This is a genomic window from Streptomyces catenulae, from assembly GCF_000718015.1.
Taxonomy (GTDB): Bacteria; Actinomycetota; Actinomycetes; order Streptomycetales; family Streptomycetaceae; genus Streptomyces; species Streptomyces catenulae.
Genome location: NZ_JODY01000034.1, coordinates 1 through 86,142 on the forward strand (window position 1 = coordinate 1; position 86,142 = coordinate 86,142).

Genomic DNA, 86,142 nt, shown 5'->3' on the forward strand with positions numbered 1-86,142 from the left:
CTCCCCCGCGCCCCGCACGCCCCTCCCGTGAACCCCGTGTTGCCCCGTGTTGCCCCGTGTTGCGACCTCGTGGCAGGCCGCCCCACCCCCTTCCGGGGCCCACCCACAGCTGCCTACAGTCGCTGCATCACCTCATCCCGGCCGTGTGCCCGAGTGGTTGAGGGACTCGCCTGCAAAGCGAGTTACGCGGGTTCGATTCCCGCCACGGCCTCCGGTCCCGTGCAGGGACTCACAGAGGGCGGTCCCGCTGCGGGTGGACCGCCCTCTGTGGCGTTCGTTCCCCGGGCGGCGCGCCGTCGCGTCGTCATGCTCCGCGCGCCGTCCGGAGCGGATGCCCGGAAAGCCCTGAAGGCGGCCCCGACCTCGGCGGGGACCGCCTTCAGGCGCGTTCCGGGGGCTTACGCCTGCGCCCCCTGCGGGACGCCCTGGGCGCTCTGGGCCACCGCCGCCTGCGGGCGGATCGGGAGGCGGCCGATGGGGCGGCCGGTGGCCGCGCGGACCGCGGAGGCGACCGCGGCGGGGGCGGTCACCACCGGCACCGCGCTGGCCGCCTTCGCGCCGAACGGGGCGACCACGTCACGCTCCTCGACGAGGTTGACGATGCGGATGTCCGGGGCGTCCAGCGCGGTCGGCAGGGCGTAGCCGGTCAGATCCGGGTGGCGGACCTGGCCGCGCGTGGTGCGCAGGTTCTCCATCAGCGCGGCGCCCAGCCCCTGGGTCACCCCCGCCTCGATCCGGGCGCGCAGCTGCCGGGGGTTGAGCACCCGCCCGACGTCCTGCGCCACGGTCATCTCCACCACGCGGACGGTGCCCAGCTCGATGTCGACGTCGGCCACGCAGCGGATCGCGCAGAACGCCATCCCCACGAACGCGTCGCCCTGCCCGGACTCGTCCAGCGGCTCCGTCGGATGCGGACGGCACTGCGCGGTGGCCCACAGCTCCTTGCCGTCCAGCGCCTCGGCGACGGTGGTGGAGAGCACCCCGTCGTACGAGGTGATCTTGCCGTCGGTGATCTGGAGCAGCTCGGTGGACATCCCGAACTTGTGGGCCAGCGGCTGGAGCAGTTGCGTACGGACCATCTTGGCGGCCCGTTCGACGGCGCCGCCGGAGACCCAGGTGTGGCGGCCGTGGCAGGCGCGTCCGGCGGGCGGCTGATCGGTGTCGGCGCCCGCGACGTGCACCTCCTCGATGCCCAGCGTCTCCTGCACGATCTGCCGCGCCAGCGTGGAGAAACCGCTGCCGGTCTCCACCGCGGCACAGATGACGGTGGCGACCGAACCGCTGACCTTGACCGTCGCGGTGGACACCTCGTCGGCGCCCTCCGCGCCCAGCATGTGCACCATGCCCAGCGCGTAGCCGACGCCGCGGCGCACCGCGCCCGGCTCGCCCGCGCCCTCCGGACCGCCCGGCAGCAGCCACTCCGCGGCGGGGGTGTCCTTGGGCAGGTCCGGCAGCGGCGCCTCGGTGACCGAGCGCAGCAGTTCGGCGACGGGTGCGGGGCAGGTCACCGTCTGGCCGGTGGGCAGCAGATCGCCGGTGGCCATGATGTTGCGCCGCCGGATCTCGTCCGGCTCCAGCCCCAGCCGCGCCGCGAGCTTGTCCATCTGGCCCTCGTGGGCGGCGCAGACCTGCATCGCGCCCTCGCCGCGCATATGGCCGGAGGGCGGGTTGTTGGTACGCACCGCCCAGCCCTCGATGACGGCGTGCGGGACGACGTAGGGGCCGCAGGAGAAGGAGACGGCGGCGGCCAGCGCCTCGGCGGAGGTGTCCGCGTAGGCTCCCGCGTCCATCAGGATCTGCGCCTCGACCTTCACCAACTTGCCCTCGGCGTCCGCGTGGTGGCGGTAGCGGAGCAGCGTCGGGTGGCGGTGCGTGTGGCCGAGGAAGGACTCCTCGCGGGTCGCGGCGAGCTTGACCGGGCAGCCGGTACGGAGCGCCAGCAGGCCCAGGGAGAGCTGGATGCCGGGGTCCTCGCGGTCGGCGGTGGCTCCGGGCACGCCGGTCACCACGACCTTGACGCGCTCGGGGTCGAGGCCGAAGGAGGCGGCGGCCAGATCGCGGTCGGCGTGCGGGTCGGTGGAGGCGGTGTAGATCTCCACGCCGCCGTCGGGCCGCGGCACCGCGAGCCCCGCCTCGGCGCCGATGGGCGCGGGGTCCTGACGGCCGATGCGGTACAGCCCCTCGACCATCACCTCGCCGACGGCCTCCGGGTCGCCGAAGCGGAGCGGGATGTGCCGGATGAGGTTGCCGTCCGGGTGCAACGGCTCGGCCTCGAAGGCGAGTTGCGGATCGGTGACCGGGTCGAGCAGCTCGTACTCGACGGCGATGGCGGCGGCGGCCAGCCGGGCGGTGTCCGGGTGGTCGGCGGCGATCGCGGCGATCGGCTCACCGTGGTGGCGCACCTCGTCCTTGGCGAACACCGGACGGTCGGCGACGCCGCGGCCGTGCCCGGCGTCCCCGGGGACGTCCGCGTGGGTCACGACGGCGCGGACGCCGGGGAGTTCGGCGGCCTGCCGGGTGTCGAGGGAGAGGATCCGGGCGCGCGGGTGCGGCGAGCGGAGCACCGCCGCCCACAGCAGCCCGTCGGCCCAGAGGTCGGCGGCGTACGGGAAGGTGCCCTGGGTCTTGGCGGACGCGTCGGCGGAGGGCAGGGAGACGCCCAGGCCGTGCGGCGGCGGTTCGACGGGCGGGGTCGGCACCCCGGCGGCGGGGGTCGCGGTGGCTGCGTCGGTCGTGCCGCTCATGCGGGGCCTCCCGTCCGGTGCGGTGCGTCCGGACCGTGGGGTTCGTCGGGGTCGTGGCCGGTGGGGGCGCCACCGTGCTCGGCCGGGGCGTGCGGGCCCTGGTCGTGCGCCCCGTGCGGGGCGGGCTCCTCGGGGCCCGGCTGGTGCGGGATGTGCGCCGCCTCCTCGGACACCTCCGCCTCCGCGGCGGCCTCGGCGGCCCGGCGGCGGGAGGCGACGACGGTGTCGACGGCGTCGAGCACCCCGCGGTAGCCGGAGCAGCGGCAGAGGTTGCCGCAGAGCGCCTGCCGGGTCTCCAGCTCGCTGGGGGCGTGGTTGCCCTCCAGGAGGTCGTGGACGGTCATCGCCATGCCCGGGATGCAGAAACCGCACTGGACGGCGCCGGATTCGGCGAGGGCGCGCTGTACGTCGGAGGGGCGGCCGTGCTCGGCGAGCCCCTCGACGGTGCGGACCTCGCTGCCCGCGGTGGTGGCGGCGGGCACCAGGCAGGAGGCGACCAGCCGCCCGTCCACCTGGACGGAACAGGCGCCGCACTCCCCCTGGGAGCAGCCGTCCTTGGCCCCGGCGAGCCCGAGCCGCTCGCGCAGCACGTAGAGGAGCGATTCGCCGATCCAGGCGTCGGTGACCGGCCGGTCGGCGCCGTTGACCCGCAGCACGTACGAGGCGTGCGGATGCTCCTCGGCGTACGCGTCGGCCCCGGCGGTGTCCGGACCGGAGTCCGCCAGCACCTGCGGCGCCGCCTCGGGAACGGCCACCTCCGGCGCGTCCGGCGCATGACCGGCCAACTCCGGACCGACGGCCTCCGGGCCCTCGGGCGCGGCGGCGTCGGGCCCCCCGGGGGCGGCCGGGTCCGGGGCGTCGTCCCCGGGTACGGCCTCGGCACCTTCGGCGGGCTCGACCGCCGCTGCCGTGAGGTCGGTTGCCTCGGCGTCCAACGGGGCCGCGGCCTCCGGGTGCGCGCCCTCGGGCGCGGTGGCGGCGGGCTCGCCGGACGGCGGGGCCGCGGGAGCATCGGCTACGGGAGCGTCGGCGGGGGCCACCTCCGGCACCGGGACGCCGTGCGGCGGCGTGCCGTGGAGCGCCGCACCGGGCTCGGCGACGGGCGGTGCGACGGCCGCCTCGGCGACGGGCGGCGCGACGGGCTCGTGGGCGGGCTGTCCCGGGGCGTCGGCCGCGGCAGCCTCCGGCACCGGGGCGCCCGGGGCGTCGGCGGCGGGCGGGCCGTCGGCCGCGGGCTCGGCGCCCGGCTGCGGGGCGGGCGGCTCCCCGGGGACGTACGGGTCGCCCGCGGCGAAGGGCTCCGCGGCGGGGTGGTCACCCGGGGCGGCGGACGGCTCCGGGGCGAGCGGCAACTCCCCTACGGGCGGCGCCGGTTCGGGCACGGCGTCCACGCCGTGGTCACCGGGAACGGGCGCGCCGTGGTCACCGGGCGCGGGGACTCCGTGGTCGCCGGGCGCGGGCACACCGTGCCCGGCCGGGGCGTCCGTACCCGGCTCGGCGGCGAAGGGGGCGGGCTCGGCGGCGGGCGCGTCCACCTCACCGGGGGCGTGCGCCACCTCGGCGTGCGCCGCCTCCGGGTGCGCCGCCTCCGGGTGGGCCGCCTCCGGGTGGGCCGGGTCGTACCCGGGTGTGCCGTACCCGCCGTACGTCCCGTAGGCGCCGTCGCGTACCGCGTCGAGCGGGAACTCGCCGGAGACGTCGGGCTGTTCACCGGCGGCCGGGACGGTCCAGGAACCGGTGTCCGCCGGGGCGTCGGCCGGGTGGGCCGGGGCCTGCGGGGCGGGTGCGGAGCCTTCGGCCGGGGGCCACTGGGCCAGTGCGTCGGCGGGGAGCGACCAGTGGCCGCTGCCGCCGCCGGGCGTCATCGGCGCCGGGGCCTCCGGGGCGCCGGTGGCGTAGGCGTCGCCGGTGCCGTGGGCGGTGTCGTGGGGCACGCCGTGGTCGGTGCCGGGCCGCGGGTACGGCTCCTCGGCGATGCCGCCGAACAGCGGGTCCTGCGGGGCCGGGTGGCCGCCGTAGCCGCCCTGTCCGCCGTAGGTGTCACCGGACGGGGCGTACCCGTACGGGTCGGGCGCGGGGTGGCCGGTGTCCTGGCCGCCGTAGGGGTCGCCCCCGGGGGCGGCGGTGTCGTAGTGGTACCCGGTGGCCGGGTAGCCGCCCGGGGCGTGCGGGGCCCGGCCGTCGTCGACGAGGTACTCGCCGGACTCCTCCAGGACGTCGTCCGGGGCGCCCGGGACCGTCCACTGACCGGCGCCACCGGCCGCTTCCGGGCCGCCCGCGACCGGCCATTCGACGTGCTCACCGCCCCAGGGCGTGCCGTGCGGCGGGGTGCCCGTGGGACCGGCCTGCTGGCCGGTGTGGGCGGGGTATCCGGCCGACGGGTCGGCGTACCCGGCGGAGGGGTCGGCGAACGGCATCGTCCACTGGCCGGTGGCCGTCGGGTCGGTCCCGGCGCCGGGGATCGGCGGGGTGAAGGAGGCCGGGGGGACGTAGCCGTGGCCGGGCGCGGCGAGCGGGTCGGCGCCCGGGGGGTAGTAGTCGCCGCCGAGGGCCGCGGTGGTGAACCCCTCCGGCAGCTGCACGAAGGCCGTGGCCTCCTGCTCGTACTCGCCGCCCTGCGGCAGCGGCTGCCAGCCCTGCTCGGACTGCGGCCTGCGGTTGTCGTCGCTCACGAGAGCGCCCTCCCAAGTGCGCGGCGGGCCAGGGCCGCCACCGTACGGCGCAGATGCAGCGCGGCGGGCGGCAGGGTCTGCGGCTCGGAGCCGTCCTGCGGCGGCGCCGGGTCGGGGATACAGGCGGCCGCGACGTAGTCGCCGAAGGCCGTCAGCGCCTCCGGGACCAGGGCGCGTTCGCCGTCCCAGTCGATGAGGGAGGCCACCCACTGCTCGGCCTCCAGGGGCCGCAGCGGCATCGCGGCGACCGCGCCGACGGCGCACCGCACCCCGCGCCGCGCCGGGTCGAGGACCAGCGCGACGGAGGCGGTGGCACGGCCGGGGCCGGTGCGCCCGGTGGCCTTGAGGAACGTCTGCGGGGCGTGCAGCAGCGGCACCCGGACGTAGCCGACGAGTTCGCCGGGGCGCAGCATCTCGCGACCGGCCAGCAGATGGCTCACCGGGATCTCGCGGCGGCCGCCCCCGGGGCCCGCGATGACCAGGGTGGCTTCCAGGGCGGCGAGCACCGGCAGGGTGTCGCCGGTCGGCGCGGAGCTGACGATGTTGCCGCCGAGCGTCCCGGCGTTGCGGATCTGCGGGGGCCCGGCGGCGCGCGCGGCGGCGGCCAGCCCCGGGATCAGCGCGGCGAAGTCGGGGCGCCCCATGCGGGCGAGGGTGAGTCCGGCGCCGAGGAGGGCGTGGCCGTCCTGGTACTGCCAGCCGCGGATTTCACTGATCCGGGCGAGGCCCACGAGGCCCGCGGGTCTGAGGAGTCCGGCGTTGACCGCCGCCATCAGGTCCGTGCCGCCCGCGACGGGTACGGCGGCGGGCATGGCGGCGAGGGCCGCCACCGCCTCGTCGAGCGAGGCCGGCAACGTCACCGTGTGCGACGCCTGCGGTGCGTGCGTGGTCAAGCCAGCTGCCCCTTCCCCGGTGTCCCGGCAGTTCCGCTCGCCGTACGGTACGTGCTCACGGTCCGGACGTGGCAACTCTGGCACATTCTCGCGGGGGCACGGCGCGAGGGTCCGCGAAGCGGTGTTCCGTCCCGAACGGTGCGCTGGTCCCCTTTCGTCCACCGCGGCGGGCCCGTACGGCGGCGGTGGCGCGGGGTCTTCCGGGTGCGCCGGGCGCCCGCGGCACCCGGGACCGGCCGGTCGTCCGGCCCCGGGACGGGCGCTCCGTTCGTACGGCGGCTCACACGTTCGGGGGCGGCCCGTCGATCGGGCGTCCGAGCACTCCGGGGCGCCGCTGCCAGGGGTGGGGGCCGCCGGGCGGGCGGTAGGCGACGCCGAGGGCGTCGAGGCGCGGGTAGTGGGCGGTCATCCGGCGGGTGAATTCCTGGTAGTCGCGGTCGGCGGGGGCGGGCAGCCGGGACCAGGCGACCTCGGCGAGCGCCACCAGCCGCGGGAAGACCTGGTAGTCGCGGCGCTCCTGACTGTCCATGACCTCGGTCCAGACGTTGGCCTGGGTGCCGAGCACCCGCGCCGCCTCGGTCTCCGTGAGGGCGTCGGGGACGGGTTCGAAGCGGTAGACGTCCTCCAGGGTGCGGACGAAGCCGATCGGCACCGGCTCGTCGGGCCCGGCGTCCTGCCGGTGGTCCAGATAGACCTGCTGTTCGGGGCACATGACGACGTCGTGTCCGGCGCGGGCGGCGGCGACGCCCCCGGCGTAGCCGCGCCAGGACGAGACCGCGGCGCCCTCCGGGAGGCCGCCCTCCAGGATCTCGTCCCAGCCGATGAGGCAGCGTCCGCGGTCGGCGAGCCAGCGGGCGAAATGGCCGAGGAACCAGCTCTGGAGGCCGTCCTCACCGTCGACGCCCAGGTCGGCGATGCGCTTCTGCGCGGTGTCGGACGCCTTCCACTGCTCCTTGGGGCACTCGTCGCCGCCGAGGTGGACGTAGCGCGACGGGAACAGTTCCAGGACCTCCTCCAGCACCTCCTCGTAGAAGCGGACGGCGTTGTCGGTGGGGGCGAGTACGTTCGGGTTGATGCCCCAGGTGTCCCAGACGGAGAGGGAGGTCGTGTCGATGACGTCGGTGTTGCCGAGTTCCGGATACGCGGCGATGGCCGCCTGTGAGTGGCCGGGGATATCGATCTCGGGGACGACGGTGATGTGGTGGCGCGCGGCGTAGGCCACGATCTCGCGCAGATCGTCCTTGGTGTAGTGGCCGCCGTGCGGGATGTCGCTCCACAGCGGTGAGGCGCGGTGGCCGAGTTTGGTGCGGGCGCGCCAGCCGCCGGTGCGGGTGAGTTCGGGGTGCCGGTCGATCGGCACCCGCCAGCCCTGGTCGTCGGTGAGGTGCAGATGCAGGACGTTGAGCTTGTGCGCGGCGAGCAGGTCGATCCAGCGCAGGACGCCGTCCTTGGGGGTGAAGTGCCGGGCGACGTCGAGCATCATGCCGCGCCAGCCGAAGCGCGGCGCGTCCTCGATGCGCAGCGGCGGCAGTGACCGGGCGCGGGTGTCCGGGGCGACGGGCGCGCGCCGGAAGACGTCCGCGGAATCGGTGGCGAGAAGTTGACGCAGCGTCTGGGCGCCCCAGAAGACCCCGGCCGGGCTTCCGCCGTCGAGGGTGAGGAGGGCGCCGTCGACGGTGAGGCGGTAGCCCTCGGGGCCGAGGCGGCGGGCGGTGTCCGGGTCGGTACGCAGCCGGATGCGGGTGCGGCAGCCGTCGTGGTGCGGGGGCAGCGGCAGGGCGGTGGCGGCGCCGAGGGTGGTGCGCAGCCAGTGGGCGGTGTCCTCGGTGCCGGGTCCGGCGTCGATGCCGGTGGCCGCGTCGAGGACGCACGCGTCGCCGTCCGGGAGGGCTTCGGCCCGGAGCGGAAGCGGAATGACGGTGTGGTCGGGGGTGCCGGGGTGTCCGGTGGGGTGGGGTTGCATGCCGTGACCCTTCAGTCCTTCACCGCGCCGCCGAGGCCGGAGACCAGTCGGCGCTGTACGAGTACGAAGAAGACGAGCACGGGGAGGGTCATCACGGTCGATGCGGCCATGATGCCGCCCCAGTCGTTCTCGTCGGGTTTGAAGAAGACCAGCAGCGCCATCGGCAGGGTGGAGTTCTCGGTGGCGCTGATCAGGAACGACTTGGCGAACAGGAAGTCGTTCCAGGTGGAGATGAAGGAGAAGACGCTGGTGGCGACGAGCCCGGGGAGGACGAGCGGGAAGAGGATCCGCCACAGGAAGCGGGCCCGGCTCGCGCCGTCCAGGGAGGCGGCCTCCTCCAGGCTCTCGGGGACGGCCCGGACGAAGCCGCGCAGCATCCAGATGGCGAACGGCAGCGAGAAGGCGAGGTGCGGCAGGATCAGCGAGCCGAGGGTGTTCAGGCCGATGCCGGGCACGGCGGTGCCGACGTCGCGCAGGAGGAAGAAGAGCGGGATGGTCAGCGCCTCGACCGGCACCGTCTGCGCGATCAGAAACATGATCAGCAACGTGGTGCGGAAGCGGAAGCGGAACCGCGTCACGGCGGTGGCGGCGAGGAAGGCGATCAGCGCGGAGGCGACGACCACCGTCCCGGCGACGACGAGGCTGTTGAGGAAGTAGCGGCCGAAGTCCTGCTGTTGGAAGACGCGTCGGAAGGCGTCGAGGGAGGGCGCGAGCGTCCAGGGGCGCGGGGAGTCCGACTGCACCTCGGCGTCGGGTTTGAAGGCGGAGAGGACCATCCAGTAGAGCGGGAAGGCGACGACACCGGCGATGAGCAGCGTCACGCCCTCGGCGGCGAGCCGCCAGGGACGGCGGGGGCCGCGGCGCGGCCGGACGGAGCCGCCGGGGTGGGGAGCGCCGGGGCGGGGAGCACCGCCCTGACCGGCGGAGTTGGCAGTACGGCCCGGTCCGTCCGTACGGCCCGGTCCGTCCGTACGGCCCGGTCCGTCCGTACGCGCCGCCGGGACCCCGGCCGACGGAACGGCCTCCTCCGGCGCGTGGGCCTCCCGGGTGCGGGGTTCGCTCACAGCTCCTCCCCCTGGCGGCGCAGCAGCCGCAGATAGACGAGGGTCACGCCGAGCAGGAGCAGCAGCATGACGACGCCGATCGCCGCGCCGAGGCTGTACTGCGAGGAGGCGAAGGCCCGTTGGTAGGCGTAGACGTTGAGGACGAGGTTCTGCCGGGCGACGCCGCCGCCGTCCGTCATCACATAGATCTGCGTGAACAGCTTGAAGTCCCAGATCACCGACTGGAGCGTGACGACGACGAGGATCGGCCGCAGCATCGGCGCGAGGACGCTGCGCCAGATCCGCCAGGCGGAGGCGCCGTCCAGCGCCGCGGCCTCCACGATCTCGGCGGGGACGGCGCGGATCCCGGCGTAGACGGTGATCATCACGAACGGGAAGGAGCACCAGACGACTTCGAGGAGGACGAGCGCGAAGGCGGTGTAGCGGTCGTAGGTCCAGGAGAAGTCGGCGAAGCCGCTCATCCCGAGGGCGGTCAGCGCCTTGTCGACGGGGCCGAAGTCGGGGTCGAAGAGGAAGAGCCAGACGGTGGAGCCGGTGATGGCGGGCGTCGCCCAGGCGCCGAGCCCGGCGAGCATCAGGGCGAGCCGGGGCAGCGCGCGGACCCGGGTGAGCAGGACGGCGAGGGCGCAGCCGGTGGCGAGGGTGGCGAGGACACAGGCGGCGGCGAAGACCACGGTGGCGAGCAGGACCGACCAGAACTCGCCGTCGCCGAAGAGCGTGGCGTAGTTGCCGAGCCCCTGGAAGGTGGTCGGCTGACCGCCGCTGACCTGCGCCTGGGTGTATTCGAGGAAGGAGATCAGGCCGAGTTGGTAGATCGGGTAGACCAGCAGCGCGCCGAGGACGGCGAGCGCCGGGGCGAGGTAGAGCCAGGGGGTCCAGCCGCCGTGCCGCCGGGCGGGGTCGCGCGGCGCGGCACGGGGGCGGAGGCGGGCGGTGCGGGGCCCGCTGCGGAGGGCGGTCACTTGTGGAAGGCCCCGTCCATGGCGTGGGCCGCCTCGGTGGCCGCCGCGTCGACGCTCTTCCGGCCGCTGACGATCTGCTGGTACATCGTCGGCAGCACCAGCGAGGCGTCGACGGTGGCCCAGCCCGGCGCGGCGGGTACGAACTCCGCCCCGGCGTCGAGGGTGTCGACGAACGGCTTGACGTAGGGCTGCCGCTTCGCGGCGGCGGCGCGGATGTCGGTGAAGGTCGGCAGGAAGCCCATCGCGTCGAAGAGCCCGCGCTGGGTCTCCTTTCCGGCCAGCCGCTTCATCAGGTCGACGGCGAGGGTGCGGTGGGAGGTGCTGCGGAGCACACCGATGTTGTTGCCGCCCGCGAACGCCGGGGCGATCTCGCCCTTCTTCCGGCCGGGCAGCGGGACGACGCCGTACTCCCCCTTGACCTTGCCCGCTTCGACGGCCCGGTGGTTGAAGTCGCCGCCGATGGCCATTCCGGCGCGTCCGGCGGCGAAGGCGGTGACGGTGTCGTTGCCGTTCATCCCGGCGCACTTGGCGGCCGGGCAGTTGTCGTCGCCGAAGAGACCGGTGTACGCGGCGATGCCCTTCCGCGCCGCCGGGGTGGTGACGGCGGCGGTGAAGGCGCCGTCCTTCTCGGTGGCGAGGGCGCCACCGGCCGACCAGAGGAACGGCAGCGCGCCGTAGGTGTACGCGCCGCCGACGGCGAGCCCGTACATCTCCGGATGGGCCGCCCGGATCTTCCGCGCGGCGGCGGCCATCTCGTCCTGGGTGGCCGGGGGCCGGAGGTGGAGCTCCTCGAACAGGTCGGTGCGGTAGTAGAGGGCGCGGACGCCGACGAAGAGCGGGGCGCCGTAGATCTTTCCGGCCACGGTCACCGAGCGCCGGGCGGTGGGGTCGGTGTCCTTCGCCTCGGACCAGGCGCCGAACTCCTTCGTCACATCGGCGAGTCCGCCGTCCGCGACGTATCCGGCGGTGTCGGTGTTGCCGTACTCGATGACGTCGGGGGCGCCGGACGGGTCGTTGAAGGCGGCCTTGACGCGCTGGGCGCGGGTGTCGACGGGGATGTAGTCGACGGTGACCTTCACGCCCTTGTGGGCGGCGGTGAAATCGGCGACGGCCTGCCGGACCACCTTCTCCTTGGGGGCGTTGCCGACCTCCCGGAAGAGCCAGACCCGCAGCGTGCCGGTCCGGGAGTCGCCTCCGGCGGCGCCGTCCGAGGTGGCCGGGGCACATGCCGTGGCGGTGAGGGCGGTCAGGGCGAGCGCCGCTCCGGCGGCGGCCAGACGGGCGGAGAGGTGCATGACGGGACCTCCAAGAGTGTTGCAACATACGCAACGAGCGTTTCGCAGTGCACAACTCAGAGGAGATTAAGGGGCGTTGCCCGGTCGGACAAGGGTTCGCCAGAGGTCTCCACCAGTCGGTACGGACCGGTGACACCCGGGCGGCCGGAGACGCTCCGGGCCCCCGGAGGCGACGGCCGGGCCCCGGGCACGGCGAAGGGCCCGGGTTCACGAAGAACCCGGGCCCTCACCCGCGTACTGCCACGGCCGCGTACCGCTGCGGCGCACCGGCCCCGCGCGGCGGTCCGCACCCGGCGGGCCGCGCCGGACGACCGGCCGCGCCGACCGGGCCGCCCCGGACGGCGCCTCGGCTACTTCTTGCCGTCGCCGTCCTTGCCGCCCTTGCCCTTGTCGCCACCGGCGCCCATGGACTCGTAGATCTCCTTGCACATGGGGCAGACCGGGTACTTCTTCGGGTCGCGGCCCGGCACCCAGACCTTGCCGCAGAGCGCCACGACGGGGGTGCCGTCGAGCGCGCTCGCCATGATCTTGTCCTTCTGGACGTAATGGGCGTAACGCTCGTGATCGCCGTCGCCGTTCGACACCTGCGGTGTCGGCTCCACGAGGGTTCCGGTACCTGCCCCGCGCTCGGGCTCGGGCTCAAGAGTGCTCATACCTGCCAAGGGTACCCAGGCTCCCGGCGTGTCGTGAGCGCCGGGCGCCCACCAGGTGAAGGCCCAGACCGGCGGCGGCCACCCCGGCCGCCGCCCACGGCAGCGCGGACGGCGCCGGCCCCGCCGACAGCGCCAGCCCGCCGAGCGCCGAGCCGACCGCGGAGCCCAGGTAGAGCGCCGAATTGTTGAGCGCGAGGGCGACCGTGCCGCGCTCCGCGCCCGCCGCCAGCAGCCGGTGCTGCTGCGGCACCTGGAACGCCCAGCCGACCGCGCCCCAGACGACCAGCAGCGCCGCCACCGCGGGCAGCGCGACCGGAGCCGTCACCGGCAGCAGCGCCTGCGCCACGACGATCACCACCAGCAGCCATCCGGCCAGCGCCCGCACCCGGCCGGTACGGTCCACCAGCGGCCCGGCGGCCACACTGCCCAGCACCCCGCCGACGCCCCACGCCCACAGGTACGGCGTGACCTCGTGGACGCCCCCGGCCGCCGCGAGCACCGGCGCCAGATAGGTGTAGAGCCCGAGGCTGGCGACGGCGGCGAGGAACGACACCCCGACGACGGGCGCCACCGCGCGGTCGGCGAGCGCGGCCAGCCGGGCGCGCAGCGGCACCGCGGGCCCGGCCGGAACCGGCGGCAGCAGCGCGGCCAGCCCGGCGAGCGCCACCGCGCCCAAGCCGGTGACCAGCCACATCGTGGCGCGCCACCCGGCCCGCTCGGCGAGCAGCACGCCCAGCGGCACACCGAGCACGGTGCCGGTGCTCATCCCGCCCATCACCAGCGCCAGCGCCCGGCCCCGCCGCTCGGGCCCCGCCAGCGCGGCGGCGGCTGCCGTGGCGAGCGCCGCATAGACCCCGGCCCCGGCACCGGCGACGATCCGTGCCCCGAGCAGCATGCCCAGGGTCGGGGCCACCGCGGTCAGGGCGTTGCCGAGCGTGAAGAGCGCCAGCGCGGCGAGGAGCAGGGGGCGCGGCCGTACCCCGGCGAGCGCCCCGGCGACCAGCGGCGCGGCGAGCGCGTAGGCGAGGGTGAAGGCCGTCACCAGCTGCCCGGCGAGCGCCACCCGGGTCCCGGTGTCCGCGGCGATCACCGGGAGCAGCCCGGCCATCACATAGGCGTCCAGACCGAGGGCGAACGCCCCCGGCATCAGCAGCACCACTCCGCGCACCGCGCTCAACTCCCCTGCCACACCGGGGTGTTGACCCCCGGAACGGGCCGGTCACGGACGGACCGGCCATCGGCGCCCCGCACCGACCGGGGAAACGTAGGCACTCTCCGGATGCCCGGGGAAATGCCCACGGGCGGGTATTTATGCTGGTGAGGCATAAGTGCGGTGGCGTGGAACGGCATACGCGGCGCGGCGTACGCGGCGTGGCATGCGCGGGACGGCGCACATGGGACGGCGTACGCAGCGCGGCATACGGGGCGCGCCGCCGCCGACGCGGTCCGCCGCCCCGGCACCGCCGGACCACCGAAGCGGCAGGAGAACGAGACGATGACCGAGCCCGCCGGACACCCGCCCACCGGACATCCGCCCGCCGAGCCCCCGCCCGCTCCGGCTCCCGGCGCCCTGGACGCGCTCGGCGCCCTCGACGGATGCTCCGGGGTCGAGCTGCGGCATCTGCGCGGGTTTCTCGCGGTCGCCGAGGAGCGCAGTTTCACCTACGCGGCGGCCCGGCTGCGGATCGGGCAGCCCGCGCTGACCCGCACCGTCCGCGCCCTGGAGGCGGCGCTCGGCGTCCGGCTGCTGGACCGTACGACCCGCCGGGTGGAGCTGACCGCCGCGGGCCGCGGGCTCCACGCCGACCTGGCCCCGCTGCTGCCCCGCCTGGCCGCCGCACTACGGGCCCCCGCGCAGCTCACGCCGTTGCGGCTCGGCTTCACCTCCCTGCTGCCCACCGCCTGCACCGCGCTGAACGCCCGCTTCACCGCCGCCACCGGCACCGGCGTCCGCCTCGTCCGGCGGGACGCCCCGCTCGCCGGACTGGAGAGCGGGGAGTCCGACGTCGCCGTGGTCCGCGGCGCGCTCCCCCACGGCGCCGCGGTCCGCACCACGGTGCTGCTCCACGAACCCCGGGTCGCCGCCCTGGCCCGCGCCGCCGCCCCCGGTCCGGCGGGCCCGGGCGCCGACGGCGACGCCGCGGCGCTGCGCACCCTCGCCCGGCGCCGGGTCCTCGACTGGGCGGAACTGGCCGGGCTGCCGCTGGTGGTCAACACCGTCACCGGCTCCACCGGTCCGGAGCTGTGGCCCGCGGGCCGACGGCCCCGCCTGGCCTGCACCGCCGGGAACGTCGACGAGTGGCTGGAGGCGGTCGCCGCAGGTCACGGCGTCGGAGTGGCCCCCGAATCCCTCGCCCGCCGCCACACCCACCCCGGGCTGCGCTACGTACGCCTGAAGAACGCCCCGCCGGTCACCGTCCGCCTGGCCGTCCCCGAACGCGGCGCCCACCCCCTGGCGGAGCGCTTCCTCGCCCTGGCCGAGACCGGACGGGAGAACGGATCCGATGGGCCGACGGACTGAACGACGCGCCCGGGCGGCGACGGACCGCCAGGCCCGGTGACTCAGTTCAGCGACGGGTCGTCCGGATACGTGGCCACCATCGCGAGTTCGTTGCGCTGACGGCGCAGCACCGCGCGCCACAGATGCTCGGGATCGGGGGACGAGACATCGCCCGGCTCGGAGTCGACGACGTACCAGGCGCCGTCGTTCAGCTCGTCCTCCAGCTGGCCCGGGCCCCAGCCCGCGTACCCCGCGAAGATCCGCAGGCTGCCCAGGACGGTGGCGAGCAGCTCCGGCGGGGTCTCCAGGTCGACCAGGCCGATCGCGCCGTGCACCCGCCGCCACCCGAGCGGCTCCTCGCCCGGCGCGCCGCCGTGCCGGGTGTCGTCCGGCCGCGGTCCGGCGGCGGCGGTCCCGCCCGGACCGGGGCGCACCCCGCTCTCCAGGGTGGGGACGTCGTCCGCCCCGGCGAACCCGCCGGGCATGACCGCCACGCCGAGCGCGGAGTCCAGCGACACCGGGCCGCCCTGGAAGACCACCCCGGGCTCGCCCGCCAGCGCCGCCCAGGGCGCGAGGATGTCGCCGACGCCCACCGGGGTGGGGCGGTTGAGGACCACGCCGAGGGAGCCCTCCTCGTCGTGGTCGAGGAGGAGCACCACCGCACGGTCGAAGTTCGGATCGGCGAGCGCGGGGGTCGCGACGAGCAGTCGGCCGGTGAGCGAGGACACCTCGGTCATGGCGACATGATCCCGCACTTCGGGCCGGAGCGGGGAGTCAATGCCCACACCTGTACGAGTGCAGGGCAGGGCGTACGGCGGCAGCACCGGCGCACACCACCCACCCCAGATGCCATATTCAGGACAAATAACCCTGTTTTCGGCCAACTGGCGATTACAGAACAAAGAATGATCGTAGCCGAGCGTGTTGTGACAAAGCCCTTACAGGCCGGAAGCCCGCTCGCGCCGCCTGACACCCCCTCCGGCCCCCTTACCATTTCTCCTTGGCCCTGCCCGTCTCCAGGAACGCGAGATCCATGACCGTCTCTACTGACGACGTACTCCTTGTCCACGGCGGCACCCCGCTGGAGGGCGAGATCCGGGTTCGCGGTGCGAAGAACCTCGTACCGAAGGCCATGGTCGCGGCCCTGCTCGGCAGCGGCCCCAGCCGGCTGCGCAACGTTCCCGACATCCGTGACGTCCGCGTGGTACGCGGCCTGCTCCAGCTGCACGGGGTGACCGTGCGGCCGGGCGAGGAGGCCGGTGAGCTGGTCCTCGACCCGTCGCACGTGGAAAGCGCCAACGTCGCGGACATCGACGCGCACGCGGGCTCCTCGCGCATCCCGATCCTCTTCTGCGGCCCGCTGCTGCACCGCCTCGGCCACGCCTTCATCCCGGGTCTGGGCGGCTGCGACATCGGCGGCCGTCCGGTGGACTTCCACTTCGACGTGCTGCGGCAGTTCGGCGCGACGATCGAGAAGCGCGCCGACGGGCAGTACCTGGAGGCCCCGCAGCGGCTGCGCGGCACCAAGATCCGGCTGCCGTACCCGTCGGTCGGCTCGACCGAGCAGGTGCTGCTGACGGCGGTGCTGGCCGAGGGCGTCACCGAGCTGTCGAACGCCGCGGTGGAGCCGGAGATCGAGGACCTGATCTGCGTGCTCCAGAAGATGGGCGCGATCATCTCGATGGACACCGACCGGACCATCCGGATCACCGGTGTCGACAAGCTCGACGGCTACACCCACCGCGCCCTCCCGGACCGTCTGGAGGCCGCCTCCTGGGCGTCCGCCGCGCTGGCCACCGAGGGCAACATCTACGTCCGCGGCGCGCAGCAGCGCTCGATGATGACGTTCCTGAACACCTTCCGCCGGGTCGGCGGCGCCTTCGAGATCGACGACGAGGGCATCCGCTTCTGGCACCCGGGCGGTTCGCTGGACGCCATCGCGCTGGAGACCGACGTCCACCCCGGTTTCCAGACCGACTGGCAGCAGCCGCTGGTCGTGGCGCTGACCCAGGCGTCGGGCCTGTCGATCGTCCACGAGACGGTCTACGAGTCGCGGCTCGGCTTCACCTCCGCGCTCAACCAGATGGGCGCCCACATCCAGCTCTACCGCGAGTGCCTGGGCGGCTCCGCCTGCCGCTTCGGGCAGCGCAACTTCCTGCACTCCGCGGTCGTCTCCGGCCCGACCAAGCTCCAGGGCGCCGACCTGGTCATCCCCGACCTGCGCGGCGGCTTCTCGTACCTGATCGCGGCGCTCGCCGCCCAGGGCACGTCCCGGGTGCACGGCATCGACCTGATCAACCGCGGCTACGAGAACTTCATGGACAAGCTCGTCAGCCTCGGCGGCAAGGTCGAACTGCCCAACGGCGACCTGCGGGACTGACCCGCCGCCCCCGCGACACGAAGGCCGCCCCCGCTCCCGATACGGAGCGGGGGCGGCCTTCCGCCGTATCCGGCCCGTGTCCGCCCCGCTGGCGGCGCCCGGCGGCCGTCCCGTCCCCTTTTGCCCGGAGCCGCCCGTCCGGTCCGCAGCGCGGCGTTCACGGGCGTTCACGGGCGCGTACGGGCGCCTGCGACCGCCCCGCGCACCCCGGGGAGCGCGCGCCGGGCGGGAACGCGCCCCGGGCGGCCACCTGCGGGTACGACGAAGGGCGGCCACCCCGGGGAGGGGGCGGCCGCCCTTGAGGCCGTGCTGAGGGGCTTACTTGCCCTTGGCGGCTTCCTTGAGCTTGGAGCCCGCGGAGACCTTCACGCTGTAGCCGGCGGCGATCTGGATCGGCTCGCCGGTCTGCGGGTTACGAGCGGTGCGAGCGGCACGGTGGGTGCGCTCGAAGGTCAGGAAGCCGGGGATGGTGACCTTCTCGTCGCCCTTGGCGACGACCTCACCGACGGTCTCGGCGAGAGCGGCCAGAACGGCGTCGGCGTCCTTGCGGGTCACCTCGGCACGATCGGCCAGAGCGGCCACCAGCTCACTGCGGTTCATTTTTGTACTCCCGTGTTCTTCTTGCCAATGGGCGTGCCCTGCGGCCGAGCCGCAATATCAGGCACAGCGAAGCCGATGCTGCCAGGGCCCTCGGACAGTCCCCGGACCCGGGTCTGCTGCCAGACCCTCGCGCCCGGTTACGCATCCTGCCCCCACCTGCGGCGGTAAAGCCAATCCGGCACCCTGGCGGGTCACACGGAAAGCGTCAGCGCCACGCTCGGCGTGACGTTCCGCACCCGTAACCGCTCGGAGCGCCACGCGGGGTGGCCGGCCGATTGCCGTCCGCCACCCTAGGGGCCGCCCGGCGTGGCCCGTCCGCGACGCGCCGTGCCGAGGGCCCCGTGGGGCGTCAGAGCGCCGTGGCGGCCGTCACAGCCGCGTCCCCGGCCTTCGCCGCGTCCTTCACCGCACCGGCCACGGCACCCGCGACCTTGTCGTTGAAGACGCTGGGGATGATGTAGTTCGGGTTGACCTCGTCCTCCAGGACGACATCGGCGAGGGCGCGCGCCGCGGCCAGCATCATCTCGGTGTTGACCGTACGGGACTGGGCGTCCAGCAGACCGCGGAAGACGCCCGGGAAGACCAGCACGTTGTTGATCTGGTTGGGGAAGTCCGAGCGGCCGGTGGCCACGACGGCGGCGGTCTGCCGGGCGACGGCCGGGTCGACCTCCGGGTCGGGGTTGGCCAGCGCGAAGACGATCGCACCGTCGGCCATCTTCGCGACGTCGTCGCCGTCCAGGACGTTCGGGGCGGAGACGCCGATGAAGACGTCCGCGCCGACGACGGCGTCCTTGAGGGTGCCGGTGACGCCGTCCGGGTTGGTGTTGTCGGCGATCCAGCGCAGCGGGGAGTCCGGGTCGGCGGAGACCAGGTCCTCGCGGCCCGCGTCGACGACGCCGTGGATGTCGGCGACGACGGCGTGCTTGACCCCGGCGGCGATCAGCAGCTTGAGGATGGCCGTACCGGCGGCACCGGCGCCGGACATGACGACGCGGACGTCCTCGATGTTCTTGCCGACCACGCGCAGCGCGTTGGTCAGGGCGGCGAGGACGACGATGGCGGTGCCGTGCTGGTCGTCGTGGAAGACCGGGATGTCCAGGGCCTCGCGCAGCCGGGCCTCGATCTCGAAGCAGCGGGGCGCCGAGATGTCCTCCAGGTTGATGCCCGCGAAGCCCGGCGCGATGGCCTTGACGATCTCCACGATGGCGTCGGAGTCCTGGGTGTCCAGGCAGATCGGCCAGGCGTCGATCCCGGCGAACCGCTTGAACAGGGCCGCCTTGCCCTCCATGACCGGCAGCGCGGCCTTGGGGCCGATGTTGCCGAGGCCGAGGACGGCGGAGCCGTCGGTGACCACCGCGACGCTGTTGCGCTTGATGGTCAGGCGGCGGGCGTCCTCGGGGTTGTCCGCGATGGCCTGGCAGACGCGGGCGACGCCGGGCGTGTAGACCATGGAGAGGTCGTCACGGTTGCGGATGGGGTGCTTCGACGACATCTCGATCTTGCCGCCGAGGTGCATCAGGAACGTACGGTCGGAGACCTTGCCGAGCGAGACGCCCTCGATGCCGCGCAGCTTCTGGACGATCTCGTCCGCGTGCGCGGTGGACGTCGCGGCGATGGTGACGTCGATCCGGAGTTTTTCGTGGCCGGAGGCGGTCACGTCGAGGCCGGTGACCGACCCGCCGGAGGACTCCACGGCCGTGGTGAGCTGGCTGACGGCGGTGCCGCTCGCGGGAACTTCCAGTCGCACCGTCATCGAATACGAGACGCTAGGCGCCGTTGCCATGGCCGACTTCCTCTGCTTTCCCTTGTTTCCCTATGCGCTGTCCCAGGAGCTCGGATGCCCTGCGCATCGTCCGATCGTCCCACCTACCAGCCGGTACACGGTAACCAGCCCCGCTTTACGGAAAGACTCTTCCACCATACGAGAGAGCCCGGGCAGGCGGAAGCCCCGCCGGGCGGTCTCCGGGCGGGGCGTATGTCACCCACCGGAGCGCCCGGGAACGGCAACGGGCGCCCCTCCCGGAGGAGGAGCGCCCGTCACTGCGGTCTGAGACACCGGCCCGCCATGCTCGCCTCGCGGCAAGTGGTCGCTCGTAGCGACGATGGTTGGGCCCGGGGGCTTGGATCGAGCCGGTGCCACGGACAAGGCTAACAAACCCTCCCCGGATGCGAATCCCGTGGCCCGCCACCTTTTTCCGGCACGGCCCGGACCACCCGGGCGGCCCTCAGTCGCGCAGCAGGTCGGGGACCCCGTCGGCGTCCGGCTCGTCGCGGTCGCCGGAGAGGACCGTCAGCTGCTGGGTGGCGCGGGTCAGCGCGACGTAGAGCACCCGCAGCCCGGCCGGGGACTCGTCGGCGATCTCGGCGGGCGCCACCACCAGCGCCGCGTCGTACTCCAGCCCCTTCGCCTCCAGGGAGCCGAGGGCGACGACGCGGTCGCCGAGCGGGGCCAGCCAGGCGCGGGCCTGCTCGCGGCGGGCCATCGCCACGACCACGCCGACGGTGCCGTCCACCTCGGCCAGCAGCCGCCGGGCCTCCTCGACGGTGGCGGCGGCCAGCGCCGTGTCCACCGCCGCGGCGCCCCGCCCCGCCAAGGACGCCACCGCGAACCGCGGCCGCAGCCCCGTCGAGCGGACCGCGTCCGGGGCGGCCGTCCCGGGCATCGCCAGGGCCAGGACCTTGGCGGACAGTTCGGCGATCTCGGCCGGGTTGCGGTAGTTGACGGTGAGCTGGAAGCGGCGGCGCGGGCGGGTGCCCAGCGCCTCGTCGCGCGCCTCGGCGGCCTCGTCCGGGTCGGACCAGGACGACTGGGCCGGATCGCCGACGACCGTCCAGGTGGCGTGGCGACCGCGGCGGCCGACCATCCGCCACTGCATCGGCGTGAGGTCCTGCGCCTCGTCGACGATCACATGGGCATAGTCGGTGCGCTCCTCCTCCAGCCGCTCGCGGCGGCTGCGGCCCGAAGGGCTCCGGTCGGCGGCCGTGGTCAGCTCGTCCAGACCGGTGAGCTGGTCGAGCGGGTCGGCCTCGCGGGGGCGGGCCGGACGGGCCGGGGCGCCGAGGATCAGCTGGAGTTCGTCGAGGAGCGCCACGTCGTGGACGGAGAGCGGACCGTGGCCGCGGGCGTCGAGGCGGCCCAGGGAACGGGCCAGCTTGCGGACCTCGCGCGGGTTGAGGACGCGTCTCGCCCAGCGGCCGAGGGTGCGTTCGTCGGCCATCGCGGCGAGCACCCCGCGCGGCGTCAGCTCCGGCCACCAGGCGTCCAGGAACTCCTGGAAGACCGGCTCGGTGCTGACGTCCTCGTCGAAGCCCTGGCGGGCCTCGGCGGCCAGCTCGGGGTCGTGGTAGCGGCGACCGGCGCCGGACCTCGCCCACAGGGCGTCCAGCAGGAGCCGCCGGGCGCGCGGGCGGAGCAGATTGACGGGCGCGGTGCCGCCGAGGGCGGTACGGCGGATACGGCCCAGGTCGGCGGCGTCCAGCTCGATCCGGCCGCCGAAGGCCACCACCCGGAGCCGGTCCGGCGGCGCGGCCGGTGCCTGCGGCGCGTCGGCCTCCTCGTCCGGGAAGGAGAGCTGGGTGTCCCGCTCCGGGGCCGCGGGGGCGACCGCGTCCAGGGCGCCGCGGGCCGCCTTGCGCAGCAGCTTCTGCATCCGGGCGGAACCCTTGATCCGGGCCACGTCCGGCGGGTCGTAAGCAGTCGCCTCCGCGCCGTCCACGAGGGAGCCGAGCGCGCGGATCGCGACCTGGCCCTCCTCGCCCAGGGACGGCAGGACGCCCTCGGTGTAGGCGACCAGCAGCGGGGTGGGCGAGACGATGAGGATGCCGCCCGCGTAGCGGCGGCGGTCCTGGTAGAGGAGGTAGGCGGCGCGGTGCAGGGCGACGGCGGTCTTGCCGGTGCCGGGGCCGCCCTCGACCTCGGTGACGGACGCGGCGGGCGCCCGGACGACCAGGTCCTGTTCGGCCTGGATGGAGGCGACGATGTCGCGCATGGTGTGGCTGCGGGCCCGGCCCAGCGCGGCCATCAGGGCGCCGTCGCCGATGACGGCCAGCTCCTCGCCGTCGAGGGCGGCGGTGACGTCGGGGCGCATCAGGTCGTCCTCCACGCCGAGGACCCGGCGGCCCTTGGAGCGGATGACGCGGCGGCGGACGACGCGGCCGGGCGCGACGGGCGTGGCCCGGTAGAAGGGGGCGGCGGCCGGGGCGCGCCAGTCGATGACCAGCGGGGAGTAGTCCGCGTCGAGGACGCCGAGGCGGCCGATGTGCAGCGTCTCGGCGATGGCGGCGCGGCCGTTGGTGACGGCGCCGTCGGCGGGCTCGACGGAGGTGAACGCGCCGTCCGGGCCCTTCTTGCCGTCCTTGCCGGGCAGCAGGTCGATCCGGCCGAAGAGGAAGTCCTCGTACTCGGAGTTGAGCCGGTTGAGGTGGACACCGGCCTGGAAGACCTGGGCGTCCCGCTCGGCGAACGCGCCGGGCGTGCCGACCTGGCCGCGCTTGGCGGCGTCGTCCATGAGGAACTCCGCCTCGTGGATCTTCTCCTCCAGGCGCCGGTAGACCCGGTCGAGGTGCGTCTGCTCCGCGGCGATCTCGCGCTCACGGAGCCCGGCGGGCGCGGCGGCGGAGCCGGAGTCCGCGGCGGGCTCCGGGGCGACGGCGTCCGAAGAAGTGTGCTCCGGTGTGTGATCCGGTGCGTGCGTGGCGTTCTGCGCGGCCACCCAGGCCCCCTTCTGGTGTGCGTAGGGCAGCCGTCAACCGTACGCGACCCGGGCACCGTACGCATCCGATCCTCCGCGCGGCGGGGCGGGGAAGGGCTGGTCGGAAGGGTCGGCGGCCGTTGGGGTGAGGGCCCGGGGCGGCGTTCGCCCGGGGGCGGCGGGGGCCGGGGTCCGGCCCGGGGCGGTCAGGTGTGCGGGGCGCGGCCGGGCCGCCGGTCCCCGGGCGCCGGGGCGGGGGCGGAGGTCCGGGGCGCGCCCGGCACCGGCCCCGGCGGCCCGGGCGCGCGGGGCTCCGGCGGCGCCCCCTCGGGCCCCGCCGCCGCGGTCGCCGCGCCGTCCCGGTCCGCGGCGGCGCGCTTGCGGTGGCGGGCGACCCGTTCGCGGTTGCCGCAGACGCCGCTGGAGCACCAGCGGCGGCGACGGCCGCGGGAGGTGTCCAGGAAGAGGAGGCGGCAGTGGGCGCCCTCGCAGCGGCGGAGCCGGTCGCGGGTGGCGCGGTCGGTGAGGAGGGCGACGGCGTCGCGGGCGACGGCGGCGAGCAGCGCCGCGCGGTCGGGCGGGCGGGCGAGCCGCGGGGCGAGGGCGCCGTCCGGGCCGCGTACCGCCTCGACGGCGGGTGGACCGGCGGCCGCGGCGGTGGCGTTGAGCAGGTCCAGATCGATCACGGCCTCGCCGCCGGTGAGTTCGGCGTGCAGCACCCGCCGCACCACCTCGCGCAGTCCGCGGAAGCGCGCCACCCAGCGGCCGTTGACCCCGTCCAGCGCGGTGTCCGGTGGCACCGCCCCGGAGCCGGTCAGCCAGCGTCTCAACTGGTCCGGGCCGGTGAGGAGTTCGCCCGCCTGACCGGAGGTGGCCAGCAGGTCCAGGCAGATCCGCCCGCAGTCGAACCGCAGGCCCTCGTCAGGCGCCGCCATGCTCCTGATCACTCCTTCGGAATCGAGGATGCGACACCAGAGTGCCCGCCGCGACGGGCCGCCGTCACCTCCCGCGCCCGCACGGCCGGCCCCCCGCGCCACGGCCCCGCCCCTCCCCCGCGCCGCCCAACGGACCCGGCACACCGGACCGTTGGCACCGCCACGCACCACCCGTCGCCACACCCGACCGATCTATACATTCCGCGTATACAGCTGGTGTACAGTCCGGCCGTGGCGCCGCGGAAGGCCCCTGCCTCCGCCCGGCCCGGTACGCCGTGCCGCTCACCGGCGCCGGGCCCGCCCGCACCCGAAGGACGAAGGTCACCATGTCGCGCACCACCTTGCACACCAACCGGTCGAGCCTGTCCCACAAGGTCGGCTACGCGGTCCGCAACCCGGCGAAGATCGCCCCGTACGTCCGGCGCACCGCGCGCGACACCTGGCTGCGGCTGCGCCACCCCGGCCATGTCGCCTACTACCGCGCCGTGATGGCCTCCGACGCGGGCCGCAACCCCGAGGCGGCGGTGGGCAGCCAGACCCACGAGCGCTGGCTGGCGCTGGGGCAGATGCAGTTCGACTACCTCGTCGAGCACGGACTGAAGCCGGACCTCCGGATGCTCGACATAGGCTGCGGCAACCTCCGGGCCGGCTGGCGTTTCATCGCCCACCTCGACCCGGGCCACTACTACGGCATCGACATCTCGCCGGACATCCTGATCTCCGCGAAGCGGACCCTGACCACCTACGAACTCCAGGACAAGCTGCCGCATCTGACGATCACCCAGGACCTGAAGCTGGACTTCCTGCCGTCCGGCCACTTCGACATCGTCCACGCGCACAGCGTCTTCTCCCACTCGCCGCTCCCCGTCATCGACGAGTGCTTCGCACACGTCGGCCGGGTGCTGGCGCCCGGCGGCTTCTTCGACTTCACCTTCGACCGCACCGAGGGCACCGAACACCAGGTGCTGCGCGAGGACTTCTACTACCGCACCGAGACCCTGATCCGCCTCGCCGAGAAGCACGGCCTGCGGGCCCGCTTCATGGACGACTGGGAGACCCGCAAGCACGGCCAGTCCAAGATCCGGGTGACGAACCCGGAGTGACGCCCCCAGGGTGACGAACCCGGGGTGAGACGGCGCGGGTCCGCGCCGGGGCCTCCCCTTACGGGTGGCGGGCCCCGCCCGTAAGGGACACCTCCCATCCCTTACGGGCCGGGACCGCCATCCGAAAGGGACGTGCCCGATCCCTTACGGGCCGAGGGCCACACCCGTAAGGGACGCGCCCCACCCCTTACGGGCCCGGCCCGGCCACCGTCCCTACGCTCCCCCGTACTTCTCCGCCCCCGCCCGCGGGTCGAGCGCCAGCCGGTAGCCGCGTTTCACCACCGTGTGGATCAGCTTCGGGTCGCCCAGGGCCGTCCGCAGCCGGGCCATCGCCGTCTCGACCGCGTGCTCGTCCCGCCCGGCGCCGGGCAGCGCGCGCAGCAGGTCGGCGCGGGAGACCACCCAGCCCGGGCGGCGGATCAGCGCCCGCAACAGCGCCATCCCGGCCGGGGGCACCGGCCGCAGCGCACCGTCGACCAGCACCGCCCGCCCCCGGATCTCCAGCTGCCGCCCGGCCACCGGCAACCGCCGCGCCCGGCCGGGAAGTTCCCGGCAGAGCAGCTGCACCAGCGGCCCGATCCGGAAGCGTTCGGGCTGGAGGACGGGGATGTCGTGCGCCTGGAGCGGCAGCGCGGTGACCGGCCCCACGCACGCCGCCGGGACCTCCCGCGCCAGCGCCGCCACCACCGCGTCCCGCATCCCGCGCTCCGCCGCCCGGCGCAGCAGCGAACTGGCCGCCGGGGCGCTGGTGAACGTCACCGCGTCCAGCCCGTGCCCGGTCAGCGCGTCCAGCAGCCGGTCGAGCGGGCCCAGATCGTCCGGCGGCAGCCAGCGGTAGACCGGCACCCCGACGACCTCCGCCCCGGCCGCCCGCAGCGCCTCGACGAACCCGGGCAGCGGCTCACCGTGCAGCTGCACCGCGATCCGCTGCCCGCGCACCCCGTCCGCCAGCAGCCGGTCGAGGACCTCCGCCATCGACTCGGACGCCGGTGACCACTTCTCGGTCAGCCCGGCGGCCCGGATCGCACCGCGCACCTTGGGGCCGCGGGCCAGCAGCTCCACCCGGGCCAGCCGATCCAGCAGCTCTTCGCCCAGCCCCCAGCCCTCGGCCGCCTCGATCCAGCCGCGGAAGCCGATCCCGGTGGTCGCGATGACCACGTCCGGCAGACGGTCCAGCAGCTCACGGGTGGCGGTGAGCAGTTCGGAGTCGTCGGCGAGCGGCACGATACGGAGCGCCGGTGCGTACACCACCTGCGCCCCGCGCCGCTCCAGCAGCGCCCCCAACTCCTGCGCCCGCCGCGCCGCGGTCACCCCTACGGTGAACCCGGCCAGCGGCGGCACCTCGGCGGCCGTCCCGTAGGGGTCGCCCCGACCGGGGCCCACGTCGCCCGCCCCGCCGGTACCGGTGTCCGGTCCCCGCGCCGCGTCCGTCCCCGTCTCCCGCCGTGCCTCGTCCATGGTCGTCGTCCCGCTCCGCCCCCGCGTGGTCTGGCCCCCGTCCGCCTCCGGACCGCGGCTCGGGCGGTACCGGACCCCCGAGTCTGCCAATCTCTCGTGTCGGCCGCGGACCACCGGGATTTCCCCCCTGTTACCGGGCGGTTGCCGCCACCGGCACCGCAGGACCCGCCCGCCCCGCAACCGGGCCCCGGAACGCCCCCGGACCCCGCGCCGGACGTATACGACCGGCCCGCCCGACGGCCCGCGACCGGCGGCCGGACGGGGCCGCCGCACCCCCGGCCGCGGGGACATACGGGGCCCGGGCGGCGGAAGACCCGGCCGGTAGACTCCCTCCCCGGCCGGACCGGCCGACCGGACCGCTCGACCAGGGTGCCCGATCGGACCGTCGGCCGGATCCACACACAGGGGGACGTACATGAAGTGGTGGGAGTGGGCGGTCCTCGGACTCGCCCTGCTGGTGCTCGGCTGGTTCGCCGTCGGCCACCTCGTCCGCGCGGTGCGGCAGACCGCCGGTTCCGTGACCGACACCTACCGCAGACTCCGCGAACTGTTCCGCTGAGCCGCCACCCGTAGGGGACGCGCCCGCACCCGTAAGGGACACACCCGCCCCGTACGGGACGGCCGCCGCCCCGTACGGGAGGGACGAGAACCCGTACGGGACGCACCGGGACCCCGTACGGGACCGGACACCCGCCGGGAGCACCGGCCACACGTCGAAGGAAATGAGGGGGACGCGTGATTCCGTTTCTGGGGATCTTCCTCGTCGGTCTGGGCGTGGTGAGCGCCTTCCAGCTGCTGCGCGCACGGAAGCGCGTCCACACCATGATCACCACGGAGACGCTCTCCGCGCGGGAGCTGGCACAGCTGCACCGGGCGGCGACCGACGCGGTCGGACCGGGCGCGTTCCGGCAGATCGCCGAGGTCGCCGGGGTCGCCCGGCCGTCCGCCGCGGGCCCGCTGACCTCGGACCTCTCCCGGACCGAGTGCGTCTGGTACCGCACCCGCATCACCCGCCGCTTCGAGACCCGCGGCAACCGCGCCAACCAGCGGCGCCGCCGCAGCGAGGTGGTGTCGGACTTCCTCAGCCCGACGCCGTTCCTCGTCGAGGACGCCTCCGGCCGCACCGCCGTGCTGCCCGGCGACCGGATGATCGACCACGCCCCGAAGACCCACGACCGGTTCGAGGTCTACCGGCCCGGCCACAACAAGCCGCTCGGCCTCCTCGACATCCCCGGCATCACCCGCAACGAACGCACCCTCGGCTTCCAGCAGGAGGAGTGGACGGTCGCCGTCGGCTCCCGCTTCTACGCCCGCGGGGAGGCGCGCGACGACGAGCGCGGGGAGCTGGCGGTCGCCGCGCCCGAGGACGGCAGCCCGTTCCTGCTCGCCGCCGTCTCCGAACAGGACCTCCTCGCCTCCGAACGCCGCAAGGCCGCCCTCTTCCGCGTCCTCTCCTTCGCCTGCACCCCGATCGGCGCCGTCCTGCTCACCCTGGCGTACGCGCTGTAGCGACGGGCCCGCCGCTCACATCGCCGCCCCCATCACCGCCGCGTCCTCCGCCGGCAGCCACACCGGGGCGTCCGGCAGCGAGAGCCAGCCACCCTCGGCGGCCAGTGCGCGGGCCGTCTCCCGCAGCGCGTCGAGGCCCGGATGGCGCAACCCCCGGCGCCACACCAGACTCACCGGCGACAGCGGCACCGGATCCACCAGCGGCCGCAGCACCATCCCGGGCACCTCGATGAACTCCGTGCTCGCCAGCACCGACCAACCCCGCTTCCGTACCATCCGGACGAACTCCCGCTCCCCGTCCAGCTCCGGGAACGGCGCCGCCGTCACCACGCCCCGGCCCGCGAAGAGCCGCACCGCCAGATCGGTCCACTCCGTGGTCCGCGGGTTCCCGGCTGCCGCGTACAGCGTCTCCCCGGCCAGTGCGTCGAGCGGCACGGCCGCCCGCCCGGCCAGCGGATGCCCCGCGTCCAACAGCACCGCCATCGGCTCCAGCCGCACCGGCTGCTGTACGAGCCCCGCCCGCACCCCGGGCTCCAGCCCGGCGAACCGGCCGAACGACACGTCGAGCCGTCCCGCCACGATCTCCCGCGCCGCGCCCGCCAGCCCGCCGTGGAACCGCGCCACCAGCTCACAGCTGTCCGCAAGCCGCTCCCGGGCCGCCTCCAGCACCCGGTGCGCCGTCCCGACCGGCGCCCCGACATCGACCAGAAGCGGCCGGTCGGCGGGGTTGTGGAACGCGTCGGTCAGCGCCTCGTGGGCCGCCAGCACCCGCCGCGCGTACGGCAGCAACCGCTCACCGTCCGCGGTCAGCGCCACCCGCCGCGTCGTCCGGACGAACAGACTCGTCCCCACCTCCCGCTCCAGCCGCCGCACATCCCGGCTGAGCGCCTGCTGGGCGACGTACAGCCGGGCCGCGGCGCGGGTGAAATGGAGTTCGTCGGCGACGGCGGTGAAGGCACGGAGCAGCCGGGGATCGATGTCGCGGGGCATCGCGCCAGCCTTCCAGCCGCGTACGGAACCCACAACGGGGTGGCGTGAACGGGCCGTTGGCAGGTGTTGGACGCCCCGCGCCGCCCCCGCCACCGTGAAGGGGTGATCCTCTTCCTCGCCGCCCGCCCCGTGACCACCCGCCCCACGCACCCCCGCCGCCCCTCCCCGCTCGCCCCCTCCGCCCGGCTCTTCGCCCGCCCCGGCGCCCGCGCGTTCACCGCCGCCGGACTGCTGGCCCGGCTGCCCATGGGCATGCTGAACGTCAGCGCGCTGCTGATGATCGCCCGCATCCACGGCTCGTACGCGCTGGCCGGGGCGGTCACCGCCACCGCCCTCGCCGCCACCGCGGTCGTCGGCCCCTGGACGGCGCGGCTCGTCGACCGCCACGGCCAGGCCCGCGTCGCCGTCCCGGCCACCGCCCTCGCCGTCGCCGGATCCCTCGCGCTCGTGCTCTGCGTCCGCGGCTCCGCCCCGACCTGGACGCTCTTCCTCTGCACCGCCGCCACCGCCACCACCCCCAACACCGGCGGGATGGCCCGGGCCCGCTGGGCGCAGCTGCTCCGCGACGACCCGGCCGCCCGGCACACCGCCCACTCCTTCGAACAGGCCGCCGACGAACTCTGCTTCCTGCTCGGCCCGCTGCTGGCCACCCTGCTGTGCACCACGCTCTTCCCCGAGGCCGGAACCGCCGTCGCCGCCACCCTGCTGCTCACCGGCACCCTGCTCTTCACCGCCCAGCGCCGCACCGAACCACCGGCCGCCGCGCCCGCCCCGACCGCCGCCCGCCCGCCCCGCTCCCCGCTCCGTACGCCGGGCCTGCCGCCGCTCCTCGCGGTCTTCGCCGCCACCGGCGCGGTCTTCGGCTCACTGGAGGTGGTCACCGTCGCCTACGCGGACGGGCACGGCGCACGGTCCGCCGCCGGGGCGATGCTGGCGCTCCAGGCGGCCGGATCCTGCGCCGCGGGACTCCTCTGCGGACTACGGCCACCCGCCGCGGACCCGCGCCAACGGCTGATGGCCGCGCTCACCGCGATGGCCGCACTGCTGACGGCGGTGCCGCTCGCCGCCACCACCGGACGGCTGCCGCCGGTCGCCGCGGCGCTCCTGGTCGCCGGGGTGGCCACCGCCCCCGCCATGATCGCCGGGATGGCGCTGCTGACCGCCCGGACACCCGCGCAGCGGCTGAACGAGGGGATGACGCTGGCGGTCACGGCGCTGCTGACCGGCATCGCGGCGGGCTCGGCGACCGGCGGCCGCACCGTGGACCTGCTGCCGCCCGGCGCCGCGGGCCCGTACGCGGTACCCGTCGCGGCGGCGGCGCTCGCCCTGGCGGTGGCGCCGGTGGCGCTGCGGCGCCCGGCACCGGCCGAAACACCCGCGGAAACGACTCAGGCCCCGGCGTCCTGACGGACATCCGGGGCCTGGGCCTCACATGGGAATTGTGGAGATGGCGGGAATCGAACCCGCGTCCAACGGTGCGGAATCAGGGCTTCTCCGAGTGCAGTCCGCTGCGATTTTCTCGGCCCCGGAGATCACGCGGACAAGTCTCCGACGGGCTCAGTCACTGTTTGATTTCCTTCTGAACCCCGTGACCGGGATCAGAAGTTTAGTTCCCTAGCTGATGCCAGGATCCGGGTCGGGAACATCCCCGGGCTGACACTTCGCAGGTCGCTACTTAGGCAGCGAGGGCGAAGGAATCGCGCTTGGTGTTGGCGATTATTGGTTGCGACACATGGTTAACGAGATCATTGCCGCTTCCTCGACTCGCTTCCCCTGCTTCGACATCCGCTGTCGAAACCGATCATCCCCATGTTGTTTTTTCAAAAGCACCGCGCCCCGCCCGACGGAAGCCGGACGACGGTCACGGGACCGCACACCCTCGCTGGGGTGCGTGGACATCGTACGTGAACAACGCGCGACGGTGCCAGCGTATTCCGGGGCCGACGGCGGGCGACCGGCCCGGGGCGTCAGCCGCGCTGACGGCGGCGTGCCGCGGAGACCGCGCGCTCCGCCTCCCGGCGGTCCTGCTGCTCACGGAGGGTCTGCCGCTTGTCGTACTCCTTCTTGCCCTTGGCGAGCGCGATCTCGACCTTCGCCCGGCCGTCCTTGTTGAAGTAGAGCGCCAGCGGCACGACCGTATGACCGGATTCCTGGCTCTTCGCGTCCAGCTTGTCGATCTCCGCGCGGTGCATCAGCAGCTTCCGCTTCCGCCGCGCCGCGTGGTTGGTCCAGGTGCCCTGTGCGTATTCGGGAATGTGCACGTTGTGCAGCCACGCCTCGTTGCCGTCGATGTGGACGAAACCGTCGACGAGCGAGGCGCGACCCTGCCGGAGCGACTTCACCTCGGTACCGCTCAGCACCAGACCGCACTCATAGGTGTCCAGAATGTGGTAATCGTGGCGCGCTTTCTTGTGCTGTGCGACGAGCTTGCGCCCGGGATCCTTGTCCTTGCCCTTTTGCTTAGCCATAGTGCGGCCATTTTCGCACTACGCCCCGGTGCCGAGGCCACTCAATACCGTGACGGCCCGCGCGGTCGCCCCGTCGTCGACGCTGAGGTCCGGTGTGATGCCGTGCCCGTCCACGGTCCGCCCGGCCGGGGTGCGGTAATGGCCGACGGTCAGCTCCGCGACCGATCCGTCCGGCAGCGTGCTCGGCATCTGCACCGACCCCTTCCCGAAGGTCGGCGCGCCGACGACCACCGCCCGGCCCCGGTCCTGGAGCGCCCCGGCCAGCAGCTCGGCCGCGCTCATCGTGCCGCCGTCGACGAGCACCACCAGCGGCACCCGGGTGTTCCCGCCGCCGCCCGCGTACAGCGCCCGCTGCCGCCCGTGCACGTCGTACGTGGCGACCAGCCCGCCGTCGAGGAAGGCGGAGGCGGCGGCGGTGGCCTCGTCGACCAGGCCGCCGGTGTTGCCGCGCAGGTCCAGCAGGAGTCCGGCGCCCCGCGGTGCGGCGCGCACCGCGTCCCGGATCGCCGCGCCGCTGCCCTTCGTGAACGCCCCGACCCGGATCCGCACCGGACCCGACGCCCCGGCCGGGCGGTCCGTGGTGACGTCCTGGCTGCGCAGCCGGGCCCGCCGGACGGTGGCGGTCCACTTCCGGGCGCCGCGCTGGAACGCCAGCTTCACCGGCGTACCGACCCGCCCGCGGCCGACCGTGCCGTCGCCGCGCAGCAGGGCCACCACCTCGGTGACCGGGCGGCCCCGCACCGGGCGGCCGTCGATCGCGAGCAGCCGGTCGCCCCGGGCGGTCCCGGCGCGGTCGGCGGGGCCGCCGGAGCGCACCCGCGAGACCTCCATCCGGCCGCCGCGCGCCTGCCGCAGCCAGAGCCCGACGCCGACGTAGTCCCCGTCCAGCTGCCGCTGGAAGTCCTCGAACTCCCCGGCGGTGTAGATCGTCGACCAGCGGTCCCCGCTGCGGCTGACCACCTCGGCCGCCGCCTGCGCCCCGGACTTCCCGGCGGCCATCGCCTCGGCCGCCGCCTTCTCGACCGCCGCCCGGTCGGCCGTACGGGTGCCGGTCGCGGCGATCGGCCGGGGGCGGGGGTGTGCGGTGTGACCGGCGTGCCAGCTGCCCGCGGCGGCGCCGGTCGCCAGGACGGTCGCGAGAGTCAACGTCAGCGCCGTACCGCGGCGGATGCGGCGGGGCCTGACGGACAGACACGGGCGCAACATGGCGGTGAGTCTAGGCGACACAAAGGCGCCGCACGGTGAGTTGACCGTACGGCGCCCGGTGTCAGGGGTGGCGGGATGTCACACCTTGAGGTACTTGCGCAAGGCGAAGAACGCGGCGAAGGCGGGCATGACCAGGCCGATGAGGAGGATCAGCGGGAGCACGGAAACGACCGAATCCCACCCGATGAACTCGACGACCTTGATCTTGTCCGCCAGCCAGTTGTTGATCAGCGCGTACTTGCCGCCGACGATCAGCACACAGGCGAACGCGGCGCCGATCAGCCCCGCGATGGCCGCCTCCATGATGAACGGCATCTGGATGTAGAAGCTGGAGGCACCGACCAATCGCATGATGCCGGTCTCCCGGCGGCGGCTGAACGCCGACACCCGCACGGTGTTGACGATCAGCAGCAGCGCGACGACCAGCATCAGACCCATGACGCAGAGCGCCGCGATCCGCATGCCGTCGAGGAGGTTGAAGAGCGGCTCGACGGTGTCACGTTGGTCCTGGACCTCCTGGACACCGGGCCGCTCGGAGAACGCCGACTTGATGACCTCGTACTTCGTCGGGTCCTTCAGCTTGACCCGGAAGGACTCCGGCAGCTGGTCGGGCGTCACCAGACCGGCGACGGGCGTGTCGCCGAACTGCTGCTTGTAATGCTTGTACGCCTGGTCGCTGGACTCGTAGAGGACCGGCTTCTGCACGATCGGCAGCCGCTCCAGGTCCGCTTTGATCTCCGCCTTCTGCTGCTCGGTCGCGGCACCCTTGGCGCAGTTGGCGCCGGAGGGGTCGTTCTTGTTGCAGAAGAAGATGGAGACGTTGACCTTGTCGTACCAGTAGCCCTTCATGGTGTCGACCTGGTCGCTCATCAGGAGCGAGGCGCCGAACAGACCGAGCGAGAGGGCTACGGAGACGATGACGGCGAAGGTCATCGTGAGGTTACGGCGGAGACCGACGCCGATCTCCGACAGGACGAACTGGGCGCGCATGGCGTCCTTTCAGTGCTGGTAGCCGTACACGCCGCGCGACTGGTCGCGTACGAGCCGGCCCTTCTCGAGTTCCATGACCCGCTTACGCATCTGGTCGACGATCTGCTGATCGTGGGTGGCCATGACCACCGTCGTACCGGTCCGGTTGATCCGGTCCAGCAGCTTCATGATGCCGACGGAGGTCTGCGGGTCGAGGTTGCCGGTCGGCTCGTCCGCGATGAGGAGCATCGGGCGGTTGACGAAGGCGCGCGCGATGGCGACACGCTGCTGCTCACCACCGGACAGCTCGCCCGGCATCCGGTCCTCCTTCCCGCCCAGACCGACGAGTTCGAGGACCTCGGGGACCGTCTTGCGGATCTGGCCGCGCGGCTTGCCGATGACCTCCAGGGCGAAGGCGACGTTCTGGCCGACCGTCTTGTTGGGGAGGAGCCGGAAGTCCTGGAAGACCGTCCCCAACTGGCGGCGCATCTGCGGCACCTTCCAGTTGGACAGCTTCGCGAGGTCCTTCCCCAGTACGTGCACGGCACCGTGGCTGGCGCGCTCCTCGCGCAACAGCAGCCGCAGGAAGGTGGACTTACCGGAGCCCGAGGAGCCCACCAGGAAGACGAACTCGCCACGCTCGATCTCCAGGGAGACATCCCTGAGTGCGGGGCGGTTCTGCTTCGGGTAAGTCTTGGAGACGTTGTCGAATCGGATCACAGATGCACCACGGTCGACCTGGGTAGGGGCACGGGTTGCCGGGTTGCGGCTCCCGTCGGTGTGCGTGACCCTACGCGAACCTCATTCGGCGGCGTAGCCGGCATCCGCGGTTGGTGCGTTTGGTCACGGCGCCTACGGGACAAAACCAGTCCATTCCGGCGGGACGCGCCGTTCGGTCACCGAGCTGGCACAGTGGTAGAGGGAACACTCACGTCCCCGGGAGCGTTGGGGCGGAGGAAGAAGGAGGTCGCATGACGTACGACCGATTGGTGTGCGCCAACTGCGCGGCCCCTGTGAACGAGGGCCGCTGCCCCGTCTGCCGCGCCAGCCGCGAGCGGCTCCAGCAGCAGAGCCTGTTCGCCCAGGTCAACCCGGCACTGCTGGTGGCGCTGCTGGTGGCCCTCGTCGCGGTGGGGCTGCTGCTGCACCAGGCCGTCTGAGACGGCGGGTGCGCGCGCCCGGAGCGCGGTGACGCCGGGTGAGGTGTCCGACACGGCCCGAGGGCCCGGTGCGCGGGGTGCGCTCCGGGCCCTCGGTCGTGGTGCTACGGATCGGCGTCAGGCCGCGGCCGCGCCGCCACCGTTCTTGTTGATCAGGCGGGGCATCAGGCGGAAGCCGATACCACCGGCGATCATCGTCGCGGCGCCCACGAGCAGGAAAGTGGTGCCGGAGGCACCGGTCTCGGCCAGCTCGCCGCCCTTGGGCTGCTGCTTGGCCGGGCCGGGGGTGTCCCCGATCTGCTCGTTGGCCTGGCCGGGCTGCTCGATCGGCTTGCTGCCGGCGTTGTCGGTGCCGGTGCCGTCGCCGCCGGTGGAGCCGCCGGTGCCGTGACCGCCGGTCGAGCCGCCGTCGCCGTGACCGCCGGTGCTGCCGCCGGTGCCGTGGCCGCCGGTGGAACCACCGTTGCCGTGGCCACCGGTCGAGCCGCCGTCGCCGTGACCGCCGGTGCTGCCACCGTTGTCGTGACCACCGGTCGAGCCGCCGTCGGTGCTGCCACCGTCCGTGGTGCCACCATCGGTGCTGCCACCGTCGGTGGTGCCGCCGTCCGTGGTGCCACCGTCGGTCGTACCACCGTCCGTGGTGCCGCCGTCGGTCGTACCGCCATCGGTGGTGCCGCCGTCGGTCGTGCCACCGTCGGAGGTGCCGCCGTCGTCGCTGCCGCCGTCGGTACCGGCGATCGAGCCGCCGTCGGTGCCCGCGATGGAGCCGCCGTCGGTGCCGCCGTTGTCCTGGCCGCCGTCCTCGCCACCGGTGGAGCCGCCGTTGTCACCGCCACCACTGCTGGTGTCGTGGCACCACCAGTCCAGCGGGTCCCAGGTCTGGCAACGCTCGGTACGGCCGCCGCCGCTGTCACCGGCGGGCGTCGCCGCGGAGGCGGCACCGGCGGCGGTGAGCGACGCACCGGCCGCGATCACCGCACCGGCCGCAATGCGCGCTACGCGCAGCCGCGTCTTCTTGGTCATATGTCTGCTACCCCCAGTAGCTGAACTCGTTATGGAGCATCGCTGTACGGGGGTGCGGACCGGGGCACACACGAATCCGGCACCGCCTCGGCGGGCCTGTCGTCTCCCCGTTCGACGCACGCCCCGGACAGACGTATGCCGATCCCAGCCTTCCGAGTTCTCCGGGCATCGTCAAGGTCGAATAAAGTCCCGACGCCCGAAAGAGTAGGAATTGGGCGTTACATGGACGTACGACTGTGACCTAACCGGTGAAAGCAAAAACAACTGCCCTCCGGAGAGGAGCAGTTGTTTCTGTGTCAGGAAGGGGTGCGGCGGAGCCGGTGAGCGGGGCGCGGGGCCCTACTTCGCGGCCTCCTGCTCCTGCTGCTTGCGCCAGCGGATGCCCGCCTCCAGGAAGCCGTCGATGTCGCCGTCGAGAACCGCCGTCGGGTTGCCGACCTCGAACTCCGTCCGCAGGTCCTTGACCATCTGGTACGGGTGCAGGACGTACGAACGCATCTGGTTGCCCCAGGAGTTGCCGCCGTCGCCCTTGAGCGCGTCCATCTTCGCCTGCTCCTCCTGACGGCGGCGCTCGAGAAGCTTCGCCTGGAGGACGTTCATCGCGGTCGCCTTGTTCTGGATCTGCGAGCGCTCGTTCTGGCAGGAGACGACGATGCCGGTGGGGATGTGCGTCAGACGGACCGCGGAGTCCGTGGTGTTGACGCCCTGACCGCCGGGGCCGGAGGAGCGGTAGACGTCGACGCGCAGCTCGGACTCGTCGATCTCGATGTGGTCGGTCTGCTCGACGACCGGCAGCACCTCGACACCGGCGAACGACGTCTGGCGGCGGCCCTGGTTGTCGAAGGGCGAGATGCGCACCAGGCGGTGGGTGCCCTGCTCGACCGAGAGGGTGCCGTAGGCGTACGGGACGTTGACGGCGAAGGTGGTCGACTTGATACCGGCCTCTTCGGCGTACGAGGTCTCGTACAGCTCGGTCTTGTAGCCGTGCCGCTCGGCCCAGCGCAGATACATCCGCTGGAGCTTCTCGGCGAAGTCCGCGGCGTCGACGCCACCGGCCTCGGCGCGGATGTTGACGACGGCCTCACGGGAGTCGTACTCGCCGGAGAGCAGGGTGCGGACCTCCAGCTCGTCGACCGCCTTGCGGACGGCGGTCAGCTCGCTCTCGGCCTCGGCGCGGGTGTCCTCGTCACCCTCGTCCTCGGCCAGCTCGAAGAGGACCTCCAGGTCGTCGACGCGGCCGCGCAGCTCCTCGGCGCGGCGCAGCTGGCCCTGGAGGTACGAGAGCCGGCTGGTGATCTTCTGTGCGCTCTCCGGGTCGTCCCACAGGGACGGGGCCGCGGCCTGCTCCTCGAGCACGGCGATATCGGCCCTCATCTTGTCGAGGTCCAGGACGGCCTCGATCGACCCCATGGTCGAGGAGAGGGACTTCAGCTCTTCGGAAACATCGACGACTGCCACGCACCCAGCCTAACGGCTGCCGCCGACACTGTGCCCCGGCCCCGTCAGGGAGCGGCGGGATCGGGCTGCTCGACGCCGGGTCCCGCATCGCCCGGATCGCCGTCGCCCGAGGCCAGCCAGGTGCCCAGGCCCACCGCGGCGACCAGCGCGGCGGCCGCGGCGCCGAGCCGGATCCGGCGGCGGCGCACCGCCTCCGGTGACGACCGGTGACGGGCCGACCCCGCGCGGCGCTCGCCCGCCGCCCGCGGGGTGCGGGCGGTGCCGTGCGCGCCACCGGCCAGCTCGTCCGGGCCGGGGACCCGCATGCTGGTGTGCGTCTCGCGGTTCGAGTCGGGCGCGGCGCCCTGGACGAGCGCGACGGAGCCGCGTGGCGGGGTGGCCTCGCCGGTGGTGGCCGGTGCGGCGGCGTCCTGGGGGGCGGGCTCGTCCTCGGCGGCGCCGTCCGGGCCCTCCTCGCCGTCCGGCTCGTCGATGTCGAGGGGCGGCATCCCGGCGAGGCCCGGGAGCAGCTCGCGCAGCCGGGCGGCCAGCTCGGGGGCGCGCAGCCGGGAGGCGGGCGCCTTGGCGAGGCACTGGAGGAGGAGCTGCCACAGCTCGTCCGGGATGCCGGGCAGCGGCGCCACCCGCTCGGTGACATGGCGGCGCAGCACGGCGCCGGGGTGTCCGCCGCCGAACGGGGTGAACCCGGCCAGCAGCTCGTACAGGACGGTGGCCAGCGCGTAGACGTCGACGGAGGCGCGCGGCGGGAGGCCCTCGATGATCTCGGGGGCGAGGTAGTCGGGGGTGCCGATGACCTTGGCGGAGCGGAGAGTGGCGGTGCCGGAGCCGGAGGCGGGCTGCGGCAGGCGGCGCGGGGAGTCGACGAGGCGGGCGATGCCGAAGTCGGTGAGGAGCGCGGGGTGCGCGCCCCCGGGGCCGAGGGGGCCCTGCATGTCCAGGAGGACGTTCTCCGGCTTGACGTCGCGGTGGACGATCCGGGCGGCGTGCGCGGCGGCGAGGGCGTCGGCGACGTCGGCGGCGATGGCGACGGCGGCCTCCGGGGCGAGCCGCCGTTCGCGCTCCAGGCGGGTGCGCAGGTCGGTGCCGCGGACCAGCTCCATGACCAGGGCCAGGTCGTTGCCGTCGACCACCAGGTCGCGTACGCCGACGACCCGCGGGTGGTCCAGGCTCAGCAGCGCCGCCCGCTCCTGGACGAAGCGGCCGACCAGCTCCTGGTCGGAGGCGAGGTCCTCACGCAACAGCTTGATGGCCACGGCCCCTTCGGGGCCCTCGCCCAGCCATACCGTGCCCGCACTGCCGCGTCCCAGGATCTGGTGGGCGGTGTACCGGCTGCCGATCTTCCGTGCCAAGACTGCTCCGACGTGTCGGGCCCCCGAGCGTCCTGCGGGGGCTGAGGTTGACGACCAAGCTACGCGGGCGGCGGGGCGTTCCGGGCCCGGGAGGGCGGCAACCTTCCGTTCTGGGGGAGAAATCACCGCCGGAAGTCGACAAATCCACTGGCCGACCGGGGTGCGGCGCCCGGTACGGCGGTCGTGGACAGCACGGTGCCCCGGGTGTGTCACCCGGGGCATCCGCGCCACGGCGCTCTCCGGCGCCGTCGCCGGGGTCTCCCCCGGCCGAGATCGTTGCTCTAGCCGAGATTGTTGATGAAGTCCTTGACGTCCTTGTAGGTCGAGCCGATCCAGTCGAAGAAGCTCTGGGTCGTGCCGATCCACTCCTGCGGGATCATCTGCCAGATCAGCCAGCCCGCGACGACGAGGATCACGAGGGTGAACAGGCAGCCCTTGAGGCAGCCGAGGCCCGGGATCCGCATCGGGTTGGCGCTGCGGCGGCGCGGCTCCCGGGGCGGACGCGGCTCACGGGCCGGCGGGCGCTCCGGTTCGTAGCGCTGCGGCGGCGGCTCCTGGCGGCGCTGCGGGGCCGGGGGGCGCTGCTGCTGCGGGGGCTGCTGCTGCGCGTACGGCACCGGCTGCGGCGGGTACGGCTGCTGGTGCTGCGGCGGCTGCTGCGGGGCCGGTCGGCGCTGCGGGCGGCGGCGCAGCGGGTCCTCGCTCGGGTCGAGGTACTGGACCTGGGTCTGGTCGTTGCGGTCGCGCGCGGCCCGCATCTGGGACTCCCAGGGGTGCGGCCCGTCGGGCTCCTGGGGGCCGCCCGCGGGGGGCCCGCCGGGCATCGGGGGCACCGGCGGCATGGCGCGTGTGGGGGCGGGGCCGCCGGGGGCGCCGGTGGCGGGCAGCACGCTGGTGGCGGCGGCCGGGTCGACGGCGGCGGCGCCGGTGGGCAGCACCTGGGTGGGGTCCGCGTCGCCGCCGCCCTCGGTGCCGGGGACCTGCGCCGGGGACGGGTCGGGGGCGAGCAGCGCGGCGACGCCGAGCGCCGCCTCGGCCTGCTCCGGGGTGGCGTGCGCGCCGACACCGGCGGCGACGGTGCGCAGCGCCCGGGCGAGGTTCTCGGCGCTCGGCCGCTCCTCGGGGCGCTTGCGCAGACAGCGTTCGATGATCGTCCACAGCGGCTCGGGGACGGATCCGGGGCGCTGCGGCTCCTCGCTGAGGTGGCGGTGGAGGACCTCCAGGGCGGTCGAACCGGCGAACGGCGGGCGGCCGGTGACCAGTTCGTAGAGGAGGATGCCGGCGCCGTAGATGTCGACGGCGGAGGTCTGCGGGCGGCCCTCGGCGGACTCCGGGGCGACGTAGGCGGGGGTGCCGACGAACTCGTGGGTGCGGGTCAGGCCCGGGGAGTCGGCGAGGCGGGCGATGCCGAAGTCGGTCAGCATCGGGTGCATCTCGCCGTCGCCGTCGGACCCGGAGAGCAGGACGTTGGCGGGCTTGAGGTCGCGGTGGACGACGCCGTCGGCGTGGCTGGCGGCGAGGGCGTCGGCGATCTGCGCGGTGAGCAGGGAGGCGGCCACCGGGCTGAGCGGACCGTTGTCCCGGAGGTAACGGTGCAGGTCGGGACCGTCGACGAGGTCCATGACCAGGGCCAGCAGATCGCCTTCGACGACGAGGTCGCGGGTGCGGACGATGTTGGGGTGGGTCAGGCGCAGCAGGACGGAGCGCTCGCGCAGGAAGCGCATCACCACGTCCGCGTCGTTCGCCAGCTCCTCCTTGAGGACCTTGATCGCGACCGTCTCGCCGGGCTCACCGGCGACGGCCGCCTCGGCGCCCGCCGTCTCGCGCTGGCGCGCACGCCAGACGGTGCCCGTGGCGCCGCGTCCGAGCGGCTCCTCGAGCAGGTACTTGCTGCCTACCGGCCGCACGTCATGCGCTCCCTGGTCGGTGATCAACTGTTGCCGGTCCGCTGGGTCGTGCGCGGCCCGTCGCCCCACTGTAGTTGCCGCCGCTCCCGCGGTCCGCGTGGCGCTGCCGCGTGCCCGCGGCGGGCCGGTCACCCGTGGTGGCTCGTGGGAAGACGCGAGGTGGGGGCGGATGGTTGCGCGGCCGGGCCGGGGGCGTCCGCGCCGTGGCGGGGTCGGTTTTCGGCCGGACCGGGCGGGCCGGGGCGGGGCCGGAGCCCGCGGTCATCCCCCGCCCACACGGCGTCACGGGCGCCCCGAGCAAGATCATTACGCCCCGGTCGGCGGACGGGATGTCGGTGGTAGGTGCGAGGATGCACCCAGCACACGTGCCGTGGGAGGCCGTTCCCGCCCGCGGCGCGACAGGTGGGACTTGTACGAGCCGATGCGCTCGGGCGCGGTGGGGGGTTGAGCGGACCCGTCACCGAACTCCCCGGGCAGAAGGGACCGTTGACGGCGATGCAGATCCGGCTGACCGTCCTGGGGCCGCGCGGCGGCCACCCCGCGCGCGCCTGTGACGTGCTCGTGACGGCCCCCGCCGGGACCGCGCTCGCGGCGGTGGCCACCTCGCTCGCGGCGGCGGTCGCCGGGCCCGGCGCGGACGCCGGTGGCCCGGTCGTGCTGTACGCCGGGGCCGAGCGGCTCGATCCGCAGCGGGCGGCGCTCGGCGAGCCGCCGCTGATCGACGGCGCGGTCCTCGCCCTCCAGTCCCCCGGCCCCGATCCCGCGCACGGCCTGCCGCACGGTCCGGCGCGGCTGCGGGTGGTCTCCGGGCCGGACGCGGGCGGTGTCCATCTGCTGCACGGCGGCCAGATCCGGGTCGGCCGCTCCGCCGACGCCGATGTGCCGCTGGACGACCCGGACGTCTCCCGGATGCACTGCGCGGTGACGGTCGAGCCGGACGGCTCCGTCTTCGTCGCCGATCTGCGCTCCACCAACGGCACGACCGTGGACGGCGCGGAGGTCACCGGCGGCCCCGCGCGGCTGGGCCCGGGCGCCCTGCTGCGCGTCGGCGAGTCGGCGCTGCTCCTCCAGCCCCCGGCCGCCACCCCCGATCCGGCGCTGGCGACGACCCCGGACGGCGAGGGCCATCTGCGGCTGCGCCCGGGCTCCTCGTCCGGGCCCGCCGGTTCCGCGACCGGCGGGCGGGGTCCCGTGCTTCCCGGGGGCGGCACGGCGCCGACGGTGTACGGCCGGGGCGCGCCCGCGTCCGGCGGCCACGGCGCCCCCGAGGTGTTCGTGCCCGGCAGCCGCCGCCCGGAGCCGGTGCCGCCCGCCGCCCCGGAGCCGTCCGCCGAGGTCCCGACCGCGTACGGCTATGACGCGTACGGCGTGCGCCGTCCCCACGGCGCGGCGCCCGAGGACGGTCCGGAGCGGTGCCGGCAGCGGCGGGACACCCCGCTGCACGGCACCCGCCCGGACGCCTTCGGCCCGTCGGACGCCACCTCGTCCGGGGAGGGCACGCACGGCGGGCAGCTGTCGCTGGCGCCGTCCGACGAGGCGGCGCGGCGGGCCGGGCGGCGCGGCGGGATCGGTGCCTGGGCGCGGCGGCTGGCCGGGGGCCGCCCGGCGGTGGACGGCCCGGAGGAGCCCGGTGAGCCGGAGCCGCTGGCCGGTGCCGAGGCCACGGCGGAGGCGGCGCCCGCGCCCGTGGATCCCCGTGCGGCCGAGCGGTGGCCGGACGCCGCCGCGGTGCTGCTGACGGCGCTCGGCCCCGGGCCGCGCCTGTGGGAGCGGGACCGGGACCATCCGGACGCGCTCTCCGTCCGTCTCGGGACGGCCTCGCGCGCCGGGGGCCGGGTGGCGGAGCCGGTCGCCGTGGAGCTGCGGCGGGCCGGTTCGCTGGGGCTGGCCGGGCCACGGGAGCGGCTGGCCGGGCTGGCGCGTTCGGCCCTGGCCCAGCTGGCCGCGTTGCACGCCCCCGGTGCCCTGGAGATCGTGCTGCTCAGCACGGACCGGGCGCGCCCCGCCGAGGAGCGGGCCGCCGACTGGTCGTGGCTGGGCTGGCTGCCGCACGTCCGCCCGGCCCACGGGCAGGACTGCCGGTTGCTGCTGGCGTACGACCGGGAGCAGGCGGCGGCGCGTACCGCGGAGCTGGTGCGGCGGCTGGACGACGGGCCGCTGGGTCCGGGCTGGGCGAGCGCCGAGCGGGCGGAGATCGCCGCGGCGGCCGCGCAGCACCGGGGGCCGTTCACCGTGGTGCTGGTCGACGGCGATCTCGGGTCGTCGGCGCTGCGGGAGACCGCGGCGCGGTTGGCGGCCGGGGGTCCGGCGGCCGGTATCCATCTGCTCTGTCTGGCCGAGACGCCCGCGGCGTCCCCGGCGTTCCCGCTGGCCGCGACGTACGAGGCGGCCCGGGTGGCGTCGCCCGCGTTCGGGGAGTGCGGGGCGGTCGCGGTGCTCAGCGGCGATGTGGCGACGGCGCTGCGGGTGGTCCAGCCCGGTTCGGGGCCGAACGGCACGGTCGCCACGTTGGACGCGGTCTCGGGTGCCTGGGCGGAGCGGTTCGCGCGGGCGCTGGCGCCGCTGCGCGAGACCGACGCGGCGGCCGGTGACCGGGCGGCGCCCCGGGTGGCGGCGCCGCTGCCCGACTCCTCCCGGCTGCTGGACGAGTTGGGGCTGGCCCGCGCCACCCCGGCGTCGCTGCTGGCCCGGTGGGCGGCGGCGCTCGACGGCGGGGCGTCCGGGGCGGCGGCGGTGCTCGGCGCCGGGCCGCACGGTCCGCTCGCCGCCGATCTCGCCGCCGACGGCGGCCCGCTGCTGCTCGACGGCGCGCCGGGCACCGGCAAGACGGAGCTGCTGCGGTCGCTGGCCGCCTCGCTGGCCGCCGCCGACCGGCCCGATCTGCTGTCGTTGGTGCTGGTGGACGGCGGCGGCACGGAGCGCGGTGAGGGGCTGCGGCTCTGCACCGAGCTGCCGCACGTCACCACGTATCTGGCGGCATCGGACCCGGTACGGATGCGGGAGTTCGCGCAGGCGCTGTCGTCGGAGCTGAAGCGGCGGGCGGAGGTTCTGGGCGGGATGCCGTTCGCGCAGTGGCGGGCGAAGCATCTGCCCGCGCCGCGGATCGTCGCGCAGCGGCGGACGCCCGAGGGTGCCGAGCCGGATCCGTCGACCACCGGCACGCTGCGGCTGCGGTCGCGCGGCGGGGCGCCGTCCGGGGAGGCGGCGCCGGACGTGGCGCCGATGCCCCGGCTGTTCGTGCTGGTCGACGACTTCGACGCGCTGGTGGCGCCCGCGCTGGGCAGTACGGGCCGCCCGGCGGCGGGTTCGGTGGTGCGGGCGCTGGAGGCGGTGGCGCGGGCCGGTGCGGAGCTGGGCGTCCATCTGATCGCCGCGACGGGCCATCCGGAGCGGACGGCGGAGACGGCGACCGGCGCGCGGGCCGCGCTGCGGGTCGTGCTGGGCGAGCCGGAGGATCCGTCGGAGCCGGTCCCGGCGGGCCGCGGGGTGCTGCACCGCACCCGTGACGGTTCGGCGACGCCGTTCCAGGCGGGCCGGGTGACCGGCCGGATACCGCGGACGGCCACGCTCCGCCCGACGGTCGTCCCCCTGGAGTGGTCCCGGATGGGCGACCCGCCGACCCGCCGCCCGCTGCGCGAGCTGGGCAACGGCCCCACGGACCTGGCCCTGCTGGCCAGTGCCCTGCAGCGCGCCGCCCAGTCCCTGGGGGCGGCGGAGGGCCCGCCACTGGTGTGAGACGCGGGCGGGGCTCCGGCCCCGCCCGTGCTCGTAACTCCCCTGCGCCGACCGGTCAACTCGCCGCCTTCTCAAGGGAGTTGACGAGGAGCAGGGGCGGCCTCGCGGTCCCGTACCCCCGCGCGGTTCCGCCGTCCGACGCGCCCCCGTCCACCGGTTCCGTACGCCCCATTTTTCGCCACCTTCCGTTCACTTCGCGCCGCCTACGATGACGGCGCGCCGCGGCGGCGGGGTCCTGGCACCGTCGCGCGCCGCAGGCCGTAACGCCGTCGGATTCCCGACCGTCTGGAGACGGACGCCCATGACTGCTCCCCTCGCGGACCACCGTGCACCGCTTCCGCGCCCCACCCGGCTCTCCGAGGTCAAGGGGTGGTTCTTCACCGCCGATCAACTGCTCTTCGACTGGTTCCTGGCCCATCAGCAGGCCGCCGGGCACCGCGGTGACCTGCTCGAACTCGGCGCCTATCTGGGCAGGAGCGCGATCTTCCTGGGCGCGCGGCTCGGGGACGGCGAGCGGTTCACCGTCTGCGATCTGTTCGACTCGCCCGCCGAGGACGCCTCGAACACGGAGGAGATGGCGAAGTCCTACGCGACGCTGACCCGCCGCGCCTTCGAGGCCAACTACCTCGCCTTCCACGACACGCTGCCGGACATCGTCCAGGACCTCAGCTCACGGGTGCGCGACCACGTCGCGGACGGCAGCGTCCGCTTCGCCCACATCGACGCCTCGCACCTGTACGAGCACGTCCACGGCGACATCCTCGCCGTCCGCTCCCTGCTCACCGGCACCGGCGTCGTGGTGCTGGACGACTTCCGCGCCGAGCACTGCCCGGGGGTGGCCGCGGCGACCTGGCAGGCGGTGACCAACGAGGGGCTGCACCCGGTGTGCATCACCGGCACCAAGTTCTACGGCACCTGGGGCGACCCGGAGCCGCTGCGGACGGCGCTGCTGGCGTGGCTGGCCGGGCGGGAGGGTGTCTGGCACGAGGTGCAGCAGGTCAACGGCGCGCCGCTGATCCGGATCAGCGCGAAGGACGCACGGGAACCGGCGCACCCGGTCTCCCGGTACCGCCCGGCCCAGGGCACCCGGGCGCCGGAGCACGTACCGGCGGCCGGGCGGCGGGGTCCGGCGCGGGGACCGTTGCGGCGGCTGGCGGCGGACTGGCTGCCACCGGCGGTCACCCGGGCGCTGGTGGCGGCGCGGCGGCAGCGGGCGGCGCGCCGCTGAGCGCCCCGGCGCGCCCCCGGCCCGGCCCGGCGCGCGCGGCCGTCCGCGCGCCCCTCGGGGGCCGGGGCGCGCCCCGCGGGCTCAGCCCGGCAGCCGCTCCGTCGGCACCCGCGCGGCCAGTACGAACGCGTTGGCGCCCAGGACCTTCCCGGCGGGGCGGGGCAGCGGGAAGGAGTAGGTGCGGCGGACCGAGAGACCGGCGGATTCGGCGTAGGCGCGCAGCAGCGTGAAGTCGGTGAACCGTCCGGCGCCGCGGTGCCCGGCCTCCTGCGGGGTGATCAGCACGACGCCGCCGCCCGGCCGTACGTACGGCAGATAGGCCCGCAGCAGACCCTCGACCTGTTCGTCGTCGAGGTGCTGGAGGACCTGTGCGGACAGCAGTGTGTCGAAGCCGCCGGGCCGGGCGTGGGCGCTGGTGAGGAAGGCGTCGGCGGTGTACGCGGTCAGACCGCGGGCGCGGCAGATGTCGGCGGAGTGCGCGTCGTGGGCGATCCCGACGCTGCCCGGTGCGCACCCGGCCAGGGTGTCGCCGGTGCCGCAGCCGATGTCCAGCACCCGCCCGGCGCCGATGCGGCGCAGCGCCCGGCGGTAGGGCGCCCGCGGCACCCGCAGCCAGGGCAGCAGCGGCCGCGGGGTGTCCAGTGCGCGGGGCGGCGGGTCGGTGCGGACCGGCGGGGCGGCGTCCGCGGTGCGGCGGGAGGCCGGTGTCCGGCGGGCGGCGGGAGCGGTGGGGGCGGCGGGGGTTTCGGTCCGTCCGGGCATCCCGGGCATCGAGGTCACCTTTCCCTGGGGGCCCGGCGCGCGCCGGGCCCGCTACGGCATCGGCTCCGGTCTACGGCATCGCCCCGGGCCACGGCGCACACCACGCCGACCGGGGGCGGGCGGTCCCCGGCACGGCGGCGTCGGGAGCCCGCGACCACGGGGCGCCCGGGGCGGCGGCGCCCGCGTCCTCCCGGGGCCGGGGCCCGCGTCCCTCCCGGGGCCCGCCATCACCGGCCCCTCACCCTTTCAGCGCAGATCCGGTGACCGGGGCGGCGCCGGGTGAGTTGTCCACCTCAGTACCCCGCCCCGGTTCCGGCGCGGTGTTCCGGTGCCGGACCGCACGGTTCCGGGCCGCCCGGGTTCCCCGTTCGGAAAGGCTGGTCGCGCGCATGAAGCCACGGCTCACCGTCGTCGTCCCGGTGCACCGCACCGCAGGGCCCCTGCGGCACACCGAGGAGTGCCTGGAGTCGATCGCGGCGCAGACCCCGGCCACGCTCGATGTGGTGATGGTGGACGGCGCGCCCGCACCGGACGGGCCCGGCGCCGCGCTGGCCCGCCGGTTCACCGCCCGCGACCCGCGCTTCCGGCTGGTCCGCGCCGCCGGTGCGGGCCCCGGCGCGGCCCGTGACGCCGGGGCCCGGCACGCCTACCCGGACACGCCGTACCTCGCCTTCCCCGGGCCCGACGACCTCCTGCTGCCGCGCGCGTACGAGGAGCTGACCGCGGCGCTCGACGCGTCCGGCGCGGATCTGGCGACCGGCGGCGTCCGGCTGCTCGGGGCGGACGGGCGGCCCGCGGCGCGGCAACCGGCCGACCGGACCGGCGCGACCCGCACCCACATCGCCGAGGACCGGACGCTGCTGTCCGACACCACCGCGACCAACAAGGTCTTCCGGCGCGCCTTCTGGGACCGCCACCGACTCGCCTTCCCGGAGGGCGGCAGCTGCGACGACGCGGTGGTGACGGTGCCCGCGCACTTCCTCGCCGACGCCGTCGACGTGCTGCGCGCCCCCGTCTGCCGCCTGCGGACGCCCGGCGACGGGGAGCGGCCGCTGCCGGACGTGCGGACGGTCACCGAGCGGTTCGCGGCGCTCGCCCGGGTCGGGGAATTCCTGGCCGACCCGGCGCGCACCCGCGGGGTGTCCCTGCGCGCGGAGTACGACCGGGCGCAGCTCACCGAGGGTCTGGACGACCTCCTCGGGGCGCTGCCCGGCGCCGCGCCGGAGGTCCGCACCGCGTTCCTGGAACAGGCCCGCGACTATCTCTCCGGGGTCGCCCCGCAGCTGCCGGCGGCGCTCCCGGTGGAGCGGCGGATGCTCTGGTACCTCGTACGGGCCGGGCGGCCGGAGGAGTTGTTGCGGCTGCTGGCGTACCGGCGGCGGCAGGAGGCGGCGTTCCTGGTCACCGGGGTGCCGCTGCGCCGCCGGGCCGCGCTGCCGCTGGACCCGCCGCTGCGGCTGCCGTCCGCCGTGACCCGGCTGGGCCGCGACGACTTCCCCGTACGGGCCCACCTCCAGGAGGCGGTCTGGCGCGACGGGCTGCTGTTCCTGCGGGGCTACGCGTACATCCGTAACCTCGGCGCGCCGCACCGGCACAGCTATCTGGGGACGCTGGTGCTGGCGCAGGGGCGGCGGCGGATCGTGCTGCCGCTGCGCCCGGTGGAGTCGGCGGCGGCGACCGCCGAGTCCGGTCAGGGGCTGCACTGTTACGACTGGTCGGGGTTCGAGGTGGTGCTCGATCCGCGGCGGCTGCGGCGGCTCGGCCGCTGGCAGGAGGGCGACTGGCGGGTCACCGTCACCCGCACCGCGGCGGGCCTGGTGCGCACCTCGGGGCTGCGCCCGCCGGAGTCCGGCACCTCGCCGCGCACCTACGACACCGGGCAGGGCGTCCGGGTCACGCCCCGGTACGCGGACGGGCTGCTGCGGCTGACGGTGGAGCCTATCGGCTACCGGCTGACCGCCCGGGAGACGAGCGGCGGCGCCCTCTGTCTGACGGTCGCCGCGCCGCCCGGCGCCGCCGCCCCCACCGCCCTGCGGCTGACCGACACGGAGACCGGCACCGTCGTGTCGTTCCCGACCCGGCCACCGCTGCCGGACGCCCCGGAGGACCGCGCGGAGGGGCCCGAGGGGGGCGCGCGGGAGGACGCGGGCGCCCCTGAGGGAGAGGGCCCGGGCGGCCCGGAGGGGGCGGACGGCGCCGCGCCGCGGGACGGGGCGGCGGACGCGGCGGACGCGGACGCCCCGGCCCCGCGGACCGCCGACGCCGCCGCCACCGACGCCCCGCCCGCCCAGGCCACGGACGCCGCCCCCACCCCGCACCCCGTAGGTGCCGTCCCGGATCCCACTCCCCCGCCGCCGTGGAAGCGCCGTCGTCCCGCCGCCGGGCACACCGTGCGGATCCTCCCGGACCCGGTGGCCGCCGCCCGGCCCGTACCGGGCGACGCGGCGGGCGGCGCACCCGGCGCTGCGCACGCGCCCGCCCCCTCCGCCACCTGGGCGGTGCGGCTGGTCCTCCCCGGTGGTGCGACCGCGCCCGTCGCCTGTTCGCCGACGCTGGCGCCGCTCGCGCTGCCGCCGGTGCACGGCCGGGAACTGGTCTGCGCGGGGAGCGCCGCCGGGCATCTGGTGGTGCACGACCGCGTCCCGCAGCCGTACGCGGACCGCGTCGTGTGGCGGATCGACGGGACGCTGCTGCTGGCCGGGGTGTTGCCCACGGCGGCGCCGCCCGCCACCGAACTGGTCCTCGCCCACACCGCGCACGCCGCCGAGTGGGCCTTCCCCACCACCCACGACGGCGAGCGGTTCCACTGCGCGCTGCCGCTGGCCACACTGCCGTCGCCGGGCGGACCGCTGCCGCTGCCCGCCGGGCGCTGGGCGGTGCGGCTGCGGGCGGCGGGCACCGACACCCCGGACGTGCCGGTCCGCTTCGCGCCGTCCGTCCTCGACGGGCTGCCCGCCTCCCGCGCGGTCCGCGGCAAGCCGTTCACCCTCGACCGGCGCGACCACGACGAGGTGTTCCTCACCACCGGGGCGACGCTGCCGGTCACCGATCGGGGACCGTACCGGCGGCGGGTGCTGCGCGAGACGCACTACCCGCTGCACCGCGGGCGCCCGCTGCGCGACGCGATCCTCTACAGCAGCTTCGGCGGCCGCGCCTACGGCGACTCGCCGCGCGCCGTCCACGAGGAGCTGGTCCGCCGCGGGATGGGCGCGGAGCACCTGTGGGCGGTGCGCGACGGGCAGACCGCCGTGCCGGACTCCGCGCGCGCCGTCGTCGTGGGCAGCGCCGAGTGGCACGGCGCGCTGGCGCACAGCCGCTGGGTGATCGCCAACACCCAGCTGCCGGACTTCTTCCGCCGCCGCCAGGGCCAGTTGGTCGTCCAGACCTGGCACGGCACCCCGCTGCGGCGGATCGGCGCGGAGCCGCACGGCGTCCACGGGCCGACGTCCCCGGAGGCGGCCCGGCAGTGGAGCGTGCTGCTCTCACCCAACGCGCACAGCACGCCCGTGCTGCGCGAGGCGCTCGGCTTCCCCGGCGAGCCGCTGGAGAGCGGGCTGCCGCGCACCGACGCGTTCTTCGCCCCGGACCGGGCGGAGCGCGCCGCGGCGGTCCGCGCCCGGCTCGGCGTCGACGACGGCCGCACCGTCGTCCTGTACGCCCCGGCCGTCCGCGGCCACCTCGCCTACGACCGCCACCACCACCGGCTCCATCTGCCGCTGGACCTGGACGCGGCCCGGCGGGCGCTCGGCGACGACCACGCGCTGCTGGTCCGCGGGCACCCGCTGGTCGCCGACCGGCTCCCGGCCCGCCATGCGCCCTTCGCCGTCGACGTCACCGCGTACCCGGACACCACCGAGCTGCTGCTCGCCGCGGACGTGCTGGTCACCGACTACTCCTCGCTCGCCGCCGACTTCGCGAACACCGGCCGCCCGATGCTCTTCCTCACCCCCGACCTGCCGTACTACCGCGACACGCTGCGCGGCTTCACCGTCGACTTCGAGGCGGTGGCGCCGGGCCCGCAGCTCGGCTCCACCGGGGAGCTGATCGACGCGCTGCGCGACCTGGACGCGGTCGCCCGGGCGGGCGCGGGGGCGTACCGGCGGTTCCGGGAGACGTTCTGCCACCGCGACGACGGGGCCGCCGCGACGCGCGCCGCGGATCTGCTGCTGCGGTGAGCGGAGGTGTCCGGCGGCGGTCGGGACGGTGGAGGTTCGGCGGACACCGGCATCGGACGGCGGGACCGTCGTTACACCGGTGTACGGGCGCTCCGACCGCGCCAAGCAGCCGCCAACACCGGATGTCCCACCCGTTAACGGACGGCAATGACCCGTAAAAGCACGACAGCGCGCGCAACCGCGCGGCGGGATTCCCCCTCTGAAGCAGAGACAGAGGAGACCGGATCCCGCTCGCGCACCGAGATGCCGTCGACACGGAATGTAGATGTAGTGACTGTGAAAGAAGCCCCTGAGCCGTCGCCGGGGCCCACCCTCACTCCGGCAGCGCAGATCAGCATCATCGTCATCGCCTACAACGACGTCACCCACGTCGCCCAGGCGGTGCGCTCCGCGCTGGCCCAGGAGACGGACGGCGCCGCCGTCGAGGTGATCGCGGTGGACGACGCCTCCACCGACGGCACCGGCGCCGCCCTGGACGCCCTGGCCCGGGAGCACCCGCGGCTGCGGGTGCTGCACCGCGCGGAGAACAGCGGCGGCTGCGGCACCCCCCGCAACGATGGGCTGCGCGCCGCCACCGGCCGCTTCGTGATGTTCCTGGACAGCGACGACGTGCTGCCGCCGGGCGCCGCCCCGGCGCTGCTGCGCGCCGCGCTCGCCGAGGACGCCCCGGTGGCGTCCGGCGCCTGCGTCCGCCGGGAGCTGCCGGCCCGCCGCGACGTGCCCTGGCAGCCGGCGCTCTACCGCGACCGCGCCGTGCACACCGCGCCGGGCGCCAGCCCCCAGCTGGTGCGCGACACGCTGTGCGTCAACAAGCTCTACGACCGCGCCTTCCTCGCCGAGCACGCCATCGTCTTCCCCGAGGGCCGCTTCACCTACGAGGACTTCGTCTTCACCGCGCGGGTCCTGGCGGTCGCGCCGCGGCTGGTGACGATCCCGGACAGCGTCTACATCTGGCACGTCCGCCGCGCCGCCGCCCGCCAGTCGATCTCCCTGGACCGCAAGGCCGTCACCAACTGGCAGGCGCGCATCGACGCGCACCGCGACAGCGTGGCGGTCCTCCGCGACTCCGGACGCGGCGAGCTGGCGCGGGCCGCCCGGACCAAGTTCCTCGACCACGACCTGCGGATGTACCTCCGCGAGCTGCACACCCGCGACGCCGCCTACCGCACACAGTGGTGGCGGCTGACCCGCGCCTACCTCGCCGACTTCGACGAGGCCGAACTGCTGGCGGCGCGGGCGCCCGCCCGCTGGCTGGCCCGGGTGGTGCTGGCCGCGCCCGAGCCCCCGGCGGAGCTGGACCGGCTGACGCAGCTGGCGGCGCGCCCCGGTCGGCTGCTGCCGCCGTACGCCCGGGACGGCGCGGGCCGTCCGGTGTGGTCGGCCCAGCTGGCGCGGGTCGAGCTGGACGCGATCGACTCCAAGCCCACCCACCGGCTGCCGGTGACCATCGACGCGGAGCCGGTCACCGGCCGCCGCAGTGTGTTGCGGCTGCGGGTGCACGAGATGTACGGGCGGCTGGCCGCCGCCGGTCCGGTCTCCGTGGACGTGGAGTGGCGGCGGCGCGCCGACGACCGGCGCGGTCCGGTGCGGACCGCCACGCTGACGCCGGGGCCGGACGGGATCTGGACCGCCGAGGTGGCGGTGGATCTGGCGGCGCTCACCGACCGCGGGCCGGTCGAGGACACCGGGCCGGTGGCCTGGGACCTGATGGCGCGGGTGCACTGCGCCGACGGCTCCGGCTTCCGCGCCTCGCTGCGCGCCGTCGGCCCGGGGCTGCGCCGCCGGGTGCTGCCCAGCCGCCGCCACGCCGTGCTGCTGGTGCAGCCGTACGCGACGACCGGCGGGGCGCTGGCCCTGCGGGTGGCGGGCGGGGTGCGTAGCGTGTGGCGGATCGCGGCGGCCCGGCTGCGCCGCTGACCTCCCCCGATCTTTCCCCTCCAACCCTAGGATTGGCGCCATGACTTACTTGATCACGGGCGGTGCCGGGTACATCGGCGCCCACGTCGTACGGGCCCTGCGGCAGGCCGGGGAGGCCGCGGGGCGGCCTCGTGTGGTCGTGCTGGACGACCTGACGACGGGGGTCGCCGCCCGGCTCCCCGAGGACGTGCCGCTGATCGTCGGCTCGACCCTGGACCGGGCGCTGCTGGATCGCACCATCGCCGAGCACGGGGTGACGGATGTGGTGCACCTGGCGGCGAAGAAGCAGGTCGGCGAGTCGGTGGAGATGCCGCTGCACTACTACCGCGAGAACGTCCACGGGCTGCAGACGCTGCTGGAGGCGATGGCCGCCGGGGGCGTGGGCCGCCTGGTGTTCTCCTCGTCCGCCGCGGTGTACGGCATGCCGGACGTCGACCTCGTCACCGAGGACACGCCGTGTGTGCCGATGAACCCGTACGGCGAGACGAAGCTCGTCGGCGAGTGGATGGTCCGCGCGGCGGGCCGGGCGCACGGCATCAGCACGGCGTGCCTGCGGTACTTCAACGTCGCGGGCGCGGCCACCCCGGAGCTGGCCGACACCGGGGTCTTCAACATCGTGCCGATGGTCTTCGAGAAGCTCACCGAGGGCGCCGCGCCGCGGATCTTCGGCGACGACTACCCGACGCCGGACGGCACCTGCATCCGCGACTACATCCATGTCGCGGACCTCGCCGACGCCCATGTGGTGGCCGCGCAGAAGCTGGCCGAGCACGGTCCGGTGCGGGATCTGACGCTCAACATCGGCCGCGGTGAGGGCGTGTCGGTGCGCGAGATGGTCGATCTGATCACCGAGGTCACCGGGCACACCGGCACCGCCGCCGAGGTGACGCCGCGGCGGCCCGGCGACCCGGCGCGGGTGGTCGCCGCCGCCGACCGGATCGCCGCCGAGCTGGGCTGGAAGGCGCACCACGACGTCCGCGAGATGATCACGTCGGCGTGGGCCGGCTGGCAGCACCACCACCCCGAGGCCCGCTGAACGACGGCAGAGAGGCGCCCCGCACCGGAGTCCGGTGCGGGGCGCCTCCGTCGTACCGGCCCGCTCAGCGCTCCAGGAAGGCGAACAGCTCTTCCCAGCGGCGGGTGATGCGGTCGGTGGAGTAGCGCTGGACGTTCTCCCGGGCGGCGGTGCCGAGCCGGTCGCGCAGCTCCTGATCGGTCAGCAGGGTCTCCAGATGGGCGGCGAGTTCGTTGATGTTGCCGGGCCGGGCGAGCAGTCCGTCCTCGCCGTCGGTGACGATCTCGTGGACGCCGGGCGCGCAGTCGAACGCCGCGCACGGCACCGCCGCGGCCATCGCCTCCATCAGCGACAGCGGGAAGCCCTCGGCGCGCGAGGACTGGGCGAAGACCGCGGCGCCGCGCAGCGCCTCCGGGACGTCGTCGGTGCGGCCCATGAACTCCACCGACCGCTCCAGGCCCAGCGCCTCCCGCTGCTTGAGCAGCAGCTCCTCGTCCTCGCCGGAGCCGTAGATCCGCAGCAGCCAGTCCGGGTGGCGGGGGGCGACCAGCGCCCAGGTGTCGAGGAGCAGGTCGACGCCCTTCTCGTCGGAGAGCCGCCCGATGCTGGCGACGACCTTCTCCGTACGGGCCGAGGGGACCTCCGGCATGACCGGCAGCGGGTTCGGCATGAAGTCGGCGTTGTCCATACCGGCCCGGATCCACAGGTCGGCGTCCTCGCGGGTGAGGGCGAGGAGCCGGTCGACGCCCTCGTAGTAGCGCTTGACACGGGCGAAGCGGGAGGAGGCGCGGCAGGCGGTGAACGACTCGTGGGTCATGCCGATCACCGGCATCCCGGCGGTGTCGGCGAGCGTCACCCACTCCATCGCCCACACCTGGGTGCAGATGACGACGCCGCCGGGGCGGGCGGTGGCGAAGCGGGCGGAGAGCCGGTCGGCGGCCTCCCGCATCCCGGCGTCCTTCACCGCGCGGCGGCGCCGCTCGGCGAGGTTGAGCTTCCCCTTGACGCCGCGCGCCGGGCCGACCTTCGGCGGGTGCTCGGCGTAGAGGGTCTCGGTGGGGTAGGGCAGTTCGCCCAGGTCGGCGCGGACTTCCGGGGCCGCTGGGACGATGCCGACGATGTGCGGCCGGTGGCCGCGCTCGGCGAAGAGCCGGGCCATCTGGTGGGTCCAGGTGGTCACCCCGCCCGTCTCGTCGACGTTGTTGCAGACGAAGTAGATGTCGCGGCCGGTCACTTGGCGTCTCCTTCGCGCTCCGCGGTGCCGAAGAACCGGTCGACGACGCGGCGGGCCGCGTCCCCCCGGTCGTACTCGCCGTAGGCGGCGGTGAACCGCTGCCGGGCCTCGCGGTGTTCGGCGTCCGCGGACTTGAGGTGGTCGAGGGCGTCGAAGAGGGCGTCCTCGGTCTCGACGAACGGGCCGGGGGCAGTGGCCTTGAGGTCGAAGTAGGTGCCGCGTGCCTCGTTGGCGTACTCGTCGTAGTCGTGGGCGTAGAAGACCATCGGCCGGTCGAGGAGGGCGTAGTCGAACATCACCGAGGAGTAGTCGGTGATGAGGCCGTCGGCCAGCTCCATCAGCGGGGTGATGTCGTGGTGGCCGGTGACGTCGATGACGGTGCCGCGGACGGACGGCGGCAGCACCACGTGGTTGAGGTAGTGCGAGCGGATCAGCAGGACGTAGCGGTCGCCGAAGCGGGCGGCGAACTCGTCGACGTCGAAGGGCAGCTCGAAGCCCTTGACCTTGCCGTTCTCGGCGGCGCGGAAGGTCGGCGCGTAGAGCAGGACCGTCCTGTCGGCGGGGATGCCGAGGTCGGCGGCGAGCGGGCCGCGGGTGCGGGTCCCGGACTCCTCCTCGGCGCGGCGGGCGGCGACCAGCGCGTCGTTGCGCGGGTAGCCGGTGCGCAGCAGCACCTCGGGGCGGAGCCGGAAGGCGCGGGCGAGGGTGCGCTCGTCGTGCTCGGAGCGGATCAGGAAGTGGTCGAAGCGGTCGAGGACCTCCTGGTAGGCATCCTTCGCGGCGCGCGGCTGGAGCCGCAGCCGGGGCTCGTCGAAGCCCATCCGCTTGAGCGCGGAGCCGTGCCAGGTCTGGATGTAGGTGGTCTCGGGGCGCTTGCCGAGCTTGAGCGGGAAGCCCTGGTTGTCGATCCAGAACTCCGCCTGGGCCAGCGCCCGCAGGTACTGCCAGCTCCAGCGCTTGACGAGGGTGGCGTCCTCGGGGAAGCCGTCGGGCTTCTTCCCGGCGTAGCTCCACACCGCCTCGCACTCGATGCCCCGGCGGCGCATCTCCTCGTAGATCGCGCGGGGGCTGTCGCTGTACTGCTTGCCGAGGTGGCTCTCGAAGACGACGAGGCCCTTGCGGAGCGGGAGTTTGGTGAACACCTCCTCGTAGACGCGGAGCTTGGTCTCGCCGGAGTTCAGCTCCCGCTTGGCCTTACGTGCCTTGCGGATGCCGGTCTTGGCGAGGGCGGCGGCGGGGCTGCGCAGCGCCTCGCCGAGCAGCTTCTGCGTCCCGCGGCTGGCGCGGCTCTCGGCGCGCAGTACGAAGGTGAGGTGGCCGCGCTTGGAGGAGGCGGGCTCGATGCGGTCGGAGACCAGGCGGGTCAGCCGGGGGCGGACGCGCAGGGCGTGCGCCGCGTCGAGGTCGACGCCGCCGACGGTCAGCCGGGTGCGGGTCAGCTCGCCGTCGGCGTCCAGGATCAGCCGGACGTCCCAGACCGCGTCGATCACGCCGAGCGGGCGCAGCTTGCGGGCGAGGTCCAGCTCCGCGTCCCAGACGATCCGGTCGCCGTCCAGCCGCAGGGAGCGCAGCGGGAAGGAGAAAGTCTGCAGGCTGCGGCGGCGGGCCTTCAGCTCGATCCGGCCGCGCAGCGGGGTGGCCGGGGTGACCGCGCCGAGCGGGTTGACGACCGCGCCGGACAGCTCGACGGTGCCGCGACCGTCGTCGGTGTAGCCGGTGAGCTGGTTGCGGAGGAAGAGCTTGCCGAGCGGGCGGGTGTGGTACCCGGCGTCGGTGACGTCGAGGACCCGGCGGCCCTCGGGGTCGTCGAGGTGGTGGTCGGTCCAGTAGACCCGGCCGTCACGTTCGGTGAGCGGGGTGGAGAGCTTGTCGCGGTTGATGAGGGTGTCGACCGCGGGCATCAGCGCCGGCCAGTCCTCCTTGCCGAGGAGGTAGGCGCAGATGGCCTGTATCGGCTGGACGCGCTCGTACGCCTCGGGGGCGATCCCGGCGAGGTAGCCGTTGGCCATCCCGGCGAATTCGCGGCGGTAGCCCTCGTCGAGCAGCGGCAGGTCCCGCAGGTGCAGGACGAGGTCGTGCTTGAGGAATTTGACGTCCTTGTGGAACTTCAGGTCGTCCAGACCCTCGGCGGCGAGGAGTTCGTCGACGCGCCGGTGGATTTCCATGCGGTGCGCGAAGTTGGCGATTTCATGGCGCCGGTTGCTGATCGATTTCGTGGCCGCCTTCTCGAAGACGTTCCAGAAGTAGACGTGATTGGGGATCAGCGTGATGCGGCGGGCGGCGACGTATGCCTGCGCGGAGAAGAGCAGGTCCTCGTAGTGGATGCCGACGGGGAATTCCAGTCCGGCTTCGCGGAGGAATTCCCGGCGGTAGCACTTGTTGGTCGACAGCGTGTCGAAGACCAGCAGGTCGGGGAGTTCGGAGATCGATTCGAGGGTGCGGGTGCGGTCGTAGAGCCACGGGTACCACTCGACGGTCTTCTTGGTGCGGGTGTCGACATGGACCCGCACACACATGCCGGAGACCAGGTCGGCGCCGGTGCGCTCGGCGGCGTCGAGCATGTTGCGGCAGGCGTTGGGCTCCAGGACGTCGTCGCTGTCGAGGAACATCACGTAGTCGCCGCGGGCGTGTGCGACGCCGTGGTTGCGCGGGGCGCCGCAGCCGCCGCTGTTCTCCGGCAGCTGGAGCGCGCGGACCTTGCCGGGGTGGGCGGCGGCCAGCTCCTGCGCGACGGCGAACGATCTGTCCGTGCTGCAGTCGTCGACGATGACCACTTCGACACCGTGCAGCGTCTGGTCCACGGCGGACCGGACGGCGGTCGGCAGTCGTTCTGCGTCGTTGTAGACGATCACGACTACGGAGACGTCAGGCACGGGCACCCCTATCCTCTGTTTCCTTGCCGTACGAGCCATCAAAACTACCGCGCCGAGCCGCTCGCACCGTGGCTTACGGGACGGGCAACGGCGGTAATTCCTACGGTTATTCGTGCGCCGAACCACCCGTCCGTGGCATGGACCACGGGCGGGTCGCCCCGCGGCGGCGGCGCCCGGCGGACGGACCGCGGTGCGCTCCGGACGTCCCGGCGCCTCCCCTGTGTAGAGGCGCGCCGCCCCGGTCCGGTTCCGCCGCCCACCGTGAGGTGGCCCACGCGCGCGGGCGCCCGTACGCGTACAGGCGGGGCGTTCGGGGACTACGGACGGTGGTTGCGGGAAACTGGCGACATGCCCGTCCTTGGCCCGATATGTAACGAGGGCCACAGAACTTTCCGGTAACGGGCGGCAACCCTTTCCGGTGAACTCCAGTCATATAACTGGCGCAGATATGCCTTCCGTAGGGATTTTTCCCGCCGTCCGCGCTCGTTCGTCACGAGGAGTAGCCGTCACATGTCCGAGGCCGTCACCGGTTCCGCACCCCGCTTCAGCGTCATCGTGCCCGTGTACAAGGTCCAGGGTTACCTGCGGGAATGCCTGGACTCGGTGCTGACGCAGGACTTCACCGACTTCGAGGTGATCGCGGTCGACGACCGGTCACCCGACGGCTGCGGCGCGATCCTGGACGAGTACGCCGCCCGCGATCCGCGGGTGCGGGCCGTGCACCACACGGAGAACGGCGGCATCGGCCGGGCCCGCAACACTGGCGTGGAGCAGGCGCGCGGCGACTACCTGCTCTTCCTCGACAGCGACGACACCTACGCACCCGGCTCGCTGCGGGCGATGGCCGACCGCCTGGAGCAGACCGCGGACCCGGAGATCCTGCTCTTCGACCACGTCCGTACGTACTGGTGGGACAAGGTCCAGCCGAGCGCCAGCGGGGAGCTGCTGGCGCAGACGGGCACCGAGACGTTCCGCCCGGCCGACCGGCTGGAGTTCCTCAACCTCTTCGCGGTCGTCTGGAACCGCGCCTTCCGCCGCGACTTCTTCACCGGCAACGGCTTCGCCTTCACCGACGGCGTCTACGAGGACGCGCTCATGGTCTACACGACCATGCTGACCGCCGAGACCGCAGGCTGCCTGGACCAGGTCTGTGTGGAGTACCGCCAGCGCCGCCAGGGCAACTCCATGAAGACGCCGGGGCGCACCCACTTCACGATCTTCGCGCAGTACCGCCGCCTCTTCGCCTTCCTCGACACCCGCCCGGACCTCGACCGCGTCCGCCCGCTGATGTTCGAGCGGATGGTCAGCCACTTCCTCTTCACCTTCGCCCGCGACAACCGCGTCACCCCCGCCGACCGCCCGGAGTTCTTCCACCGCGCCGCCGCGATGTACCGGCAGCTGGAGCCCGCCGGTTTCGTGGTGCCGCCCGGCATCGACGGTGCGAAGTACCAGGCGCTGCGGCGCGGCTCGTACCAGGCGTTCCAGGCGCTGAAGCTGGTCAACGGCGCGCGGATCGCCGGGCGCGACCGGCTGCGGAAGACCCGCCGCACCCTGGGCAAGCAGGCGTTCCACCGCTTCTACCAGCTCCAGCTGCGCCGCCCGGTCGACGAGCACCTCGCGGTCTACTCCGCGTACTGGAACCGCACGCCCGCCTGCAACCCGCTCGCCGTCTACGAGAAGGCGAAGGAGCTGGCGCCGCAGGTGCACGGTGTCTGGGTGATCCGTAAGGGCATGGAGGACACCGTCCCCGCCGGGGTGGACTTCGTGGTCGCGAACTCCCCGCGCTACTGGGAGGTGATGGCCCGGGCCAAGTACCTGATCAACAACGTCAACTTCGCCGGGGAGATCGTCAAGCGCCCCGAGCAGGTGCACCTCCAGACCCACCACGGCACGCCGCTGAAGCGGATGGGCATCGACCAGCAGAAGTACCCGGCCGCCGCCAAGGGCATGTCCATGCGCAAGCTCCTGGAGCGCGCCGACCGCTGGGACCTCTCCCTCACCTCCAACCAGCACTCCGCCGAGCAGTGGGAGCGGGTCTACCCGTGCGCCTTCCGCTCGCTCGACGCCGGTTACCCGCGCAACGACGTCTTCTACCGCGCCACCGCCGAGGACGTCCTCGCGATCCGCGAACGCCTGGGCATCGCCCCCGGCCGCACCGCGGTCCTCTACGCGCCGACGGTCCGCGACTACCAGGCCGGTTACGTCCCGCGGATGGACCTGGAGCGCGTCACCCGCGAGCTGGGCGACGACGTCGTCCTGCTGGTGCGCACCCACTACTTCTACGGCGCGGACCCCCGCCTCGCGGAACTCCAGGAGCGCGGCGCGCTGATCGACGTCTCCACGTACCCGGTCGTCGAGGACCTCTGCCTGGCCGCCGACGCGCTGATCACGGACTACTCGTCGATCATGTTCGACTACGCCAACCTGGACCGGCCGATCATCACCTACGCCGACGACTGGGACGTCTACGTCCGCTCCCGCGGCGTCACCTTCGACCTGCTCTCCGGCGAGAGGGGCGAGACGCCCGGCGTGGTCGCCACCGACGAGGACGAGCTGATCGAGGCGTTCCGCAGCGGTCGCTGGGACGGCGCGGAGGCCACCGCGCTGCGCACCGCCTTCCGCGCCCGCTTCTGCCAGTGGGACGACGGCCACGCCGCGGAGCGCGTGGTGCGCGCGCTCTTCCTGGGCCAGCAGGCGGCACCGGCGCCGCTGCCGCTCGACGGGCGCACGGTGGCACCGTCGCCGCGGGAGGCGGCCGCGGCGACGGCGCCGGTCACCGTGGCGGCCGAGGTCCCCGCCGAGGACGTACAGCTGGCCGGCTGAGCCGCCGCGGCGGGAGGCGGCGGCCCGGCCGCTTCCTCCCGCCGCCCAGCGCGCCCCCCGCCGCTACCTCCCGCCGCCCAGCGCGCCCGTCACCGCGTCCGCCAGCTCGTCCAGATAGCCGTCGGGCAGTTCGTCGCGGGCGACCACCAGCCGCCAGTACAGCGGCCCCGTCATCAGGTCCAGCGCCAGCCGCCCGTCGGCGTCCGCGGGGAGTTCGCCGCGCTCGACGGCGCGGGCCACCATCGCCGCCGCCATGCCCTCCTGGCTGTCGTGGAGCGCGGCCTTCAGCGCCTCCGCCAGCTCCGGGCTGCGCGCCGCCTCGGCCAGCAGATCCGGGATGATCTGCGAGGCCATCGGGTGGCGCAGCGCCCGCGCGGCCACCTCCAGGAGCATCCGCACATCGCCGCGGAGGGTGCCCGTGTCGGGCGTCGGCAGCCCCTCGGCGGCCAGCGCGGAGACCACGTCCAGCACCAGATGGAGCTTGGAGCGCCAGCGCCGGTAGACGGCCGTCTTGCCGACCCCGGCCCGCCGCGCGATGCCCTCGATCGACATCCGGGCGAACCCCACCGCGGCCAGTTCCGCGAAGACCGCGGCCCGGATCGCCGCGGTCTTGTCCTCCCGCAGCACGGCCGCCCCGGCCGGGGCCCGGCGTGCCGTCGCGGACGCGTTCTCGCTCCCGTTCTTTGCCATGGCTTGAGCATAGCGTCACGACGCTACGGTTGCGTCTCGACGTCGCCTCGCCCTAGTCTCGCTCCGACGTCACGACGGAACGGTCCCGTTCCGACGTAGGCGCCGCGCCTGCCGTACGCCGACCCCGTACGGCACCCGGCGTCTCCGGCCCGGACCTCCCGATCCACCCGACCCTCCCCGCCGTCCGCCCCGCGCACCCCGCGCGCCGGACCCCGTCGCCCCTCGGTGCGCACCGGACCCGCTCCGCGCCCGTCGGCCCGTACGAAAGCGGCCCCATGCCCCAGACCCTCGCTCCCCCCGCACCGGCCGGACCGGACACCGCCCGGCTCCCCGGCCCCGGCGCCACGCCCGATCCGCACCTGCGTGAGCTGGCCGCGCGCCACGGGCTGACGCTCAGCGGCGCCCGCCCGGCCCTGCCGGAGTACTCCCGCCGGCTCTGGGCCCGGCGCCACTTCATCGGCACCTTCGCCACCGCCCGGCTCACCGCGCTCTACACCACCGCGCGCCTGGGCCAGCTCTGGCAGGTGATGACGCCGCTGTTCAACGCCGGGGTCTACTACCTGATCTTCGGGATGCTGCTCCACACGGACCGCGGCATCCCGGACTTCATCCCGTTCCTGTGCACCGGAATCTTCGTCTTCACCTTCACCCAGTCCACCGTGCTCGCCGGGACCCGCGCGGTCTCCGGCAGCCTCGGGCTGGTCCGCGCGCTGCACTTCCCGCGCGCCTGCCTGCCGATCGCGTACACCCTGATCCAGCTCCAGCAGCTGATCTTCTCGATGGGGGTGCTCGCCGCCATCGTGCTGCTCTGCGGGGTGCCGCTGACCTGGCACTGGCTGCTGATGATCCCGGCGCTGCTGCTCCAGTCCGTCTTCAACGCCGGACTCGCGATGGTCATGGCCCGGATCGGCGCCCGCACCACCGACACCGCCCAGCTCATGCCGTTCATCCTGCGCACCTGGATGTACGTCTCGGGCGTCTTCTACAACCTCTCGGTCTTCACCCAGCACGCCCCCGCGTTCATCGCCGCCGCCCTGAACGCCAACCCCGCACTGATCTACATCGACCTGATGCGGTACGCCCTGATCGACTCCGTCCGCGCCTCCGCGCTCCCCGCCCACGTCTGGCCGATGGCCCTGGGCTGGGCGCTGCTCTCCGGCGCCGTCGGCTATGTCTTCTTCTGGAAGGCGGAGGAGGAGTACGGCCGTGGCTGACACCACCACGCTCGCGGAACACACCGGAATTGGACCCACCACCGGCGCGGCCGGACGGCCCGGCACCGTACCGGCGCCCGGCGCCCCCGCCGACCCGCCCGGCGGACCCGACGACCGCGTCCCCACCGTCATCGCCGACAACGTCCACATCGTCTACAAGGTCCACGGCGCCGGGAGCGGGCGCGGCAACGCGGTCTCCGCGCTGCGCCGGATCGTCCGCCGCACCACCACCGCCGGGACCCGCGAGGTGCACGCCGTCCGCGGTGTCACCTTCACCGCGCACAAGGGCGAGGCGATCGGCCTGATCGGCTCCAACGGCTCCGGGAAGTCCACCCTGCTGCGGGCCGTCGCGGGGCTGCTGCCGCCCGCCGCCGGACGCGTCTACACCGACGGCCAGCCCTCGCTGCTCGGCGTCAACGCGGCGATGATGAACGACCTCACCGGCGAGAAGAACGTCATCCTCGGCGGTCTCGCCATGGGCATGAGCCGCGAGGAGGTCCGCGAGCGCTACCAGGGCATCGTCGACTTCTCCGGCATCAACGAGAAGGGCGACTTCATCTCGCTGCCGATGCGGACGTACTCCTCCGGCATGGCCGCCCGGCTGCGGTTCTCCATCGCCGCCGCCAAGAACCACGATGTGCTGATGATCGACGAGGCGCTGGCCACCGGCGACCGCGCCTTCCAGAAGCGCTCCGAGGCCCGTATCCGCGAACTGCGTGAGGAAGCCGGCACCGTCTTCCTCGTCAGCCACAACAACAAGTCGATCCGCGACACCTGCGACCGCGTCCTCTGGCTGGAGAAGGGCGAACTCGTCATGGACGGCCCGACCGAGGAGGTCGTGTCGGCGTACGAGGCGCACAAGTAGCCCCGACCTGCGCACTCGTCCCCGTACGGCGATGTGCGCTCGTCCCCGTACGGCAGCAGGCGACGGCCCCGGAGCATTCCGCTCCGGGGCCGTCGCCGTGCGTACGGGCCGGGGCCCGCCGCTCAGCCGGGGATCAGCTGTGCGTCCGCATCAGGGTGCGCATCGTCCGCATCGCGACCGAGAGGTTCGCCAGGTCGAAGCCCTCCGAACCGTGGATCTCCTCCAGGGTCGCGCGGGCGCGGCCCAGGATCGCGGCGTTGTTCGCCTCCCACGCCGAGAACCGCTGCTCCGGCGTGGCGGAGGCGTCGCCCTCGGACAGCACGTCCGAGGTGAGCGCGGCGTGCGCGGCGAACAGGTCCTCACGGATCGACGCCCGCGCCATCGACTGCCAGCGGTCGTCACGCGGCAGCTCCAGGATCCGGTCCAGGAGCTGGTTGATCCGCAGCCGGTCGCCCAGGTCGTAGTAGACCTCGGCGACGGCCAGCGGCTCCTTGCCGGTGCGGTCGGCGACGGCCACGATGTCCAGCGCCGGGAAGACCGACGAGAAGCCGGACACCTGGACGGCCAGCGCCTCCGGCACGCCCGCCTCGGTCAGCTCCGCGAGGTTCGCCTCGTACCAGTCACGGGCGCCGCCCTGGAGCAGCTTCGGCAGCTGCTCCCAGACCGCGGCGACCCGGTCGCGGAAGAAGTCGATGGTCCCGGAGAGCTCCAGCGGCTGCGGGCGGTTGTTGAGCAGCCAGCGGGTGCCGCGCTCGACGAGCCGACGGCTGTGCAGCCGGATCCGGGTCTGGACGGCGGCCGCGACGCGGTTGTCCAGCGCCTCGACGTCGTCCCACACCTGGCCCAGCCGGAAGATCGCCCGCGCGGCGGTGTGCGCCCGCACGACCTCTTCCAGCGAGGCGCCGGTCTCCTCCCGCATCCGGTGCAGGAAGCTCGTCCCACCGGTGTTGACGGTGTCGTTGACCATCACCGTGGTGACGATCTCGCGGCGCAGCGCATGGCCCTCGATCTGCTCGGCGAACTTCTCGTGCAGCGCGGACGGGAAGTACGCGTTGAGCAGGTGCTGGAGGTACGGGTCGTCCGGCAGCCCCGTCCGGATCAGCGCATCGGCCACCGTGATCTTGGTGTACGCGAGCAGCACCGCGGTCTCCGGCTGGGTCAGCCCCCGGCCGTTGCTCAGCCGCTCGCGGATCTGCCGGTCGGTGGGGAGGAACTCCAGCGCCCGGTCGAGGTGACCGTCGCGCACCAGGCGGCGCAGGAAGCGCTGCTGGGCGTGGATCATCGAACCGGACTGGGCCTGGGCCAGCGCCAGCGCGGTGTTCTGCGCGTAGTTGTTGCGCAGCACCAGCGCGCCGACCTCGTCGGTCATGGCGGCGAGCAGCTTGTTGCGCTGCTTGACCGTCATGTCGCCGTCGGCGACCACGGCGTTGAGCAGGATCTTGATGTTCACCTCGTGGTCGGAGGTGTCCACACCGGCGCTGTTGTCGATCGCGTCGGTGTTGATCTTCCCGCCGTTGGTGGCGAACTCGATCCGGCCCAGCTGGGTCAGACCGAGGTTGCCGCCCTCGCCGACGACCTTGGCGCGCAGCTCGTCGCCGTTGACGCGGATCGCGTCGTTCGACTTGTCGCCGACATCGGCGTGCGACTCGGCCGACGACTTGACGTAGGTGCCGATGCCGCCGTTCCAGACCAGGTCCACCGGCGCCTTGAGGATGGCCTTCATCAGCTCGGCGGGCGTCATCTTCTTGACGCCTGCCTCCAGCCCGAGCGCCGCGCGGATGTGCGCGTTGATCGGGATGGACTTCGCCGTCCGCGGGTGGACGCCGCCGCCCTGCGACAGCAGCTCGGTGTTGTAGTCCGCCCACGACGACCGCGGCAGCTCGAACAGGCGGCGGCGCTCGGCGTACGAGGTGGCCGCGTCCGGCTTCGGGTCGAGGAAGATGTGCCGGTGGTCGAAGGCGGCGACCAGGCGGATGTGCTCGCTGAGCAGCATGCCGTTGCCGAACACGTCACCGGACATGTCGCCGACGCCGACGGCGGTGAAGTCCTGGGTCTGGGTGTCGTGGCCCAGCTCCCGGAAGTGGCGCTTGACCGACTCCCAGGCACCGCGGGCGGTGATGCCCATGCCCTTGTGGTCGTAGCCCGCGCTGCCACCGGAGGCGAAGGCGTCGCCCAGCCAGTAGCCGTACGACTCGGCGACCTCGTTGGCGATGTCGGAGAAGGTCGCGGTGCCCTTGTCCGCGGCGACAACCAGGTAGGTGTCGTCGCCGTCGTGGCGGACGACGTTCTGCGGGTGCACGACCTCGCCGCCGACGAGGTTGTCGGTGATGTCGAGCAGACCGGAGATGAAGGTGCGGTAGCAGGCGACGCCCTCGGCGAGCCAGGCGTCCCGGCCCTGCGACGGATCCGGCAGCTGCTTGCCGACGAACCCGCCCTTGGAGCCGACCGGCACGATGACGGTGTTCTTCACCATCTGCGCCTTGACCAGGCCGAGGATCTCCGTACGGAAGTCCTCCCGCCGGTCCGACCAGCGCAGACCACCGCGCGCCACCTTGCCGAAGCGCAGGTGCACACCCTCGACCTTCGGCGAGTACACCCAGATCTCGAACGCCGGGCGGGGCGCCGGGAGGTCGGGGATCGCCTGCGGGTCCAGCTTCATCGAGAGGTACGCGTGCGGGCGGCCCTCGGCGTCGCGCTGGTAGTGGTTGGTGCGCAGGGTGGCCTTGATGACGGTGAGGAACGAGCGCAGGATGCGGTCCTCGTCCAGCGAGGCGACCTGGTCGAGCGCGCCGTCCAGCTCCTCCAGCAGACCGTCGATCAGCTCGGTACCGGCGCTCTGCCGCTCCGGCGAGAGCCGCGCCTCGAAGAGCGAGACCAGCAGCCGGGTGGTGTGGACGTTGTTGGCGAGGGTGTCCTCCATGTACGTCTGGCTGAAGGTCGACCCGGCCTGCCGCAGGTACTTCGCGTAGGCCCGCAGCACCATCGCCTGACGCCAGTCGAGACCGGCGCGGAGCACCAGCTCGTTGAAGCCGTCGCTCTCGGCGGCGCCGGTCCACACGGCGGTGAAGGCGTCCTGGAAGCGCTCGCGGGAGTCGTCGCCGTTGACCTTCTCCGGCATCCGCAGACCGAAGTCGTAGACCCAGGCCAGCGTGGCGTCGGAGCAGGGCAGCTCGTAGGGGCGCTCGTCGACGACCTCGACGCCCAGGCGGTTCAGGCCCGGCAGCACCTTGGAGAGCGAGACCGGCTCACCGGTGCGGTAGATCTTGAAGCGGCGCTCGTTGGGCGCGGCGCCGACCGGCTGGTAGAGGCTGACCGCGAAGTCCTTGCCGCTGTCGGCGGCGAGCTTCTCCAGGTGCTGGATGTCGGCGACGGCGCTGCGCGGGGAGTTGTCGGCCTTGTAGCCCTCGGGGAAGGCGTGGCCGTAGCGGCGCAGCAGCTCGGCGGCGCGCTCCTCGCCGACCTCGGCGGTCAGCGCCTCGGCGAAGCCGTCGGCCCACGAGCGGGCGGCCTCGACCAGCCGCGCCTCGATGCGGTCCACATCGGCGTCGGTCAGGTCCGGCAGCGTGGCACCGGGCTCGACGCGGACGACGAAGTGCAGCCGGGAGAGGATCGACTCGGTGTTCCAGGCGGTGAAGTCGACGCTGGTGCCGCCCAGCTCCTCCTTGAGGATGTCGATCAGCCGCAGCCGGACGCCGGTGGTGTAGCGGTCGCGCGGGAGGTAGACCAGCGCGGAGTAGTAGCGGCCGTACTCGTCCTGGCGGAGGTAGAGCCGCAGGCGGCGGCGCTCCTGGAGGTAGAGGACGCTGGTGGCGATGGACCGCAGCTGGTCGACCGGGGTCTGGAACAGCTCGTCGCGCGGGTAGGTCTCCAGGATCTGGAGCAGGTCACGGCCGTCGTGACTGTTGGGCGTGAACCCGGCGGCCTCCAGCACCTCGGCGACCTTGCGGCGGATCACCGGCACCCGGCGCACCGACTCGGTGTACGCCGCCGACGAGAAGAGGCCGAGGAAGCGGCGCTCGCCGATGACGTTGCCGTCCTTGTCGAACCGCTTGACGCCGACGTAGTCGAGGTAGGACGGGCGGTGGACGGTGGCGCGGCTGTTGGCCTTGGTGAGGATGAGCAGCTTGTGCTCACGGGCCTTGGCGCGGGCGTCGGCCGGGAGGCGGTTGAACGACGGGGAGACGGGGTGGCCGTCGTCCTCGGCGTGCACCGGGTCGGCGCGCAGGATGCCGAGGCCGGTGCCGGGCACGGCGGAGAGGACGTCCTCCTCGGCGTCGCCCTCACCGGGGGCGGTGATCAGCTCGTACTCGCGGTAGCCGAGGAAGGTGAAGTGGTCGGCGGCGAGCCAGCGCAGCAGCTCGCGGGCCTCCTCGATCTCCTGGTCGCGCAGGTCGTCGGCGGTCGGCTCGGACGGCAGCTCGTCGGCCATCCGCAGCGCGGCGCCGCGCATCTTCTCCCAGTCCTCGACGGCCTCGCGGACGTCGGAGAGCACCCGGAGAAGGTCCGCGGTGATCTGCTTGAGGTCCTCGCGGTCGGTCTCGCGGTCCATCTCGACATGGATCCACGACTCGGTGACCGCGTCGTGCGGCAGCTCCGGCTCGGCGGCCTTCGCCTTGGCCTTGGTGGTCCGGCCCTTGCCCTTGGCCGCGGGCTTCGCGGCGGGCGCGGCGGCGGCGTGGGCCTCACCGGGGTCCAGGACCTCCAGGAGCTTGCCGGTGACGTCGCGGCGGACGGTGACCTGCGGGTGGATCACCAGATGGATGCCGCGGCCCTGCCGGGACAGCTCGTTGGTGACCGAGTCGACGAGGAAGGGCATGTCGTCGGTGACCACCTCGACGACGGAGTGGCTGGAGGTCCAGCCGTTCTCCTCGACGGTCGGGGTGTGCACCCGGACGTTGGCGGTGCCCTGCGGGCGGTTCTCGGCGAGGCGGAAGTGCGAGATCGCGGCGCCGAACACGTCCACCGGGTCCCGGTCCACGAGGTCCTCGGTGGCGGTGTGCAGGTAGTAGCGCTGGAGATAACCCGTGAGGGTCTCCTGGTCGAGACCTCTGACCGGCTTCTTGCTCCCGGCCGGGCTGCTTTCAACGACCCGGGCCGCCCGTTCGAGCAGCTCGGTCTTGGCTTCATCCAGCTTGTTCTGCATGTCCTCTGGCTCCTGTCGCGCGCCGTTGCGTGACGTCGTGGAAGAACTCCGTGGATGCTGCACAACGCCGCGGTGACGCGGGGTGTCCTGTCGCTGCCGACGCTATGCCGCGCTGAGCGCGGGCCTGGGCGCGGTCGAAGACTGTTGACGTAGTCGTCACGCGCTCGTGGCCGCAGAGACCAGCGGCCGCCCGGTCACATCCGTGTCCCGGGCGCAGGGCGGGGACCTCGATGCCCCCGCGAGTTATCGCGCTGATCACGCTGCAAGGCTATCGCTCTTCGCTTCGGTGCCGTCATCGGCCTTACACGTCCAAATCTCTCCCCCGAACTTAGACCTTCTGGACAACGGACTACCGGAGGGTTTGTGCGTGGGGGGACGGTCGGGGGCGGTCCGGCCAGGGGCATCGCCGCAGGTGCGGGCGGTGCGGGGCGGGCCGACGCGGCCCCGGGAGCCGACGGGCACGGGCACGGCGGAAGCCGGGCGGGGGCGCCGGAGGGCGGGCCCCGCCGCGCCGGAGCCGGGCCGCGGGCCACTGCCCGCGGGCAGTGCCGTTCGTCACGGCCGCCGGCTCACGCCGCCAGGTTTCCGGCCACCTCGACCGCCTCGGCGAGGGTGTCGACGATCGGGACGCCCGCCGCCCGGAGCCGGTCGCGGCTGTGCGAGCCGCCGGTGTAGAGCACCGCCCGCGCCCCCGCGTGCCGGGCCGCCACCGCGTCGTCCACCGCGTCCCCGATCACGACCGTACGGCCCGGGTCCACCGACCCCAGCGCGGCGAGGTGGGCCACCATGTCCTCGCTCTTGCCGCCGCCGGAGGGTCCCTTACGGCCGTCCACCCGCAGGAAGTGCGGCTCGATGCCGAAGCCCCGCACCAGGGGTATCAGCTCGTCGTGGCCGAACATGCTCAGGATCGACTGGCTGCCACCGGCCTCCCGCCACCCCGCCAGCAGCGTGTCCGCGCCGTCGGTCAGCCCGCACCGCCCGTGGCGCTCGGTGTAGTGGCGGTGGAACGCCTCGTCCATCACCAGCCACTCGGCGTCCGTCGGCATCCGGCCCATCAGGTGCTCGTAGAAGAGCGGCACGGGGACGCGGTACAGCTCGCGGTAACGCTCCAGCGTGATCGGCTCCATGCCGACCTCGGCGAAGGCCGCGTTGGTCGCCCCGATCACGGCGTCGATGTCGTGGAACAGCGTGCCGTTCCAGTCCCACACGAGATGTGTCGCGCGCTCGCTCATTCCAGCCCCCTGTCCGCTGCACCGCCCTGCGCCGGGCACACGAAAAACCGTACCCGCCCCCACCGACAACGCCCCCGCGCCGCCTCCGGCTCCCGGGGCACACGCCGGGCGCGACGCCTCACGCCCGGGGCGCGGACCCGGGCGCTCCGGCTCCGGGCCGCCGCGTACGGCCGCGCGCCCGTACGCGGAAAGCGCCGGTACGGCCGCGCCCGGCGCCGTCGTCTCAGCCGAGCAGTGCCGGGATCTCCTGGACGCCGAACCACATCAGGTCGTGGTCCTCCGCGCCCTCGACCGTCCGCAGCGCGGCCTCGTCGCCCCCGTCGGCGGCGGCGAGCGCGGTCGCGGCGGCCGCGACGGCCCGCTCCGCGTCGGACGCGTCCACATGGACCGCCGCCGCCTTCTTCATCGGGACCGGGCCGGTCACCCGCACCGCGGCGGGGTCCTCCGCACCGCCGGGTGCGGCCGTCACCGCGGCGTCCGGCACGTCCACCGCGACCACGACCCGGCGGCGCGCGGCGTCCGGCCGCGCGGCGAGCTGCCGCAGCGACGCCTGGGCCGCGTACCCCAGGGCGGTGTACTCCAGCTCCTCGATGTCGTCGGAGAGCCACGCGCGCAGCGCCGGGGTGACGGCGTACGCGTCCAGCGGGCCGGGGCCCAGCTCCCCCTTGCCGTGCACCTCGGCGAGCCCGGGAAGAGTCAGGGGGACGTAGACGCGCATGACAGCCGCTTTCACTCAATTCACGCAATTTCATCGAGCCCGGAGAGGTACCCGGCGCCCGGCCGGGCGCCAGCCAGCATACGGGCGCGCGTCCCCTTTCGAGGGGCGCCCCCACGGCCCGGACGGTGCCGTTCCGGCGCTCCGGGACCCGCTTCCCGGGGCCTGTTCACGCGCCCGCCACCCGGAACGGTGAACTTTCCGACGCCCGCACAGCGGCGGACAGCTCATTGCCCGCGCCGCGGCCGGTCGGTAGAAGAGCCCCACCGAAGCTACTGCCCGGTAACGGACCGGGCCCGGCAGAACGGGGGCGACCGCATGACCGGCACCACGACCACCCTCCCGACCCGCACCACCCCGCCCACGGAGCCCGCCCCGCCCGGCTCCCCCGCCGACGGCTTAACCACCGTCCCGCGCCCCCGCTGGGCGCCCCAGCCCCGCACGCCTTCCCCGGCCCCGGCCTCCGACCCCGCCGCCCAGGCACCGACCGCAGCAGCGCCCTCCACCGGCGGCACCCCGCCCCGCTCCCCGGCGGGCCGCCGACCGACGGGAAGCGCGGGCGGCTCCCGCCCGGGCCCCGGCCCCAGGGGACGCGCGGGCGCCCGCCCGACCGGCCGCGCGGGCACGGGCCCCGGCGGCCGCGCGGGCGCCGGGCCCGTCGCCGGGCGGGCCCTCCCCGGGCGCTCCGTGAGCGCTGCGGCCGCGGTCAGCAGGCGGACGGCGGGCGGTGCCGCGCTGCCTACGCCCGGCGCCCAGCGGCGCGCTCAGGAGCGTCGGCCGCACCAGTGGTTCGCCCGGCAGCTGCTCCGCACGCTCACCGGCGAGCTGCCCGTCCACGCCCTCCTCGGCCATGCGCTGCCCGCCGCCTACGACCGCCTGATCGAGCTGGCCCCGCTCGCCCCGCTGCGGGGGACATGGCCGCACGATGTGCCGACCCTGCGGGAGTGCGGGCTGAGCAGGCCGTGCGACGGCGTCATCGAGGCGTTCGCCCGGATCGCCCACGGCGAGCGGCTGCGCGCCCTCGCCTTCCGGCTGGAGCTGGGCGCCGACGCCCGCTGGCGCTGCGCCGCCCTGGACATCGGCCCGGCCCCGGACGGCTCGGGCCCCGGACCGTGCTGAACGGGCCGCACGCCCGGGCCGGACGTTTCCCGGAGACGACGGCGGGGGGCCCGGGCCGCGGGCACCGCGGGCGCCCCCGGCCGGGCTGCGGCGCCTCCAGGCCCTTGGCGTGGATCTCCGGACGGCCCGCACCGGCGGGAACCGCCTCCGGGGCCTCCTTCTCCAGGGACGTCGTCGCGCCCTCCGCCACCGGGACCTCCTCGACCTGCTGCTCGACCTGGACCTCCAGGTTGAACAGGTAGCCGACGGACTCCTCCTTGATGCCCTCCATCATGGCGGTGAACATGTCGAAGCCCTCGCGCTGGTACTCGACCAGCGGGTCCTTCTGGGCCATCGCCCGCAGGCCGATGCCCTCCTGGAGGTAGTCCATCTCGTAGAGGTGCTCACGCCACTTGCGGTCCAGGACGGACAGCACCACGCGGCGCTCCAGCTCCCGCATGATGTCGGAGCCCAGCTGCTCCTCACGGGCGGCGTACTGGTCGGCGATGTCCTCCTTGACCGCCTCGGCGATGAAGTCGGAGGTGATCCCGGCGCGGTCGCCGACCTCGTCCTCCAGCTCCTCGACGGTGACCTTCACCGGGTAGAGCTGCTTGAACGCGCCCCACAGGCGCTCCAGGTCCCACTCCTCGGCGAAGCCCTCGACCGTCTCCGCCTGGATGTAGGCGTCGATGGTGTCGTCCATGAAGTGCTTGACCTGGTCCTGGAGGTCCTCGCCCTCCAGGACGCGGCGGCGCTCGCCGTAGATGACCTCACGCTGGCGGTTGAGCACCTCGTCGTACTTCAGGACGTTCTTCCGCGTCTCGAAGTTCTGCTGCTCGACCTGCGACTGGGCAGAGGCGATGGCCCGGGTGACCATCTTGTTCTCGATCGGGACGTCGTCGGGGACGTTGGCCATCGCCATGACGCGCTCGACCATCTGGGCCTTGAACAGCCGCATCAGGTCGTCGCCCAGGGAGAGGTAGAACCGCGACTCGCCCGGGTCGCCCTGACGGCCGGAGCGACCGCGCAGCTGGTTGTCGATCCGGCGCGACTCATGGCGCTCGGTGCCCAGGACGTAGAGCCCGCCCAGCTCCTTGACCTCCTCGAACTCCGCCTTCACGGCCGCCTCGGCGCGCTCCAGCGCATCCGGCAGGGCGGCCGCCCACTCCTCGACGTGCTCGACCGGGTCGAGGCCGCGGCGGCGCAGCTCGGACTCGGCGAGGTCGTCCGGGTTGCCGCCGAGCTTGATGTCCGTACCACGACCGGCCATGTTCGTGGCGACCGTCACGGCGCCCTTGCGGCCGGCCTGGGCGACGATCGACGCCTCCCGCTCGTGGTGCTTGGCGTTGAGGACCTCGTGGTCGACGCCGCGCTTCTTGAGCTGCTGCGAGAGGTACTCGGACTTCTCGACGGAGGTGGTGCCGACCAGGATCGGCTGGCCCTTCGCGTGCTTCTCGACGATGTCGTCGACCACCGCGTCGAACTTCGCGGGCTCGGTGCGGTAGATCAGGTCGGCCTGGTCCATCCGCTGCATGGGGCGGTTGGTCGGGATCGGGACGACGCCGAGCTTGTAGATCTGGTGGAACTCGGCGGCCTCGGTCATCGCCGTACCGGTCATGCCGGAGAGCTTGTTGTAGAGGCGGAAGAAGTTCTGGAGGGTGATCGTGGCGAGCGTCTGGTTCTCGTCCTTGATCTCCACCCCTTCCTTCGCCTCGATGGCCTGGTGCATGCCCTCGTTGTAGCGGCGACCGGCGAGGATACGGCCGGTGTGCTCGTCGACGATCATGACCTCGCCGTCGATGACGACGTAGTCCTTGTCGTTCTTGAACAGCTCCTTGGCCTTGATCGCGTTGTTGAGGTAGCCGACCAGCGGGGTGTTCACCGACTCGTAGAGGTTGTCGATGCCCAGCCAGTCCTCGACCTTGCTGACGCCGGACTCGTGGATGCCGACGGTGCGCTTCTTCTCGTCGACGTCGTAGTCGCCGGTCTCCTCGATGCCGCGCTGCGGGTTGGCCGCCTCGCCCTTCTTCAGACGGCGCACCAACTTCGCGAAGTCGCCGTACCACTTGGTGGCGGAGTCGGCCGGACCGGAGATGATCAGCGGCGTACGGGCCTCGTCGACGAGGATCGAGTCGACCTCGTCGACAATCGCGAAGTTGTGGCCCCGCTGGACGAGTTCCTCCTGCGACCAGGCCATGTTGTCGCGGAGGTAGTCGAAGCCGAACTCGTTGTTGGTGCCGTACGTGATGTCGCAGCCGTACTGCTCACGGCGCTGCGCCGGGGTCATGTCGGCGAGGATGCAACCGACCTGCAGGCCCAGGAACTTGTGGACCCGGCCCATCATCTCGGAGTCGCGCTCGGCGAGGTAGTCGTTGACCGTGATGAGGTGGACGCCTTCGCCGGAGAGGGCGTTCAGATACGCCGGGAGGGTGCCGACGAGGGTCTTGCCCTCACCGGTCTTCATCTCGGCGACATACCCCAGGTGAAGGGCCGCGCCACCCATCAGCTGGACGTCGTAGTGGCGCTGGCCGAGCACCCGCTTGGCGGCCTCGCGGACCGTGGCGAACGCCTCGGGCAGCAGGTCGTCCAGGCTCTCGCCGTCCTTGAAGCGCTCCTTGTACTCATCGGTGAGCGCCCGCAGCTCGGCGTCGGAGAGGGCCGCGAAGTCCTCTTCGATGGAGTTGACCTGCCCCGCGATGCGGTGCAGTTTGCGCAGGATCTTTCCTTCGCCTGCACGCATGAGCTTGTTGAAGACGGACACTTGGGCTGGTCTCCTTGCCGGTCGGGCCTGCACGGTCGGGTGCGCGGGCGCGGCATTTTTCCAAGGGGCAGGCCCCGCCGCAACGGCCATCGTAAAGGAGGACGCCGTCCGGTCGGGAGGTCCGCCGCAGCGAACCCCGCCGACCCCTCTTCCCATGAACGCGCGAGGCCGCGAGAAGGTGCCGGGCGGGGCGGTGAAATCCCTTCGCACCCGTACCCCGGTGGCCGCAGAATCCCTCCATGAGACCCGTCACCCTCACCACGGAGCGCCTGCTGCTGCGCCCGTTCCGGCCGTCGGACGCGCCCGCGGTGCACACCGCCTGCCAGGACCCGGACATCCCGCGCTGGACCAGCGTCCCGTCCCCGTACACCGTCCGGGACGCCGAGCACTTCACGGGCGTGTTCTCCCCGCAGGGCTGGCGCGCGGACTCCGATCTGTCGTTCGCGGTGCTCACCCGGGACGCGGAGACGCTGGTCGGCGCGGTGGGCCTGGTCCGTCTGGAGCGTCTGCGCACCCCGGAGCGCCAGGCCGAGCTGGGGTACTGGACCGCCCGGGAGCAGCGCGGCAAGGGCTACACCGCCGAAGCCGCCGCCGCGGTGGTCCGCTGGGCCTTTTGCGAGCTGGGCGTGGAGCGTCTGGAGTGGCGCGCCGAGGCCGGCAACCACGGCTCGTGGGCGGTCGCCCGCCGCACCGGCTTCCACCGGGAGGGCACGCTCCGCGGCGAGCTGGTCCGCGGCGGGACCCGCCGGGACGTCTGGATCGGCTCGCTCCTCCCCTCCGACCTGCCGGACCTCGACACGCCGTCCGGCGGCGCCGCGGCGCGGACGCCGTATCTGCCGTACGAGGAGTGAGGCGGCGGCGCGGGCCGGAAGGCACGGCTCCGCCGGGTGCGGGCCACCGCGACCGCGGCGTTGTCCGTGGTCGCCCCTACGCTGTGCCGCATGACCGCCGTGACACCGCAACCGCACTCCGTGACCGCACTCTCCCGTGACGAGGCGCGGCGGCTGGCCCTGCGCGCCCAGGGCCTGCTGGGTGCGGACGGCCGCCGCGCCGGGGTCCGCGGGGTGCTGCGCCGCCTCGGCTCGGTGCAGCTCGACACGATCTCCGTGCTCGCCCGCTCGCACGAGCTGATCCCGTACAGCCGCCTCGGCGCCGTCGACCGTACGGAGATCGAGTCCGCCTACTGGAGCGGCGGGCGCAGCTTCGAGTACTGGTCGCACGCCGCCTGCATCCTGCCCGTCGAGGAGTGGCCGCTCTTCGCCTTCCGCCGCCGCGCCTACCGCGCCCACCCGCACTGGCACCACGAGCTCTCCCCCGCCGCCTACGACGCGGTCCTCACACAGCTGCGGGAGCGGGGTCCGCTCACCGCGAGCCAGCTGGGCGGCGCGAAGAACGGCGGCGAGTGGTGGGACTGGAGCGCCTCGAAGATCGCGGTGGAGCGCGCCCTGATGTACGGCGAGGTGGTCTGCACCCGGCGCAGTGGCTGGAAGCGGGTGTACGACCTCGCCGAGCGCGCCGTACCGGCCCCGCTGCTGGCGGACGAGCCGACCGACGACGACTGCGTGCGCCGTCTGGTGGCGCAGGCGGGCGCCGCGATGGGCGTCGCCACCCGCGCCGATCTCGCCGACTACCACCGCCTCAAGGCCGCGCAGGTGGACGCCGTGGTGGCCGACTCCGGGCTGGTGCCGGTCGAGGTCGAGGGCTGGTCCCAGCCCGCCTGGGCCGACCCCGCGGCGCTCGCGGCCCCGCCGCGCGGCCGCCACCGCACGACGCTGCTCTCCCCGTTCGACTCCCTCATCTGGGACCGCCCGCGCACCGAGCGGATCTTCGGCTTCACCCACCGCCTGGAGGCGTACGTCCCGCGCGCCCGGCGGATACACGGCTATTTCGCGATGCCGCTGCTGTCCGGGGGCCGGTTGATCGGCCGCGTCGACCCGGCCCGCGAGGGCAGCACGCTCGTCGCCCGCCAGGTCTCGATGGACGGCACCGCGGCGGCCCGCCCGATGGCGCAGGCGCTGTACGAGGCGGCGGGCTGGGTGGGGTGCGACACCGTCCGGGTGGAGCGCTGCGACGACCCGGCACAGGCCGCCGCGCTGCACCGGGAGCTGATACACCTCGGCGGCTGACCGGGGAGGCGGTGACCGGCCGGGCCGCGCGGACAGGAGCGCGGGGCCCGGCGCCGGAGCGGGCCCGTCCTGGGCCAGGCGTCCGCCCGGCGTCAGCGGATTTCGAGGATCTTCTCCCGCATCGCGTAGACCACCGCTTCCATCCGGGAGTGCAGCTGGAGCTTCTCCAGGATGTTGCGGACATGGTTCTTCACGGTGTTCTCGGAGATGAAGAGTTCCTTGGCGATGTCGCGGTTGTTCATGCCGGTGGCGACGAGCTTGAGGACCTCCAGCTCCCGGTCGGTGAGGCGGGGCGCGGGCACCAGCCGCCGCTCGTCGGTGCGCTGGATCATCGACTTGAACTCGGTGAGCAGCTTGGACGCCATCGAGGGGCTGATCTGCGACTGCCCGTCCGCGACGGCCCGGATGGCGGTGGCCACCTCGTCCGTGGAGATCTCCTTGAGCAGATAGCCGGTGGCCCCGGCCTTGATCGCCTCGTAGAGATCGGCCTCCTCATCGCTGATCGTCAGCATGATGATCTTCGCGCTGGGGGCCACCTCCTTGATGGCGGTGCACGCCTCGATGCCGCCGCGCCGGGGCATCCGTACGTCCATCAGCACGATGTCGGGCAGCAGGTCGGCGGCCTTCTCCACCGCCTCGGTGCCGTCCCCGGCCTCGCCGATGACCTGGATGTCCTCCTCCTGGGCCAGCACGATCTCCAGCCCCCGCCGGAAGAGGGCGTGGTCGTCGACGACCAGCACCCGGATCGGCTCCTTGCGTGACGGCTCCGTTCCCCTCCCGCACGCGTCACCGGCGCCGTTGCCGCCGCCCGCGTCGCCGCGCACGGGTCCGAAGCTGTCCCCCATCGTCCCTCCCCGTCAACTGCCCGGCCCGATGGCCAGAGCTTGGACACAAGGCTGGTTGACAACAGCCCCCGCGGCCAGCCCGATCAACGCCATACGGCCGCGTCCCCGGCACCCCAGGTGCCCCCGCGCCATGGCCCGGCACCAACTCTATACGGCATCAACTCCTCCCCCATGCAGGCGTGATGGTGCCCCCGGGCGCACGCCGGGGGCACCATGGGGATGAGGTCAGCCGCCGAGTGCGCCCCCCGCGCCCCCGGCTCCTTCCTCCCCGAACGAGTCGGGGTTCAGGTGGATGACGCCGTAGTCGTAGCCGTGCCGCCGGTAGACGACACTCGGCTGCTTCGTCTCGGCGTCGACGAAGAGATAGAAGTCGTGACCGACCAACTCCATCTCGTAGAGCGCCTGGTCGAGTGCCATCGGCGCCGCGGAGTGGGTCTTCTCGCGGACGACCAGCGGGCCGTCCCCCTGGACGTCCAGGGACGCCACCTTCTTGGTGGGCACCTGCTCCTCGGACAGCACGTCCGTCGCGAGCTCCCCGTTGGGCTTCAGGCTCGCGGCGTCGGGGACGCTCACCGCGACATCGCTGGCCGGGATCCGGCCGCTGCCCCGACGGGAGAAGCGCTTGTCGTGCTGCTTGCGCAGCCGTGCCTCCAGCTTCGCGGTGGCCAGATCGAGCGCCGCGTAGGGATCACCTGCCGCCGCCTCGGCCCGGACTACCGGGCCACGGGAGCGAAGGGTGATCTCCACCCGGTCGGAACGGTCGGCCTGCCGCGGGTTCGGCTCCTTGGACACTTCGACGTCCAGGCTGATCACCTTGCCGTCGAGCTTCTGGACCTTATCCAGCTTCAGCTTCTCGGCCACGTGCTTGCGGAACCGCTCGGGCACCTCGGTCTTGCGGCCCTTGACGACGATGTCCACGCAGAACTCCGTTCCCGGATCGCTCCGCCCGGAAGGCGGTGCGATTCCTTCTTGCACCAGGCTCCGGTGAGTGCCGAAGCCTCGGACTTGGCGTTCACCTCCTCCTCCCCCGGGGACGGGCTCTCCACTCTCCTGATTTCAGGGTCGCGGCAAACGGCCTCATATGCACCCAGCACGACATTCGAGGCAAAGCGTCTGCCAAGTCCTCACAACCGAACATAGCTCGCTCCGGCGGGTGTCGGCACCCCCTCACGGCAACCAGCTGCGTTCGAGTGGATTTCGCCTCTCCGGGGTCGTCCTGTCACCCCTGTCCCCTGTCATCCCTGGAACGTCCGGATTCCGGCTGCGGTTCCGTACGCGGCGAACGCCGCCCCCGGAGCGGCCACCACGGCCGCCCCCCGCACCCGGCCGCCCACCGCCGCCACCGCCCGCCCGGCCTCGGCGAGCGTCGCCCCCGTGGTCACCAGGTCGTCCACCAGCACCATCCGCCCCGCCGCCACCGGCCCGGCGGCCCCGCCCCGGACCTCCAGGGCACCGGCGAGGTTGGCGCGCCGCTCCCGGGCGCCCAGACCCGCCTGGTCGGCCACCGGTCTGCACTGCCGCAGCCCGGCCCACACCCGCGCCGCCCGGCCCGTCCGCCGCAGCTCGCGGGCGGCGGCGTACGCCAGCCGCCGCACCGGGTCGTGCCCGCGCCCGGCCACCGCCCGCCGCGCCGACGGCACCGGGACCAGCACCACCGGACCCGCCCGCGGACCCGCACCGCCCTGCCGCCCGCACAGCCCCCGTACCGCGCCCGCCAGCGCCGCGCCCAGCGGTTCGGCGAGCCGTAGCGCGCCGCGTTCCTTGTGGGCGAGGAGCACCGCGCGCACCTCGTCGGCGTAGACCGCGCCCGCCCACACCTCGGGCAGCCCGTACGGCGGCGGGTCCGGGCGCACCCGGGCCGCGCCGCGTCCACCGCGCGCCAGCCTCCGGCGGCACGGCCCGCACAGCTCCGTCCGCACCAGCCCGCACCCGGCGCACTCCACCGGCAGCACCAGCCCGGCCAGCTCCCGCCACATCCCGCGCATGAACCCACTGTCACGCGCGGGGCGGCCCGTCACCAGCCCTGTGGACAACTCCTCCGGCGCACCGGCCCCCGGCCGCGTAGCCGCGCACTCACCCCGGGTAGACCGGCGCCGTACCGTCCTTCGCCACGGTCTTCCAATTGGCGTCCGGCGGCAACCGGACGATGCCGTCGACGGCGTCCGCGATCAGCGGACGGGTCTCATCCTCGGACGCGGCCACCGCCTTGACGCCCGTGACACCGGGCAGGCTCGGCACGTTCGACGCCGACCCGTCGGTCTCCATGAACTGCATCTGCTGGACGCCGCCCGACTCCCGGCCGACGACCACCAACCGGCTGCCGCCCGCCCAGGAGGCCGCGACCACGTCCTCCAACTGCGGGGCGATCGGCCGCAGTTCCTCGACCGACAGCAGCGGGCGCGCCGACGAACCGCCCCGCTCGACCCGGCCGAGCTGCAGCGTCGTCCGCCCGCCGTCCTCCACCAGGATCGCTATCCGGATGCCGTCCGCGGCCATCCGGATCGCCTTGATCCGCCGGTCACCCAACCCGGGCACCGCCACCTGCTCCGGATCGCCCTTGCCCTCGCGCATCCGCAGCAGCCGCGAACCGTGGACGGTGCGCTCGGCGATCCACAGATCCCCCAGCCCGTCCCAACTGGGCGCCGTCAGACCGTCCTTGACCGCGCTGGTCAGCATCGGTCCGCCGCGCTCCGTACCGTCCTCCAGCGCGGCGACGTACAGCGATCTGCCGTCGGTCGACACCCCGGCGGCGGTGCGCTCGTCCCGCGCGACGGCGACCGAGCCCAGCGGCGTCTTGCCGGTGCCGAACGGGCCGCGCACCGGCGACGCCTCGGCCGCGGCGTCGGACAGCGCGACGAGCCGGTGCCCGGCGTCGAGGTAGTACTCGTCCGCCGGTCCGCCGGTGCGCGGCTGCGGCGCGAAGTCCCGCTCCGCCCGGCTCTGGCTCAGGACGCACAGCGAGTTGCCGTTGTCGTCCTGCAGCTCCACCTCGCTGATCTTCGATGCCCGGGTCATGTCCTGGACGGTGAAGAACAACTGAGCCGCCATCCGCCGGCACTGCCCGGTGTCGGTGCTCACCACCTCCTTGGTGAGCTTCACCCGCAGCGCGTTGGAGTCGTCGAGCGACAGGCTGCGGCTGGCCAGCCGGGTGCGGGAGGGGAACTCCGAGACGGTGACCTGATTCAGCCAGTTGGTCGGCCCGTCCAGCAGCGCCTGCACGCTCGCCGTGATCGGATCTATCCGCCGCCGCAGGTAGACCGGGTCGGCGACCAGGACGTCACGGCGCGCCTTGGGCTCCTGCGACTCCGTCTTGTAGGACGCGAAGTAGTACTTGTTGACGGACTGGTAGATGCGCTGGAAATCGGACTGCCCGAGCACCAGCCCGTTGGGCAGCCGGTCGATCCGCCACTGCCCCTTCTCCTTGATGAGGTGGATCGTGCGGTGGTACGGCTTCTCCTCCGGCGTGTACGCGTGCGCGGCGTCCACCGTGGCGACCTGACTGCCCGACAGCGTGACGGTGTATCCGTCCCGGTCCCCGTGGATCTGCGGCCCGTTCTCCGGCTTGGGGCGCTCCTGGAGCACGTTCGTCACCAGGAACGGCCGCCAGGTCTTCCGCGCCGACTGCGCCAGATACTGCGTGGCCGTCCGGAAATCCGCCTCGTCGCTGGTGGTCGCGTCCAGGAAGCTGCGGACGATGTTGGTCGGCCGCGCACCGGCCTGCGGCGGTACGCCGTACACCCGCACCTGCGAATCGCCGTCCGCCCGTGGTGACTGGTCGACCGCCTTGACGTCCCCGCTCTCCGGCATCGACGCACAACCGGCCAGCACCAGCGCCACGGACCCCAGCAGCGCGACACCCCGGACCCGGCGCACCCGCGCCCCCGGGACGGCCCGGGGACGCGACACCGCGGCGCCCGCCCCCTCCGGCCCCGCGACACCCGCGCCCCGAACCGTCCGGGGAACCCCGGCATCCCGCTGTCGTCCCTGCTCAGCGCCCACGCAGCTCACCTTCCCGGTCCCCGCCCCGTACGCCGTCGGCCGGGTCTCCGGACCGGGCCACCTCACCGGCGTGCGCCTGCGCCCCGCGCGCCGCCTCGTCGTCCCGTACGCCCTCGGGCTCCGTACCGCCACCGGACGGACCGGCGGGCAGCGCCCGGCGGGACGGGGCCGTCAGCGCGGCCGGGGTACGGGCACCGGGCCGCGGACGGCTCGTGGCCGCCGCCGCGCGGTTGCGCCGCGAGTCCTCCGGCTCCAACGGGATCGGCGACCCGCGCAGCGCCTCGCCCGCCGTCCGCGGCAGCGTCAGCCGGAACTGCGAACCGCCGCCGGGCTCGCCCCACGCCTGGAGCCAGCCGCCGTGCAGCCGCGCGTCCTCGACGGCGATCGACAGGCCCAGACCCGTACCGCCGGTCGTCCGCGCCCGCGCCGGGTCCGCGCGCCAGAAACGGTTGAACACCCGGGCCGCCTCGCCCGGCTTCAGCCCCACGCCGTAGTCGCGCACCGCCACCGCCACCGCGCCGCCGCTGGGGCCACCGGCCGACGCCAGCCGCACCACCACGTCACGGCCCTCACCGTGCTCGACGGCGTTGACGACGAGATTGCGCAGCACCCGCTCGACCCGCCGGGAATCCGCCTCGGCGATCACCGGCTGCTCGGCGCCGCGCACCACGATCCGGGTCCCGGTCCGCTCGGCCAGCGGCTCGGCGCCCTCGATCACCCGCTGCACCACGTCCCGCAGATCGACCGGCCCGGCCTCCAGCGCCGCCGCACCGGCGTCGAACCGGCTGATCTCCAACAGCTCCGCCAACAGCGACTCGAAGCGGTCCAACTGGCCACGGAGCAGCTCCGCGGAGCGCTTGGTGGCCGGATCGAAGTCCTCGCGCGCCTCGTGGATGATGTCCGCCGCCATCCGGACCGTCGTCAGCGGCGTCCGCAGCTCGTGCGAGACGTCCGAGACGAAGCGGCGCTGCATCCGGGACAACTCCTCCAGCTGCTGGATCTTGAGCTGGAGGTTCTGCGCCATCTTGTTGAACGATTCACCCAGACGGGCGATGTCGTCCTCGCCGGAGACCTTCATCCGCTCCTGGAGCAGCCCGGCCGCCAGCCGCTCGGAGATCCCCGCGGCCATCCGCACCGGCGTGACGACCTGCCGGACGACGAGCCAGGCGATGGCGCCGAGCAGGATCACCACGAACACCCCGGCCGTCGCCAGCGTGCCCGTGACCAGCTTCAGCGTCTCCGCCTCCTGCGTGAACGGGAAGAGGTAGTAGAGCTGGAACTGGTTGCCGTTCACATCGTTGAGACGCTTGCCGATGATCAACGCCGGCCGGGCCTCGTCCGAGCCGATCCGCTTGATCTGCGTGTACTGCCGGAACGTGCCCGCCCGGGCGTCCAGCTTCCGCCGCAGCTCCGGCGGGACGCTCGCCTCCGGATCGACGTCCCCGGAGGCGCGCGGCCCCCGGGTGCCCCGGCTGGCGTCGCCGAACGGCTCGTCGGAGTCGGAGCTGAGCGCCACGACGGAGAAGACACCCTGGCCACCACTGGCCAGCTGCTCGACCAGACCGGTCAGCCAGGTCGCGGAGTCCTGTGCGCCACGGCCCCCGGAGCGCGCGGTGTCGTCCCCCGCGGTGGCCCCGGTGCCCGTCCCGGCGCCGTCGGCGAGCTTCTGCGCCACGCCGAAACCGCCCGCCGCCTGACTCTGCGCGGCCTGCGCCTTCGCGGTGAGCAGCCCGTTGCGGACCTGCCCGACGACGACCACGCCGAGCAGCAACACCACGACCAGCGACATCAGCAGCGTCGAGGCGACGACCCGGAGCTGGATGTTGCGCCGCCACAGCCGCAGCGCGGGCAGCAGCGGCCGCCGCACCCACCGGCTGAACAGCCGCAACAACGGATGCACCGGGCCGCTGACCGCGCCGTCGGGCAGCAGCTGCCCGCCACGGAGCAACCGCGCGAACACCCTCGCCGAGAGGGACGTCCCACGGGCCGGGTCGGTGGCACGCCCCCGCTTCTCCTCCGGGGCCGCACCGGTCCGGCTCATATCAGCTGGGCCCGGCCTTGTAGCCGACGCCGCGCACGGTCACCACGATCTCGGGCCGCTCGGGGTCCTTCTCGACCTTGGAGCGCAGCCGCTGCACATGGACGTTGACGAGCCGGGTGTCGGCGGCGTGGCGGTACCCCCACACCTGCTCCAGCAGCACCTCGCGGGTGAAGACCTGCCACGGCTTACGGGCCAGCGCCACCAGCAGGTCGAACTCCAGCGGCGTCAGCGCGATCGACTGCCCGTCCCGCTTCACCGAGTGCCCGGCGACATCGATGACCAGGTCACCGATGGCCAGCTGCTCGGGCGCCGGCTCCTCCGACCGCCGCAGCCGGGCCCGTATCCGGGCGACCAGCTCCTTCGGCTTGAACGGCTTGACGATGTAGTCGTCCGCCCCCGATTCGAGGCCGACCACCACATCCACGGTGTCGCTCTTGGCCGTGAGCATCACGATCGGCACCCCGGACTCGGCCCGGATCAGGCGGCACACCTCTATGCCGTCCCGTCCGGGAAGCATCAGGTCGAGCAGCACAAGATCGGGCTTGGACTCGCGGAAGGCGGCGAGCGCCTTGTCACCGTCCGCCACGAACGACGGTTCAAAGCCTTCGCCGCGCAGCACGATGCCGAGCATCTCTGCCAGTGCGGTGTCGTCGTCGACGACGAGGACGCGTCCCTTCATTCGGCCATCATCCCATTACCTGATCGTGACGTACTCCAACGTGACGTGGAACACAGCTCCGCGAGCCCCTCCCGGGTCACCGGCGAGACCACGCCCGCCTCCGTCACGATCGCCGTCACCAGCTCCGCGGGCGTCACATCGAACGCCGGGTTGTACGCCGGTGCACCCTCCGGAGCGACCCGGAGGCGCCCCGAGATCTCCGTCACCTCGCTCCCCGGACGCTGCTCCACGACGATGTCCGCACCCCGCCCGGTCGCCGGATCGACGGTGCTCAGCGGCGCCACCACCACGAACGGCACCCCGTGGTGCCGCGCCAGCACCGCCAGCGGATAGCTGCCCACCTTGTTGGCCACCGAGCCGTCCGCCGCGATCCGGTCCGCCCCGATCAGCACCGCGTCCACCTCCCCCGCCGCGAACAGCGACCCCGCCGCCCCGTCCGCCAGCACCGTGTACGGCATCCCGGCCCGCCCCGCCTCGTACGCGGTCAGCCGCGCGCCCTGGAGCAGCGGCCGGGTCTCGTCCACCCACAGCCTGCGCAGCGCGCCTTGCCGGTGCGCGGCGAGCACCACGGCCAGCGCGGTCCCCTCACCGCCGGACACCAGGGCACCGGTGTTGCAGTGGGTGAGGATCCGGTGGCCGCCGCCGGGCCGCAGCTCATCGAGGAGCGCCAGACCGTGGCGCGCCATCCGCGCGCTGGCGTCGGCGTCCTCGGCGTGCACCGCACGCGCCTCGGCCAGCGCCGCCGCGGCGGCCGTCCCGGGCTCCGCACCGGCGTCCACCGCCGCACGGTGGGCAGCGGCCGCCCGCCGCACCCCGTACCCGAGGTTGACCGCCGTCGGCCGGGCGTGCGCCAGTTCCTCGGCCGCCGCCGTCACCTCGTCACCGCGCGCCGCGGCCAACGCGACGCCGTACGCGCCCGCGATCCCCAGCAGCGGCGCCCCGCGCACCGCCAGCGTCCGTATCGCCCGCACCAGCTGCGGCACGTCCGCGCAGACCAGCTCGGTCTCCTCGGCGGGCAGCCGGGTCTGGTCCAGCAGCACCACCGCGGGTCCTTCGGGCGGGTCCGCCCACCTCAGCGACGGAACGACGGGCGCCGCGGCGCCGGTCTCGGGTACCTCGTGACGTTCGACCATCCGCCCAGTCTGCCGCCGCGCACCACCCCCGGAGAACCTCACCGCCCTCCCGGGCCACAGGCGCCCGGCCAGATCCGCCATGACACGATGACTGCCACCGCTGACGCCGGTCCCCGACCGCCACGGCGGCGGCCGGGAAGCATGAAGGAGCGACGATGAACAACTCTCCGGGCTGGGCCTCGCCCGGATCCGCCCCCTCCGACGAACCGGACCGCGGCGACCGGGACCAACCCGACACCACCCCCGCACCGGACGACCGCACCGGCGAGGAGGCAGCGCCCCCGCCCCAGTGGTCGAAGCAGCAGCCACCCGCCGGTACGTGGTCCCCGCCCGCGGGCGTCCCCGGCCCCCGGGGACGCGCCACCGCGGGTCACGGGGGAGGCGGCCCGGTGCCGGGCGGCCAGGTACCGGGCGGCCCGCCCTGGGGCGGCGGCTGGGCACCGCTGCCGCCCGCCGCGAAGCCCGGCGTCATCCCGCTGCGGCCGCTGGGCGTCGGGGAGATCCTCGACGGCGCCCTCTCGACGCTCCGCGCCCACTGGCGCCCCGTCGTCGGGATCTCGCTGGTCATCGCCGTCGTGGCCCAGACCGCCATCACCCTCGTGACGGGCCTGTGGTTCCCGGAGAACGGCCGCACCCCCGTCCTGAGCGGCGAGTCCACCGAGGAGGTCATCCGGGCCTTCCGTGACCTGGGCAAGACCCTCCTCGGCAGCGGCATCACCTCGTTGATCGGGCTGCTCGCCACGATCTTCGCCACCGGCCTGCTGACCATGATCGTCAGCCGCGCGGTCCTCGGCCGCCCGGTCACCGCCGGTGAGGCATGGCGCGACGCCCGCCCCCAACTGCCCCGCCTCTGCGGCCTCCTCTTCCTGCTGACGCTGCTGCTCACCGCCGTGATCCTGGTGTGCACGCTGCCCGGCGGCATCATCGTCGCGGTGGGCTCCGCACCCGCCGGATTCGCCCTCGGCTCGCTGGGCCTGCTCGCCGGTGGCGCGCTGGCCGTCTGGCTCTGGGTACGGTTCAGCCTCGCCCCTCCGGCCCTGATGCTGGAGAAGCAGGGCGTCCTCGCCGCGATGCGCCGCTCCGCCAAGCTGGTACGCGGCTCCTGGTGGCGCATCCTCGGCATCCAGCTGCTGATGTACGTGATCGTCGGCGTCGTCGCGTTCCTCGTCCAGATCCCGGTCACGCTGATCGCCTTCATCCTCGACGGCGACACCCTCCTGAACTGGGTGAGCGGCACCGCCGAGGCCACGGGCTGGACCTTCCTGACCCTCCTGGGCCTCGGCGCGGTCATCAGCTCCGCCCTCACCTTCCCGCTCAGCGCGGGCGTGACGGCCCTCCTCTACATGGACCAGCGCATCCGCCGTGAGTCCCTCGACATCGAACTCGCCCACGCCGCCGGCCTCACCGACTACGACACCCCGTCCCCCACGCCCCACGTCCCCGGCCAGACCACCGAAGGCAACTGACACACCCACACCAAGTCCCGGACAACGCCCAGGCCACTCCCCGGGCCTCCCTCCGCCCCGTCTCCCCCTCGGGAGGCGGGGCGGAGGCGTATCCGCTCCCCTGCCCCGCCCCGCTCCCCCAGGCACGGGCCCAGGCCGCTCAACCACGGAGACGAGCCCCAGCAGCCCGTACAACGACTCCGAGGCCCCTGCCCACAGCTCCTCAACCAGCGACTCCTACGGGACCGACCGCCGTACACACTCAGCCGAAGGTGCCGGGCGGCAAATCCCCCCAGCAACGCCCACACCAGCTCTCTCCGACGCGCCCTACCTGAAAAGGTTTTGAACGCAAAAATGCTCCGGTCCCCGGAAACCATCACTGGTTTCCGGGGACCGGAGCGTAAAAATTGTTCGGCGGCGTCCTACTCTCCCACAGAGTCCC

At 73.9% G+C, this 86,142-nt stretch carries 57 protein-coding genes, 1 tRNA gene, 1 other RNA gene and 1 pseudogene; 20 read left to right on the forward strand and 40 right to left on the reverse strand.

Annotated elements, in window-relative coordinates; all coding sequences use genetic code 11:
- Positions 1-139: 139 nt before the first annotated feature.
- A tRNA-Cys gene (locus tag IF23_RS0125365) sits at positions 140-211 on the forward strand.
- A 187-nt stretch (positions 212-398) separates the two neighbouring features.
- On the opposite strand, the gene IF23_RS0125370 is transcribed toward IF23_RS0125365, so the two are convergent.
- The 9 genes from IF23_RS0125370 to IF23_RS0125410 form a co-directional block, all read right to left on the reverse strand.
- The gene (locus tag IF23_RS0125370; protein ID WP_030287540.1) at positions 399-2,744 is read right to left on the reverse strand and encodes a xanthine dehydrogenase family protein molybdopterin-binding subunit; all 2,346 of its coding nucleotides are present in this window, start codon (positions 2,742-2,744) and stop codon (positions 399-401) included.
- A complete protein-coding gene (locus IF23_RS0125375; RefSeq protein ID WP_051739888.1) occupies positions 2,741-5,416 on the reverse strand; it encodes a 2Fe-2S iron-sulfur cluster-binding protein in 2,676 nt (891 codons plus the stop codon). The genes IF23_RS0125370 and IF23_RS0125375 overlap by 4 nt, the downstream gene beginning before the upstream one ends.
- On the reverse strand, positions 5,413-6,309 hold the full coding sequence (locus IF23_RS0125380; RefSeq protein WP_030287543.1) for an FAD binding domain-containing protein: 897 nt from the start codon (positions 6,307-6,309) through the stop codon (positions 5,413-5,415). The genes IF23_RS0125375 and IF23_RS0125380 overlap by 4 nt, the downstream gene beginning before the upstream one ends.
- 280 nt (positions 6,310-6,589) lie before the next feature.
- A complete protein-coding gene (locus tag IF23_RS0125385; protein WP_051739889.1) occupies positions 6,590-8,272 on the reverse strand; it encodes a beta-N-acetylhexosaminidase in 1,683 nt (560 codons plus the stop codon).
- An 11-nt stretch (positions 8,273-8,283) separates the two neighbouring features.
- Complete coding sequence (locus tag IF23_RS0125390) at positions 8,284-9,093, reverse strand: carbohydrate ABC transporter permease (RefSeq protein WP_051739894.1); 810 nt, start codon at positions 9,091-9,093, stop codon at positions 8,284-8,286.
- 239 nt (positions 9,094-9,332) lie between these two features.
- A complete protein-coding gene (locus tag IF23_RS0125395; protein ID WP_030287549.1) occupies positions 9,333-10,298 on the reverse strand; it encodes a carbohydrate ABC transporter permease in 966 nt (321 codons plus the stop codon).
- Entirely contained in the window at positions 10,295-11,593 is a 1,299-nt protein-coding gene (locus tag IF23_RS0125400; RefSeq protein ID WP_030287551.1) for an extracellular solute-binding protein, read from the reverse strand. Before IF23_RS0125400 ends, IF23_RS0125395 begins: the two co-directional genes overlap by 4 nt.
- A gap of 350 nt (positions 11,594-11,943) precedes the next feature.
- Entirely contained in the window at positions 11,944-12,246 is a 303-nt protein-coding gene (locus tag IF23_RS0125405; protein WP_030287553.1) for a DUF3039 domain-containing protein, read from the reverse strand.
- Positions 12,233-13,435, reverse strand: a complete 1,203-nt coding sequence (locus IF23_RS0125410; RefSeq protein ID WP_245655108.1) for an MFS transporter — start codon at positions 13,433-13,435, stop codon at positions 12,233-12,235. Before IF23_RS0125410 ends, IF23_RS0125405 begins: the two co-directional genes overlap by 14 nt.
- A gap of 306 nt (positions 13,436-13,741) precedes the next feature.
- Here IF23_RS0125410 and IF23_RS0125415 point away from each other — a divergent pair, with 306 nt between their 5' ends.
- Positions 13,742-14,767, forward strand: coding sequence for a LysR family transcriptional regulator (locus IF23_RS0125415; RefSeq protein ID WP_078654253.1), 1,026 nt, complete (start codon positions 13,742-13,744; stop codon positions 14,765-14,767).
- Positions 14,768-14,808: 41 nt separating this feature from the next.
- Here the strand turns inward: IF23_RS0125415 and IF23_RS0125420 are convergent, their stop codons facing one another.
- On the reverse strand, positions 14,809-15,483 hold the full coding sequence (locus tag IF23_RS0125420; RefSeq protein WP_030287559.1) for a YqgE/AlgH family protein: 675 nt from the start codon (positions 15,481-15,483) through the stop codon (positions 14,809-14,811).
- Between the two features lie 296 nt (positions 15,484-15,779).
- On the opposite strand from IF23_RS0125420, the gene murA reads away from it, so the two are divergent.
- Positions 15,780-17,126, forward strand: coding sequence for a UDP-N-acetylglucosamine 1-carboxyvinyltransferase (gene murA / locus IF23_RS0125425; protein WP_030287561.1), 1,347 nt, complete (start codon positions 15,780-15,782; stop codon positions 17,124-17,126).
- Between the two features lie 318 nt (positions 17,127-17,444).
- Here murA and IF23_RS0125430 read toward each other — a convergent pair whose 3' ends face one another.
- From IF23_RS0125430 to IF23_RS0125445, 4 genes are all read right to left on the reverse strand, one after another.
- Positions 17,445-17,726, reverse strand: coding sequence for an HU family DNA-binding protein (locus IF23_RS0125430; protein WP_004951951.1), 282 nt, complete (start codon positions 17,724-17,726; stop codon positions 17,445-17,447).
- Between the two features lie 349 nt (positions 17,727-18,075).
- A complete protein-coding gene (locus IF23_RS0125435; RefSeq protein WP_030287567.1) occupies positions 18,076-19,509 on the reverse strand; it encodes an NAD-dependent malic enzyme in 1,434 nt (477 codons plus the stop codon).
- A gap of 442 nt (positions 19,510-19,951) precedes the next feature.
- A complete protein-coding gene (locus IF23_RS0125440; RefSeq protein ID WP_425423886.1) occupies positions 19,952-22,438 on the reverse strand; it encodes a HelD family protein in 2,487 nt (828 codons plus the stop codon).
- Between the two features lie 185 nt (positions 22,439-22,623).
- Entirely contained in the window at positions 22,624-23,352 is a 729-nt protein-coding gene (locus tag IF23_RS0125445) for a CGNR zinc finger domain-containing protein (protein WP_078654247.1), read from the reverse strand.
- A gap of 326 nt (positions 23,353-23,678) precedes the next feature.
- On the opposite strand from IF23_RS0125445, the gene IF23_RS0125450 reads away from it, so the two are divergent.
- Positions 23,679-24,455, forward strand: a complete 777-nt coding sequence (locus IF23_RS0125450; RefSeq protein ID WP_030287570.1) for a class I SAM-dependent methyltransferase — start codon at positions 23,679-23,681, stop codon at positions 24,453-24,455.
- 213 nt (positions 24,456-24,668) lie between these two features.
- Here IF23_RS0125450 and IF23_RS0125455 read toward each other — a convergent pair whose 3' ends face one another.
- Positions 24,669-25,913, reverse strand: a complete 1,245-nt coding sequence (locus IF23_RS0125455; protein WP_078654248.1) for a uroporphyrinogen-III synthase — start codon at positions 25,911-25,913, stop codon at positions 24,669-24,671.
- Between the two features lie 415 nt (positions 25,914-26,328).
- On the opposite strand from IF23_RS0125455, the gene IF23_RS34195 reads away from it, so the two are divergent.
- On the forward strand, positions 26,329-26,472 hold the full coding sequence (locus IF23_RS34195; protein ID WP_157848082.1) for a hypothetical protein: 144 nt from the start codon (positions 26,329-26,331) through the stop codon (positions 26,470-26,472).
- A 176-nt stretch (positions 26,473-26,648) separates the two neighbouring features.
- The gene (locus IF23_RS0125465; protein ID WP_051739890.1) at positions 26,649-27,422 is read left to right on the forward strand and encodes a GIDE domain-containing protein; all 774 of its coding nucleotides are present in this window, start codon (positions 26,649-26,651) and stop codon (positions 27,420-27,422) included.
- Between the two features lie 15 nt (positions 27,423-27,437).
- Here IF23_RS0125465 and IF23_RS0125470 read toward each other — a convergent pair whose 3' ends face one another.
- Positions 27,438-28,412 carry a LysR family transcriptional regulator gene (locus IF23_RS0125470; protein ID WP_030287576.1) on the reverse strand — a complete coding sequence of 325 codons (975 nt, stop codon included), beginning with the start codon at positions 28,410-28,412 and terminating at the stop codon, positions 27,438-27,440.
- Between the two features lie 102 nt (positions 28,413-28,514).
- Between IF23_RS0125470 and IF23_RS0125475 the strand changes: the two genes are divergently transcribed.
- Positions 28,515-29,819 carry an MFS transporter gene (locus IF23_RS0125475; protein WP_051739891.1) on the forward strand — a complete coding sequence of 435 codons (1,305 nt, stop codon included), beginning with the start codon at positions 28,515-28,517 and terminating at the stop codon, positions 29,817-29,819.
- Between the two features lie 32 nt (positions 29,820-29,851).
- Here IF23_RS0125475 and ssrA read toward each other — a convergent pair.
- The 5 genes from ssrA to ftsE form a co-directional block, all read right to left on the reverse strand.
- Positions 29,852-30,221: a transfer-messenger RNA gene (ssrA, locus tag IF23_RS33110) on the reverse strand.
- 158 nt (positions 30,222-30,379) lie between these two features.
- Entirely contained in the window at positions 30,380-30,880 is a 501-nt protein-coding gene (smpB, locus tag IF23_RS0125480) for an SsrA-binding protein SmpB (protein ID WP_030287580.1), read from the reverse strand.
- Between the two features lie 18 nt (positions 30,881-30,898).
- Entirely contained in the window at positions 30,899-32,086 is a 1,188-nt protein-coding gene (locus tag IF23_RS0125485) for a S41 family peptidase (RefSeq protein ID WP_030287582.1), read from the reverse strand.
- Between the two features lie 78 nt (positions 32,087-32,164).
- Entirely contained in the window at positions 32,165-33,076 is a 912-nt protein-coding gene (ftsX, locus tag IF23_RS0125490; protein WP_030287584.1) for a permease-like cell division protein FtsX, read from the reverse strand.
- A gap of 9 nt (positions 33,077-33,085) precedes the next feature.
- Entirely contained in the window at positions 33,086-33,775 is a 690-nt protein-coding gene (gene ftsE / locus IF23_RS0125495; RefSeq protein ID WP_030287586.1) for a cell division ATP-binding protein FtsE, read from the reverse strand.
- Between the two features lie 251 nt (positions 33,776-34,026).
- Here ftsE and IF23_RS0125500 point away from each other — a divergent pair, with 251 nt between their 5' ends.
- Positions 34,027-34,215 (forward strand): hypothetical protein, encoded by a 189-nt coding sequence (locus IF23_RS0125500; protein WP_030287589.1) that lies wholly within the window; start codon positions 34,027-34,029, stop codon positions 34,213-34,215.
- Positions 34,216-34,332: 117 nt separating this feature from the next.
- Here IF23_RS0125500 and IF23_RS0125505 read toward each other — a convergent pair whose 3' ends face one another.
- The 4 genes from IF23_RS0125505 to IF23_RS0125520 all read right to left on the reverse strand — a co-directional run bounded on the left by IF23_RS0125505 (position 34,333) and on the right by IF23_RS0125520 (position 39,952).
- Positions 34,333-35,238, reverse strand: coding sequence for an LPXTG cell wall anchor domain-containing protein (locus IF23_RS0125505; RefSeq protein WP_030287591.1), 906 nt, complete (start codon positions 35,236-35,238; stop codon positions 34,333-34,335).
- A 339-nt stretch (positions 35,239-35,577) separates the two neighbouring features.
- Positions 35,578-36,696: a peptide chain release factor 2 gene (gene prfB / locus IF23_RS0125510; RefSeq protein WP_030287592.1), complete on the reverse strand. Its 1,119-nt coding sequence runs from the start codon at positions 36,694-36,696 to the stop codon at positions 35,578-35,580.
- 44 nt (positions 36,697-36,740) lie between these two features.
- Positions 36,741-38,045, reverse strand: a complete 1,305-nt coding sequence (locus tag IF23_RS0125515; RefSeq protein ID WP_030287594.1) for a serine/threonine-protein kinase — start codon at positions 38,043-38,045, stop codon at positions 36,741-36,743.
- 281 nt (positions 38,046-38,326) lie between these two features.
- The gene (locus tag IF23_RS0125520; protein ID WP_030287595.1) at positions 38,327-39,952 is read right to left on the reverse strand and encodes a serine/threonine-protein kinase; all 1,626 of its coding nucleotides are present in this window, start codon (positions 39,950-39,952) and stop codon (positions 38,327-38,329) included.
- Between the two features lie 495 nt (positions 39,953-40,447).
- Here IF23_RS0125520 and IF23_RS0125525 point away from each other — a divergent pair, with 495 nt between their 5' ends.
- Both IF23_RS0125525 and IF23_RS0125535 read left to right on the forward strand, forming a co-directional pair.
- Positions 40,448-43,687: an FHA domain-containing protein gene (locus IF23_RS0125525; RefSeq protein ID WP_030287597.1), complete on the forward strand. Its 3,240-nt coding sequence runs from the start codon at positions 40,448-40,450 to the stop codon at positions 43,685-43,687.
- A gap of 301 nt (positions 43,688-43,988) precedes the next feature.
- A complete protein-coding gene (locus IF23_RS0125535; protein WP_030287598.1) occupies positions 43,989-44,915 on the forward strand; it encodes a class I SAM-dependent methyltransferase in 927 nt (308 codons plus the stop codon).
- An 81-nt stretch (positions 44,916-44,996) separates the two neighbouring features.
- Here the strand turns inward: IF23_RS0125535 and IF23_RS0125540 are convergent, their stop codons facing one another.
- Positions 44,997-45,686, reverse strand: a complete 690-nt coding sequence (locus IF23_RS0125540) for a class I SAM-dependent methyltransferase (RefSeq protein ID WP_245655109.1) — start codon at positions 45,684-45,686, stop codon at positions 44,997-44,999.
- A 380-nt stretch (positions 45,687-46,066) separates the two neighbouring features.
- Here IF23_RS0125540 and IF23_RS34200 point away from each other — a divergent pair, with 380 nt between their 5' ends.
- From IF23_RS34200 to galE, 3 genes are all read left to right on the forward strand, one after another.
- Positions 46,067-49,852: a bifunctional glycosyltransferase/CDP-glycerol:glycerophosphate glycerophosphotransferase gene (locus IF23_RS34200; RefSeq protein WP_030287601.1), complete on the forward strand. Its 3,786-nt coding sequence runs from the start codon at positions 46,067-46,069 to the stop codon at positions 49,850-49,852.
- 276 nt (positions 49,853-50,128) lie between these two features.
- Positions 50,129-51,769, forward strand: a complete 1,641-nt coding sequence (locus IF23_RS0125550; RefSeq protein WP_051739892.1) for a glycosyltransferase family 2 protein — start codon at positions 50,129-50,131, stop codon at positions 51,767-51,769.
- Positions 51,770-51,809: 40 nt separating this feature from the next.
- Positions 51,810-52,805 (forward strand): UDP-glucose 4-epimerase GalE, encoded by a 996-nt coding sequence (galE, locus tag IF23_RS0125555; RefSeq protein ID WP_030287605.1) that lies wholly within the window; start codon positions 51,810-51,812, stop codon positions 52,803-52,805.
- A gap of 64 nt (positions 52,806-52,869) precedes the next feature.
- On the opposite strand, the gene IF23_RS0125560 is transcribed toward galE, so the two are convergent.
- The gene (locus IF23_RS0125560) at positions 52,870-54,018 is read right to left on the reverse strand and encodes a glycosyltransferase (protein ID WP_030287607.1); all 1,149 of its coding nucleotides are present in this window, start codon (positions 54,016-54,018) and stop codon (positions 52,870-52,872) included.
- On the reverse strand, positions 54,015-56,930 hold the full coding sequence (locus IF23_RS0125565) for a bifunctional glycosyltransferase/CDP-glycerol:glycerophosphate glycerophosphotransferase (RefSeq protein WP_211266200.1): 2,916 nt from the start codon (positions 56,928-56,930) through the stop codon (positions 54,015-54,017). Before IF23_RS0125565 ends, IF23_RS0125560 begins: the two co-directional genes overlap by 4 nt.
- 471 nt (positions 56,931-57,401) lie before the next feature.
- Between IF23_RS0125565 and IF23_RS0125570 the strand changes: the two genes are divergently transcribed.
- Positions 57,402-59,714 carry a bifunctional glycosyltransferase/CDP-glycerol:glycerophosphate glycerophosphotransferase gene (locus IF23_RS0125570; protein ID WP_051739893.1) on the forward strand — a complete coding sequence of 771 codons (2,313 nt, stop codon included), beginning with the start codon at positions 57,402-57,404 and terminating at the stop codon, positions 59,712-59,714.
- Positions 59,715-59,777: 63 nt separating this feature from the next.
- Here IF23_RS0125570 and IF23_RS0125575 read toward each other — a convergent pair whose 3' ends face one another.
- Positions 59,778-60,404, reverse strand: a complete 627-nt coding sequence (locus tag IF23_RS0125575) for a TetR/AcrR family transcriptional regulator (RefSeq protein ID WP_030287613.1) — start codon at positions 60,402-60,404, stop codon at positions 59,778-59,780.
- Positions 60,405-60,679: 275 nt separating this feature from the next.
- Between IF23_RS0125575 and IF23_RS0125580 the strand changes: the two genes are divergently transcribed.
- Together IF23_RS0125580 and IF23_RS0125585 are read left to right on the forward strand one after the other, a co-directional pair.
- Entirely contained in the window at positions 60,680-61,618 is a 939-nt protein-coding gene (locus IF23_RS0125580) for an ABC transporter permease (protein ID WP_030287615.1), read from the forward strand.
- 130 nt (positions 61,619-61,748) lie between these two features.
- Positions 61,749-62,483, forward strand: a complete 735-nt coding sequence (locus tag IF23_RS0125585) for an ABC transporter ATP-binding protein (protein WP_051739896.1) — start codon at positions 61,749-61,751, stop codon at positions 62,481-62,483.
- A gap of 133 nt (positions 62,484-62,616) precedes the next feature.
- Here IF23_RS0125585 and IF23_RS0125590 read toward each other — a convergent pair whose 3' ends face one another.
- The 3 genes from IF23_RS0125590 to IF23_RS0125600 form a co-directional block, all read right to left on the reverse strand.
- Entirely contained in the window at positions 62,617-67,626 is a 5,010-nt protein-coding gene (locus IF23_RS0125590) for an NAD-glutamate dehydrogenase (RefSeq protein ID WP_030287619.1), read from the reverse strand.
- A 569-nt stretch (positions 67,627-68,195) separates the two neighbouring features.
- Positions 68,196-68,858 (reverse strand): HAD family hydrolase, encoded by a 663-nt coding sequence (locus tag IF23_RS0125595; protein WP_030287621.1) that lies wholly within the window; start codon positions 68,856-68,858, stop codon positions 68,196-68,198.
- Between the two features lie 223 nt (positions 68,859-69,081).
- Positions 69,082-69,576 carry a DUF6912 family protein gene (locus tag IF23_RS0125600; protein WP_030287623.1) on the reverse strand — a complete coding sequence of 165 codons (495 nt, stop codon included), beginning with the start codon at positions 69,574-69,576 and terminating at the stop codon, positions 69,082-69,084.
- A 315-nt stretch (positions 69,577-69,891) separates the two neighbouring features.
- Between IF23_RS0125600 and IF23_RS35685 the strand changes: the two are divergent.
- Positions 69,892-70,596: pseudogene (locus tag IF23_RS35685) on the forward strand (Rv3235 family protein); the annotation flags it as partial.
- Here IF23_RS35685 and secA read toward each other — a convergent pair.
- On the reverse strand, positions 70,547-73,432 hold the full coding sequence (gene secA, locus IF23_RS0125610; RefSeq protein ID WP_245655110.1) for a preprotein translocase subunit SecA: 2,886 nt from the start codon (positions 73,430-73,432) through the stop codon (positions 70,547-70,549). The pseudogene IF23_RS35685 and the gene secA sit on opposite strands and share 50 nt — an antisense overlap.
- A 239-nt stretch (positions 73,433-73,671) precedes the next feature.
- Between secA and IF23_RS0125615 the strand changes: the two genes are divergently transcribed.
- The gene (locus IF23_RS0125615) at positions 73,672-74,283 is read left to right on the forward strand and encodes a GNAT family N-acetyltransferase (RefSeq protein WP_030287628.1); all 612 of its coding nucleotides are present in this window, start codon (positions 73,672-73,674) and stop codon (positions 74,281-74,283) included.
- Between the two features lie 90 nt (positions 74,284-74,373).
- Positions 74,374-75,558: a winged helix-turn-helix domain-containing protein gene (locus tag IF23_RS0125620; RefSeq protein WP_030287630.1), complete on the forward strand. Its 1,185-nt coding sequence runs from the start codon at positions 74,374-74,376 to the stop codon at positions 75,556-75,558.
- Between the two features lie 92 nt (positions 75,559-75,650).
- On the opposite strand, the gene IF23_RS0125625 is transcribed toward IF23_RS0125620, so the two are convergent.
- The 7 genes from IF23_RS0125625 to mtnA form a co-directional block, all read right to left on the reverse strand.
- Positions 75,651-76,403, reverse strand: a complete 753-nt coding sequence (locus IF23_RS0125625; protein WP_030287632.1) for a response regulator — start codon at positions 76,401-76,403, stop codon at positions 75,651-75,653.
- Between the two features lie 225 nt (positions 76,404-76,628).
- Complete coding sequence (gene hpf, locus IF23_RS0125630; RefSeq protein WP_030287634.1) at positions 76,629-77,321, reverse strand: ribosome hibernation-promoting factor, HPF/YfiA family; 693 nt, start codon at positions 77,319-77,321, stop codon at positions 76,629-76,631.
- 317 nt (positions 77,322-77,638) lie between these two features.
- Positions 77,639-78,388, reverse strand: coding sequence for a ComF family protein (locus IF23_RS0125635; protein ID WP_030287636.1), 750 nt, complete (start codon positions 78,386-78,388; stop codon positions 77,639-77,641).
- Between the two features lie 88 nt (positions 78,389-78,476).
- On the reverse strand, positions 78,477-80,309 hold the full coding sequence (locus IF23_RS0125640; protein WP_030287638.1) for an LpqB family beta-propeller domain-containing protein: 1,833 nt from the start codon (positions 80,307-80,309) through the stop codon (positions 78,477-78,479).
- Between the two features lie 82 nt (positions 80,310-80,391).
- The gene (gene mtrB / locus IF23_RS0125645; RefSeq protein WP_078654251.1) at positions 80,392-82,443 is read right to left on the reverse strand and encodes an MtrAB system histidine kinase MtrB; all 2,052 of its coding nucleotides are present in this window, start codon (positions 82,441-82,443) and stop codon (positions 80,392-80,394) included.
- Position 82,444: 1 nt separating this feature from the next.
- Positions 82,445-83,122, reverse strand: a complete 678-nt coding sequence (gene mtrA, locus IF23_RS0125650) for a two-component system response regulator MtrA (protein ID WP_004000747.1) — start codon at positions 83,120-83,122, stop codon at positions 82,445-82,447.
- Positions 83,119-84,255: an S-methyl-5-thioribose-1-phosphate isomerase gene (gene mtnA / locus IF23_RS0125655; protein WP_030287643.1), complete on the reverse strand. Its 1,137-nt coding sequence runs from the start codon at positions 84,253-84,255 to the stop codon at positions 83,119-83,121. Before mtnA ends, mtrA begins: the two co-directional genes overlap by 4 nt.
- Before the next feature lie 155 nt (positions 84,256-84,410).
- On the opposite strand from mtnA, the gene IF23_RS0125660 reads away from it, so the two are divergent.
- The gene (locus IF23_RS0125660; protein WP_030287645.1) at positions 84,411-85,721 is read left to right on the forward strand and encodes a DUF7847 domain-containing protein; all 1,311 of its coding nucleotides are present in this window, start codon (positions 84,411-84,413) and stop codon (positions 85,719-85,721) included.
- Positions 85,722-86,142 lie beyond the last annotated feature (421 nt).

What these genes read in the sequence shown, in the direction of transcription:
- IF23_RS0125370 (WP_030287540.1), bottom strand. Translation starts at nt 2,744, where the DNA reads ATGAGCGGCACGACCGACGCAGCCACCGCGACCCCCGCCGCCGGGGTG.
- IF23_RS0125385 (WP_051739889.1), bottom strand. Translation starts at nt 8,272, where the DNA reads ATGCAACCCCACCCCACCGGACACCCCGGCACCCCCGACCACACCGTC.
- IF23_RS0125400 (WP_030287551.1), bottom strand. Translation starts at nt 11,593, where the DNA reads ATGCACCTCTCCGCCCGTCTGGCCGCCGCCGGAGCGGCGCTCGCCCTG.
- IF23_RS0125405 (WP_030287553.1), bottom strand. Translation starts at nt 12,246, where the DNA reads ATGAGCACTCTTGAGCCCGAGCCCGAGCGCGGGGCAGGTACCGGAACC.
- IF23_RS0125415 (WP_078654253.1), top strand. Translation starts at nt 13,742, where the DNA reads ATGACCGAGCCCGCCGGACACCCGCCCACCGGACATCCGCCCGCCGAG.
- IF23_RS0125420 (WP_030287559.1), bottom strand. Translation starts at nt 15,483, where the DNA reads ATGACCGAGGTGTCCTCGCTCACCGGCCGACTGCTCGTCGCGACCCCC.
- murA (WP_030287561.1), top strand. Translation starts at nt 15,780, where the DNA reads ATGACCGTCTCTACTGACGACGTACTCCTTGTCCACGGCGGCACCCCG.
- IF23_RS0125430 (WP_004951951.1), bottom strand. Translation starts at nt 17,726, where the DNA reads ATGAACCGCAGTGAGCTGGTGGCCGCTCTGGCCGATCGTGCCGAGGTG.
- IF23_RS0125435 (WP_030287567.1), bottom strand. Translation starts at nt 19,509, where the DNA reads ATGGCAACGGCGCCTAGCGTCTCGTATTCGATGACGGTGCGACTGGAA.
- IF23_RS0125445 (WP_078654247.1), bottom strand. Translation starts at nt 23,352, where the DNA reads ATGGCGGCGCCTGACGAGGGCCTGCGGTTCGACTGCGGGCGGATCTGC.
- IF23_RS0125450 (WP_030287570.1), top strand. Translation starts at nt 23,679, where the DNA reads ATGTCGCGCACCACCTTGCACACCAACCGGTCGAGCCTGTCCCACAAG.
- IF23_RS0125455 (WP_078654248.1), bottom strand. Translation starts at nt 25,913, where the DNA reads ATGGACGAGGCACGGCGGGAGACGGGGACGGACGCGGCGCGGGGACCG.
- IF23_RS34195 (WP_157848082.1), top strand. Translation starts at nt 26,329, where the DNA reads ATGAAGTGGTGGGAGTGGGCGGTCCTCGGACTCGCCCTGCTGGTGCTC.
- IF23_RS0125470 (WP_030287576.1), bottom strand. Translation starts at nt 28,412, where the DNA reads ATGCCCCGCGACATCGATCCCCGGCTGCTCCGTGCCTTCACCGCCGTC.
- smpB (WP_030287580.1), bottom strand. Translation starts at nt 30,880, where the DNA reads ATGGCTAAGCAAAAGGGCAAGGACAAGGATCCCGGGCGCAAGCTCGTC.
- IF23_RS0125485 (WP_030287582.1), bottom strand. Translation starts at nt 32,086, where the DNA reads ATGTTGCGCCCGTGTCTGTCCGTCAGGCCCCGCCGCATCCGCCGCGGT.
- ftsX (WP_030287584.1), bottom strand. Translation starts at nt 33,076, where the DNA reads ATGCGCGCCCAGTTCGTCCTGTCGGAGATCGGCGTCGGTCTCCGCCGT.
- IF23_RS0125500 (WP_030287589.1), top strand. Translation starts at nt 34,027, where the DNA reads ATGACGTACGACCGATTGGTGTGCGCCAACTGCGCGGCCCCTGTGAAC.
- IF23_RS0125505 (WP_030287591.1), bottom strand. Translation starts at nt 35,238, where the DNA reads ATGACCAAGAAGACGCGGCTGCGCGTAGCGCGCATTGCGGCCGGTGCG.
- IF23_RS0125525 (WP_030287597.1), top strand. Translation starts at nt 40,448, where the DNA reads ATGCAGATCCGGCTGACCGTCCTGGGGCCGCGCGGCGGCCACCCCGCG.
- IF23_RS0125535 (WP_030287598.1), top strand. Translation starts at nt 43,989, where the DNA reads ATGACTGCTCCCCTCGCGGACCACCGTGCACCGCTTCCGCGCCCCACC.
- IF23_RS0125540 (WP_245655109.1), bottom strand. Translation starts at nt 45,686, where the DNA reads ATGCCCGGGATGCCCGGACGGACCGAAACCCCCGCCGCCCCCACCGCT.
- IF23_RS34200 (WP_030287601.1), top strand. Translation starts at nt 46,067, where the DNA reads ATGAAGCCACGGCTCACCGTCGTCGTCCCGGTGCACCGCACCGCAGGG.
- galE (WP_030287605.1), top strand. Translation starts at nt 51,810, where the DNA reads ATGACTTACTTGATCACGGGCGGTGCCGGGTACATCGGCGCCCACGTC.
- IF23_RS0125565 (WP_211266200.1), bottom strand. Translation starts at nt 56,930, where the DNA reads ATGGCTCGTACGGCAAGGAAACAGAGGATAGGGGTGCCCGTGCCTGAC.
- IF23_RS0125570 (WP_051739893.1), top strand. Translation starts at nt 57,402, where the DNA reads ATGTCCGAGGCCGTCACCGGTTCCGCACCCCGCTTCAGCGTCATCGTG.
- IF23_RS0125575 (WP_030287613.1), bottom strand. Translation starts at nt 60,404, where the DNA reads ATGGCAAAGAACGGGAGCGAGAACGCGTCCGCGACGGCACGCCGGGCC.
- IF23_RS0125580 (WP_030287615.1), top strand. Translation starts at nt 60,680, where the DNA reads ATGCCCCAGACCCTCGCTCCCCCCGCACCGGCCGGACCGGACACCGCC.
- IF23_RS0125590 (WP_030287619.1), bottom strand. Translation starts at nt 67,626, where the DNA reads ATGCAGAACAAGCTGGATGAAGCCAAGACCGAGCTGCTCGAACGGGCG.
- IF23_RS0125595 (WP_030287621.1), bottom strand. Translation starts at nt 68,858, where the DNA reads ATGAGCGAGCGCGCGACACATCTCGTGTGGGACTGGAACGGCACGCTG.
- IF23_RS0125600 (WP_030287623.1), bottom strand. Translation starts at nt 69,576, where the DNA reads ATGCGCGTCTACGTCCCCCTGACTCTTCCCGGGCTCGCCGAGGTGCAC.
- IF23_RS0125615 (WP_030287628.1), top strand. Translation starts at nt 73,672, where the DNA reads ATGAGACCCGTCACCCTCACCACGGAGCGCCTGCTGCTGCGCCCGTTC.
- IF23_RS0125620 (WP_030287630.1), top strand. Translation starts at nt 74,374, where the DNA reads ATGACCGCCGTGACACCGCAACCGCACTCCGTGACCGCACTCTCCCGT.
- IF23_RS0125625 (WP_030287632.1), bottom strand. Translation starts at nt 76,403, where the DNA reads ATGGGGGACAGCTTCGGACCCGTGCGCGGCGACGCGGGCGGCGGCAAC.
- IF23_RS0125635 (WP_030287636.1), bottom strand. Translation starts at nt 78,388, where the DNA reads ATGCGCGGGATGTGGCGGGAGCTGGCCGGGCTGGTGCTGCCGGTGGAG.
- mtrB (WP_078654251.1), bottom strand. Translation starts at nt 82,443, where the DNA reads ATGAGCCGGACCGGTGCGGCCCCGGAGGAGAAGCGGGGGCGTGCCACC.
- mtrA (WP_004000747.1), bottom strand. Translation starts at nt 83,122, where the DNA reads ATGAAGGGACGCGTCCTCGTCGTCGACGACGACACCGCACTGGCAGAG.
- mtnA (WP_030287643.1), bottom strand. Translation starts at nt 84,255, where the DNA reads ATGGTCGAACGTCACGAGGTACCCGAGACCGGCGCCGCGGCGCCCGTC.
- IF23_RS0125660 (WP_030287645.1), top strand. Translation starts at nt 84,411, where the DNA reads ATGAACAACTCTCCGGGCTGGGCCTCGCCCGGATCCGCCCCCTCCGAC.